The 110,872-nt window shown below is 64.4% G+C and carries 112 protein-coding genes (1 of these 112 running past the window's edge); 62 read left to right on the forward strand and 50 right to left on the reverse strand.

Annotation, left to right across the window (positions count from 1 at the left end; translation table 11 throughout):
* Positions 1-578: 578 nt before the first annotated feature.
* Positions 579-1,094, forward strand: a complete 516-nt coding sequence (locus RFM41_RS00300; RefSeq protein ID WP_320245547.1) for a hypothetical protein — start codon at positions 579-581, stop codon at positions 1,092-1,094.
* Positions 1,095-1,099: 5 nt separating this feature from the next.
* Here the strand turns inward: RFM41_RS00300 and RFM41_RS00305 are convergent, their stop codons facing one another.
* Entirely contained in the window at positions 1,100-1,726 is a 627-nt protein-coding gene (locus tag RFM41_RS00305; protein WP_320245548.1) for a hypothetical protein, read from the reverse strand.
* Positions 1,727-1,954: 228 nt separating this feature from the next.
* Here RFM41_RS00305 and RFM41_RS00310 point away from each other — a divergent pair, with 228 nt between their 5' ends.
* Entirely contained in the window at positions 1,955-2,437 is a 483-nt protein-coding gene (locus RFM41_RS00310; RefSeq protein ID WP_320245549.1) for a YegJ family protein, read from the forward strand.
* Positions 2,438-2,581: 144 nt separating this feature from the next.
* Here RFM41_RS00310 and RFM41_RS00315 read toward each other — a convergent pair whose 3' ends face one another.
* Positions 2,582-3,625, reverse strand: coding sequence for a CapA family protein (locus RFM41_RS00315; protein WP_320245550.1), 1,044 nt, complete (start codon positions 3,623-3,625; stop codon positions 2,582-2,584).
* 76 nt (positions 3,626-3,701) lie between these two features.
* Positions 3,702-4,925 (reverse strand): clavaminate synthase family protein, encoded by a 1,224-nt coding sequence (locus tag RFM41_RS00320; protein ID WP_320245551.1) that lies wholly within the window; start codon positions 4,923-4,925, stop codon positions 3,702-3,704.
* Between the two features lie 103 nt (positions 4,926-5,028).
* Between RFM41_RS00320 and RFM41_RS00325 the strand changes: the two genes are divergently transcribed.
* The 7 genes from RFM41_RS00325 (at position 5,029) to RFM41_RS00355 (ending at position 13,145) form a co-directional block, all read left to right on the forward strand.
* Positions 5,029-5,958, forward strand: coding sequence for a LysR substrate-binding domain-containing protein (locus tag RFM41_RS00325; RefSeq protein ID WP_320245552.1), 930 nt, complete (start codon positions 5,029-5,031; stop codon positions 5,956-5,958).
* Positions 5,959-6,057: 99 nt separating this feature from the next.
* Entirely contained in the window at positions 6,058-9,186 is a 3,129-nt protein-coding gene (uvrB, locus tag RFM41_RS00330) for an excinuclease ABC subunit UvrB (protein ID WP_320245553.1), read from the forward strand.
* A 505-nt stretch (positions 9,187-9,691) separates the two neighbouring features.
* On the forward strand, positions 9,692-11,218 hold the full coding sequence (locus tag RFM41_RS00335; protein ID WP_320245554.1) for an ABC-F family ATP-binding cassette domain-containing protein: 1,527 nt from the start codon (positions 9,692-9,694) through the stop codon (positions 11,216-11,218).
* Positions 11,219-11,335: 117 nt separating this feature from the next.
* Positions 11,336-11,725, forward strand: coding sequence for a nuclear transport factor 2 family protein (locus RFM41_RS00340; protein WP_320245555.1), 390 nt, complete (start codon positions 11,336-11,338; stop codon positions 11,723-11,725).
* A 92-nt stretch (positions 11,726-11,817) separates the two neighbouring features.
* On the forward strand, positions 11,818-12,000 hold the full coding sequence (locus RFM41_RS00345) for a hypothetical protein (protein ID WP_320245556.1): 183 nt from the start codon (positions 11,818-11,820) through the stop codon (positions 11,998-12,000).
* A 150-nt stretch (positions 12,001-12,150) separates the two neighbouring features.
* Positions 12,151-12,567, forward strand: coding sequence for a VOC family protein (locus RFM41_RS00350; RefSeq protein WP_320245557.1), 417 nt, complete (start codon positions 12,151-12,153; stop codon positions 12,565-12,567).
* A 224-nt stretch (positions 12,568-12,791) separates the two neighbouring features.
* Positions 12,792-13,145, forward strand: coding sequence for a DUF1428 domain-containing protein (locus RFM41_RS00355; protein WP_320245558.1), 354 nt, complete (start codon positions 12,792-12,794; stop codon positions 13,143-13,145).
* A gap of 211 nt (positions 13,146-13,356) precedes the next feature.
* Here RFM41_RS00355 and RFM41_RS00360 read toward each other — a convergent pair whose 3' ends face one another.
* Together RFM41_RS00360 and RFM41_RS00365 are read right to left on the reverse strand one after the other, a co-directional pair.
* The gene (locus RFM41_RS00360; RefSeq protein WP_320245559.1) at positions 13,357-14,991 is read right to left on the reverse strand and encodes a tetratricopeptide repeat-containing sulfotransferase family protein; all 1,635 of its coding nucleotides are present in this window, start codon (positions 14,989-14,991) and stop codon (positions 13,357-13,359) included.
* A 191-nt stretch (positions 14,992-15,182) separates the two neighbouring features.
* Positions 15,183-15,572, reverse strand: a complete 390-nt coding sequence (locus RFM41_RS00365; RefSeq protein ID WP_320245560.1) for a Kazal-type serine protease inhibitor domain-containing protein — start codon at positions 15,570-15,572, stop codon at positions 15,183-15,185.
* A gap of 442 nt (positions 15,573-16,014) precedes the next feature.
* Here RFM41_RS00365 and RFM41_RS00370 point away from each other — a divergent pair, with 442 nt between their 5' ends.
* The 3 genes from RFM41_RS00370 to RFM41_RS00380 all read left to right on the forward strand — a co-directional run bounded on the left by RFM41_RS00370 (position 16,015) and on the right by RFM41_RS00380 (position 17,354).
* Complete coding sequence (locus RFM41_RS00370; protein ID WP_006202520.1) at positions 16,015-16,227, forward strand: cold-shock protein; 213 nt, start codon at positions 16,015-16,017, stop codon at positions 16,225-16,227.
* A 236-nt stretch (positions 16,228-16,463) separates the two neighbouring features.
* Positions 16,464-16,676 (forward strand): cold-shock protein, encoded by a 213-nt coding sequence (locus tag RFM41_RS00375; protein ID WP_006202521.1) that lies wholly within the window; start codon positions 16,464-16,466, stop codon positions 16,674-16,676.
* A 264-nt stretch (positions 16,677-16,940) separates the two neighbouring features.
* On the forward strand, positions 16,941-17,354 hold the full coding sequence (locus RFM41_RS00380; RefSeq protein ID WP_320245561.1) for a BA14K family protein: 414 nt from the start codon (positions 16,941-16,943) through the stop codon (positions 17,352-17,354).
* 90 nt (positions 17,355-17,444) lie between these two features.
* Here RFM41_RS00380 and RFM41_RS00385 read toward each other — a convergent pair whose 3' ends face one another.
* The 3 genes from RFM41_RS00385 to RFM41_RS00395 form a co-directional block, all read right to left on the reverse strand.
* Positions 17,445-18,086 (reverse strand): MBL fold metallo-hydrolase, encoded by a 642-nt coding sequence (locus RFM41_RS00385; protein ID WP_320245562.1) that lies wholly within the window; start codon positions 18,084-18,086, stop codon positions 17,445-17,447.
* Positions 18,087-18,445: 359 nt separating this feature from the next.
* The gene (locus tag RFM41_RS00390) at positions 18,446-18,763 is read right to left on the reverse strand and encodes a hypothetical protein (RefSeq protein ID WP_320245563.1); all 318 of its coding nucleotides are present in this window, start codon (positions 18,761-18,763) and stop codon (positions 18,446-18,448) included.
* Between the two features lie 146 nt (positions 18,764-18,909).
* Positions 18,910-19,803 (reverse strand): branched-chain amino acid aminotransferase, encoded by an 894-nt coding sequence (locus tag RFM41_RS00395; protein WP_320245564.1) that lies wholly within the window; start codon positions 19,801-19,803, stop codon positions 18,910-18,912.
* A 260-nt stretch (positions 19,804-20,063) separates the two neighbouring features.
* Here RFM41_RS00395 and RFM41_RS00400 point away from each other — a divergent pair, with 260 nt between their 5' ends.
* The 4 genes from RFM41_RS00400 to RFM41_RS00415 all read left to right on the forward strand — a co-directional run bounded on the left by RFM41_RS00400 (position 20,064) and on the right by RFM41_RS00415 (position 24,089).
* Entirely contained in the window at positions 20,064-20,597 is a 534-nt protein-coding gene (locus RFM41_RS00400) for a MarR family winged helix-turn-helix transcriptional regulator (RefSeq protein ID WP_224516706.1), read from the forward strand.
* Entirely contained in the window at positions 20,584-21,303 is a 720-nt protein-coding gene (locus RFM41_RS00405) for a response regulator (protein ID WP_040989639.1), read from the forward strand. The genes RFM41_RS00400 and RFM41_RS00405 overlap by 14 nt, the downstream gene beginning before the upstream one ends.
* A gap of 51 nt (positions 21,304-21,354) precedes the next feature.
* Entirely contained in the window at positions 21,355-22,770 is a 1,416-nt protein-coding gene (locus tag RFM41_RS00410) for an ATP-binding protein (protein ID WP_320245565.1), read from the forward strand.
* Positions 22,771-23,024: 254 nt separating this feature from the next.
* Positions 23,025-24,089, forward strand: a complete 1,065-nt coding sequence (locus RFM41_RS00415) for a glycosyltransferase family 4 protein (protein ID WP_320245566.1) — start codon at positions 23,025-23,027, stop codon at positions 24,087-24,089.
* On the opposite strand, the gene RFM41_RS00420 is transcribed toward RFM41_RS00415, so the two are convergent.
* The 3 genes from RFM41_RS00420 to RFM41_RS00430 all read right to left on the reverse strand — a co-directional run bounded on the left by RFM41_RS00420 (position 24,081) and on the right by RFM41_RS00430 (position 25,573).
* The gene (locus RFM41_RS00420) at positions 24,081-24,440 is read right to left on the reverse strand and encodes a tRNA-binding protein (protein ID WP_320245567.1); all 360 of its coding nucleotides are present in this window, start codon (positions 24,438-24,440) and stop codon (positions 24,081-24,083) included. The two genes, RFM41_RS00415 and RFM41_RS00420, sit on opposite strands and share 9 nt — an antisense overlap.
* An 18-nt stretch (positions 24,441-24,458) precedes the next feature.
* On the reverse strand, positions 24,459-24,959 hold the full coding sequence (locus tag RFM41_RS00425) for a type III secretion system chaperone family protein (protein WP_040989643.1): 501 nt from the start codon (positions 24,957-24,959) through the stop codon (positions 24,459-24,461).
* 311 nt (positions 24,960-25,270) lie between these two features.
* Positions 25,271-25,573 carry an accessory factor UbiK family protein gene (locus RFM41_RS00430; protein WP_224636597.1) on the reverse strand — a complete coding sequence of 101 codons (303 nt, stop codon included), beginning with the start codon at positions 25,571-25,573 and terminating at the stop codon, positions 25,271-25,273.
* Positions 25,574-25,703: 130 nt separating this feature from the next.
* On the opposite strand from RFM41_RS00430, the gene lgt reads away from it, so the two are divergent.
* From lgt to RFM41_RS00460, 6 genes are all read left to right on the forward strand, one after another.
* The gene (gene lgt / locus RFM41_RS00435; RefSeq protein ID WP_320245568.1) at positions 25,704-26,558 is read left to right on the forward strand and encodes a prolipoprotein diacylglyceryl transferase; all 855 of its coding nucleotides are present in this window, start codon (positions 25,704-25,706) and stop codon (positions 26,556-26,558) included.
* Positions 26,555-27,622, forward strand: coding sequence for a class I SAM-dependent methyltransferase (locus tag RFM41_RS00440; protein WP_320245569.1), 1,068 nt, complete (start codon positions 26,555-26,557; stop codon positions 27,620-27,622). The genes lgt and RFM41_RS00440 overlap by 4 nt, the downstream gene beginning before the upstream one ends.
* 88 nt (positions 27,623-27,710) lie before the next feature.
* Positions 27,711-28,499, forward strand: coding sequence for a peptidoglycan editing factor PgeF (gene pgeF / locus RFM41_RS00445; RefSeq protein ID WP_320245570.1), 789 nt, complete (start codon positions 27,711-27,713; stop codon positions 28,497-28,499).
* Positions 28,500-29,651 carry a M24 family metallopeptidase gene (locus tag RFM41_RS00450; RefSeq protein ID WP_320245571.1) on the forward strand — a complete coding sequence of 384 codons (1,152 nt, stop codon included), beginning with the start codon at positions 28,500-28,502 and terminating at the stop codon, positions 29,649-29,651.
* Between the two features lie 55 nt (positions 29,652-29,706).
* Positions 29,707-30,336 carry a hypothetical protein gene (locus RFM41_RS00455; protein ID WP_320245572.1) on the forward strand — a complete coding sequence of 210 codons (630 nt, stop codon included), beginning with the start codon at positions 29,707-29,709 and terminating at the stop codon, positions 30,334-30,336.
* Positions 30,337-30,519: 183 nt separating this feature from the next.
* Positions 30,520-31,455 (forward strand): ribose-phosphate pyrophosphokinase, encoded by a 936-nt coding sequence (locus RFM41_RS00460; RefSeq protein WP_040989656.1) that lies wholly within the window; start codon positions 30,520-30,522, stop codon positions 31,453-31,455.
* Here the strand turns inward: RFM41_RS00460 and RFM41_RS00465 are convergent.
* Positions 31,452-32,336 (reverse strand): AraC family transcriptional regulator, encoded by an 885-nt coding sequence (locus tag RFM41_RS00465; RefSeq protein ID WP_320245573.1) that lies wholly within the window; start codon positions 32,334-32,336, stop codon positions 31,452-31,454. The two genes, RFM41_RS00460 and RFM41_RS00465, sit on opposite strands and share 4 nt — an antisense overlap.
* 110 nt (positions 32,337-32,446) lie before the next feature.
* Here RFM41_RS00465 and RFM41_RS00470 point away from each other — a divergent pair, with 110 nt between their 5' ends.
* The gene (locus RFM41_RS00470) at positions 32,447-33,676 is read left to right on the forward strand and encodes an MFS transporter (protein WP_320245574.1); all 1,230 of its coding nucleotides are present in this window, start codon (positions 32,447-32,449) and stop codon (positions 33,674-33,676) included.
* 79 nt (positions 33,677-33,755) lie between these two features.
* Here the strand turns inward: RFM41_RS00470 and RFM41_RS00475 are convergent, their stop codons facing one another.
* Positions 33,756-34,628 (reverse strand): alpha/beta fold hydrolase, encoded by an 873-nt coding sequence (locus RFM41_RS00475; protein ID WP_320245575.1) that lies wholly within the window; start codon positions 34,626-34,628, stop codon positions 33,756-33,758.
* Positions 34,629-34,777: 149 nt separating this feature from the next.
* Here RFM41_RS00475 and RFM41_RS00480 point away from each other — a divergent pair, with 149 nt between their 5' ends.
* Positions 34,778-35,221 carry a MarR family winged helix-turn-helix transcriptional regulator gene (locus RFM41_RS00480; protein WP_320245576.1) on the forward strand — a complete coding sequence of 148 codons (444 nt, stop codon included), beginning with the start codon at positions 34,778-34,780 and terminating at the stop codon, positions 35,219-35,221.
* A gap of 29 nt (positions 35,222-35,250) precedes the next feature.
* Here RFM41_RS00480 and RFM41_RS00485 read toward each other — a convergent pair whose 3' ends face one another.
* Positions 35,251-35,895 (reverse strand): glutathione S-transferase family protein, encoded by a 645-nt coding sequence (locus tag RFM41_RS00485; protein ID WP_320245577.1) that lies wholly within the window; start codon positions 35,893-35,895, stop codon positions 35,251-35,253.
* A 350-nt stretch (positions 35,896-36,245) separates the two neighbouring features.
* Here RFM41_RS00485 and RFM41_RS00490 point away from each other — a divergent pair, with 350 nt between their 5' ends.
* The 6 genes from RFM41_RS00490 (at position 36,246) to RFM41_RS00515 (ending at position 40,804) form a co-directional block, all read left to right on the forward strand.
* Positions 36,246-36,890, forward strand: a complete 645-nt coding sequence (locus RFM41_RS00490) for a 50S ribosomal protein L25/general stress protein Ctc (RefSeq protein WP_320245578.1) — start codon at positions 36,246-36,248, stop codon at positions 36,888-36,890.
* A 114-nt stretch (positions 36,891-37,004) separates the two neighbouring features.
* On the forward strand, positions 37,005-37,727 hold the full coding sequence (gene pth / locus RFM41_RS00495; RefSeq protein WP_320245579.1) for an aminoacyl-tRNA hydrolase: 723 nt from the start codon (positions 37,005-37,007) through the stop codon (positions 37,725-37,727).
* A gap of 82 nt (positions 37,728-37,809) precedes the next feature.
* Complete coding sequence (locus RFM41_RS00500) at positions 37,810-38,562, forward strand: tetratricopeptide repeat protein (RefSeq protein WP_320245580.1); 753 nt, start codon at positions 37,810-37,812, stop codon at positions 38,560-38,562.
* A gap of 117 nt (positions 38,563-38,679) precedes the next feature.
* Complete coding sequence (gene ychF, locus RFM41_RS00505; RefSeq protein ID WP_320245581.1) at positions 38,680-39,783, forward strand: redox-regulated ATPase YchF; 1,104 nt, start codon at positions 38,680-38,682, stop codon at positions 39,781-39,783.
* A gap of 92 nt (positions 39,784-39,875) precedes the next feature.
* Positions 39,876-40,337 (forward strand): MaoC family dehydratase, encoded by a 462-nt coding sequence (locus tag RFM41_RS00510; protein ID WP_320245582.1) that lies wholly within the window; start codon positions 39,876-39,878, stop codon positions 40,335-40,337.
* A complete protein-coding gene (locus tag RFM41_RS00515) occupies positions 40,334-40,804 on the forward strand; it encodes a MaoC family dehydratase (protein ID WP_320245583.1) in 471 nt (156 codons plus the stop codon). The genes RFM41_RS00510 and RFM41_RS00515 overlap by 4 nt, the downstream gene beginning before the upstream one ends.
* Positions 40,805-40,969: 165 nt before the next feature.
* On the opposite strand, the gene RFM41_RS00520 is transcribed toward RFM41_RS00515, so the two are convergent.
* The 4 genes from RFM41_RS00520 to petA form a co-directional block, all read right to left on the reverse strand.
* A complete protein-coding gene (locus tag RFM41_RS00520) occupies positions 40,970-41,515 on the reverse strand; it encodes an adenine phosphoribosyltransferase (RefSeq protein ID WP_320245584.1) in 546 nt (181 codons plus the stop codon).
* Positions 41,516-41,612: 97 nt separating this feature from the next.
* Complete coding sequence (locus tag RFM41_RS00525) at positions 41,613-42,467, reverse strand: cytochrome c1 (RefSeq protein WP_320245585.1); 855 nt, start codon at positions 42,465-42,467, stop codon at positions 41,613-41,615.
* A gap of 21 nt (positions 42,468-42,488) precedes the next feature.
* Positions 42,489-43,790 (reverse strand): cytochrome b, encoded by a 1,302-nt coding sequence (locus RFM41_RS00530; protein WP_320245586.1) that lies wholly within the window; start codon positions 43,788-43,790, stop codon positions 42,489-42,491.
* 16 nt (positions 43,791-43,806) lie between these two features.
* Positions 43,807-44,367, reverse strand: coding sequence for a ubiquinol-cytochrome c reductase iron-sulfur subunit (gene petA, locus RFM41_RS00535; protein WP_042647595.1), 561 nt, complete (start codon positions 44,365-44,367; stop codon positions 43,807-43,809).
* Positions 44,368-44,679: 312 nt separating this feature from the next.
* On the opposite strand from petA, the gene RFM41_RS00540 reads away from it, so the two are divergent.
* Positions 44,680-45,024: a cupin domain-containing protein gene (locus RFM41_RS00540; RefSeq protein WP_320246189.1), complete on the forward strand. Its 345-nt coding sequence runs from the start codon at positions 44,680-44,682 to the stop codon at positions 45,022-45,024.
* A gap of 106 nt (positions 45,025-45,130) precedes the next feature.
* Here RFM41_RS00540 and RFM41_RS00545 read toward each other — a convergent pair whose 3' ends face one another.
* The 5 genes from RFM41_RS00545 to RFM41_RS00565 form a co-directional block, all read right to left on the reverse strand.
* Positions 45,131-45,442, reverse strand: coding sequence for a DUF6665 family protein (locus tag RFM41_RS00545; protein ID WP_320245587.1), 312 nt, complete (start codon positions 45,440-45,442; stop codon positions 45,131-45,133).
* 9 nt (positions 45,443-45,451) lie between these two features.
* Positions 45,452-47,335 (reverse strand): ABC transporter ATP-binding protein, encoded by a 1,884-nt coding sequence (locus RFM41_RS00550; RefSeq protein ID WP_320245588.1) that lies wholly within the window; start codon positions 47,333-47,335, stop codon positions 45,452-45,454.
* On the reverse strand, positions 47,332-49,224 hold the full coding sequence (locus RFM41_RS00555; protein ID WP_320245589.1) for an ABC transporter ATP-binding protein: 1,893 nt from the start codon (positions 49,222-49,224) through the stop codon (positions 47,332-47,334). Before RFM41_RS00555 ends, RFM41_RS00550 begins: the two co-directional genes overlap by 4 nt.
* Before the next feature lie 219 nt (positions 49,225-49,443).
* Entirely contained in the window at positions 49,444-51,324 is a 1,881-nt protein-coding gene (locus RFM41_RS00560) for an ABC transporter ATP-binding protein (RefSeq protein ID WP_320245590.1), read from the reverse strand.
* A gap of 27 nt (positions 51,325-51,351) precedes the next feature.
* On the reverse strand, positions 51,352-51,930 hold the full coding sequence (locus RFM41_RS00565; protein WP_320245591.1) for a hypothetical protein: 579 nt from the start codon (positions 51,928-51,930) through the stop codon (positions 51,352-51,354).
* Between the two features lie 284 nt (positions 51,931-52,214).
* Between RFM41_RS00565 and RFM41_RS00570 the strand changes: the two genes are divergently transcribed.
* The 3 genes from RFM41_RS00570 (at position 52,215) to RFM41_RS00580 (ending at position 53,507) form a co-directional block, all read left to right on the forward strand.
* Positions 52,215-52,676, forward strand: coding sequence for a tRNA (cytidine(34)-2'-O)-methyltransferase (locus RFM41_RS00570; protein WP_320245592.1), 462 nt, complete (start codon positions 52,215-52,217; stop codon positions 52,674-52,676).
* Between the two features lie 146 nt (positions 52,677-52,822).
* Positions 52,823-53,266: a redox-sensitive transcriptional activator SoxR gene (gene soxR / locus RFM41_RS00575; RefSeq protein ID WP_320245593.1), complete on the forward strand. Its 444-nt coding sequence runs from the start codon at positions 52,823-52,825 to the stop codon at positions 53,264-53,266.
* A gap of 40 nt (positions 53,267-53,306) precedes the next feature.
* On the forward strand, positions 53,307-53,507 hold the full coding sequence (locus RFM41_RS00580; protein WP_320245594.1) for a hypothetical protein: 201 nt from the start codon (positions 53,307-53,309) through the stop codon (positions 53,505-53,507).
* 5 nt (positions 53,508-53,512) lie between these two features.
* On the opposite strand, the gene RFM41_RS00585 is transcribed toward RFM41_RS00580, so the two are convergent.
* Complete coding sequence (locus tag RFM41_RS00585; RefSeq protein ID WP_040989701.1) at positions 53,513-53,770, reverse strand: hypothetical protein; 258 nt, start codon at positions 53,768-53,770, stop codon at positions 53,513-53,515.
* Positions 53,771-53,889: 119 nt separating this feature from the next.
* On the opposite strand from RFM41_RS00585, the gene hemF reads away from it, so the two are divergent.
* From hemF to RFM41_RS00615, 6 genes are all read left to right on the forward strand, one after another.
* A complete protein-coding gene (gene hemF / locus RFM41_RS00590; protein WP_320245595.1) occupies positions 53,890-54,804 on the forward strand; it encodes an oxygen-dependent coproporphyrinogen oxidase in 915 nt (304 codons plus the stop codon).
* A 259-nt stretch (positions 54,805-55,063) separates the two neighbouring features.
* Complete coding sequence (locus tag RFM41_RS00595; RefSeq protein WP_149790876.1) at positions 55,064-55,324, forward strand: DUF1344 domain-containing protein; 261 nt, start codon at positions 55,064-55,066, stop codon at positions 55,322-55,324.
* Between the two features lie 45 nt (positions 55,325-55,369).
* Positions 55,370-55,735: a hypothetical protein gene (locus tag RFM41_RS00600; protein ID WP_320245596.1), complete on the forward strand. Its 366-nt coding sequence runs from the start codon at positions 55,370-55,372 to the stop codon at positions 55,733-55,735.
* Positions 55,736-55,764: 29 nt separating this feature from the next.
* Positions 55,765-55,950, forward strand: coding sequence for a DUF1059 domain-containing protein (locus RFM41_RS00605; protein WP_040989704.1), 186 nt, complete (start codon positions 55,765-55,767; stop codon positions 55,948-55,950).
* 232 nt (positions 55,951-56,182) lie between these two features.
* Complete coding sequence (locus RFM41_RS00610) at positions 56,183-56,761, forward strand: hypothetical protein (RefSeq protein ID WP_320245597.1); 579 nt, start codon at positions 56,183-56,185, stop codon at positions 56,759-56,761.
* A 78-nt stretch (positions 56,762-56,839) separates the two neighbouring features.
* Positions 56,840-57,802 (forward strand): S8 family serine peptidase, encoded by a 963-nt coding sequence (locus tag RFM41_RS00615; protein ID WP_320319241.1) that lies wholly within the window; start codon positions 56,840-56,842, stop codon positions 57,800-57,802.
* 40 nt (positions 57,803-57,842) lie between these two features.
* On the opposite strand, the gene RFM41_RS00620 is transcribed toward RFM41_RS00615, so the two are convergent.
* From RFM41_RS00620 to RFM41_RS00630, 3 genes are read right to left on the reverse strand one after another with little or no spacing between them, the layout of a single operon-like run.
* Positions 57,843-59,111 carry a CCA tRNA nucleotidyltransferase gene (locus RFM41_RS00620; protein WP_320245599.1) on the reverse strand — a complete coding sequence of 423 codons (1,269 nt, stop codon included), beginning with the start codon at positions 59,109-59,111 and terminating at the stop codon, positions 57,843-57,845.
* Positions 59,108-59,743 (reverse strand): CoA pyrophosphatase, encoded by a 636-nt coding sequence (locus RFM41_RS00625; RefSeq protein WP_320245600.1) that lies wholly within the window; start codon positions 59,741-59,743, stop codon positions 59,108-59,110. Before RFM41_RS00625 ends, RFM41_RS00620 begins: the two co-directional genes overlap by 4 nt.
* Positions 59,743-60,402, reverse strand: a complete 660-nt coding sequence (locus RFM41_RS00630) for a DUF1285 domain-containing protein (protein WP_320246190.1) — start codon at positions 60,400-60,402, stop codon at positions 59,743-59,745. The genes RFM41_RS00625 and RFM41_RS00630 overlap by 1 nt, the downstream gene beginning before the upstream one ends.
* 154 nt (positions 60,403-60,556) lie before the next feature.
* On the opposite strand from RFM41_RS00630, the gene RFM41_RS00635 reads away from it, so the two are divergent.
* The 4 genes from RFM41_RS00635 to RFM41_RS00650 are packed head-to-tail and all read left to right on the forward strand — an operon-like array spanning position 60,557 to position 67,406.
* Positions 60,557-61,561, forward strand: coding sequence for an AAA family ATPase (locus tag RFM41_RS00635; RefSeq protein WP_320245601.1), 1,005 nt, complete (start codon positions 60,557-60,559; stop codon positions 61,559-61,561).
* Positions 61,561-62,496, forward strand: a complete 936-nt coding sequence (locus tag RFM41_RS00640; RefSeq protein WP_320245602.1) for a DUF58 domain-containing protein — start codon at positions 61,561-61,563, stop codon at positions 62,494-62,496. Before RFM41_RS00635 ends, RFM41_RS00640 begins: the two co-directional genes overlap by 1 nt.
* Complete coding sequence (locus RFM41_RS00645; RefSeq protein ID WP_320245603.1) at positions 62,493-65,315, forward strand: DUF4159 domain-containing protein; 2,823 nt, start codon at positions 62,493-62,495, stop codon at positions 65,313-65,315. Before RFM41_RS00640 ends, RFM41_RS00645 begins: the two co-directional genes overlap by 4 nt.
* 3 nt (positions 65,316-65,318) lie before the next feature.
* Entirely contained in the window at positions 65,319-67,406 is a 2,088-nt protein-coding gene (locus RFM41_RS00650; protein ID WP_320245604.1) for a hypothetical protein, read from the forward strand.
* Positions 67,407-67,582: 176 nt separating this feature from the next.
* Here the strand turns inward: RFM41_RS00650 and clpS are convergent, their stop codons facing one another.
* The 4 genes from clpS to RFM41_RS00670 all read right to left on the reverse strand — a co-directional run bounded on the left by clpS (position 67,583) and on the right by RFM41_RS00670 (position 69,100).
* Positions 67,583-67,888, reverse strand: a complete 306-nt coding sequence (gene clpS, locus RFM41_RS00655) for an ATP-dependent Clp protease adapter ClpS (protein WP_320245605.1) — start codon at positions 67,886-67,888, stop codon at positions 67,583-67,585.
* 131 nt (positions 67,889-68,019) lie between these two features.
* A complete protein-coding gene (locus tag RFM41_RS00660) occupies positions 68,020-68,364 on the reverse strand; it encodes a hypothetical protein (RefSeq protein WP_320245606.1) in 345 nt (114 codons plus the stop codon).
* A 149-nt stretch (positions 68,365-68,513) separates the two neighbouring features.
* Entirely contained in the window at positions 68,514-68,759 is a 246-nt protein-coding gene (locus tag RFM41_RS00665; protein WP_320245607.1) for a hypothetical protein, read from the reverse strand.
* A 38-nt stretch (positions 68,760-68,797) separates the two neighbouring features.
* Positions 68,798-69,100, reverse strand: coding sequence for a hypothetical protein (locus RFM41_RS00670; RefSeq protein ID WP_320245608.1), 303 nt, complete (start codon positions 69,098-69,100; stop codon positions 68,798-68,800).
* Positions 69,101-69,338: 238 nt separating this feature from the next.
* On the opposite strand from RFM41_RS00670, the gene RFM41_RS00675 reads away from it, so the two are divergent.
* From RFM41_RS00675 to RFM41_RS00685, 3 genes are all read left to right on the forward strand, one after another.
* Positions 69,339-70,055: a response regulator gene (locus RFM41_RS00675; RefSeq protein ID WP_320245609.1), complete on the forward strand. Its 717-nt coding sequence runs from the start codon at positions 69,339-69,341 to the stop codon at positions 70,053-70,055.
* A complete protein-coding gene (locus tag RFM41_RS00680) occupies positions 70,052-71,461 on the forward strand; it encodes an ATP-binding protein (RefSeq protein WP_320245610.1) in 1,410 nt (469 codons plus the stop codon). Before RFM41_RS00675 ends, RFM41_RS00680 begins: the two co-directional genes overlap by 4 nt.
* Before the next feature lie 95 nt (positions 71,462-71,556).
* Positions 71,557-71,937, forward strand: a complete 381-nt coding sequence (locus RFM41_RS00685) for a YciI family protein (RefSeq protein WP_320245611.1) — start codon at positions 71,557-71,559, stop codon at positions 71,935-71,937.
* A gap of 26 nt (positions 71,938-71,963) precedes the next feature.
* Here the strand turns inward: RFM41_RS00685 and RFM41_RS00690 are convergent, their stop codons facing one another.
* Positions 71,964-72,191 (reverse strand): hypothetical protein, encoded by a 228-nt coding sequence (locus RFM41_RS00690; protein WP_320245612.1) that lies wholly within the window; start codon positions 72,189-72,191, stop codon positions 71,964-71,966.
* A 170-nt stretch (positions 72,192-72,361) separates the two neighbouring features.
* Here RFM41_RS00690 and RFM41_RS00695 point away from each other — a divergent pair, with 170 nt between their 5' ends.
* A complete protein-coding gene (locus tag RFM41_RS00695) occupies positions 72,362-74,386 on the forward strand; it encodes a BTAD domain-containing putative transcriptional regulator (protein WP_320245613.1) in 2,025 nt (674 codons plus the stop codon).
* 21 nt (positions 74,387-74,407) lie between these two features.
* On the opposite strand, the gene RFM41_RS00700 is transcribed toward RFM41_RS00695, so the two are convergent.
* Complete coding sequence (locus RFM41_RS00700) at positions 74,408-75,889, reverse strand: pyridoxal phosphate-dependent decarboxylase family protein (protein WP_320245614.1); 1,482 nt, start codon at positions 75,887-75,889, stop codon at positions 74,408-74,410.
* Between the two features lie 83 nt (positions 75,890-75,972).
* Positions 75,973-77,058 (reverse strand): PLP-dependent cysteine synthase family protein, encoded by a 1,086-nt coding sequence (locus RFM41_RS00705; RefSeq protein ID WP_320245615.1) that lies wholly within the window; start codon positions 77,056-77,058, stop codon positions 75,973-75,975.
* A 171-nt stretch (positions 77,059-77,229) separates the two neighbouring features.
* On the opposite strand from RFM41_RS00705, the gene RFM41_RS00710 reads away from it, so the two are divergent.
* The gene (locus tag RFM41_RS00710; RefSeq protein ID WP_320245616.1) at positions 77,230-79,293 is read left to right on the forward strand and encodes a transcriptional regulator; all 2,064 of its coding nucleotides are present in this window, start codon (positions 77,230-77,232) and stop codon (positions 79,291-79,293) included.
* Positions 79,294-79,306: 13 nt separating this feature from the next.
* Here RFM41_RS00710 and RFM41_RS00715 read toward each other — a convergent pair whose 3' ends face one another.
* The 5 genes from RFM41_RS00715 to choX form a co-directional block, all read right to left on the reverse strand.
* Positions 79,307-80,344 (reverse strand): MBL fold metallo-hydrolase, encoded by a 1,038-nt coding sequence (locus tag RFM41_RS00715; protein ID WP_320245617.1) that lies wholly within the window; start codon positions 80,342-80,344, stop codon positions 79,307-79,309.
* A gap of 186 nt (positions 80,345-80,530) precedes the next feature.
* Positions 80,531-82,555: an autotransporter outer membrane beta-barrel domain-containing protein gene (locus RFM41_RS00720; RefSeq protein WP_320245618.1), complete on the reverse strand. Its 2,025-nt coding sequence runs from the start codon at positions 82,553-82,555 to the stop codon at positions 80,531-80,533.
* Between the two features lie 120 nt (positions 82,556-82,675).
* Positions 82,676-83,857, reverse strand: a complete 1,182-nt coding sequence (gene choV / locus RFM41_RS00725; RefSeq protein ID WP_320245619.1) for a choline ABC transporter ATP-binding protein — start codon at positions 83,855-83,857, stop codon at positions 82,676-82,678.
* On the reverse strand, positions 83,854-84,708 hold the full coding sequence (gene choW / locus RFM41_RS00730) for a choline ABC transporter permease subunit (protein ID WP_040996939.1): 855 nt from the start codon (positions 84,706-84,708) through the stop codon (positions 83,854-83,856). The genes choV and choW overlap by 4 nt, the downstream gene beginning before the upstream one ends.
* A 326-nt stretch (positions 84,709-85,034) precedes the next feature.
* Positions 85,035-85,970 carry a choline ABC transporter substrate-binding protein gene (choX, locus tag RFM41_RS00735; protein WP_320245620.1) on the reverse strand — a complete coding sequence of 312 codons (936 nt, stop codon included), beginning with the start codon at positions 85,968-85,970 and terminating at the stop codon, positions 85,035-85,037.
* A gap of 252 nt (positions 85,971-86,222) precedes the next feature.
* Between choX and RFM41_RS00740 the strand changes: the two genes are divergently transcribed.
* The 8 genes from RFM41_RS00740 to RFM41_RS00775 all read left to right on the forward strand — a co-directional run bounded on the left by RFM41_RS00740 (position 86,223) and on the right by RFM41_RS00775 (position 96,554).
* On the forward strand, positions 86,223-86,834 hold the full coding sequence (locus RFM41_RS00740) for a thymidine kinase (RefSeq protein WP_320245621.1): 612 nt from the start codon (positions 86,223-86,225) through the stop codon (positions 86,832-86,834).
* A 128-nt stretch (positions 86,835-86,962) separates the two neighbouring features.
* The gene (locus RFM41_RS00745) at positions 86,963-87,352 is read left to right on the forward strand and encodes a c-type cytochrome (protein ID WP_320245622.1); all 390 of its coding nucleotides are present in this window, start codon (positions 86,963-86,965) and stop codon (positions 87,350-87,352) included.
* A 284-nt stretch (positions 87,353-87,636) separates the two neighbouring features.
* A complete protein-coding gene (locus RFM41_RS00750) occupies positions 87,637-88,725 on the forward strand; it encodes a hypothetical protein (RefSeq protein ID WP_320245623.1) in 1,089 nt (362 codons plus the stop codon).
* Positions 88,726-88,823: 98 nt separating this feature from the next.
* A complete protein-coding gene (locus RFM41_RS00755) occupies positions 88,824-89,969 on the forward strand; it encodes a hypothetical protein (protein ID WP_320245624.1) in 1,146 nt (381 codons plus the stop codon).
* A 24-nt stretch (positions 89,970-89,993) separates the two neighbouring features.
* Positions 89,994-91,904: an ATP-binding protein gene (locus tag RFM41_RS00760; RefSeq protein WP_320245625.1), complete on the forward strand. Its 1,911-nt coding sequence runs from the start codon at positions 89,994-89,996 to the stop codon at positions 91,902-91,904.
* A gap of 219 nt (positions 91,905-92,123) precedes the next feature.
* On the forward strand, positions 92,124-93,422 hold the full coding sequence (locus RFM41_RS00765; protein ID WP_320245626.1) for a DUF6638 family protein: 1,299 nt from the start codon (positions 92,124-92,126) through the stop codon (positions 93,420-93,422).
* Between the two features lie 16 nt (positions 93,423-93,438).
* Positions 93,439-94,563, forward strand: a complete 1,125-nt coding sequence (locus RFM41_RS00770; RefSeq protein ID WP_320245627.1) for a DUF2333 family protein — start codon at positions 93,439-93,441, stop codon at positions 94,561-94,563.
* Between the two features lie 311 nt (positions 94,564-94,874).
* On the forward strand, positions 94,875-96,554 hold the full coding sequence (locus tag RFM41_RS00775) for a formate--tetrahydrofolate ligase (protein WP_320245628.1): 1,680 nt from the start codon (positions 94,875-94,877) through the stop codon (positions 96,552-96,554).
* A gap of 67 nt (positions 96,555-96,621) precedes the next feature.
* On the opposite strand, the gene RFM41_RS00780 is transcribed toward RFM41_RS00775, so the two are convergent.
* The 3 genes from RFM41_RS00780 to RFM41_RS00790 form a co-directional block, all read right to left on the reverse strand.
* On the reverse strand, positions 96,622-97,935 hold the full coding sequence (locus RFM41_RS00780) for a hypothetical protein (RefSeq protein ID WP_320245629.1): 1,314 nt from the start codon (positions 97,933-97,935) through the stop codon (positions 96,622-96,624).
* 15 nt (positions 97,936-97,950) lie between these two features.
* Complete coding sequence (locus tag RFM41_RS00785; RefSeq protein ID WP_320245630.1) at positions 97,951-98,166, reverse strand: hypothetical protein; 216 nt, start codon at positions 98,164-98,166, stop codon at positions 97,951-97,953.
* Positions 98,167-98,327: 161 nt separating this feature from the next.
* Entirely contained in the window at positions 98,328-98,969 is a 642-nt protein-coding gene (locus RFM41_RS00790; RefSeq protein ID WP_320245631.1) for a cysteine hydrolase family protein, read from the reverse strand.
* 125 nt (positions 98,970-99,094) lie between these two features.
* On the opposite strand from RFM41_RS00790, the gene RFM41_RS00795 reads away from it, so the two are divergent.
* Positions 99,095-100,081, forward strand: coding sequence for a helix-turn-helix domain-containing protein (locus RFM41_RS00795; RefSeq protein WP_320245632.1), 987 nt, complete (start codon positions 99,095-99,097; stop codon positions 100,079-100,081).
* On the opposite strand, the gene RFM41_RS00800 is transcribed toward RFM41_RS00795, so the two are convergent.
* Complete coding sequence (locus RFM41_RS00800; protein WP_320245633.1) at positions 100,068-100,625, reverse strand: sugar O-acetyltransferase; 558 nt, start codon at positions 100,623-100,625, stop codon at positions 100,068-100,070. The genes RFM41_RS00795 and RFM41_RS00800 overlap by 14 nt on opposite strands.
* Before the next feature lie 147 nt (positions 100,626-100,772).
* On the opposite strand from RFM41_RS00800, the gene RFM41_RS00805 reads away from it, so the two are divergent.
* The 4 genes from RFM41_RS00805 (at position 100,773) to RFM41_RS00820 (ending at position 105,055) form a co-directional block, all read left to right on the forward strand.
* Entirely contained in the window at positions 100,773-101,234 is a 462-nt protein-coding gene (locus RFM41_RS00805; protein ID WP_320245634.1) for a DUF4126 domain-containing protein, read from the forward strand.
* Positions 101,231-102,607, forward strand: a complete 1,377-nt coding sequence (locus tag RFM41_RS00810; RefSeq protein WP_320245635.1) for an FAD-containing oxidoreductase — start codon at positions 101,231-101,233, stop codon at positions 102,605-102,607. Before RFM41_RS00805 ends, RFM41_RS00810 begins: the two co-directional genes overlap by 4 nt.
* Before the next feature lie 131 nt (positions 102,608-102,738).
* Entirely contained in the window at positions 102,739-103,911 is a 1,173-nt protein-coding gene (locus tag RFM41_RS00815; RefSeq protein WP_320245636.1) for an MFS transporter, read from the forward strand.
* Between the two features lie 88 nt (positions 103,912-103,999).
* Positions 104,000-105,055, forward strand: coding sequence for a succinylglutamate desuccinylase/aspartoacylase family protein (locus RFM41_RS00820; protein ID WP_320245637.1), 1,056 nt, complete (start codon positions 104,000-104,002; stop codon positions 105,053-105,055).
* 32 nt (positions 105,056-105,087) lie between these two features.
* Here the strand turns inward: RFM41_RS00820 and RFM41_RS00825 are convergent, their stop codons facing one another.
* The 7 genes in view from RFM41_RS00825 to RFM41_RS00855 are tightly spaced (at most 39 nt apart) and all read right to left on the reverse strand, a layout consistent with a single transcriptional unit that may run on beyond the window.
* Complete coding sequence (locus RFM41_RS00825; RefSeq protein WP_320245638.1) at positions 105,088-105,369, reverse strand: UxaA family hydrolase; 282 nt, start codon at positions 105,367-105,369, stop codon at positions 105,088-105,090.
* Positions 105,366-106,265, reverse strand: coding sequence for an NAD(P)-dependent oxidoreductase (locus tag RFM41_RS00830; protein ID WP_320245639.1), 900 nt, complete (start codon positions 106,263-106,265; stop codon positions 105,366-105,368). The genes RFM41_RS00825 and RFM41_RS00830 overlap by 4 nt, the downstream gene beginning before the upstream one ends.
* Positions 106,266-106,304: 39 nt before the next feature.
* Positions 106,305-107,537, reverse strand: coding sequence for an ABC transporter substrate-binding protein (locus tag RFM41_RS00835; RefSeq protein ID WP_320245640.1), 1,233 nt, complete (start codon positions 107,535-107,537; stop codon positions 106,305-106,307).
* A gap of 20 nt (positions 107,538-107,557) precedes the next feature.
* Positions 107,558-108,358, reverse strand: a complete 801-nt coding sequence (locus RFM41_RS00840; protein WP_320245641.1) for an ABC transporter ATP-binding protein — start codon at positions 108,356-108,358, stop codon at positions 107,558-107,560.
* Positions 108,355-109,107 carry an ABC transporter permease gene (locus RFM41_RS00845; protein WP_320245642.1) on the reverse strand — a complete coding sequence of 251 codons (753 nt, stop codon included), beginning with the start codon at positions 109,105-109,107 and terminating at the stop codon, positions 108,355-108,357. Before RFM41_RS00845 ends, RFM41_RS00840 begins: the two co-directional genes overlap by 4 nt.
* Entirely contained in the window at positions 109,104-109,907 is an 804-nt protein-coding gene (locus RFM41_RS00850; RefSeq protein WP_320245643.1) for an ABC transporter permease, read from the reverse strand. Before RFM41_RS00850 ends, RFM41_RS00845 begins: the two co-directional genes overlap by 4 nt.
* Positions 109,904-110,872, reverse strand: the 3' portion of a protein-coding gene (locus RFM41_RS00855; RefSeq protein ID WP_320245644.1) for a UxaA family hydrolase. It continues 228 nt past the right edge of the window; only the last 969 of its 1,197 coding nucleotides appear in the window; its start codon lies beyond the right edge, outside the window; its stop codon occupies positions 109,904-109,906. Before RFM41_RS00855 ends, RFM41_RS00850 begins: the two co-directional genes overlap by 4 nt.

The following is a 110,872-nucleotide window of genomic DNA, read 5'->3' on the forward strand; positions in this document are numbered from 1 at the left end:
TCAGGCGGCCACTGAACGCCCCAGCCGAAAGGCAGAAGCGCAAGGCGGATTTCCTGAGGCCCGTACGGCCCAGAACGAGAGCAGGCTTGCCAGCTGGAGGGACGGATGCCGAGACCTACGGGTGCCGCGGAAAGCGTGCCAACGCCGACGGCGGACCGATGCTGCCATGAAGGCCGGGAAAAACCTTCGATGGCACGCTGGGCGAAGCTCGCAAGGGCGGAGATCGGCGTGGTCCGGAACGGACGCTGCCTTCGGGTGGCGACGGGCAGGACCGTCAAAATCAAGGCTGGCCTGGCGCGACGACTTTACGGAAGTTGCTGCCTTAACCGGTTTCTGATCTGACAGGGAGGCGCTGGGAGAAATCCCAGCGCCGACTGTCTTTTTGGGCTGTCCGCCTCGCCGGCTTGCGCCAGCGCCGCACCTCCCCGGCATTCGCTACTGAGGCATTTCGGTCACAGTCACCGGCTGAGCAACCTTCGGAAACGTCCCGTCGTCCACATTTCACAATCGCGGCCAAATCCCGCCTTGTTCGGCATGGATTGATACGAGCGGGGGAGAAGTTTCGAAGGGACAAGACCGTGATCAAGACCGCCCTTGTCGCCATGACCATTGTCGGCTGCGACTGCGACGCCAAGCTGTGCGAATATATCGGCGAGACCCCGGCCAAATGGGCGACGATCGCCGATTGCGAAGCGGCGATGAAGAGCCAGATGCTGCACCAGCGCAATTTCAACTACCCGCTGGTCTCAGGCATCTGCCGCGTCAAGGGCTCGGCCTCGTCCTCCGAGCTTGCCGCCAAAGCCTCCACGCCGGACCTGAAGCCCAGGAACCGCGTCGTCGAAACCATCGCCCCGCTGCCGCCCGAACTCGACCATCGCCCGAGCGTCCCGGTCGGCGGCACGGTGACGGCCAGCGAAACGGAATCGGCGAAGCCCGTGGCCTTCGACGGATCGGTCGATGGCGGCCGCGCCGTGCTTTACCGCACCAAGGCCGGCTATGCCGTGGTCAAGACCGATCTCAGCCGCGCCGCCGGCGCAACGGTGGACGCGGCGAAGCGCTCGGCGAACTGGCTGGCCGGTTTGACGGGGCTGTAGCCCGCCTACAGTTTAATCCTGAGGGTCTCCCAGAACTTGTCGATCAGCGGCTGTTCGGTGGCGTTGTCCTGGTCGCCGATGCGCGTGATGAAGAGCAGCCCCTGATCGGCGGTGCCGAAGCCGACGATCTCGAAATCCGCTTTGTCGGTGCGCGTCTTGACGGTGGCCTTGAGCCCCGTCAGTTCCTTGCCGTCGGCGAGCTTGCGGCTCGTCGGCTGCTGCGTCAGTTGCCCGCCCGCCTGGACCGTTTCCTTGGTCATCTCCTGCAGCATCAGCTGGTTGAGCGAGACCGGGTTCATCTTGTCGTATTTCTGCACCACGACGAGGGTGCCGAGCGCCGAAGCCATGAGATACTGGGCGATGCCGTCGCCGAGATCGGTCTTGGTGACAGAATTGGTGCTCGGATGAACGAAGGAGAATGTGCCTCCGGAGAAGGTGGCGAAATCATTGTGGTCGAGCCGCACCTTGCTGGTCTTGCCGCCGGGAAGCGTCACATCGACATCCTCACCCGGATCGATGTCGACCGCCACGCCATCGATCGTCAGCTTGAACGCCTTCGGGTCCTCGGCACGGGCAGGCCCGGCGCCAAGCATGATCGCGGCGAACGCCGCAGCCGCCAATCCCAGTCGCATGTCCTGTCCTCTTCGCGCGTTCCACTCGACATATTCGATTTCTTCGGCAGCCGAGGTCGTTCCCGCTCATCATTTCCCGCTGACGCTCGGCGTGCGCCATTTCGCAAACCACGGATGGCTGTCGCAATGGCAGGCGTCCGCCGACGATTTTTGGTGGCTTGGCGCGAGCCGCAGTCCGATTGATAATGCCGACATATTACAGGAAGATAGTGGCCTTGACTGGGTGTCATGACAATTGCCATTCGTATCGCGCTATGCCTGCTGCTGGCGCTTGCTCCTTTGCATGCCAGGGCGGAAGGCAACGACAAGGCGATGATGATCGCTTCCGACGACGCCGAGATGGCGGCGGCGATCGCCAAGGCGCGATCGAGCCTCGATGAATTCCTGGCTTTGTCCGACACTCCGCCGCCGGGGACCGACAAGTTCAAGCTGAAAGTGATGATCGTCGATGGAAATGCGTCTGAGCATTTCTGGGTCATCCCCTTCAAGCGGACCGAGACCGGCTTCGTCGGCATATTGGCGAATGAGCCGGAAGTCGTCCGCAACGTCGTCCTCGGTCAGAACATCGAATTCACCAGGGACGACATTTCCGACTGGGGCTACACCAGGAACGGCCATCAGGTCGGCAGCTTCACCGTCTGCGTGATGCTCAAGAAGATGTCCAAGGAAGAAGCCGAGTACATGCGCACCCAATACGGCTTCGACTGCTGAGCGATGGAGTGTTCGCCGTTCCACGAAACGGCGAACCGCTCTAAAAGTATGTCTCCCGAAAGTGGGAACCGGTTTCGGGATAAAGACATACGTAAAATCAAAACCTAAAGCGCATGAAGCGAATCTGAAAGATCGCGATGCGCTTTAAGCTTCCGCCGTGGGAAAAATCGCCTTTAGCCGGCCAGCGACCCGCTGCTTGAACGCTCCATCCAGAGCCTCGACCGGCACCAGCCGCTCATGACTGCCTGCCCGCAGCCGGATGAAGAAATGCATGTTGCAGGCGGCGATGGCGCCGCGCGTCGCCGGATCGGCGCTGACATCGACAACGAAAATCGAGCCGACGCGTGTCGGCCATGGCAGCCTGGCAAAGGCCGTTCCGAGGAAATCGCCAAGCCCATAGGCGATCACGCTGCCGCCGATGCGCTCGATTGGCTGCACGACATGGGCGTGATGCCCGACGATCAGCCGGGCGCCATCGTCCGCCAGCCGCCTCGCCAGCGCCCGCGTCGGCGGCCGAGGAAAATGCCGGAACTCCCAGTCCCAGTGCGGCACGGCGCAGGCGAGGTCGATGCCGGAAACGGCTTCGCGCGGCCATTCGGCGGCATGCATCGAGATGCGTTCTTCGAACGGCGCGGCGTCCGTGTTGCGCCAGAGCGTGAAAGCCGCAAAGCCGATCGTCAGCGATCCGGCTGCATGATGCTGGACCGGTCCGCCTGCAACCGTGCCTATGGTTCGGATCCCGAGCCGGCCCAGCGCCGCGAGCGTCTCCTCGAAACCGGCGATGCCTTGGTCGAGCACATGGTTGTTGGCGAGCGACAGCACGAGCCTGTCGCGCGCGATGCCGGCGGTTGCCAGCGCATCGGCCAGGAAACGCTCGCCCATCGCGTGATGCGTGCCGAGCCACGCACCCATCGCCATGCGTGGGCGTTCGACGATCGGGCTTTCGCAATTGCCGACCACGAGGTCGGCGGAAGAAAGCAGCGCGGCGATCACCGGATCGCATTCCGGCGCGTCGCGATTGGCGACCGCCGAAATGTCGCCGACGAAGGCCAGCCGCACCTTCCGGAGCGGCAGTGGATCGATCAGCGCCGCCGTCGGCGCCACGAAGCCGTTCCTGTCACCGGCAAGCGACGATCTCAGCAGGCGCGGTAGCCACGACAGTTTGTAGGCAAGCGGATAGTTCGACACGGGCCCCCCATTTTTGCCCTGTGTAGACTGTCTGACGGGCCGGTTGAAGCGGGGGCACCGGCGATCCGATCCGCCTTTATAAAATAGCCCCCTGATAAAGCACCGCTTCCGCCTCCTCCGGAGCGAAGCGCCGTGCCAGCGTGCGGAAGGCGCTGTGGACGCCGTCGCGGTCGAGATTGCAGCTTCTGAGATGGCGGACGGCCAGTGTCGGATCGAATTCGGTGCGGCCGTGCAGGACCCGCTGATTGTCGAAGACCAGCACCTCGCCGGGCTGCAGTTGGTGCTGGAACTGGTTCGCCGGATCGCAGATCAGCCGCGTCAGCTCCGCAAGCGCCTCGATCAGCCCGTCGATCTCCTCGATGGCGCCAGCCTGGGGCGCCAGGCAACGATCGTTGAAGCGCATGCCGGTGACGGCGCCGCTCGCGTCGAGGCTGATGACATGCGCCTCGGCGCTGAAGAACACCTCGCCGGCATGCTCGCGATGGAAGGTGACGCCATGACGGGTCAACAGATCGAACAAATGCGGCGTATTCTTGCGCATCAGCTCGGCAACCTGAAAACCATCGACCATCAGAGACGTGCCGCCGCTGCCGGCGCCGGTCCTGATGGCGTGGAAGAAGATGAAGCCCGGCGGCGAATAGCGGAACGGCTCGTCCGTGTGCGGGATCTGCGCCCGTGCCGTCTCTCCAGCCACCCGGGCGTCAGGCCGTGAGATGAGATCGAAAACCTTGCCGTAGCTGGTCTCGCGCACGGGTCCGTAGCGGCCGGCGACGCGCAGCGTCGCCTCGGGCTCTGCCGGCACGCCCGTCAGCATGGCGATGCCGTGGTCGCGCAGGGCGCGCAGCGAGTGGAACAGCGCCTCGTCGTCCTCGACCACGGCATCGAAGGCGAAACGGCCCAGCCGCGTCGCGAGATCGCTGCTCCACAGTTCCGGCTGAAAGCGTGGCGCGCCAAGACCTGCAGCCTGCCCGGCATGAGCGGCAAGGAAGCCCGCTGCGAAGCGCGAGGCATGGCCGCTCTGCCAGACCACATCCATCGTCCCGTCGGACGAGATTTCAATCGAAGCCGCACGGATATCGGCGGGAACGTCGGCCGGCGTCAGCCAGCGCTTCCCGGAAGCGGTGTCGCCGCATATCTCGCATTCGCAGGCAAGCCGCAGCCACCGCATCGATAGCCGGCCTGCGCTGCCGTCATCGAATTCGACCGCGATGCGTGTCCCTTCGATGCGTACCGAACGCAAGGAGCGCTGCGTCGCAAGAGCTTCATCGGCGGGAACTGACTGCGTTTGTCTATCGAGCATGGCGAGCCTTCATTGGATTGAGCTGACATCAACAAGGCTAGGTCCGCGACGACCCGTCTTGCAAACGAGTTTGCTTTCGAAAGTTTTGAGGTAAGCTCAATCCATGACGCTTCTTCGCGACCTTCCGTTGTCGGCCTTGCGGGCGCTGGTCGCCGCCGCGCGCACCGGCAGCCTCACGCGCGCCGCCGACGAGCTCGGCGTCACGCCGGGCGCGGTCGGTCATCAGTTGCGGCAGCTGGAGGATCGGCTTGGCGTCAAGCTGGTCAGGCGCGAGGGCAACGGCATCGCGCTCACACGCATCGCCGAAGCGGCGCTACCCGACATCGACCGCGGCTTCGACGCGCTGGCCTCCGGGCTGCGGCGGCTGCGTTTCGAGCGCCGCGCCGATACCTTCACCATCGCCGCCGATCCCTCTTTCTCTTCGCTTTGGCTGGCACCACGCCTCGACAGGGTCCGTGCGGCGCTCGGCAGACTGGACGTGCGCATCGTCGTGTCGATCGCGTTGGATTCGATGCTGGAGGAAGGCATCGATCTCGCCATCAGCTACAGGAAGAGTTCGGCCAGGGACCTCGCATCGGCCGATCTCTTCACTGAAAGGGTGGTACCGGCCTGTGCCCCGGCGTTGATCGGGACCCGCTCCGATACAGCCACAGCGCTCGACCGCCTGCCGCTGCTCCATATCGACCAGACCATGGGCGACGACGTCTATCCCACATGGGCAAACTGGTTCGCCGCAGCCGGCCGCCAGCGCAAGAACATCGACCATGGACCGCGCTTCCCCTTGACCGTCCTGGCAGCGCAGGCCGCGATTTCCGGCATGGGCGCGTTGCTTGCCAGCGAACTGGTGCTGAGGGAGCATCTCGGCTCCGGCCAGCTCGTCGAGATCGCCCGCGAGGTTCCGGCATTGACCATCAAGCGCCGCCTGGTCTGGCCCGTGGACGGACCGAAAGCCCGCCGTGCGGCCGCCGTCGCCACGGCGCTTGCCGCGGTTGCCATGGCGGGGGCGGACTATCCTGGTCCCATCGGATCATGACGCCTCTCCTGACAGCCTTCTGTCAGCAGCATCCGCGCCCGGCCGGCGCCGTTTCACTCGGCTCTTTCCATTTCGGCCGAGTCCACCCATATTCGGGCCATGGCCAAACATCCTGACAAGAAGACGCCTTCGCAAGATGGCGCGCCGAAGCGGCGCAGTCCGCTGACCGAATTCCTCGACGCCGCCGAGCCATTGAAGCCCGGTGGCTTCGCCGAGGCGCCGCAGGCCGAGTTTTCCGGCGCGCCGCTGACCGGTTCGATCTCCGATTGGGCCGGGCAGATCGAGCGCGAGGCGGAGAAGCAGCCGAAGGCGAAAGCCCCGAAGAAGATCCCCGAGCGCTCGTCGGCGCCGGGGCGCACCGCGCGCGGCACATCGATGGGCGGCGCGGCCTCGGCCAAGGAACGCGCGGCGGCCGGCCTCAATCCGGTGGCCGGTCTCGACATCAGCCTGGAGGACGCCGAGTCGGTTTCGTCCAGCGGCGTCACCGCGACCGTCGCGGCGCTGTCGGCGCTGATCGAATCCGGCAATCCGCTGCACAAGGACGGCCAGCTCTGGACACCACACCGTCCGGCACGGCCGGAAAAGTCGGAAGGTGGCATCGCCATCAAGATGGTGTCGGATTTCGAGCCCGCCGGCGACCAGCCGACCGCCATCAAGGACCTCGTCGAGGGCGTCGGCCAGAACGACCGCACCCAGGTGCTGCTCGGCGTCACCGGCTCGGGCAAGACCTTCACCATGGCCAAGGTGATCGAGGAGACGCAGCGCCCTGCCCTGATCCTGGCGCCCAACAAGACCCTGGCCGCGCAGCTCTATGCCGAGTTCAAGAAATTCTTCCCCGAGAACGCGGTCGAGTATTTCGTCTCCTACTACGACTATTACCAGCCGGAAGCCTACGTTCCCCGCACCGACACCTATATCGAGAAGGAATCCTCGATCAACGAGCAGATCGACCGCATGCGCCACTCGGCGACGCGCTCGCTGCTCGAGCGCGACGACGTCATCATCGTCGCCTCCGTGTCCTGCATCTACGGTATCGGCTCGGTCGAGACCTATACGGCCATGACCTTCCAGATGCAGGTCGGCGACCGCCTCGACCAGCGCTCGCTCCTCGCCGACCTCGTCGCCCAGCAATACAAGCGCCAGGACATCAACTTCGTGCGCGGCTCGTTTCGCGTGCGCGGCGATACGATCGAGATCTTCCCGGCCCACCTTGAGGACCGCGCCTGGCGCATCTCGATGTTCGGCGACGAGATCGAGGCGATCACCGAATTCGATCCGCTGACCGGGCAGAAGACCGGCGAGCTGAAGAGCGTCAAGATCTACGCCAACTCGCACTATGTGACGCCGCGCCCGACCTTGAATCAAGCTATCAAGTCGATCAAGGAAGAGCTCAAGCATCGCTTGCAAGAGCTTGAAAAGGCTGGGCGTCTCCTGGAGGCGCAGCGGCTTGAACAGCGCACGCGCTTCGATCTGGAGATGCTGGAGGCGACCGGTTCCTGCGCCGGCATCGAGAACTATTCGCGTTACCTCACCGGCCGCCAGCCGGGCGAACCGCCGCCGACCTTGTTCGAATATGTGCCCGACAATGCGCTGATCTTCATCGATGAAAGCCACGTCACAGTACCGCAGATCGGCGGCATGTATCGCGGCGACTTCCGTCGCAAGGCGACGCTTGCCGAATATGGTTTCCGCCTGCCCTCCTGCATGGACAACCGGCCGCTGCGCTTCGAGGAATGGGACGCCATGCGTCCGCTTTCGGTCGCGGTTTCGGCGACGCCCGGCGGCTGGGAACTCGACCAATCCGGCGGCGTCTTCGCCGAGCAGGTCATCCGCCCGACCGGTCTGATCGACCCGCCGGTCGAGGTGCGCCCGGCCAAGAGCCAGGTCGACGACGTCGTCGGCGAGATCCGCGACACGACCCGGGCCGGCTACCGCACGCTGGTGACCGTGCTGACCAAGCGCATGGCCGAGGACCTGACCGAATACCTGCACGAGAACGGCATCCGCGTCCGCTATATGCACTCCGACATCGACACGCTGGAGCGCATCGAGATTCTGCGCGACCTGCGCCTCGGCGCCTTCGATGTGCTGGTCGGCATCAACCTGCTGCGCGAAGGCCTCGACATTCCCGAATGCGGTTTCGTCGCCATCCTCGATGCCGACAAGGAAGGTTTTTTGCGCTCGGAGACCTCGCTGATCCAGACCATCGGCCGCGCCGCCCGCAATGTCGACGGCAAGGTCATCCTCTACGCCGACCAGATCACCGGCTCGATGGAGCGGGCGATGGCGGAAACCAACCGCCGCCGCGAGAAGCAGATGGAGTGGAACGCGGCCAACGGCATCACGCCGGAATCGGTCAAGTCGCGCATCGCCGACATTCTCGACTCGGTCTACGAGAAGGACCATGTCCGCGCCGACATCTCGCAATTCACCGACGACGCCGGCGCCATGATCGGCAACAACCTCAAGACCCATCTCGAGGCGCTGGACAAGCAGATGCGCGATGCCGCCGCCAATCTCGACTTCGAGAAGGCCGCCCGCATCCGCGACGAGATCAAGCGGCTCCGCGAGATGGAGCTTGCCATCTCCGATGACCCGCTGGCGCGCGAGGTCGAAAGCCAGAGTCCCGCGTCAGGCCGAGAAAAGGGCAAGCACAACAAGGGCGTGGCCAAACATCGTACGGCCGAGGAGCAGGAGCGGTTCCGCAGGCTCGACGAAGCCCGCGCCGCCGAGGAGGCTGCCAAGGCTGCCCGGCCCAACATGTTCCGCAAGCCGCATCTCGACGAGATAGGCGCCGACGGCGCCGTGCCGGTGAAGAAGCCGCTTTTCGCCAAGCCTTCGCTCGACGACATGGGCCCCGGCACCGACATGGCGACGCCGGCGGGCGCGGTGTCACGCTCGCTGTTCAAGAAGCAGACGGCGCAGGAAGCGCATGGCTCCGACTTCGGCATTCCCGGCGACCGCACCAAGCCGCTGTTCCGCAAGAATTCCCTCGACGAGATGACGGTGCGCCGGACGGAAAAACCAGTCGAGGGAAAGAAGCCGGCGAAGCCCCAGCCGATCTCCCCCCAAGTGGGGGAGATGTCCGGCAGGACAGAGGGGGGCGCGAAGGAACGCGACGACAAACCCATTGTCCGCCAGCGTTCTGGCATCGGCTCCTACGAGGACCCAGCCGACGAGCGCCGCCAGAAACGACGGCCAGGCAAGACGGGGCGCCCGGGGCAGTAGCTTTCATTTTGCCGAAATGCTGGCGGGACAGCGCCCCCCTCTGTCCTGCCGGACATCTCCCCCACTTGGGGGGAGATTGGCAGATCCAGCGTCGGCTTTCATCTTGCAGCTCCGGCGATTGGCGGGGCGTCGGCGACAGCTAATCTCCCCCCTCGTGGGGGAGATGGCCGGCAGGCCAGAGGGGGGCGCGAAGGAACGCGGCGACTCCGCTGCGGCTATAGACATCGCCCAACCACTTGCCACCAACCCCTCCCCGGTGTACCCATCTCTCGTCTCGAACGTCTGGAAAGGAGGGCTGCGTGAACTACTACCACCACCGTCAGCGCGGCCCTGTCTGTGCCCTGCGAGCTTGCTTGCAGGGCTGATCAGGACGGTCCGGGAATTTCCCCCGCTTCGATTTTTTGGTCTGCCCTTCGTGGTGCCGCTAGCCTGAGCATGACGCCGGCATGCGCGCCGTCAAAGTGCATCAGCCGGCTTTGCGACCGGCAAGACCAGAGACATCGATATGGCCCTGATCAGCCTCAAATCCCTCGGCGTCACCATGAGTGCGCCGCTGTTTTCCAACCTCGACCTCATCATCGGCGCCGGTGACCGGCTCGGCATCGTCGCGGCCAATGGCCGTGGCAAGTCAACATTGCTCAAATGCCTGGCGGGCGAATTCGAAGCCACCTCCGGCGACATCACTCGATCGCGCGGCCTGCGCGTCGGCCATGTCGAGCAATCCGTCCCCGACGCACTGCTCGGCCGCAGCTTCCATGACGTCGTCGCCAACGCCTTGCCGGCCGAGCAGCGCGACAGCGAGTTGTGGCGCGTGGACGTGGTGCTGGATTCGCTCGAAGTGCCTGAAGACATGCGCGGCCGACCGATGCGGGCGCTCAGCGGCGGCTGGCAGCGGCTGGCGCTGATCGCCCGCGTCTGGGTCACCGATCCGGACGTGCTCCTGCTCGACGAGCCGACCAACCATCTCGACCTCGCCAGGATCAGCCAGCTGGAAACTTGGCTGAACGCGCTGCCGCGCGACGTGCCGGTCATCATCGCCAGCCACGATCGCGCCTTCCTCGACGCCGCCACCAACCGCACGCTGTTTCTGCGCCCGGAAGAATCGCCGGTGTTCGCGCTACCTTATTCGCGCGCTAGGCAGGCGCTCGACGAGCTCGACGCCTCGACGGCGCGCAAGTTCGAGCGCGACATGAAGATCGCCCAGCAGCTGCGCAAGCAGGCCGCCAAGCTCAACAACATCGGCATCAATTCCGGCAGCGACCTTCTGACGGTGAAGACCAGGCAGCTCAAGGAGCGGGCCGAGAAGCTGGAGGATGCCGCCGTGCAAGCGCATCGCGAGCGCTCGGCCGGCGCGATCAGGCTGGCGAACCGCGGCACCCACGCCAAGGTGCTGATCACGCTGGAGGACGCGGCCGTGGAAACCCCCGACGGCACATTGCTGTTCCGGACCGGCGAGCGCCACATCTGCCAAGGCGATCGCATCGTGCTGCTTGGCCGCAATGGTGTCGGCAAGACACGCTTCATCGCGATGGTCCGCGACGCCGTCGCCGAACCGGGATCGGTTGCCAACATCAAGGTGACGCCCTCGACCGTGCTCGGTTACAGCGACCAGGCGCTATCGGGCATCGATGGCGACGACACGCCGCTGGCGATGGTCTCGCGCCGCTTCGAGGTCGGCGAGCAGCGCGCCCGCTCGCTGCTCGCCGGCGCCGGCATCGCCATCGAGATGCAGGAGAGGAAGATCGGCGTGCTGTCCGGCGGACAGAAGTCGAGGCTGATGATGCTGGTGCTCAGGCTCATCCATCCCAATTTCTATCTGCTCGACGAGCCGACCAACCACCTCGACATCGACGGCCAGGAAGCGCTGGAGGACGAGCTGCTGAGGCATCAGGCGAGCTGCCTGCTTGCCTCGCATGACCGCTCCTTCATCCGCGCCGTCGGCAACCGCTTCTGGCTGATCGACAGGCGGCGGCTGACCGAGGTCGACGATCCGGAAGCGTTCTTCCGCTCGGTCGCCGAAACGCCGAACTGAGAGACGATGCATCTGCCGGGCCGATACCGCCGGCCCGGCAGGCGTTGCTGCCCTCCATACTTTTCCACATGCTAAAAAAGCGTATTCTGAATTGCTCAGCCAGGGAGGGAACGGGCCATGCGTGCAGTGGACATCGTCAACAATCTCTACCAGGCCTATGCGGACCGCGACATCGAGGGCGCCCTGGCGCGGTGCTCCGAGGATGTCGTGTTCCGATGGATCGCCGATCCCCGGCAATCGCGCCACGCCGGCACCGCGCACGGCAAGCAGGAATTCCTCTCCAGGCTCCTGGCGCTCGACGATGACTTCGAATACCGGCACTTCGTCCCGGTCGACATCATCGACGGCGGCGACAAGGTGGCCGCGCAGGTCGAGATCCACATGACGCGCCGCGCCACCGGCGAGGAGTTCATCATGCGCACCGCCAATTTCTGGACGGTGCGCGACGGCGAGATCATCGAGATGGTGGAATATTACGACACCGCGCTGGCCGCTTCGGTGTTCTGAAAAAGACCGAGGCGATCTGTCGGATCGCCGATTGCCGCCTCGTCCTTGGGGTGCCGACACGATGATGCCGGCATCAACCAGGGAGAACCAACATGTCGGTACTGTCCTCCATTGGCCGCCTCGCGAACCGCTATGCCACGGCGCGTGCCCGTCATCGCAGCGAGCGCATCCTGCTTTCGCTGCCCGCCGAGCTGCGCAAGGACATCGGCTTTCCGGAGATCTTCGAAACGCGCGAAAGCCGCCGCGCCGCCACCTTCTCGGCGAAGGTCATATAAAGTCGCATATCCAGTGCGATTGTTCGACGGTCGCCCGGACCGTCGGAAACCGGCCCTTTAAGAAATTTTCGGGAGGCATGTAGGATCGCCGCCGCTTCGCCCGTCCTTGGGTGGCAAATCAGATCAAACCCCGTGAAGAGGAACACGAGAATGAACGACCAGACCCCGCCCCGCGCCAAGGTCCTTGGCGGATTGACCCCCTATCTGCAGGTCGACGGCGCCATCAAGGCCGCCGAATTCTACAAGAAGGCTTTCGGCGCGGAGGAAGTGTTCGCCTATCCGCCGGACGACAAGGGCCGCACCATGCACATCCATCTCTATGTCAACGGCTCGACGCTGATGCTGGGCGACGCCTATCCCGAGCACGGCCATCCGCACAAGGCGGCGCAGGGCTACACGCTGCAGCTTCATCTCGGCAGCGACGATATCGATGCCTGGTGGAAACGTGCGGTGGATGCCGGCTGCGAGATCGTCACGCCGCTGCAGGTGATGTTCTGGGGCGACCGCTGGGGCCAGGTGAAAGACCCCTTCGGCGTCGCCTGGGCGATGAATGCGCCGGTGAAGTGAGCCGTCCACCCCTCCCCTTGTGGGAGAGGTCGGATTGCCCCGATTTGCCCTCCGCAATTCGGCTGGCGATCCGGGTGAGGGGTAGCTTGGCGCCAAGCTGGAACACCCCTCATCCGTCTCGGCGCTGCGCGCCGATCCACCACCCGGGGGCGAGCCGCTAGTCTCGCCCCGTCCTTCGGACCCCACAAGGGGGAGAAGGAAGACGCCTCCAAAGGAGTTTCATCATGTCCTATGTCGATGGTTTCGTGCTTGCCGTGCCGAAGGCAAGTCTCGATGCGTACAAGAAAATGGCTGAGAACGCCGGCGCCATCTGGATGGAGCACGGCGCGCTCGCCTATGTCGAATGCACCGGCGACGACGTGCCTTATGGCGAGCTGACCTCGTTCCCGCGCGCCGTGCAGGCGAAGGAGGATGAGGTCGTTATCTTCTCCTGGGTCGTCTACGAGTCGAGGCAGAGCCGCGACGCGGTCATGGCCAAGGTAATGGCCGACGAGCGTCTCAAGATGGACTGGTCCGCAATGCCGTTCGATGGCAAGCGCATGATCTTCGGCGGCTTCCAGCCATTCGTGGAGCTTTGAGGAACTCGGCCCCAAGCTGGATTGAGATTGAGGTCAGGCCGAGTCGAGAATGGTGGTCCCCGAGAACCGGCCTACGCCGGGCCGTAGCCTTCACAGAGCGGAGACGTTTATGAGGGCTTCGGCCGGCGGAGGCCGGAGCGGAGCGTACTTAAAGTACGTGAGCACCGGAAGCGCACGGAACCGCCGTTCGCAGGCCGGCCTCACCTCAATATCAGCCTAGCTTGTCGACCAGCGGCTTCAGCCGGTCCCCATACCGCTTCCACAGATCGACCGAGCCTTGATACATCGGCTGGCGCACCTGCGCGGCGGAAGCGGTGCGCACTGGCCGGTCCGTCTCGTGGAACGACAGCACCTTGTCGTCCCAGGGCAGGCCGAGATACGCCATCAGCGCCCGCGTCTGCCCTTCCTGGTCGGCGACGAAATCCTCATAGCGCACATCGTGCACGACGCCCGGCAGCACCTTGTGCCAATGCACCATGATGTCGGTGTAGAGGTTGTGAAAATCGGCGAGCTCGCCGAGGTCGTAGCCGTAGCGGTGGCTGTCGCCGCGGAAATGCACCTTGAAGATCGACAGGCACGTGGCCGCCGCGTCGCGCGCGCAATGGACGATCTTGGCCTTCGGCAGCATCATGTGCAGGAAGCCGACCAGCAGGAAGTTGCCCGGCATCTTGTCGGTGACATGGCGATAACCCGGATAGCGGTTATGCAGCATGTCGAGATAGGCCTGGCCCGCCTCGGCGTAGGCCTTGTCGGATATGTCGGCGATACCGGCGGGGAAGCCGCCCGGCATGCTCATCGGAAACTGCTTGCCGACGGCCGTCTTCAGGATGTTCAACTCGCCGGCGCCAAGGACCTGTGGGTGGCTGGCGATGATCTGCTCGACCAGCGTGGTGCCGGAACGCGGCATGCCGACGACGAAGATCGGCGTGTCGTCGGAAATGCCGCTTGGCTTGTGCTTCTCGAAGAAGGGCGTGTCGAAGGCCGCCTTCATCGCCTCGAATTCGCCGCGTGTGCGCGCGGGATCGTAGACGATCGCCGTACGGCGGATGGCATTGCCCTCGGCGAAATAGTCGAAAGCGCGGCCATAGTCCTTGAGGTCGTCATTGAGCTTGCCCAGGCCGAAGGAGAGCTGCATGCGCGCCAGGCTGCCCTGCGGCGCCTTGGCGTGCTCGGCCTCCATGCCGGCAAGCTCCTTGTCGCGCCCGGTCTGGCGTTTGACCTGCGTGAGCAGCAGCCAGGCCTTCGCCATGTTCGGGGCGATCGCCAGCGCCTGGCGGGCGAGATCGGCCGCCTCGTCGAGCTTGCCCTTCTCCATCATCGCGACGCCCAGCCCGTAGAGCAGCTCGGCGTCCTTCGGCCGGATCGACAACGCCTCGCGGAACAGCTTGATCGCCTCGTCCAGCCGTCCGGCTTCCTGCAAGGTCTCGGCAAGGCCGATGCGCGCGCGAACATGGAACGGGTTGCGGCCGATCGTGCCGCGATAGATCTCCTCGGCCGCGTCGAGTTGGCCGAGCTGCGTCAGCGACGAACCGAGATTGTCGCGCGCGGCCAGCTGGTCGGGCCGGATATCCACCGCGCCGCGGAAGAAATCGACCGCGGCGGCGACGCGCCCGAGGTCGCGCATGACCGTGCCCATATTGTTGAGGAAGTCGGCGTTTTCGGGTTGCAAGGTCACCGACTGCTCGATGAGCTCGAGCCCTTCCTCGCTCCTGCCGGTCTGGTGCAGCAGCAATCCGAGGAAATGCAGCGCCGCGGCATGGTTAGGCTGCTGCCCCAGGACCTGCCGGTAGAGCGCCTCGGCCTCCTGGCGGCGCCCCGCCTGGTGGAATTGCAGCGCCTTTTGCACATACGGATCGAGCGGGCTGGGCGAGCCACCAGGCCTGCCGCCGGCGTTTGCCGCTCTTCTGTGATCTTTGCTAATGGGAAACCTGCCGTATTTGTTGGTCCGCCGGACCTAAGCCATGCGGGCAAGAGATTCAAGACAAAGCGTCAGTGCGCGTCGTGGTGTCCATTTGCGCAGATGGGCACCACCGTTTTTCAGCAGGGTCCGCCGCCGACGATGCGATAGTCCGCCGCGCGCGCCTCGCACGCGTTCGGGAAGGTGCGCATTTGCCCGTGGCGCCTCGCGCAGACCGGAGCGTATTCGCGCGTGCAGAATGTCTGCTCTCCACCACCACCGCCGTCGCGGCAAGGACCGTCCCGCACGATGCGGTAACCTTCCCGTTCGGCCAGGCAGGCATTGGCGAAGGTATGGCGGTCGCCGCCGCGCCGGGCGCAGACCGGTTGGTATTGCATGGTGCAGAGCTGAGGATGCGGCCGGGGCGGCCGCGGGCGAGGGCCATCGTCGACGACGACGGTGCAGGCTGCCAGCAGCGCGGACAGCATGACCATGACAACACCCTGCCGCGAGACCGCAAGAAATCGCATATGTCCCTCCTCCATCCCGGCGCATGACACCGGCTCGCGATATCCTCGCATTCCCCACCACAAACGCAACCACCGTTTGTGGACCCGGGAAAACGGCCTTCGCACTGGCCTATGCTTGGCTCGTCTCTGGCCGATGACCCGCGGTGGCACCGGGTCTATCGAGGCCCCAGCGTTGGGCGCGCCGCAGGCCGCCCGCGAGCGTCGTATTGCAACCTTCACGTTTCCGTGTAATAAAAATCACGTTCGGGCATTTGCGACCCGGAGAGCGGAACGTTTTGGACGACCTTTCCCCGATAAGTGTGAATCTCTGACAACCCCGTTTTTCGGCGGGGGGTTTGACCATGCGCAAATGCATGACTGCCGAAGCAACCACCGGGATTTGCCCAAGGCGCGAGGCAGCGGGCAAACCACAAGACTGACACGGGTGAAGGAGTTTTCCCCAATGGCCCAGACCGGTACCGTAAAGTTCTTCAATGCCACCAAAGGCTTCGGCTTCATCACGCCGGACGGCGGCGCCAAGGACGTGTTCGTCCACATCTCCGCGATCGAGGCTTCCGGCCTGCGCACGTTGGTCGACGGCCAGAAGGTCACCTTCGACGTCGAGCCCGACCGCATGGGCAAAGGCCCGAAGGCGGTCAACCTGCGCGCCGCCTGATCGCCAGAGCGGCCTGTCCTTGCGCATGCAATGATGCGGCGGGAGCATAAATCGGCTTGCGGGCAGGCCCGAAATTGCGAAGGCGCGACGGAACCGTCGCGCCTTTTTCGCACGCAAATGCTTGGATCGGCAGGCGAAAACTTTCTCTTGCCGATAGCGCTAAAATAAAGGACAAATTTCCTCTCGGGCAGTTTGCCGGCCCGAGACTTGACTTGATGGGATCAAAGGAGTTTCCCATGCCGCAGACCGGCACCGTCAAATTCTTCAACCATGCCAAGGGCTTCGGCTTCATCACGCCCGATGATGGCGCGAAGGATGTCTTCGTCCACATTTCGGCCGTGCAGGCGTCGGGCCTTCCCGGTCTTGAGGATGGGCAGAAAGTGACATTCGACACCGAGCCGGACAAGCGCGGCAAGGGTCCGAAGGCCGTCAATCTGTCGATCGGCTAAGCCGGCTCGAGACGGATCCGACGGAGGCTATGTCAGGCGGGGCCGCTCCCGCCCGGTATTGGGCTGTGCCCAAGCATCTAAGTCGCCCAGCTCGAAAATCGCCAGCCTCAAAAAATCGCCAGTCTCAAAGAGTCGCCAGTCTCAAAAAATGGCTTGGGCCCGGTCCCGTTCAGCCTCCGTTCAGCCACGGTCTCCTATTAATCTTTGCTAAAGCCGGCTCGCATCCCCGAAAAAATGCGCGGGCCGGCGCGAAGGAGACCGAAAATGAACCGTTTTCTCAAGACCGCCATCCTGAGCGTTGGCATTGCCGCGACCACTTTGGCCACCTTCTCGGGGGCCAATGCGGACGACTGGCGCTGGCACCATCATCGTGATCGTGGCGGAGACGCCCTCGCCGCCGGTGTTGTCGGCCTCGCGGCAGGCGCCCTGATCGGCAGCGCGCTGAGCAACCCCGGCCCGCGCTATTACGATCCGGCCTATGATGACGGTTATTACGTCGACCGGCCGGTTCGCCGCTACTACGTGCAGCAGCCGCGTGTCGTCTACGCCGACCGCTACGCCGAACCGTGGACCCGTGGCTGGTACGAGTATTGCTCGGACCGCTACCGCACCTTCAACTCGCGCACCGGCACCTTCACCGGCAATGACGGCGCCCAGCATTTCTGCGTCGCCAACTGAGCGAAGCTACCGAAGCTTCGAGTAATCGCTGGGTTCCCTGCCCACGAAAGCGCCGCCTCGAGCGGCGCTTTTCTTTGCTTTGCTTGCAGGTCAGGTCAGAAACGGATTGGTCCGCCTTTCATCGCCAAAACGGCTGCCTGGACCATGGCCGCAGATGAAGCCGATATCGTCGCCAAGCGGCAGAAGCTTTTGCTTGATCGAGGCGATCAGGGCGGCGTGGTCGCCACCGGGCAGATCGGTGCGCCCGATCGAGCCGCGAAACAGCACGTCGCCGACATGCGCGAATTTGGCCGCGCGGTTGTAGTAGACGACATGCCCCGGCGCATGCCCAGGGCAATGCAGCACCTCGAACTGGTGGCCGCCGAAAGATACGACCTCGCCTTCGGTCAGAAAACGGTCCGGCACGCAATTGCGCACTGGGTCGGTGAGGCCGAAGCGCCTGGCCTGGTTCTCCAGATTGGCAAGCAGTGGCTTGTCGGCCTCGTGCGGGCCGACAATGTCGATGCCGAGCGCATCCTTGAGCTCCATCGCACCGCCGGCATGGTCGATATGGCCATGCGTGATCCAGATCGCGCCGGCGCTGATGGCATTGTCCTTCAGCACCGACAGTATCTTGTCGACATCGCCGCCGGGATCGACGACGACGCCCGTCTTGTCGTCCATATCGAACAAAATGGTGCAGTTCTGCTGGAACGGCGTGACCGGCACGATACCGGCATTGAGCTGACCCATCGCTTTCCTTTCTCGAGCAATTCCAGGAAAAGTGTGACACGGTTTAGGCTCGGCGCCTTCGCCGTAGCCTCCGTCCGGAATTGCGCCAAACGGGAGGAACGGTTTGCCGTTTCCGCGAAACGGTGCACCGCTCCAAGTGTGATCTTGATGTAGAGGCCATGGCGGGCCGCGTCCACCATCGAGCCGAGCGAACGGCCCTAAAGCATGCCATCGAAAGTGGGAACCGGCTTTGGGATAAAGACACGCGTAAAATCAAAAACCTAAAGCCCATGGAGCGAATCTGAAAGATCGCGACGCGCTTTAGAAAAGAAATGGGCGGCCGGAGCCGCCCATGCTGAGGCCCGAGGGGTAATCCCGGCCTATTTCTTCATGGCGCCCATGACCGCGCCGATGATGCCGGTCAGGATGGCGCCGCCGCCGGCGCCGCCGACGATGTTCTGGATGTTCAGCGAGCTGCCCAAACCGCCGGCGGCCGCTGCCGCCGCCGCCGGATCGACCGTGCCATGGCCCAGCAGGCTGCCCAGGATGGCCGCGCCGCCGACGCCGCCGATCGCGCCGCCGAGGATTTTAGGAAGCTGACCCATCGCCGCTTGGCTCAGCGCCGCGCCGACTGCCTGACCGCCGATGACACCCGTAATCACCTGAATAACGATCGCAACGAGCGTGTTCGTATCCATGTACCTAGTCCCTCCATAGCCGCCAGCCTCCTCGGGCCGACACCATCATGAGACGCCGAATTGTTCGAAAGTCAAATGCGCAGGCGCTTAAATAAAAGGGGCGGCCCGAAAACCGCCCCTATTGCACAAAAAAGCTGTGACTATCGCTATTCTGCGGCAATCGCATGCTTTGGCTGCACCGCAGCCGAATAGTCATTCATCAACGTCTTGGCTATCTCGCCAACCTCGAATCGGTACGGACCGATCTCCGAAACCGGTGTGACCTCGGCCGCCGTCCCGGTGAGGAAGCATTGCTCGAAACCTTCGAGCTCCTCAGGCATGATGGCGCGCTCGACCAGCTCGAAACCGCGATCCTTCGCCAGGCCGATCACCGTGCGGCGGGTTATGCCGTCGAGGAAGCAGTCGGGCGTGGGCGTATGGATCTTGCCGTCCTTGACGAAGAAGATGTTGGCGCCTGTGGCTTCCGCCACCTGGCCGCGCCAATCGAGCATCATGGCGTCGGCGTAGCCCTTGGCCTCCGCGGCGTGCTTTGACAGTGTGCAGATCATGTAGAGGCCGGCGGCCTTCGACTTCGACGGTGCGGTGCGCGGATCGGGCCGGCGCCACTCGGCGACATCGAGGCGGATGCCCTTGAGCTTCTGCGCGGGGTCGAAATAGCTCGGCCATTGCCAGATGGCGATGGCGCAGTTGATGCGGTTGTTCTGGGCCGAGACGCCCATCTGCTCGCTGCCGCGCCAGGCGATCGGGCGCACATAGGCGTCCTGGAAACCCTGCTTCTTCAAAAGCGTGCGGCAGGCTTCGTCGATCTCGGCGACCGGATAAGGAATCTTGAAGCCCAAGATGCGCGCCGATTCATGCAGGCGCTCATTATGCTCGGTCAGCTTGAAGATCTGGCCGCCATAGGCGCGCTCGCCCTCGAAGACGGCGCTGGCATAGTGCAGGCCATGGGTCAGCACATGGATCTTGGCGTCGGCCCATTTGACGAACTCGCCGTTCATCCAGATGAAGCCATCCAATTGATCGAAGGGAACGGATGCCATGGAAACCTCCCGCGGGCAGGCGCCCGCAAATCGTTGTGTTTTAAAGCCTTTCGCATCGGCCCCGCTACAGGATCCGAAACGCCGGCCAATGCTTGAAAGCGTAGGCGGATATTCAATTCCTGGCAAACTCAGGAAGTTCCGGAAAAACGGCTTCCACTTGCCTTTTCGTTCGCAATCCGCCGAAAAGCTTGTCAAAAATTATCATTGCCCGAAAATTACGTCAATAGTACTGACATAATTCCGCCTTGCATGGAGAAATGATGACGGATCCAAGCCCCGCAGCCGGAAAACCGATCAGGACGGCGATCGCCGACGAGGACGGCATCGACTTCGCCATCATCGAATTATTTTTCTTCGCCTACCGCGATTTCACCTCCGACCCGGACCAGATCCTCGCCGAATACGGCTTCGGCCGCGCCCATCATCGCGTGCTGCATTTCGTCAACCGCAGGCCGGGCCTCACCGTCGCCGAACTGCTCGATGTGCTGAAGATCACCAAGCAAAGCCTGGCGCGGGTCTTGAAGCAGTTGATCGACACTGACCATATTGTCCAGGTGCAAGGTCCGCGTGACCGCCGGCAGCGCGAGCTTTACCCGACCGCCAAGGGTCGCGCGCTGGCCTTGGCGCTGGCGCGGCCACAGTCGCGCCGCATCCGTGCGGCATTGGAGGATTCCGGAGCCACCGAACGCGCCACGATCGAGCGATTCCTGGAAGCGATGGTCAATCCGGAACTAAGAGCGCAGATCGACATTGTGCCTGCGCAAACATCGGGGAAGAACCATGGAGACCATTGAGAAGGTTGATCATCCGGCCGCGCCCGACGATGACGCGCCGCACCTCTTGGTTGTCGATGACGACACACGTATCCGCAACCTGCTCAAGCAGTATCTGTCCGAGAACGGTTTTCGCGTCACCGTCGCCGGCAATTCCGGCGAGGCCAGACGCAAGCTCGCCGGCCTCGACTTCGACCTTTTGGTGCTCGACGTCATGATGCCGGGCGAGACCGGCGTCGACCTCACCAAGGCGCTGCGGGCCGAAAAGAACGTGCCGATCCTGATGCTGACGGCGCTGTCCGAGACCGACAGCCGCATCACCGGGCTGGAAGCCGGCGCCGATGATTACCTGCCGAAGCCGTTCGATCCGCGCGAGCTCATCCTGCGCATCAACAACATCCTGCGCCGTGGCGGCCCGGCCGCGACGCCGAAGGTGGAGCAGCTGGTGTTCGGACCCTACACGTTCCAGATCGCCAAGCGCGAATTGAAGCGCGGCGGCGAGGCGCTTAAGCTGACCGATCGCGAGCAGGAGATCCTGGCGATCTTCGCCGCGCGGGCGGGCGAGACCATACCGCGCCATGAGCTGGTGGGCGATGAATCGGATGTCGGCGAGCGCACCATCGACGTTCAGATCAACCGGCTGCGCCGCAAGATCGAGCGCGATCCGTCCAATCCGGTGTGGCTGCAGACGGTGCGCGGTATTGGGTATCGGCTCAGCGTCGAATAAATTACCGTCGAAGGCCCTTTGCTGAACGGCCATCGACGAGCGGAAGGGCGAATGGCGACCACGCAACTGGACAAGCCCAAAGCAGGCGGCCCCGGCGATCTCGCATTGCGGACGCTGAGGGCGATGCCGCGCGCCTGGAACCGGTTCTGGCGCCTGGTCGCGCTCTACATGCCGAAGCGGCTCTACGCGCGCTCGCTGATCATCGTCATCGCGCCGATGATCCTTCTGCAGTCCGTGGTCGCCTTCGTCTTCATGGAGCGCCATTGGCAGACGGTCACGCAGCGCCTGTCGCAGGCGACTATCTCGGACATAGCGGCGGTCATCGACATGATGGAGACCTATCCGCATGACGCCGACTACGCCAACATCATCCGCATCGCCCAGGACCGCATGCAGTTGAAGGTGGATCTGCTGCCGCCCGATCCGCTGCCGCCACCGGGTCCGAAACCGTTCTTCTCGATCCTCGACGAGGCGCTGTCGTCGGAGATCACCAGGCAGATCAACCGTCCGTTCTGGATCGACACGGTCGGCAATTCGAACGTCGTCGAGGTTCGCGTCCAGCTCGAAGGCAAGGTGCTGCGCGTTTTCGTGCGGCGAAGCCAGGCCTATGCCTCGAACACCCACATCTTCCTGATCTGGATGGTCGGCACCTCGCTGGTGCTGTTGATGATCGCCATTCCCTTCCTGCGCAATCAGATCAGGCCGATCCTTACGCTTGCCGAAGCCGCCGAGAGCTTCGGCAAGGGCCGGCCGATGCCGCGCGATTTCCGCCCGCGCGGCGCCGAGGAGGTTCGCCGAGCGGGTTTCGCCTTCATCCAGATGCGCGAGCGTATCGAGCGCCAGATCGAGCAGCGCACCGCCATGCTGACCGGCGTCAGCCACGATCTCAGGACCATCCTCACCCGCTTCAAGCTGCAATTGGCGCTGGCCGGCGGCAAGTCGGAGACCAAGGCCGCGCTGAACCAGGACATCGACGACATGCAGTCGATGCTCGAAGGCTATCTTTCCTTTGCCCGTGGTGAGGCCGCGGAGGATACCGGCCGTTTCGACCTCAACGCCTATTTTCAGAAACTCGGCGAGGAAGCCCAATTGCGCGGCTGCAAGCTGACGACGACATTGACCGGCGATCCGGCCGTGCATGTGCGGCCGAACGCCTTTGCCCGCTTGCTTTCGAACGTGATCGGCAATGCCTTCCGCTATGCCAAGACCGTCGAGGTTCACGCCAATCACGGTCGCGGCTCGCTCACCGTCACCATCGACGACGACGGGCCGGGCATCGCTCCTGACAAGCGCGAGGAGGTGTTCAAGCCTTTCCTGCGCCTCGACGAGGCGCGCAACCTGGATGCCAGCGGCACCGGGCTTGGCCTGTCGATCGCCCGCGACATCGCCCGCAGCCATGGCGGCGACATCAGCCTCGAGGACAGCCCGCTCGGCGGCCTGCGCGCCGTCATCAAGGTTCCCGCGTAAGCCGAAGCATGATCCCGAAAAGTGGAAACCGGTTTTCGGACAAGATCATGCTCAATCAAATAACTGCTTCATCCGCCCGTCATGAAATCATGGTCAAGAGCGCGCATGAAGCGCGCGACCCTCGTTGATTCGGCCCTGCCGCCCCGCTTCGATCCCGTGCCCGCCCGGGTGCACTGGAGCGAGGCGCGGGCTGCTGCCTGGCTGCCGTTCCGGCACCGCGCCGGCGCGTTCAGGAACTATTGCAAAGGATCGCCATGCGCATCCTGATGGTCACCGACGCGTGGCGGCCACAGGTCAATGGCGTGGTGCACACGCTGGAACGCCTCACCGAGGCGCTGAAACCCTTCGACGTCGAGCTCGATTTCCTGACGCCGAACCTCTTTCGCACCTTGCCGATGCCGACCTATCCCGACATCCGGCTGGCGCTTACGACGCCGGGTCAAGTCGCGCGCAGGATCGAGGCCGCCAAGGCCGACCACATCCACATCGTCACCGAGGGTCCGCTCGGCATCATGGCGCGTCGCCATTGCCGAAAGGTGGGCCGCCCCTTCACCACCAGCTATCACACGCGCTTTCCCGAATATCTCAGCGCCCGCCTGCCGGTGCCGGAGAGCTGGGCCTATAACTGGCTGCGCGACTTCCATAATTCCGGACAGGGCACGCTTGTCGCCACGCAATCGCTGGCGGACGACCTCGCGGCGCGCGGCTTCAACAAGCTGAGGCCCTGGACGCGCGGCGTCGACACCGACCATTTCCGGCCGGACAAGCGCAAGGAAACCGGATTTCCCCGCCCGGTTTTCCTGTGCGTCGGCCGCGTCGCGATCGAAAAGAACCTGACCGCCTTCCTCGATCTCGACCTGCCGGGCAGCAAGGTTATCGTCGGCGAAGGGCCGGAGCTGGCAAAGCTCAAGGCGCGCTATCCCAAGGCGCATTTCCTCGGCCACCGCCCGAACGACGAACTGGCCGAGATCTACGCGTCGGCCGACGTCTTCGTCTTTCCGAGCCGCACCGACACTTTCGGTAACGTCATCATCGAGGCGCTGGCCAGCGGAACGCCTGTCGCCGCCTATCCGGTGACCGGACCGATCGACATTGTCGGCGACGGCGTCGGCGGAGCCGTGTCGAACGATCTGGGCGAGGCGGCGATGAAGGCGCTTCACGTCGACCGCGCCGAAGCGCGCCAGCGCGCCATGCGCTACAGCTGGCAGGCCTGCGCCGAAATGTTCCTCGACGTGGTCAACGAAGCGCTGGGGATGCCAAGCAAGCGCGCCGATCAGGATAGGGTGGCTCCAGGCCGCCCCAGGCTCGTCCTAGAATAAGCGCCCGCCGTCTGGCACCTTGCGCTCGATGGCGCCGAGCACAACCGCACCCTCTTCATCGGGAAAGCCGAGCGTCAGCACTTCCGACATGAACGGGCCGATCTGGCGCGGCGGGAAGTTGACCACCGCGAAGACCTGGCGGCCTACGAGCGTTTCCGGCGCATAATATTTGGTGATCTGCGCCGACGACTTCTTCACCCCGATCGCCGGGCCGAAATCGATCTTCAGCTTGATTGCCGGCTTGCGCGCCTCCGGAAACGGCTCAGCCTCGAGGATCGTACCGGCACGGATATCGACCCGGTCGAAATCGGCAAAGCTGATCTCGGGCTTGCGCTCGCTGCTGGAACTCATCGGCAATATCGGTTTGGTTCAGGCGTTTCCATGGGTCTCGAAGAGCACGCTGGAGAGCGCGTCCTTCGCCGATGTACCCGACCAGACGACGAACTGGAAGGCCTGGAAATAGCATTCGCAGGCCTCGAGCGCCGACGACAGAAGCACCTCGACCTGCTGGCTCGACGGCTCGACCCCGCCGGCAAGCAGCAGCGACTGCCTGAACATGATCGCGCCTTCCTGCTCCCACAGATCGAAATGCCCGAACAGCATCTGCTCGTTGATCAGCGACAGGAGCCGCATCACTTCCAGCGCGCGCGTCTCCGGCACCTTGATGTCGAAAGCGCAGGCCAGATGCAGCGCCTCGAAATCCTCCATCCAGGAGAAGGAGACGTGGTAGTCGGTCCAACTGCCGGCGACCGAAATCGAAATCTCATCGTCACCGGCACGTTCGAAGGACCAGTCGTTGTTGTGGGCCACCTGCTCGATGACATCCACCGGGTGGATTTCGCGGGAGAATTCGAGTTCGAGGAGTTCCATGAATGCTTCCTGTGTTCAGGGGAGCGCCACACGCTCCGCGGGGCACACACGACGAACAATCTTGTCTAGAACTCGGACGGTCAGGACTTTCCAACGCAAAGACCCAACCGGCCCCACCGCCCGGCGCATGACCCTGCTCGAATCATGCAACAAATTCAGTCTATTGATCGGGAGTCGCGTGAACAGCCCAATTTTTCGCACTGCGTCATCCGCATGTGGAAAGGTGGCTGTCACGAAGATTCATGCAATGCCGGTAAGCGATTCACGGCAAAGCGATTTTTCGGATCGCGCTATGTGGAAAAGTTTAACGATTATTTTTTTGCGCGGGGCTTTGCAGCACCCGCAGGTGCGGCCTGTCCGGTCAGTTCGGCGAGCCTGGCCTCGAGCGCCTCGACGCGCGTCGCCAACTGGATGTTGTCTTCCCTCGCCTTGACCGCCATCTCGCGCACGGCCTCGAATTCTTCGCGCTGCACCACATCCATGGAGTTCAGCATGCGCTCGGCCTGAGCCCGGAACGCCGTCTCCACTTCCCGCCGCACGCCCTGCGCGGCGCCCGCGGCGTCGGTCATGATCTTTGCGAATTCGTCGAGAATGCGGTTCGGTCCGGTCGACATGGCAGATCCTCGCTTCGTCGATTTGAGGTAGTGGCACGCGGCGCGGAATGCAAGCGAAGCCTTGCCTTGACCGCGCCAAAACCCTGCCGCATGGTCCGCGCCCAATCGTGACCGTGCCCCGGAGACCCCGTTGAGCGAATATTTCCTGCTGCCGCTGGCCTCCCTGCCCTTCCCCAACATCGATCCGGTCATCGTTCATATCGGGCCGCTGGCGGTGCATTGGTATGGTGTCGGCTACATCGTCGGCATCCTCTTTGCGTGGTGGTATGCCAAGCGCCTCGTCACCGACCCGCGCCTGTGGCCGGACGGCAAGCTGCCGATGAAGCCCGAGGATCTCGACGATTTCATCGTCTGGGCGGCTATCGGCGTCGTGCTCGGCGGGCGCACCGGCTACGTGCTCTTCTACGATCTGAAGCGCTATATCGCCCATCCGCTCGACATCTTCGCCGTCTGGCAGGGCGGCATGTCGTTCCATGGCGGCCTGCTTGGCGTCATCCTCGCCATGACGCTGTTTTCGCTCAAGCGCCGCATCCACACCTGGACACTGTTCGATGTGGTGTCGGCAGGCGTGCCGGTTGGGCTCGGCCTTGTGCGCGTTGCCAACTTCATCAATTCGGAGCTCTGGGGCCGGCCCTCGGACGTGCCCTGGGCGATCGAATTCCCCAATGGCGGCCCGTTCACCCGCCACCCCAGCCAGCTCTACGAGGCGCTGCTCGAAGGCCTTGTGCTCTTCCTGGTGCTGCGCTTCCTCACCCATTCGCGGCTGAAACTGAAGACGCCGCGCTTCGTCGGCGGCGCCTTCATCTGCGGCTACGGCCTGTCGCGCATCTTCGTCGAGTTCTTCCGCGAGCCCGACCAGCAACTCGGCTACCTGCTTGGCACCAGTTGGCTGACCATGGGCATGATCCTGTCCACGCCGATGGTGCTCGCCGGCATCTGGGCCATGGTCACCGCAAAGCCGGCGCCCGAGCCGCGGGCGGCATGACCCGGCTGAAGGAGCGCATCATCGGCCTGATCGGCGCGGCGGGGCCGATCCCGGTCAGCGAGTATATGGCGCTCTGCCTGTTCGATCCCGACGAGGGCTACTACACGACGCGCGAGCCCTTCGGCGCCGCCGGCGACTTCATCACCGCGCCCGAGATCAGCCAGATGTTCGGCGAGCTGGTCGCCGTCTGGCTCTACCAGGCCTGGCAGGGCACCGGCCGGCCTTTGCCCGCGACCTTTGCCGAGATCGGTCCCGGCCGCGGCACCTTGATGAAGGACATGCTGCGCACGTGGTCGCGGCTCGACACCGGGCTCGTCGCCGGCGCCTCCTTTGCCATGGTCGAGACCAGCCCGCGCCTGGCTGAGATCCAGAAGCAGACGCTCGCCGACCGGAGCGTGACGCTTGCCTGGCACCAGACCATCGACACGCTGCCGCGGCAACCGCTCTTCATCGTCGGCAACGAATTGTTCGACGCGGTGCCGATCCGGCAGTTCGTCTATGTCGGCACAGGCTGGCGCGAGCGCGTTGTCGGCCTCGACGGCGCCGATGAACTGCATTTCTTCGCCGGCGCAGGGTCCGTCGACCCGGCACTGCTGCCGGCAGCCGCTGCCGATGCGCCGCAAGGCGCCGTCGTCGAAGTGGCGCCTGCCCGTTCGGCGCTGATGTCGCAGATCGGCGAACGCATAGCCGGCCTAGGCGGCGCTGGCCTCTTCATCGACTACGGCCATCTGCAGGCAGGGATCGGCGACACTTTCCAGGCGCTGCGCCGGCACCAACGCGAGGATGTTTTGGCCAATCCAGGCGAGGCCGACCTCACCGCCCATGTCGATTTCGCAGCTCTTGCCGGCATGGCGCGCGCTTACGGTCTCGACGTGCAATTGTCGACACAGGGCGAGTTTTTGCTCGGCATGGGCCTGCTCGAGCGCGCCGGCACGCTCGGCGCCGATGCCGATCTCGAGACACGTCAAGCCATCTCCGACGCGGTCGAACGCCTGGCCGGCCCCGACGCGATGGGTGAGCTGTTCAAGGTCATGAAGGTCCTGCCGGCGGCAAAAGCCGGCTGAGATCGGCGAGCGGCCTCGCCGTCTGGTCCGCATCGTTGTCCGAACTTCGCCTTGACGAACCCGCCTTGCACGGACGACAAACCCAACCATGCTGAATCACACCAGACCCGATCCAGTACGTTCGCCGCTGCTTGAACAGGCGCAAGGCATGCGCCACGGCTATTTCACCCGCATCGGCGGCGTCTCCGACGGTATCTATCGGGGGCTTAACATCGGCACCGGCTCCAGCGACGATCAGACACTGGTCGCCGAGAACCGGCGGCGCGTTGCCGATTGGATGGGCGTGCCGGCGGGTCATCTGTTGACCGCGCATCAGGTCCACTCGCCGGATGTCGTCGTCGCCAGGGAGCCCTTCGCCGGCCCGCGCCCGAAAGCCGACGCCATCGTCACCGACCGTCCCGGCATCGCCATCGGCGCCTCGACCGCCGATTGCGGGCCGGTCCTGTTCGCCGATGCCGAGGCGCGCGTCATCGGCGCTGCCCATGCGGGCTGGAAGGGCGCCTTCACCGGCGTGCTCGAGAACACGGTCGCCACGATGGAAGCCCTTGGCGCCCGCCGCGACCGCATCGTCGCCGTGCTTGGCCCCTCGATCGGACCCGACAATTACGAGGTCGGGCCGGAATTCGTCGCCCGCTTCGTCGAGGCCGACGCCGGCAATAACCGCTATTTCAGGCCGTCGAAGACCGCTGGCCACTCGATGTTCGACCTCAACCGATATACGGTCGACCGGTTGCGCAAGGCCGGCGTGACCGCCGAGGGCCTTGGCCGCTGCACTTACGCGGAAGAAGATCTCTTCTATTCCTACCGGCGCACCACACACCGCAAGGAAGCGGACTACGGGCGCCAGGTTTCGGCAATCGTTCTGGAGAAAGAGTAAATGGCGCTGCATTTCGAACGTTCGGAATTCGACGCACGACGCGACCGGCTGCTGATCGAAATGGCCGAGAAGAAGCTCGACGCCGTGCTTTTGTTCGCGCAGGAGAGCATGTACTGGCTGACTGGCTACGACACGTTCGGCTTCTGCTTCTTCCAGTGCCTGGTGGTGAAAGCCGACGGCTCGATGGTGTTGCTCACCCGTTCGGCCGATCTGAGGCAAGCGCGCCATACCTCGACCATCGAGAACATCGTGCTGTGGACCGACCGTCAGGACGCCAACCCGGCGATCGACCTGCGCAACCTGCTCAACGACCTCGATCTGCTTGGCGCCCGCATCGGCGTCGAATACGACACCCATGGCCTGACCGCCTATAACGGCCGGCGTCTCGACGAGCAGTTGCAGACCTTCGGCCAGATCGCGGATGCCTCCGGCATCGTCGGCCGGCTGCGCCTGTTCAAGAGCCCGGCCGAGATCGCCAAGGCGGAAAAGGCCGCCAATCTATCCGACGACGCGCTGGATGCGGCGCTACCGCTGATCAAGCAAGGCGGCGACGAAGGGCTCATTCTCGCCGCCATGCAGGGCGCGGTCTTTGCCGGCGGCGGCGACTATCCCGCCAACGAGTATATCATCGGCTCCGGCGCCGACGCTCTGCTCTGCCGCTACAAGGCCGGCCGTCGCAAGCTCACCAAGAACGACCAGCTGACGCTCGAATGGGCCGGCGTCTTCCACCACTATCATGCCCCCATGATGCGCACCGTTCTGACCGGCAAGGTGTCGAAACGTCACCAGGAATTGTTCGACGCTTCCCGTGCCGCCCTGCTCGCGGTCGAAAAGGCGATGACGCCGGGCAACACCTTCGGCGATGTCTTCGACGCGCATGCCCGCACGCTCGAGGCGCACAATCTGACCAAGCACCGGCTGAATGCCTGCGGCTATTCGGTCGGCGCACGCTTCACGCCGTCCTGGATGGACATGCCGATGTTCTACCAGGGCAATCCGGAGCCGATCGCACCCAATATGACGCTGTTCGCGCATATGATCATCATGGACTCCGAGACCGAGACCGCGATGACTCTTGGCCGCACCTACCTCACCACGGAATCGGCGCCGAAGCCGCTGTCGCGCCATGATCTCGACTTGATCGTGCAGTGAATCCATAATGGTTGGTTCACGCGGGGGCGTTCGCCACTAGGGAGTTTTCAGGCAAATGAGACGATCGCGGGTGACGACCGTGTCATTGCTTGCGGCGTTGGCGCTCGGCGCCTGCACCAACGCCAAGGACGTGCTCGATCCTTCCGCCGTCAAGCCGCCGGCGAGCTCGACCCAGTCTTCGGCCGCCACGCAGGGCACATCGACAACGGCCACCTCTCCGACCACGACCGCGCCTGCTCCTTCGCCAGCGCCTGCGCCTGCGACGACAGCATCCGCAAGACCCGCGACGCCGGCCCAGACCGCCGCCATCGCCAGGACGCGGCTGCAGGTGGCGCCGATCGTCGGCGCATCGGTGGACGCGGCGGCACCGTTGACGGCGGAACTGCAGACCCGTGCCAAACAGCGTGGCCTGACGCTTGTCGGCAGCACGGACCAGACGGCGACACATGTGCTGAAGGGCTATTTTTCGACGATGTCCGAGGGCAAGGACACGACCGTCATCTATGTCTGGGACATCTACGATCCGTCCGGCAACCGCCTGCACCGCATCAATGGCCAGCAGAAGGCGCCCTCCGTCGGCGCCGGCGAGGGCTGGCCCACGGTGGCGCCCGCCACCATGCAGGCCATCGCCGACCAGACGATCGACCAGTTCGCCGCCTGGCTCGGCAGCGGCGGCGCCGGTTGACCGGACCGGCAAAACTATTGCCGGCCAAACTGTTGCCGGCTTGCGATGTTTTCCCTGTTTGTTGCGGTCGCCGGAAGGAATCCCCACAACGAGGCTTGCAATACCGGCGCGGGCCGCTAAAAGCCCGCATAAAAGGCTCATGAGAGTCTCTCCGGCCTCTCCATCCTTCACCAGGAACGGTGCATGAAGCTTTTCGCGGGCAATTCCAACCGGGTGCTGGCCGAAGCGGTCGCTCGCTATCTCAACATCCCGTTAGGGAAGGCCAGCGTCAGGCGCTTCGCCGACCAGGAAATCTTCGTCGAGATCCAGGAAAACGTGCGCGGCGAGGATGTGTTCATCCTGCAGTCGACCTCTTATCCGACCAACGACCATCTGATGGAACTGCTCATCATGATGGACGCCTTCATGCGCTCCTCGGCGCGGCGCATCACGGCGGTCATCCCCTATTTCGGCTATGCAAGGCAGGACCGCCGCGCCTCGGGCCGCACGCCGATCTCGGCCAAGCTGGTCGCCAACATGATCACCCGCGCCGGCGCCAACCGCGTGCTGACGCTCGATCTGCATGCCGGCCAGATCCAGGGTTTCTTCGACATCCCGACCGACAATCTGTTCTCGGTGCCGGTGATGGCCCGAGACGTGAAGGCGAAATACAAGCAGCTCGGCAATGTCGTCGTGGTGTCGCCCGACATCGGCGGCGTGGTGCGGGCGCGCGCTTTGGCCAAGCGCTTCGATGCGCAGCTGGCCATCGTCGACAAGCGCCGCGAGCGCCCGGGCGAATCGGAAGTCATGAATATCATCGGCGCGGTCGCCGGCAAGGACTGCCTCTTGATCGACGACATCGTCGATTCCGGCGGCACGCTTTGCAACGCGGCCGACGCGCTGCTCGCCAATGGCGCGACCTCCGTCACCGCCTACATCACCCATGGCGTGCTCTCCGGCGGCGCCGTCGCCCGCATCGCCGGCTCGAAGCTGCAGGAGCTGGTCATCACCGATTCCATCCAGCCGACGCAGGGCGTGCTCGATGCGCCGAATATCCGCGTCATTTCGATCGCCGACCTGATGGGCGAGGCGATCTCGCGCACGGCGACCGAGGAATCGGTGTCGAGCCTGTTCGATTAAACCGCCGCAGTCTCCGCGCGAGGCGAGCCGCTCGGCCGCTTTGTCCCCTCGCCAGCATCACGGGCGCCGCGCATATAACCGCGCGGCGAGGCGCCGAGCATGCGTTTGAACATGGTCGTGAAAGCCGGCACGCTGTCATAGCCAAGATCGAGCGCCACCCTGGTGATCGGCTCGCCATCGGCGAGCCTCGGCAGCGCCGCGAACAGGCACGCCTGCTGGCGCCAGGTCGACAGCGACAGCCCGGTCTGGCGATGGAAGGCACGGGTGAACGACCGCCGGCTCATGCCCGCCGCATCCGCCCATTCGTCGATCGTCGCATGCGGCGAGGGCGCCGCCACGAAGCGCCGGCAGAGCGCCGCGAGCTTGTGATCGGAGGGGAAAGGCAGGCCGAGCGGCCGTTCCGGCAGGTTCGGGATCTCGTGCAGCAAAAGCCCCATGACGAGCGCGGCGCGTCCCTCAAGCTCGCCGCCTTGCGGCAGCTTCTCCGATTCCACGATCAGGCTGTGCATCAGTTCGGTGATGCCGACGACGCGCAAACCTTCCGGCAGACCGGCGACCGCATCCGGCACGACATAGACCGAGCGCATCGAGACGTCGCCCAGCATCTCGACGGCGTGCTCGGTGCCGGCCGGTATCCACATCGCATGGTCGGGCGGCACCATCCAGCGCCCGTGCTTCGTCGTCACCAGCACGACGCCGACCAGCGCGTGCAGCAACTGGCTGCGGCTGTGGCGGTGCCGCGGCACGTGATAGCCGTCCGGATATTCGGTCGGCAGCGCCACCGCTGGTCCGACGGCCTGTTCCAGCCATTGCCAGCGGCTTTCGTGCAGCCGGCCGAGCTCGGCGGCGTCGCCTTTGAATATCTCCTTGCCGTGCGGCATTGATGTGGCCCACTTGCGAAACTATTGGACCAAACCACGAAAGAAGTCGCTTGGCAACGGGCCTATAAGGCCGGCTGCGGTTCGCCGCCCAAAGACTACGGAGCATTGCCTTGACTGATACGACCGCCACCTCCGTCGCCGCACCGGCGCCGGCAAGCAACATCTCGGCGCAAGCGACGGCCTTCACCGTCATTCTTGCGGTGAGCTTCTGCCACTGCGTCAACGACATCATGCAGTCGCTGCTTTCGGCGATCTATCCGCTGCTCAAGGACAATTACGGTCTCGATTTCTGGCAGATCGGCCTTCTGACCTTCACCTTCCAGGTGACGGCCTCGCTGCTGCAGCCGGTGATCGGCATGATCACCGACAAGAAGCCGATGCCCTATTCCTTGCCCTGGGGCATGGCCTCGTCGCTGGTCGGGCTGGTGGTGCTTGCTCATGCCGGCCACTATTGGCTGCTCCTGATCGGCGCCTCGCTGATCGGCATCGGCTCGGCGATCTTCCATCCGGAATCCTCGCGCATCGCCCGCTTCGCCTCGGGCGGCCGCTTCGGCCTGGCGCAGTCCCTGTTCCAGGTTGGCGGCAATTTCGGCCAGGCCATGGGCCCGTTGCTCGCCGCCTTCATCGTCGTGCCGTTCGGCCAGACCAGCATTTCCTGGTTCGCCGTCGGCTCGCTGATCGGCATCGTCGTCTTGTGGCAGGTGGGCGGCTGGTACAGCCGGCTGCGCGCCTCGATGGCCACGCGCAAGCAGGCCGCCCATGTCTCGCCCTTCGCGCGCAAGAAGGTCATGTGGGCGCTGGCCGTGCTGACGCTGCTGGTGCTGACCAAGAACGCCTATATCGCCTCGCTCTCCAGCTACTATACCTTCTACGCCATGCATAAGTTCGGTGTTTCGGTGCAGATGAGCCAGGTGATGCTGTTCCTGTTCCTCGGCGCCTCGGCGCTGGGCATCCTGCTCGGCGGCCCGTTCGGCGACCGCTACGGCCAGAAGGCGATGATCTGGTTCTCGATCGTCGGCGTGCTGCCCTTCACGCTCGCGCTGCCCTACGCCAATCTGGAATGGACGATGGTGCTGACCGTGCTGATCGGCCTGATCCTTTCGTCGGCCTTCTCCAACATCGTCGTCTTCGCGCAGGAGTTGGTTCCGGGCCGCGTCGGCATGATCGCCGGCATCTTCTTCGGCTTCGCCTTCGGCATGGGCGGCATCGCCGCCGCGGTGCTCGGCGTCGTCGCCGACATGAAGGGCATCGACTTCGTCTATCAGATCTGCTCGTACCTGCCCTTCCTCGGTCTGCTGACGGTCTTCCTGCCCAACATGAAGGAAGCGCGGAAGGCCTGATTGCCCGGCCATCTCGAACGACTTCCAAAGATCAAAGCACCCGCCGCCTGGCGGGTGCTTTCGTGTTTGGCGACCCGCCTCAAGCCTTGAAGAAGGCCAGCAGGTCGGCGTTGATGACATCCGCACGGGTCGTCGCCATGCCATGCGGAAAGCCCTTATAGACCTTGAGCTCGCCCTTCTTGAGCAGCTTGATCGAGATGAGCGCGGAGTCCGCGATCGGCACGATCTGGTCGTCGTCGCCATGCATGACCAGCACCGGCACATCGATTGCCTTCAGGTCCTCGGTGAAGTCCGTTTCCGAGAAGGCCTTGATGCAGTCGTAATGCGCCTTGGCGCCCCCCATCATGCCCTGGCGCCACCAATTGTCGATGACGCCATCGGAAACCTGCGCGCCCGGACGGTTGAAGCCATAGAACGGGCCGGCCGGCACGTCGTGGAAGAACTGGGCGCGATTGGCCGCCAGCGCCGCGCGGAAACCGTCGAACACCTCGATCGGCAAGCCGCCTGGATTGGCAGGCGTCTTCACCATGATCGGCGGCACCGCGCCGATCAACACGGCCTTGGCGACGCGGCCGCCCGAGCCATACTTGGCCACATAGCGCGCCACCTCGCCGCCGCCCGTCGAATGGCCGACATGGATGGCGTCCTTGAGGTCGAGATGCGCGACGAGCTCAGCCACGTCGGCCGCGTAGGTGTCCATCTCGTTGCCGGTATCGGTCTGGCTGGAACGGCCGTGGCCGCGCCGGTCATGCGCGACGACACGGTAACCCTTTGACAGGAAGAACAGCATCTGGGCGTCCCAGTCGTCGCTGCTCAGCGGCCAGCCATGATGGAATACGATCGGCTGGCCCGTCCCCCAATCCTTGTAGAAGATCCGCGTTCCGTCCTTGGTGGTGATCGTGCCGCTGCCCGAACCTGACTTGGTCTGCCCTGGAGTGGTCTGCAAGCTCATCTCAATCTCCTTCGTTTGATACCGCAATAAACAATATCGCGATAACTATCTGCGTAGCGGAGATCCAAAGCCTTGTCCACGAAAATATGTATCGCGATATCATTTTTCGTGGTACACAGCGGATGCTCAGTCGGCAAAAGGAATGCGCCGTGCCTCTCCCGTTGGACAATCAGCTTTGCTTCACGCTCTATGCCACCTCGATGGCGATCAACCGCACCTACAAGCCGATGCTGGATGAGATGGGCATCACCTACCCGCAATACCTCGTGCTTAACGCGCTGGGAGAGGCGGACGGCATGTCGGTGGGCAGCATCGCGCATCGGCTCGCTTTGGAATCGAGCACCATCACGCCGCTGGTCAAAAGAATGGAGCAGGCTGGCCTTGTCACACGGCAGCGCAGCCAGACCGACGAGCGTCAGGTGCAAGTCGACCTGACCCCCAGCGGACGGGCTCTGCTCGTCCAGTGCAATTGCCTGAACGAGACGCTGATCGAGCGGTCAGGCATGAAGCTGGCTGAACTCGATGCCTTGAACCGGCAAATCCAGGCGTTGCGCGACGCGCTGACTGACGGCCAGGCGGTCGACGCCGCCTAAGCGCAACGGAATCGCGCAAAAGCCGGCGTTCACGCCTCGATCTTGACCGGCGGCAGCGGCGGCGCATCCAGCCCCTGGAACGGGTCGCGCCAGGCGTCGATCGCTTCCAGCCGACCATACCAGCGACGGATCGACGGATAGTCGTCGAGCGGCAATCCGGCAACGTCGTTGAAGGGCAGGAACGTCGCCATGCGGAAGTCCGCATAGGAGATCGAATTGCCGACAAGCCAATCCCGCGCGGAAAGCTCAGGCTCGAGGACCGCCGCGGCTCTGTGGAACTGCTTCAGCCCCTCCTCGACCAGCGCCTGATCGATGGGACCCAACCCGTAGCGCTGCTTGGTGCCGCGCTCAAAATGCACCATGTCGCAAGCGAAGGCGAACCGTTCCTTGCCCCAGCTGATCCAGCGGATCATGTCCGGCTCATCGTCTCCGTTGCGCCAGAAATCCGAACGCGTCGTGCGCGAAAGCCGGCAGGCGATGGCGTCCGCCTCCCACAGGCTCCATCCCGCGCCGACCAATATCGGCAAGGTCAGATTGGGGTTGAGCGCGCGGTAGCGCTCGGCCTGCCCCGGCGCCATGGGCGATGCGAATTCGAACGCGATCTCCGCCTTGAGATAGCGCGCCGTCGCGACCGCGAGGCGAGGATTGGGATTGCGGCTGAAAAGAAGTTTCATAGTGGTCCCCACGGTTCTGGTTACGCGCCGCAGGACGGCTGAGAGCCGCCCTATCCTACATTGTCGCAAACGGGACTTCCGGTTATGCTTTCGTCGCTGGCAACCACCCATGCCAAGCCTTCCAGCCCAACCGCTTGCGCCCCCGCCCGCCTTCCGCTATAGAGCCGCCACCCGCGTAGACACCCTTGGAGGCAACGCGGAGGAAGGCCGGCAAGGCCCGGCATGATCCCCAGACGCATTTGGATCGCCAAACGCATCGGACAGATCGTGCAAGGCCGCGACGGCTTTCGACGTTTACGGTTGGCCCCGTGCTTGCCGCAAGCGCTCCATAACACGCGAAAGGAAATGCCATGAGCCACGATGCTTACGAGCTCAAGGCCGAAGCGCGCGAACAGGTCGGTAAGGGGTCCGCCCGTGCAGTTCGTCGCAACGGTAAAGTGCCTGCAGTTATTTACGGCGACAAGCAGCCTCCCCTGGCGATTGCGCTGAACTACAAGGACATCTTCTACAAGATCCATGGCGGCGGGTTCCTGACCACGGTCGCCACGATCGATGTCGACGGCAAGAAGATCCAGGTTCTGCCGAAGGATTTCCAGCTCGACCCGGTCAAGGATTTCCCTGTCCATGTCGACTTCCTGCGCATCGGCAAGGACACCGAGGTCAATGTCGACGTGCCTGTCCACTTCATCAATGAGGACAAGTCGCCCGGCATCAAGCGCGGCGGCGTGCTCAACATCGTTCGCCACGAAGTCGAGTTCCACTGCCCGGCCAACGCGATCCCGGAATCCATCACCGTCGATCTCACCGGCACCGACATCGGCGACTCGATCCACATCTCGGCGGTCAAGCTGCCGGCCGGCGTCAAGCCGGTCATCTCCGATCGCGACTTCACCATCGCGACCATTGCCGGCTCCGCCGCAATGAAGCCGGAGACGGAAGAGACCACCGAGGCGGCGGCGACCGAGACGGCGGCCCCGGCGGCCGAAGAGAAGTAATTTCTCCGAGCCGGATGATTTCATCCGGCTCTAAATCAGAGAAATAGAGCATGATGTTTTCCGAAAACCGCCTCACACTTTTCGGCATCATGCTCTAGGCGTCCGGAGACGGCGATGCTTGTCTTTGCAGGCCTCGGCAATCCAGGCCCGAAATACGAGAACAACCGGCACAATGTCGGCTTCATGGCGGCGGACGCGATAGCCCGCCGCCATTCCTTTTCGCCCTGGTCTCGGAAATTCCAGGGCCTGATCTGCGAAGGCACGCTCGGCGGCGAGAAAATCCTGCTGATCAAGCCGCAGACCTTCATGAACCTGTCCGGGCAGTCGGTCGGCGAGGCGCTGCGCTTTTACAAGCTCGAGCCGGCTGCGCTCACCGTCTTCTATGACGAGATCGACCTTGCCGCCGGCAAGCTCCGGGTCAAGGTCGGCGGCGGCTCCGGCGGCCATAACGGCATCCGCTCGCTCGACCAGCATGTCGGCAACGCCTATCGCCGGGTGCGCATCGGCGTCGGCCATCCCGGCGTCAAGGAGATGGTGCACGGCCACGTGCTTGGCGATTTCGCCAAGGCGGACCGTGAGTGGCTCGATGTCCTGCTGGACGCAATCGCCGACGACGCCGCGCTGCTCGCCAAGGGCGACGACAACTCGTTCATGAACCGCGTCACCCTCACCTTGCGCGACAAGCTGGTGCCGACCGGCGATGACGACCGCCCGCCGCCCAAGGCGCCGAAGCAGCAAAGCCATGTCCGCCAGGCGCGCCCGCAGCAGCCGACGGCAAAAATTCCCGAAAGCGGCCCTATGGCCGCCATGCTGAAGAAGCTGTTCGGAAAAGATTGAAGAGCGGCGGCGCCGGCGCACGACCGTTCAGATCGCATTCGGCCGGCGCCGGCATCGCATCCTGGTCATAAGTGAGATCGGCATGGCGGACAGTGTTTCGGATCTGGCGAAACACGCCAGGGAACTCGGCCTGGCCGGAGACTTCGCCGCGGGCCACGCGCTGATCGACCGAGCCTTTCGTCTGGCCGGCGACGATCCGAAAGCCCGCGCGATCTGCTCCCTCGAGCGCGGCCGCCTCCACAATTCCGCCGGCGAACGCGAAAAGGCGCGGCCACTGTTCGCCGAAGCCTGGCGACTGGCGCGGCAGACCGGGGCCCATGCGTTGGCCGTGGACGCCGCGCATATGCTGGCAATCGTTGGAACACTTGACGAGGCCATCGAATGGACAGCGTCCGCCCTCGCCTATATCGGCGAGCATCCCGAGGCCGGAACCTGGCGCGGACCGCTGCTCAACAATCTCGGCTGGTCCTACTTCGATGCCGGCCGGTTCGTCGATGCATTGGTCCTGTTCGAGCAGGCGGTCGAATTGCGCCGCTCGACCGGCGAGAAGCGCGAGCTGCGCATTGCGCGCTACGCCGCGATCAGGACGTTGCGCGCGCTGGGATGCCTGGAAGACGCCCTGCGACTTGCCGAGGAAACCGTCGCCGCGGCAGCCGCCGACGGCGCGCAGGCGCCCTATGTGCTGGAGGAGTTGGCCGAATGCCGCGCCCTTCTCGGCGACGTGAGTGGCGCTCGCGAAAGCGCACAACATGCGCTGGCGGTGCTGGAGCAGGACCAGGCCTTCGTTCGCGGCGAACCGGTGCGTCTCGCCAGACTGCGTCGGCTTGCACGATGATCGCGCGATAACCAGATTAGCCGCCATGATGCCGCCCGGCCGATCGGGGCTTGACGTTCGTCACCCCTATCGCCCATAGCCCTCACCAAAATCGAATTCCGACAGGACTGGACGAACATGGGTTTCAAATGTGGCATCGTTGGCTTGCCCAACGTCGGCAAGTCGACGCTGTTCAACGCGCTGACCAGGACGGCCGCCGCGCAGGCCGCCAACTATCCTTTCTGCACCATCGAGCCGAACACCGGCGAGGTGGCGGTGCCTGATCCGCGCCTGCGGAAGATCGCGGCGATCGGCAAGTCGAAGGAGATCATCCCGACCCGCATCTCCTTCGTCGACATCGCCGGCCTGGTGCGCGGCGCCTCCAAGGGCGAAGGGCTGGGCAACCAGTTCCTCGCCAACATCCGCGAGGTCGACGCCATCGTGCATGTGCTGCGCTGTTTCGAGGATGACGACATCACCCATGTCGAGGGCCGCATCGATCCGGTAGCCGACGCCGAGACGGTCGAGACCGAGCTGATGCTTGCGGACCTCGAAAGCCTCGAGCGCCGCATCGTCCAGTTCCGCAAGCGCGCCTCCGGCAAGGACAAGGAAGCGATGGCCGTGCTACCGATGATGGAGGCGGCGCTCGAATTGCTGCAGGCCGGCAAGCCGACGCGCTTCCTGCTCAATGGCATCGCGGCGGAGGATCTGCGTATCCTGCAAGGGCTGAACCTGCTCACCTCGCATCCCGTCCTCTATGTCTGCAATGTCGCCGAGGCGGACGCCGCCACCGGCAACGAGCACACCAGGGCGGTGGAGAAGATGGCGGCCGCGCAGGGCGCCGGCACCGTGGTGATCTCGGCGGCGATCGAGGCGGAGGTCGCCCAGCTTTCCGACGAGGAGGAAATGGAATTCCTTGCCTCGATCGGCCTCGACGAGCCTGGCCTCAACAAGGTGATCCGCGCCGGCTACGAGCTCCTGCATCTCATCACCTATTTCACCGTCGGACCGAAGGAGACGCGCGCCTGGACGATCCATAAGGGTGACAAGGCGCCGCAGGCCGCCGGCGTCATCCACACCGATTTCGAGCGCGGCTTCATCCGGGCCCAGACGATCTCCTACAATGACTTCGTCACGCTGGGCGGCGAAGTGGCGGCCAAGGAAGCCGGCAAGGCGCGCGACGAAGGCAAGGAGTATGTCGTCCAGGACGGCGACATCATGCTGTTCAAGTTCAACACCTGAGTGCCTGACTGGCTTACCAGAAATCACTTGACCAAATCGTCCTAGGCCTGCATCCGGGTTGCCCGATCTTTGGGATTAACCGGATTGCCGACATGACCGGAAAGACCTGGGCTTATGAGGATTTCGTCGAGGGCGCATCGCTGGACATCGGCAGCAAGACCGTAAGCGCTGCCGAGATCATCGAATTCGCCTCGGAGTTCGATGCCCAGCCGATGCATCTCGATGAGGAAGCCGGCAAGGCCAGCATCCTCGGCGGGCTTTCGGCTTCGGGCTGGCACACCTGCGCGATGTTCATGCGCATGCTGTGCGACGCCTTCCTGCTCGATTCGACCTCTCAAGGGTCGCCCGGCATCGAGCATGTGAAATGGAAGAAGCCGGTTCTGGCCGGCGACATCCTGCGCGGCACGGTTACGATCCTGTCCAAGCGCCAGTCCAAATCGCGGCCCCAGCTCGGCTTGATCACCATGCGCAGCGAACTGGTCAACCAGCGCGGCGAGAGTGTCTTCGAGCTGGAGAACACCGGCATGTTCCTGACCCGTGAGGCCGCGGCATGACCCTCGACGAGTACTTCCTGATCGGCGAAACCGTCACGCTCGGCTCGCACAAGTTCGAGGCCGACGAAATCAAGGCGTTCGCCAGGAAATACGATCCGCAGATCTTCCACGTCGATGAAGAGGCGGCGAGGAAGAGCGTGCTTGGCGGGCTCTGCGCCTCGGGCTGGCACACCGCCGCCACCTGGATGAAATACAATCTCGAAAAGCGCATGGAGACCGAGGGCGTGCGTTGGACCGGCCCCGGCCCGCAGCCCGAATTCGGCCCCTCGCCCGGCTTCCGCAACTTGAAATGGCTAAAGCCGGTCTATGCCGGCGAGACGGTGACCTTCACCCGCACCGCCTTGGCCCACCGCCCGCTTGCCGGGCGCCCAGGCTGGAACCTGCTCACGCTGCGCTCGGAGGGCTTTGATTCGACCGGCGACAAGGTCATCGAATTCGACAGCGCCGTGCTGGTGAAGGTGGGGTAGCTGCACCTCTCCTTCTCCCCTTGCGGGAGAAGGTGTCGCCGAAGGCAACGGATGAGGGGTGCTCCAGGGAAAGCCAGCGTCTCACTCCGCTGGAACACCCCTCATCCGTCTCGGCGCTAACGCGCCGATCCACCTTCTCCTACAAGGGGAGAAGGGGAAAACCGCTCAATGCCCCTCGAACCCGATCAGCGTCCTGACCGGCACGCCGAGCGCTTCCAGCTTCTGGCGTCCGCCGAGATCCGGCAAGTCGATGACGAAGCAGGCGGCGACGATGTCGGCGCCGATCTGCCTCAGCAGCCTCACCGCCGCTTCCGCCGTGCCGCCGGTGGCGATCAGGTCGTCGACGACGATCACCTTCTCGCCCGGCGAGACGCCGTCCTTGTGCATCTCCATCTCGTCCAGCCCGTATTCGAGGCTGTAGGCCACGCGCACCGTCTCATAAGGCAGCTTGCCCTTCTTGCGGATCGGTACGAAGCCGGCCGACAGTTGGTGCGCCACGGCGCCCCCGAGGATGAAGCCGCGCGCCTCGATGCCGGCGATCTTGTCGATCTTCAGCCCGGCATAGGGATGCACCAACTCGTCGATGGCGCGGCGGAAGGCGCGCGCGTCGCCAAGCAGCGTGGTGATGTCGCGAAACAGGATACCGGGCTTCGGATAGTCCGGGATGGTGCGGATGGCCGAAAGCAGCGTGTCTTCGAGGGAGGATTTCATGAGCGGTTGATCCGTTGCCGCACAGTTTTGCCGGCAAGCGGCCGAAAAGAAAAGGGCGCCTTTCGGCGCCCTTGCATTTTTCTGGTAGCCGGCCGGCTCAGTGCGCCACGTCGGCCCAAACCCTGCGCTTGGTCATGTAGACCAGCGCGCCGAAGAGCAGCAGGAAGACCATGACGCGGAAGCCGGTCTTCTTGCGTTCCTCCAGATGCGGCTCGGCGGCAAACATCAGGAAGGCCGCGACGTCGCGGGCATACTGGTCGACGGTCTGCGGCGAGCCGTCGTCATAGGTCACCTGTCCGTCCGAGAGCGGCTTCGGCATCTTCAGCGACACGCCGGACAGGAAGTACGGATTGTAGTGCGTGCCTTCCGGGATCACCATGCCGGCCGGCGGCGTCTGGTCGTAGCCGGTGAGCAGCGAGTGGATGTAATCCGGGCCGCCCTGCGCGTACTGGGTGAAGATATCGAAGATGAAGCGCGGGAAGCCGCGCTCGACGCCGCGCGCCTTGGCGAGCAGCGACATGTCAGGCGGGGCTGCGCCACCATTGGCGGCGGCAGCGGCCTGCTCGTTCGGGAACGGCGCCGGGAAATGGTCCGACGGCTTGCCGGGGCGGTCGAACATGTCGCCGGCGTCGTTCGGGCCGTCATGGATGGTATAGCCGGCGGCCAGCGTCTTGATCTGCGCGTCCGAATAGCCGAGCCCTTCCAGCGTGCGGAAGGCCACCAGGTTCATCGAGTGGCAGGCCGAGCAGACTTCCTTGTAGACCTTGAGGCCGCGCTGCAGCTGCGCCTTGTCATAGGTGCCGAACGGGCCGGCGAAGCTCCAGCTCATTTCCTTCGGTTCGTTGATCGGGAAATGCGTCGGTGCGGCCGGGTTCTGTTCTTCCGCGGCGATGGCCGCGGTGCCCGCAACCACCAGGCCGAGCAGCGCCAGCGAGGTGAGAATCTTCTTCATACCCAAAATCCCCTCAGATCCTCAGCCTTTGGTTTCCGGCGCGGCGGTCGCGCCTGCCGGATGTCCACTGCCGCCCTTGTTCTTTTCCAGCACCGCCTCGGTGATCGAGTTCGGCAGCCTGCGCGGCGTCTCGATCAGGCCGAGCACCGGCATGATGATCAGGAAGAAGGCGAAGTAGAACAAGGTCGCCATCTGCGCCATGAACACGTAAGAGCCTTCCGCCGGCTGCGAGCCCAGCCATCCGAGCAGGATGGCGTCGGCCACGAACAGCCAGAAGAACAGCTTGTACCACGGACGGTAGACCGCCGAGCGCACCTTCGAGGTGTCGAGCCACGGCACCAGGAACAGCATGGCGATGGCGCCGAACATGCACAGCACGCCGCCGAGCTTGGAGTTGATCGGGCCGATGTTGAAGGTGATGGCGCGCAGGATCGCGTAGAACGGCAGGAAGTACCATTCCGGAACGATATGGGCCGGCGTCTTCAGCGGGTTGGCGACCGTATAGTTGTCCGGGTGGCCGAGATAATTCGGCAGGTAGAAGACGAAATAGGCGAAGAAGAACAGGAACACGATCATGCCGAACGCGTCCTTGATGGTCGCATAAGGCGTGAAGGCGACGGTGTCGGTCTTCGACTTGACCTCGATGCCGGTCGGGTTCGACTGGCCCACGACATGCAGCGCCCAGATATGCAGCACGACGACACCGGCGATCATGAACGGCAACAGGTAATGCAGCGCAAAGAAGCGGTTCAGCGTCGGATCGTCGACGGCGAAGCCACCGAGCAGCAGCTGCTGGATCCAGTTGCCGACCAGCGGGATGGCGCTGAAGAAGCCGGTGATGACGGTGGCGCCCCAGAAGCTCATCTGACCCCATGGCAGCACATAGCCCATGAAGCCGGTGGCCATCATCAGCAGGTAGATGATGCAGCCGAGGATCCACAGGAGCTCGCGCGGCGCCTTGTAGGAGCCGTAGAACAGGCCGCGGAAGATGTGGATGTAGACGGCGACGAAGAAGAACGAGGCGCCGTTAGAATGGAGATAGCGCAGCAGCCATCCCGAATTCACGTCGCGCATGATCTTCTCGACCGAATCGAAGGCGAGATTGGTGTCGGACGTGTAGTGCATCGCCAGCACGATGCCGGTCAGGATCTGCGCGACCAGCATGATCGACAGGATGCCGCCGAACGTCCACATGTAGTTGAGGTTGCGCGGCACCGGATAGGCGACGAAGCTGTCATAGATCAGCCGCGGCAGCGGCATGCGGGCGTCGAACCAGCGCTCGATACCGGTCTTGGGCGTATAGGTCGAGTGTCCCTCGCTCATCGAAATATCCCCTGCCTCAACCGATAAGGATCTTGGTATCGGAAATGAACTTGAATACCGGGATCGCCATGTTCTCCGGCGCCGGGCCTTTGCGGATGCGGCCGGCGGTGTCGTACTGCGAACCGTGGCACGGGCAGAACCAGCCGCCGAAATCGCCTTCCTGGCCGAGCGGGATGCAGCCGAGATGGGTGCAGACCTGCACCATCACCATCCAGGCTTCCTTGCCGGGCGTGGTGCGGTTGGCGTCGGTCGCCGGCGCATCGGACGGCAGATTGGCATTGCGCGCGATCGGGTCCTTCAGATCGGCGAGATTGACGGCTTCGCCGTCCTTCATTTCCTTTTCGGTGCGGTTGCGCACCACCACCGGCTTGCCGCGCCATTTGACGATCAGCGAGCTGCCGGGTTGCAGCGAGGAGACATCGACCTCGACCGAGGCCAGCGCCAGCGTCGAGGCGTCAGGGCGCATCTGGTCGATGAACGGCCACGCGACGGCTCCCGCGCCGACGACGGCGGCCATGCCGGTGGCTACGTAGAGAAAATCGCGACGGTTGGGATCGTGGATGTCGGTTGCGCTCACGGGTGCCTGATCCTTTCGCCTCTTCCTAACCGGAGGCCGAGCCTTGTCCCCGCTCAATCGCACCTGCCCGACAGCGCATGGCGAACAGGCTAGCGAATTCCTCCGGCATTTGGATTTTCGGTTTATGCGGGCAGCCCGTTTTTGTCCAGCGGGGTGAGGCCACAAGGGCAGATTGTCGCGGGGATGCGCGGCGACCCTAGCCGGCGCGTCCCTGCCAGGCCGCCGGACAGGGTGAAACAGCGGGAAATCCGGGCCGAAATCGGGCCGGTGTTCGCCTCGACATCGGCTCCTGGCCCGGTCTATTGTTCGGCCATGGCGCATGTCATTGAACGCGACAGCTGGGCCGAAGCCCCCGACCGTTGGAAAGGCGAGCTGCAATGCGGCCAGTTCGGCGCCAATTCCTGCCTGATCTTCAACCATCAGCCGAAGGTCGGCGGCGGTCCGCGCCTGCACAAGCACCCTTATGCGGAAATCTTCGTCATCCGCTCCGGCACAGGCCTGTTCACGATCGGCGACCAGGAAATCAAGGCCACGGCCGGCCAGATCCTGATCGTGCCGCCCGACACGCCGCACAAATTCACCAATCTCGGTCCCGGCCCGCTCGAAAGCACCGACATCCACGAGAACGGCCACTTCATCACCGAGTGGCTGGAATAGCTGGTTCAGAGCAATTCCAGGAAAAGTGTGAGCGGTTTTCCGCCCGGAATTGCGTCAAAACAAGGAGATAGAGCGGTTCGCCGTTTCCGTGAAACGGTGAAACGCTCTAGCTGGCGCCCAGCCTGACCAGAACCGCCCTTGGGATGTCGTATTCGCGGATCACGGCATCATGCTTGCGCAAACCGCAGAGCTCGCGCTGGATGAAATAGGCATGGACGGCCGCGGCCGCTTCCTTGAGCAGCAGGTTGCGATGCTCGCCCTCGCCGCCCCCGCGCAATTTGGCAAGGGTTTCCTCCACGCGCTGGCCGGCCCGGCCGAGCGCTGCGGCCTTTTCGGCGAGGATCTCGTGGCCGAGCAGGTCGAGCGCGCTTTCCTGCGCGCCTGACCGTCCGAAATTGGTGGGCATGCGTACCGACATGATGCCGTTCTACTCCGCTGGCCGCGTCTCTTCCAGCGCGCTTTCCTCGTTGAACAGGAAGCCGCCTGACTGCCGTTTCCAGAGCCGCGCATAGAGCCCGTCGAGCGCGACCAGCTCGTCATGCGTGCCTTGTTCGACGATGCGGCCGCCGTCGAGCACCACCAGCCGGTCGAGCGCCGCGATGGTGGAGAGCCGGTGCGCGATGGCGATCACGGTCTTGCTTTCCATCAGCCGGGTCAGATTCTCCTGGATCGCCGCCTCGATGTCCGAATCGAGCGCCGAGGTCGCCTCGTCGAGGATGAGAATCGGCGCATCCTTGAGGAAGACGCGAGCAATCGCCACGCGCTGCCGCTGCCCGCCGGAGAGCTTCACGCCGCGTTCGCCGACATAGGCCTCGTAGCCGGCGCGACCGCGGTTGTCGCGCAGTCCCAGGATGAAGTCATGCGCCTCGGCCTTTTTCGCCGCCGCGATCACCTGCGCGTCGGTGGCGTCCGGCATGCCGAGCTTGATGTTGTCGCGCAGCGAGCGGTGGAACAGCGCGGTGTCCTGGCTGACCACGCCGATATTGCCGCGCAGCGAATTCTGCGTCACATGCGCGATATCCTGGCCGTCTATCAGGATCTGACCGCCTTCGAGGTCGTAGAGGCGCAGGATCAGGTTGGCCAAGGTCGTCTTGCCGGCGCCGGACGGGCCGACCAGACCGACCTTCTCGCCCGGGCGCACAACGAGATCGATGCCGTCGAGCACGCCCGCCCCTTTGCCGTAATGGAAGGTGACGTTGCTGACGTCGATGCGCCCGCCGGTGACGACCAGTTCCCTGGCGTCCGGCGCGTCGGTCAGGCCGAGCGGCTGCGAGATCAGCGCCTTGGAATTCTCCAGCACGCCGAGGTTCCGCAGGATGCCGTTGAGCTGCATCATCAGGCGGCCGAGCAGCATATTGAGCCTCAGCACCAGCGACAGGGTGAAGGCGACGGCGCCGACAGTGATCGAGCCTTCGACCCACAGATAGATGGCAAAGGCGGCGATCGCGGTGATCATGACGCCGGAAAGCATGGTCAGCGCCATGCGCACGCCGGTCAGCCGGCGCGTGAACGGCCGCAACGCGTCGAGATAGATGTCGAAACCGCTGCGGATATAGCGGTCGTCGCCATCGGCCGAAAACAGTTTCAGCGTCTGCACGTTGGAATAGGAATCAACGATGCGGCCGGTGATCATCGAGCCGGCCTCGGCGGTCGCCTCGGCATGCTTGCGGATCGCCGGCAGATAGAGTTTGGCCAGCCAGCCGAACGCGGCGATCCACACCACCACCATGACCGCCAGCCGCAAATCCAGCCCCGCGACCAGCGCCAGCGTGGTGACCGTATAGACGATCATGAACCAGACCACCTCGATGAAGCTTTCCATCAGGTCGCCCGTCGCCTGCCCCGCCTGCCAGACTTTTGTCGCGATGCGGCCGGCGAAATCGTTCTGGAAGAAGGCGTAGGACTGGCGCGAGACATGCCGGTGCGCCTGCCAGCGCACAAGATTGTAGAAGCCGGGCGTGATCGTCTGCTCGTCGACCAGCGCCGACAGGCCGACGACGGCCGTGCGGATGACGAGCACCACCGCGCCCATGAACAAAAGCTCGGGACCGGCCGCGGCCCAAAGCGCGTGCCAGCTGCGCTCGCCGGGCAACTGGTCGAGGATATCGACCAGCCTTCCGACGAAATAGAACAGGCCGGCTTCGACCAGCGGGGCGATGCCGCCGATGATCAGCATGGCGAAGAAGGCGAGCTTCGCCTGGCCGACATAGTGCCAGAGGAAGCCGCCGACGCTGGCTGGCGGCCGCAGATTCGCGGGCTCGCGGAACGGGTAGACCCAGTGCTCGAACCAGCGATAGATGGCTTGCATCATTCGGCGGCTTCACCTTTCGTCGCCCGGTCCTCGGCCGCCTGCTTTTCCTCGAGCAGGAAGCCGCCCGACTGGCGCCGCCAGAGCTGGGCGTAGAGGCCGCCGCTGGCGATCAAAGCCTCATGCGAGCCTTCCTCGACGATGCGGCCCTTGTCCATGACGACGAGCCGATCCATCGCCGCAATGGTCGACAGGCGGTGGGCGATGGCGATGACGGTCTTGCCTTGCATGAGCTTGTAGAGGTTCTCCTGGATGGCCGCTTCCACCTCCGAATCGAGCGCGGACGTCGCCTCGTCGAGAATGAGGATCGGCGCGTCCTTCAGCATAACGCGGGCAATTGCGATGCGTTGCCGCTGGCCGCCGGACAGCTTCACGCCGCGCTCGCCGACGAGCGCCTCATAGCCGCTTTGCCCATGCGGATCGGTCAGCCCCGCGATCACATCGTCGATCTGCGCGGCTTTGGCGGCGCTGAACATCGCCTCGTCGCTGGCCGACTGGCGCCCATATTTGAGGTTCTCGCGAACGGATCGATGCAAGAGCGAGGTGTCCTGGTTGACGAAGCCGATCGCCGCGCGGACGCTTTCCTGCGAGACGTTGCGGATGTCCTGCCCGTCGATCAGCACCTTGCCGTCCTGCACGTCGAACAGCCGCAGCACGAGATTGACCAGCGTCGACTTGCCGGCTCCCGAACGGCCGATCAGGCCGACCCGCTCGCCCGGCGCGATCTTCAGCGACAGATTGTCGATGACGCCGCCTTTGCCGTCCTTGCGCCAGTAGTTGAAGTTCACCCGGTCGAACTCGATGCCGCCGGCGGTCACGACGAGGGCCGGTGCGTCAGGCTGGTCCTGCATCACGATCGGCCGAGCGATCGTCGTCATCGAGTTGCTGGCGACGCCGATCTGCCGGAAGACGTTGGCGCCGACATCGAGGATCCTGCCGGAGATGTTGGCGATCTGCAGCGCGAACGGTATCGCCGTCGCCACGGCCGCCGTGGTCATGGCGCCGGCGTTCCAGCCGAGGAGCGCCAGCCAGCTCACGGCGATAAGCAGCACCGCGTTGAGGATGAACAAGGCCGACCACATCAGCGTGAAAACGCGCATCAGCTGGTAGAACGTGTCGGCGTGCTCGACCACCGCTTGCGAGACATATTTGTCCTCGTGCTCGCCGGTCGAGAATGTCTTGAGCGTCAGGATGTTGGTATAGCTGTCGACCATGCGGCCGCTCACCTGCGACCATCGCTCCGACAGTTGGGACGAGCGTTGCGTGATCCTGGGCATCGCAGACCAGAAGATCAGGCAATAGAACACCAGCCACACCGCCACGACAGCCAGGAGAAGCAGATCGAGCCGCGCCAGCACGACGATGGCGACCGCAACGAAGACAAGCGCATACCAGACGGCATCGACAGTGAGGTTGACGCTCATCTCCATCGAATCGCCGCTCTGCATGACCTTGGTTCCGATGCGGCCGGCGAAGTCGTTCTGGAAGAATGACCAGTCCTGGCGCACGACATGCCAATGGCTCTGCCAGCGGATGAGGTCGATGAGATTGGGCGCGATGGCATGATTGCGGATGAGAGCGTCGATGACCATCGACAGCGGACGCAGCATCACTATGCAGGCCATCAGGACGAGCAGCGGCCCATGCGCGACAAAGAAATCGCCCGGCTTGGTGCTGGAGAGCAGGCCCACGATCAGGCCGACGAAAATCGGTAGCATCGCGTCCACTATTGCCGCGACGGCAACGATGACGATGCGCAGCCAATAGGCGGCGCGAAACTGCCTTATGAAATACCAGTAGAACCGCCAAAGTCCCATTGGCGGCTGCCTGTCGTCGGCCAGCGCCACCGGCGAATAACGGCTTTCGAACCAGGTAAAGATGCGGTCGAACATTTTTCTCTCATAGGCGCCGGAAACCCGCCGGCGCCCGATCTGATCGCCCGCGGTCTCTGACCAGGTCGTGGTTACGCCCGGGAACGATTCCCGGCAATCGCCGTAACCTTGATGCCGGAGCGGCTCGACGGCTCACAGAACCGCCGGACCGCTCCAAGTCTTTGTTTGCGCAATTCCGGACGGAAACCACTTCCTCGAATTGCTGCAATCGCGATCGCGTTACTCCGCCGCCATCTCGGATTGAGGTGCCTTCGCATCAGGCCCGACCGGCGCATCATCGAGCAGGAAGCCGCCCGACTGACGCTGCCAGAGCTGGGCATAGAGCCCGCCCCTGGCGACGAGTTCCTCATGCGAGCCTTCCTCGATGATGCGGCCCTTGTCCATGACGACGAGCCTGTCCATCGCCGCGATGGTCGACAGGCGGTGCGCGATGGCAATCACGGTCTTGCCCTCCATCAGCTTGTAGAGGTTCTCCTGGATGGCCGCCTCGGCTTCCGAATCGAGCGCCGACGTCGCCTCGTCCAGGATCAGGATCGGCGCGTCCTTCAGCATGACGCGGGCGATCGCGATGCGCTGCCGCTGGCCGCCGGACAGTTTCACGCCACGGTCGCCGACGTGAGCGTCGAAGCCCTTGCGGCCGTTGTGGTCCGAAAGCCCGCCGATGAAATCGAGCGCCTCCGCCCGCCGCGCCGCCTCGATGAGCATCTCGTCGGTCGCGTCCGGCCGGCCGTAGAGGATGTTCTCCTTCACCGAGCGATGCAGCAGCGAGGTGTCCTGCGTCACCATGCCGATCTGCGCGCGCAGCGAATCCTGCGTCACCGCCGCGATTTCCTGGCCGTCGACCAGGATCCTGCCGCTTTCCAGGTCGTAGAAACGCAGCAAGAGGTTGACCAGCGTCGACTTGCCGGCGCCGGAACGCCCGACAATGCCGACCTTCTCGCCGGGCTTCACGGTGAGCGACAGGTTCTCGATGACGCCCTTCTGCTTTCCATAGTGGAAGCCGATATGGTCGAAACGGATCTCGCCCTGGCTGACGGCGATGTCCCTGGCGCCCGGCCTGTCCTCGACAAGGCGCGGCAGGGAGATCGACTGGATGCCGTCCTGCACCGTGCCGATATTCTCGAACAGCCCGGACATCTCCCACATGATCCACTGCGACATACCCCACATGCGCAGCACAAGGCCGATGACCACGGCGACCGCGCCGATCGTCACCGCTTGCTCCAGCCAAAGCCACAGCGAGATCGCCGTGACCGAGAACAGCAGCAGCGAATTCAGGATGTAGAGCAGGCCGTAGAGCACCGTCACCAGCCGCATCGAGCGGTAGACGGTGTCGAGGAAGTTCGCCATGCCTTCCCTGGCGAAGGTCGCCTCGCGCCGCGCGTGCGAAAACAGCTTCACCGTCTGGATATTGGTGTAGCTGTCGACGACGCGGCCGGTCATGGTCGAGCGCGCGTTGGCCTGTTCCTCGCCGACCTTGCCGAGCCGCGGGATGAAAAAGCGCAGCAGCCCGATATAGCCGACCAGCCAGACGGCGAGCGGCGCAGCCAGCCGCCAATCGGCCGAGCCGACGATAAACAGCATGCCGAGGAAATAGACAATGACGTAGTTCAAGACGTCGATCAGCTTGATCACGCATTCGCGCACGGCGAGCGCCGTCTGCATCAGCTTGGTGGCGATGCGGCCGGCGAATTCGTCCTGATAGAAAGCCATCGACTGCTTGAGCAGATAGCGATGCACCTGCCAGCGGATGCGCATCGGATAGTTGCCCATCAGCGTCTGCTGGTTGAGCAGCGAGTGCAGCCAGACCGTACCCGGCAGCGCGAACAGCACGACGAAAGCCATGCCGGCGAGCTTCCAGCTTTCCGTCTGCAGGAAGGTTTCGCGGTTTTGCCCGGACAGCCAGTCGACGATGCGGCCCATGAAGCCGAACATCCACACTTCGGCGATGGAGATCGCCGTCACCAGCACCGCATCCATGATGATGTAGGGCCAGGCGCCTCGCGTATAATGCACGCAGAACGCGACCAGCGTCCTCGGCGGCTCGACCGGCTCCGCGGCCGGGAAGGGATTGAGCCTGTTTTCAAACCAGCGGAACATTCCAGGCACTCACGATGCTATGCGCGCTCACGCGGCGCGGGATTGATGGGGTAGGTTTTGCAGCCGCGCAGCATTGCGGGCCGGCGATACGGAATCATCCGTCTCACCGGCCCTGCTTCGCGCAATATAGGGTGTCTTGGGCTTTTCGCCGACAGGCTCGTTTGGCGATCCCGACGGCCCCGAACTTGCCGACGACAAGCCTGAGCCTGCCCGGTTTCTGTCGCCCGGCCGAATCAGACGGATGATCCGGCGCACCAGCGTGGGCCGGCTGTGGTCGGGCACCGCGCGCGAGAAATCGACGTCCGGCAGCATGCCGCGATGCGGCCTGCGCCGCTTCTCGGCATGCACCGCCGACGAATAGGTCTCGCCGATCAGCAGCGCCCAGGTGGCCACCTTGCGCTCATGCAGGCTTCTTGACCCGGGTATCTTGTAGGGATCGAACATCGATCCGTCCTCCATATGCAAATGCGTTAAAAACGGTGATGCGGCCTCGACCACCGGCATTCGGCCGAAGGCGCGGATCGAATCGGTCGGAAGATGACGACAAGCATCAATCCCGACACGTTCAGTTGGGGCGCGGCGCCCCTTTGGCAGTTTGAAAAACATCGCAAGATTCCTTCGAAGGCCGAAAACTGGGTTCGGCGGGAATCGGTGCGATGAGGACTTAAAGTGTCAGAAGAATCGTCGTACCGAAACCGCCGGCGGGCATAGGTGAGCCCCGGAGAGGAGCTGGAAGTGCATGGTCATCATGTGTTCCCCTCCATTCGGTTCGGGTTGACGATGGTGGGCATATACTCGACTTCGCAGAAAATGGCCACCCGCCAGTCCAGAAATCGCCGAAAGCCGGAGGCGCCTGTGGCCGATCTGCCACTTATTAGCAGGATGCGAAAATGAACGATCGTCTCCGCATCGCGCTCTACCAGCCGGACATCGCCGGCAACACCGGAACAATCCTGCGTTTCGCCGCCTGCCTCGACATCGGCGTCGACATCATCGAGCCGGCCGGTTTCCCACTCTCCGACCGGGCGCTGAAACGGGCCGGCATGGATTACCTCGAAATGGCGGCGCTTTCCCGCCATGCCGACTGGCACGCCTTCGAGGAATGGCGCAAGACGCATGCGCGCCGCCTGGTGCTGCTCACCACCAAGGCCGCGACCGCCTATACCGACTTTGCTTTCGCCGCCGGCGACATTCTTCTGTTCGGTCGCGAATCGGCCGGCGTGACGGAAGAGGTCCACCAGGCGACCGATGCGCGACTGACTGTTCCGATGCGGCCGGGCGCGCGCAGCATCAATGTCGCGCTGTCGGTCGCCATGGTCGCGGGTGAAGCGCTTCGCCAGCTCGGAAAATAGTTCTCGCGCGTCCGCGCTATCCCGAACCGCCGTCCCTTCCGCCGTCATTCTTGCCCAGGCGCACATCGCCCTTCTCCTGCAATTGCCCTATCGACGTTTCCTGGCTACAAGCTCAACTTAACTTGAGGTCAAGCAGGAATTTGGGAATGGCTCCAGTGAGGGAATTGACGGTCGGCCAGGTGGCGATGCGCAGTGGTGTTGCGGTATCGGCACTGCATTTCTACGAGGCGCGCGGGCTGATCCGCAGCCACCGCACGTCCGGCAACCAGCGCCGCTACAGCCGCGACGTGCTGCGGCGCGTGGCGATCATCCGCGTCGCCCAGGAGGTCGGCATTTCGCTCGCCGAGATCGCCCGGGCGTTCCAGTCCCTGCCCGAAGAGCGCACGCCGACACGCGAGGACTGGAACCTGCTTTCAACGGCCTGGCGCGATGGGCTCGACCATAAGATCAGCCAGTTGAAGAAATTGCGCGACGGCCTCACCGACTGCATCGGCTGCGGCTGCATGTCGATCGACAAATGCCCGCTGAGGAACAGAGACGACAGGCTGGCCAGGGAGGGCACGGGCGCGAGGCGGTTAATCGCGCCCTGAACAGGAGCAAAGCGCTTATCGCGCATTAAAAGAGGCGACTATGCTAGGACACCTGATCCAAGCAGACGAAGAGACCCAACTCATCACTATCTATCGGATCGATACTGGCGGTATGCCAACCCTCTTCACCTCCGTAAGCTTCGAGGAGGCCCGGAAGATGGGTCTGGAAAAATTCGGCAAGTTGCTTGGCGAGAACCTAATTCTGGATTCTCCAAAATTGCGCAACCTGTTTTTGCCGTGACTTTCTCAATCCGCCGCCGGCAGCCGCCGCATGGTGAATTCGATCACATCGCCCGGGCGTTCGAACCAGCTTTCGATCTCGGTCCAGTAGGCCTGCTTGGGGAAACGCTCAAACCACTCCTTCGCCTTCAGGCGTGCCGCGGGCCTCGGCAGCACGAAGGTCTCGCGCAGGAATCCGTCGCGCGGCTGGTCTGCACGCTCGGCGCGCGAGCGCTCCAGCCTCTTCTTCAAGCCATCCAGCGGCGGTCTTGCCGGGGTGCGCACGAAGGAACTCCTTTGCACCTGGATCAGACAGGACTTGACCCTTGCCTTTAAGAGATTAGGGATCGCGGGCGGAAAAACGAGTCATTTGTCAGGCAAGCGGCCTGTGACTGGAGACGGATTTGGAACGACCTGACCTTCCGGTGGGACTGCCGGCCGACATCGAGCAGAAGAAGATGAAGGCCCGCCTCTGGTTCGAGGCGCTGCGCGAGCGCATCTGCGCCACCTTCGAACAGCTCGAGCAGGAGCTTCAGGGACCGCTGTCTCCATGGTCGCCCGGCCGTTTCGAGAAGACGCCCTGGGAGCGCGACGAAGGCAAGGGTGGCGGCGGCACCATGTCGATGATGCGCGGCCGCGTCTTCGAGAAGGTCGGCGTGCACACCTCGACCGTCCATGGCGAATTCTCGCCCGAATTCAGGAAGCAGATTCCCGGCGCCGAGGAAGACCCGCGCTTCTGGGCGAGCGGCATCTCGCTGATTGCGCATCCCTGGAACCCCAACGTGCCGGCTGTGCACATGAACACGCGCATGGTCGTCACCACGCGCCAGTGGTTCGGTGGCGGCGCCGACCTGACGCCGGTGCTCGACCGTCGCCGCACCCAGGACGATCCCGACACGATCGCCTTCCATCGCGCCATGCAGTTCGCCTGCGAGAAGAACGCCGCCGTCGCCGACTATCCCAAATTCAAGGCCTGGTGCGACGAGTATTTCTTCCTGCCGCACCGCAACGAGCCACGCGGCATCGGCGGCATCTTCTTCGACTGGCTCCATTCGGACGAGGACAGGGGCGGCTGGGACGCCGACCTCAATTTCGTCCAGGACGTCGGACGCTCTTTCCTCGTCGTCTATGCCCATCTGGTGCGGGCCAATTTCAACCAGAACTGGACCGATGGCGAGCGCGACGAGCAGCTCATCCGGCGCGGCCGCTACGTCGAGTTCAACTTGCTTCACGATCGCGGCACCATCTTCGGCCTGAAGACCGGCGGCAATGTCGCCTCGATCCTTTCCAGCCTGCCGCCCGAGGTAAGATGGCCGTAACGATCCGGTGAGCGCGGCGATGGCCGCATTGCTGTCCCATTCGCCGAATCTTGGCGGGCAATGTGGCAGGGACGATATCTTTTTCGTCTAATATCCTTTTGAAAAAATTGAGCTATTTAAGGTTGTCGGGCCGGGAAGCGCCGACGGTCGAAGCGCAGATCATCTGTTTCCCGCTGGCCGTGACCCGGCGCGACTTGACGGCCCAGACCGATGAGGGTGCCTAGCCTGACGGGTGCCCAGATTTCCAGGAGAACATGCCATGCGCAAGCTTATCGTGACGGCGGCAGCGGCCGCCTTTCTCGCCTCCGGTGGCGCCGCGTTCGCGGCGGTAAAGCACACAACGGGAACCGTGAAGAGCTTTGACGGAACGGCCATGAGCCTTGTTCTGGATGACGGATCGACATTCAAGCTATCCAAGGCCTTCAAGGATCCCGGCATTCAGGCCGGCGAGAAAGTCCGCGTGTCCTGGGACATGAACGGCAAGAACAAGATCGCTGAGGCCGTCAAGATCATGAAGTAACGGCCGGAGCAATTCCGGGAAAGCGCGTAGCGGACAGGCTGGAGCATGATGCCGAAAAGTGTGAAGCCGTTTTCGGACGGCATCATGCTCTATCTCTTTGATTTAGAAACGGATTCAGATTTCAGGTCATTCGACCTGAAATCATCCGGCTCCAAGCGATCTCGCCGCAGCCTTCCACCGGAATCGCGTGAAGACGAAGAGGCAAAGCAGGCTCAGGCAGCACGAAAGGCGGGGCACCAGTGCTCCGCCTTTCGGTTTCCTGCTTTGGCGCGCTGGCCGCACCTCGCGACTCTTCGTGCAACCGAAGACGGCGGCATGTGTTATTGTTATCCATCCGAGCAATTCCGCGAAGACGTGCAGCGACTTCCGATGGAATTGCATAACAATAAAGGACTGGAGCGGTCAGGCTGAGCGGCTCCACAGCGAGGAAAGGAAAACCCATGAAGGAATTTCAATGCGGATCGCTGGTTCCCGGCTGCGACTGGCACACGCGCGCCGAGGAGGAAGCTGAGGTCATGCGCCGCGCCGTCGAGCATATGCGCGAGACGCATGGCGAGACCATCATCCGCGAGACGATGATCGAGGCGATCCGCTCGCGCATCCAGAAGGTTCGCGACGCCGCCTGAGCGGCCAAATTCCAGAATTCGACTGCCAGACTTTCTGCCGGCGATCTCCTAGGTCGCCGGCAGAAACATTTTCCGCATGATTCCAAGCAAATTCTTATATTCGTAGCAGCTTGGATAACTTTGCAGTAACAGTGCGCGTGCGATTCTCCGACCCGTGATCCGGCCGGCGGGCTGCCCGAGGAGCTTCCGCCATAAGGCGCCGTCCGGAATGGTGGAGCGAGGTGCTTCGCGCATGCGCGAGCGGTCCAACATCGGAGTCGGTTTCTGCGCCGCGGCGCTCCTGTCGGGCGCCTTGCTCCTTGCCTCCGCGGCAACGGCCCAGGAATGGACGACCTCGCTCGTCGATATCCATCAGGGCTCTCCGCTCAGCGACAAGGCCAGGGGCCTTGGCAACGGCGGCTACGAGTTGCAGAGCGGAAGCTGGGTGTCGTTCAACCACTGGTACAGTGCCAACTGGGTCGACATGCATGTGGACCTTCTCACCCAGATCACGCCCGATACCGGCATTCTCTGGGGATTTGGCACAGGCGAGCAAGCCGAGAAATACCGTATCGAGCCCAGCCTGAAGCTTGGCTTTCTCACCCAGATCCATCCCAATCCGAACAGCACGCTGTCGCTTTCGGTCACCTCGACCATCGGCGGCGGCCTCACTGAAAAGCCCTGCGAAGCCGACTATGGCGACCTGGGCACCTACAGCGTCAATTGCCGGCTCGCGGCGGGCGTGACGGCGCCGGAGGAAACCTTGAAATACCTGGTCAGCGCCAAGCCGGAGACCATGCATCTCTGGTTGAATTATCGTCTCACCTTCTGATCGCGGGAGCCGCAAATGAACATCATCTCGTGCCCAAATTCGCGCCGGTCCCGGTCCTCGTTGGACTGGAGAATGAACATGACGTTGGGCGTTGCAGCCGCCTTTGTCATCCTTTCGGCCCCGATTGCCTCGGCGCAGGAAGTTCTCAGCGCGGACGAGATGGCTGCGCTCTGCCACGGCGGCGGCTCCATCTGCGTGAGCGCAACGATCCCCGCGCGGTCGACGCAGGCCGTCCAGAGCTGGATGAGCCCCGACGTCGGCGCCGCATGGGCAGCCGGCTACAAGGGCCAGGGCGTCACCATCACCATGGTCGACGACTTCAGCAGTTCATCGCGCTTTTATGGTAATTTCGGCATCGGCACCCAATACCAGCGGCACGGTGAGTGGACGCGCGAGGAGGCCAGCATGATTGCTCCGGCGGCAACCATCCGCTCCAAGGATTTCTCGACGGGCTCGGCTGTCTCGCTGGCGAGCGGCCGCAACGTGCTGAACCTCAGCTACGGCATGTACACCACCGCGGGCTACAGCACGAGCCAGATCTGGTGGGCTCCCGAGGAGTACTCGATCATCTCCTACGCCAGCAGAGGCTCGGCCATCGTCTCGAAGGCGGCCGGCAACGACTCGGTCGCTGTCGGCGGAGTCACCGGTGGCCAGCAGGACTATCTCGACCTGGCCCTGATCGGCAAACCGACGGCGATCTTCGTCGGCGCGCTGTCGACGAACGGCACCACAACCAACAAGGCCCAGCTCGCCTGGTATTCCGACTATGCCGGCTCCAACCCGCTCGTGCAGAGCCACTTCCTGGTGGTCGGCGTCGAAGGCGACAAGACCGGCCTCTACGGAACGTCCTTCGCCGCGCCAATCATCTCCGGCTACGCCGCGATCATCGGCAGCAAGTTCACCAAGGCGACACCGGTGCAGATCACCAATGACCTGCTCAACACGGCCCGCACCGACACGCTGGCCAATTACAACCCCTCCGTCTACGGCAAGGGCGAGGCAAGCCTTTCCCGCGCGCTCGCCCCTGTGGCGATCCATTGACAGGCGCTGGTGCCCGGTTCCCACTTTCGGGAGACATGCTTTAGGTTTTCAGGGCCTGCGCGGCGCGTCTCATGAGCGCGCCGCGTTCCAGGGTGAAGCCCGACCCGACCCATTCCTTCTCGAGGTTCTTTAGCGTGGCGCCGAGCTTCGGCCCCGGCGAGGCGCCAAGCGCGGTCAGGTCGGCGCCCTTGATCGGAAACACCGGCTTTTGCCATCTCAGCGTGAAATTGAGCAGGCGTGAAAAGCCGCCGGCCTCCATCATCGCCTGATTGTCCTCGACCGCGCGCGTCCGCGCCGCCGCGAGCGCCAGCCGGATGCGGTCGAGATAGCCGTCGCGATCGCCGTAATAGAGCTTTTTGGCCAGCTCGGTCTCGGTCGCCTTCGCATCCGGCGCAACGGTCAGCGCCCAATGCCGCAGGCGATCGGCATCGTCGTTCGACAATCGCAGCCGCTCGCCGAGCGTCTTCATGCGCACGGCATCGGGCGGAACGATCGCCTCCAGCCTCAGCATCGGATCGGCAGCCCAGCCGAGATCCTTTCCAGCTTTGACCAGGCCGTGGATGGCGTCGATGCCCCATTTCTCGCTCTCCGGCAGCACCGTGGAAAGCACGCCGGCCTGGCGCATCCAAAGCAGGGCGCGCGACGGATCCGCGGCCGATAACAGCTTCTTCAGTTCCGACCAGACCCGTTCGGCGGAAAGCTGGGCAAGCCCGTCCTTCAGCCTGGCGCAGGCCTTCAGCCCTTCCGCGTCCGGCCGTCCTTCGCCATACCAGGCAAAGAACCGGAAAAAACGCAGGATCCGCAGATAATCCTCGCGGATGCGCGCTTCCGCGTCGCCGATGAAGCGCAGCCGCCGCGCCTCGATATCGGCAATGCCGCCGACGAGGTCGACGATCGTGCCGTCGGCTTCGGCATAGAGCGCGTTGATGGTGAAGTCGCGCCGCTCGGCGTCCGCTTTCCAGTCGCGCCCGAAGATCACTTTTGCCCGCCGCCCATCGGTCTCGACATCGGCCCTGAGCGTCGTCACCTCATAAGGCTTGCCGCCGGCGATCACCGTGATCGTGCCATGCTCGATGCCTGTGGGCGCCGTCTTGAAGCCGGCCGCCTCGGCGCGCCGGATGGTTTCCTCGGGCACGGTGGTCGCGGCGATGTCGATGTCGGCGACCGGCTGGCCGATCAGCGCATTGCGCACCGCGCCGCCGGCGACACGCGCTTCCTCGCCGCCCTCTCTCAGCGCCGCGAGAAGCTTCTGCAGATGCTTTTCGGCCAACCATTCGGCCTTGCCCAAAAGTGACGCCTCAGCGCTCAACCATAAAGCCTTTCATAGAGCGTGCGGATGATGCCGGCGGTGACGCCCCAGATGCGCTGGCCACCATAGGGCATCTCGTAGAAGAACCATTCGAGGTCATTCCACATGCGGCTGTCGCGCGCGTGGTTGGCCGGGTCCATCAGGAAACTCAAGGGCACCTCGAAAGCGGCATCGACTTCATCGGCATTGAGCGTCAGCGAAAAATCCGGCCGAACAATGGAAAGCACGGGCACGATGCGGTAACCGCTGCCAGAGACGTAGTCGGGCATGCGACCGACGATCTCGATATGCTCGCGATCCAGGCCGATCTCCTCGAAAGTCTCGCGCAACGCAGTGGCTTCAGGGCTCTCGTCGGTCGGGTCGATGGTGCCACCGGGAAAAGCCACCTGGCCGGAATGGCTGCGCAGCTTCTCGGCACGCTTGGTGAGCAGCACCATGGCGCCCTCGGGGCGATCGACCACCGGGATAAGCACCGCCGCGTCGCGCAGCGGCTTGACGCGTTCGAGCCTGGGATGGCCGGGGTTGAAGCGATGATCGCCGAAATCGTCGCCACCTGGCTGCGCCTCGGCCTGCGCCGCGACGCGCGCCCGAAAATCCGCGATCGAAAACGGCGCAGGCGTCACCTGGTCCATCACGCGCTCAGCCGTTTCAGCTTCTCGGCCGGCATGATCGGATAGACCTCGCCGCCCGATCGGACCGCGAACATCGCCCTGCCGTCGATATCGATCTCCTCGCAATGCTCGACCAGTTCGTACATCACCGGCCGTGCCACCAGCGCCTCCAGCCGCCCGCGCACCAGCACATAGGGCTTCAACCCGCCGGTTTCATCCTCGTCGACGAAGCGCAGCGGACGGCCGGGCCCGGCCGCGACGACGTCGCCGACATTGGTGCGGAAGGTGATGACCTGGTCGTCCCCGCTGCCTGACACATTCATCTCAACGGCGATGAAGGGCGCATCGACGACGCGGATCCCGACCCGCTCGACCGGCGTCACCAGATAGGTCTTGCCGTCGGCATCCTTGCGCAGCACGCTGGAAAAAAGCTGCACCAGCGGCATGCGGCCGATCGGCGTGCCGAGATAGAACCAGGTGCCGTCGGCCTTGATCTCCATGTCGAGGTCGCCGCAGAAATCCGGATTCCAGCGCTCGACCGGCGCTGGCCCCTTGCCGGCCCGCGCCGCGCGCGAGATCAGCGCCTCCAGGCCCCGCGCCTCGGTGGCGCCAGTCAGGCTCTGTTTGCTCAGGCTCTGCTCGCCCGGGCTTTGTTCACGATGTTCGCTGCGTTCGGCCATGGTCACGAAATAGTCACTGTTGTCCCGATTGTCAGCCTTGTCCGCCCAAGTCTGTGATTTAAGTTCAATTACAGGCGCCAGGTGAGACCGAATCGCGGCACTCTGCGGCATTGAGAATGCAGGCCGGTATTTCCAACCACAAGGATCGAACGGCATGAGCGTGATGATCAAGGAAAGCCCGATCAGCGAAAAAGCGATGATCGAGGAAGCCGAAAAGGCGCTGGCCGACATCTCCAGGGTCCGCGACGCGGTCGGCCGGGTGATCTTCGGCCAGGAAGCCGTCGTCGAGCGCACGCTGGTGGCGCTGCTGGCCGGCGGCCATGCGCTGCTGGTCGGCGTGCCGGGCCTCGCCAAGACCAAGCTGGTCGAGACGCTGGGTATCGTGCTTGGCCTCGATTCGCGCCGCGTCCAGTTCACGCCCGACCTGATGCCGTCGGACATCCTCGGCTCCGAGGTGATGGAGCAGGACGAGTTCGGCAAACGCTCCTTCCGCTTCATTTCCGGGCCGATCTTCACCCAATTGCTGATGGCGGACGAGATCAACCGCGCTTCGCCGCGCACGCAGTCGGCGCTGCTGCAGGCGATGCAGGAATATCATGTCACCATCGCCGGCGCCCGCTACGACCTGCCTTCGCCCTTCCATGTGCTGGCGACGCAGAACCCGCTGGAACAGGAAGGCACCTACCCGCTCCCCGAGGCCCAGCTCGACCGCTTCCTGATGCAGGTCGACATCCTCTATCCGGAGATCGAGGCGGAACGCCGCATCCTGCTCGAAACCACCGGCGTCGACGAAGCCAAGGCCGACAAGGTGCTGCAGCCGGCGAGATTGAAGGAAATCCAGACGCTGATCCGCCGCATGCCGGTGCCGGAAAGCGTCGTCGAGGCGATCCTCAAGCTGGTGCGCTCGGCGCGGCCCGGCCAGGGCGATGCCGAGACCGACAAGCACGTCGCCTGGGGGCCAGGTCCGCGCGCCAGCCAGGCGCTGACCCTGTGCGCCCGCGCACGCGCCCTATATGATAGCAGGTTGGCGCCTTCGGTCGACGACGTTCGCGCCTTGGCCGAACCGGTGCTGCAGCATCGCATGGCGCTGACTTTCGCCGCCCGCGCCGAAGGCACTTCGGTGCGTGACGTGGTGGCGAAGCTGGCAAAAGGCATCTGATGGGTCGAATAGGCGAGGTCCAGGCACCGGTTGCGACGCGCGACGCGCTCGCCCGTGGCCGGTTGCGGGCTTCATTGGTGCCGGACCTCTTGGTCGAGGCGCGCCGCATCGTCAACACGGTGATCGCCGGCTGGCATGGCCGCCGTAAGCGCGGCATCGGCGAGAATTTCTGGCAGTTCCGGCCCTATGTCGAAGGCGATTCCTCGCGCATCGACTGGCGCCGCTCGGCAAGGGACGACCACACCTATGTGCGCGACCGCGAATGGGAAGCCGCGCATACTGTCTGGCTCTGGGCCGACCCCTCGCCTTCCATGCTCTATAAATCCGCCGCGGCAAGCGTCTCCAAGGAATCGCGCGCGCTGGTGCTGGCGCTCGCCTTGGCTGAGCTTTTGTCGCGCAGCGGCGAGCGGATCGCCTGGCCGGGCCTGACCGACCCGTTCACCGCGCGTAACGGCGCCGAGCGCATCGCCGCCCAGCTGAGCCATGCCGCCGCGCCTCCCGCCAAGCCGGATCTCTCGGCCATCCGCCGCTTCTGCGACATCGTGCTGGTCAGCGATTTCCTCGATCCGGTCGAGGAAACCATGGCCTGGCTCGACGTGCTCGCCCGCCACGGCGTGCGCGCGCATCTGATCGAGGTGGCCGATCCGGCCGAGGAAACCTTCCCCTATGCCGGCCGCACCGAGTTCACCGATCCCGAGACCGGCGACAAGCTGACCGCCGGCCGCGCGGAGATGCTGGCCGAGGAATATCGCCTGCTTTACCGGGCCCGCCGCGAGGAACTGGCCGCCTGGTGCAAGCGTCTCGGCTGGAGCTACACCGTCAACCACACCGACCGCCTCGCCTCCGAGGCGCTGGTGCGCATCCACATGGCACTGACCGTGGAAGGCGGTCATGCGGCGTCGATTGCCAATCGAGCCGGAAGGGCGGTCGCATGAGCTGGCTGCCGCTTTCCTTCGGGGCGCCCATGGTGCTGTGGGGCCTTCTGGCGCTGCCGGTGATCTGGTGGCTGCTGCGCCTCACGCCGCCCAGGCCGCAGACAGAGGTTTTCCCGCCGCTGAGAATCCTCGCCCGGGTCCTGAGGCGCGAAGAAACCCCGCAGCAAAGCCCATGGTGGCTGACGCTGCTTCGGTTGCTGATGGCAGCGCTCGTCGTGATGGCGCTGGCCGAGCCGGTCTTCAATCCGCGCGAGAAACTGCCGGCGGAAGGCGGTGCCCTGGCGCTTGTCGTCGACAATGGTTGGGCGAGCGCCGCCGACTGGAACAAGCGCGTGGCCACCGCCGAGCGGCTTATCGCCGACGCCGGCTCGAACGGCGTGCCAGTTGTCATCGCCTTCACCGCCGAGAAGCCCAATGCCGAGATCGGTCCTTTCGACGCCTCGGCCGCGCTCGATCACCTGCGCGCCACCAAGCCGCGGCCCATTCCCACCGACAGACCCGCCATCTATGCCCGCGTCGCCGCCGCGTTGGAGCGCCTGCCGGGAGCCACCGTCGCGGTGCTCGCCGACGGGCTTGCCGCCAAAGGCGACGAGGCCGCTTTCAAGACGCTGCTCGAAAAGAACGCGTCACGGCTGGTCTGGGCCACATCGGACCGGCCCGCCGTGACCGGCCTGATCGGCGCCGACAATCAGGTCGACGGTTTCGCTTTGACCGCCATTCGCGCGCCGGGCAATCCGGCTCCGGCGCAGGTCACCGCGGGCGCCTTCGACGACAAGGGCCGCCGCATCGCCGATGCGACGCTGACCTTCGCGCCGGGCGAAGCCGCCGCCACGGCGACGATGGCGGTTCCCTTCGAGCTGCGCAACGATTTCGCCTCGATCGCGCTCGACGGCGAGCACCAGGCCGGTGCCGTGCGCGTGCTCGACGAGAGCTCGAAACGGCGCCGCGTCGGCCTTCTGTCGCAGGCCGAGGCCGACCAGGCGCAGCCGCTTCTGTCGCCGCTCTACTACATCCGCCGCGCCCTGCAGCCCTTTGCCGACCTGGTCGAGCCGTCGAGCGCCGACCTCGCCGACGCCATTCCGCAGCTTCTCGACCAGAAGCCGGCGATGATCATCATGGCCGATGTCGGCACCATCCCGGCGCAGGTCAAGCAGCGTCTGGTCGACTGGGTCGACAAGGGCGGCACGCTGGTGCGTTTTGCGGGTCCCCGCCTTGCCGCGGCCGGCAATGATGACGACCTTTTACCGGTCAGGCTGCGCAGCGGCGAGCGCGCGCTGGGCGGCGCGCTGTCCTGGACGACGCCGCAGGCGGTGACCGAATTCCCGAAGAACGGTCCTTTCGCCGATCTTTCCCCGCCCTCCGAGGTGACGGTGAGCCGGCAGGTTCTGGCCGAGCCGACGCCCGACATCGTCGAGCGCACCTGGGCCACGCTTGCCGACGGCACGCCGCTGGTGACGGGCATGAAGAAGGACAAGGGCACGCTGGTGCTCTTCCATGTCACGCCCGAGGCGACCTGGTCGAACCTGCCGATCTCCGGCAGCTTCGTCGAAATGCTGCGACGCGTCGTGCAGCTGTCGCGCAACCAGGGCGCCGCGATCGCCAATGCCGAGGCCACCGCCGCGTCGCTCGCCCCCTATCGCATGATCGGCGCCGACGGCATGCTGACGCCGCCCTCGCCGGATGCTCGGCCGCTGGTGCCCGGCGCCGGTCCGCTGCCGGTGACCTTGGAAAATCCGCCCGGCCTTTACGGCTCGGAGACGGGCGTCTTCGCGCATAATCTGCTCGACGCATCGAGCACGTTCTCACCGCTGGTCCGCCCTCAGGTTTCGCTGCCGGTGACATCCATCCCCTATGCCTTCGATGAATCGGAGAACCTCAAAGGGCCGCTGGTCGCCATCGCGCTCCTGTTGATGGTGCTCGATACTTTGGCCGTGTTCTGGATGGGCGGCCTGCTGGCGCGCCGGCCGCGCCGCGCGGGCACGGCGGCGACCGCCGCGGCCGTCCTGGTCGTGCTGGGCGGCCTCTTCGGCCATGCCGATCTTGCCCGCGCCGACGATTCGAAGCCGGGCGACACCCAGGCGATCGACGATATTTCGAAGACCCGCATCGCCTATGTCATCACCGGCGAGCCCGGCGTCGATTCGATCAGCCGCGCCGGCCTTGAAGGCCTCACCCGTTTCCTGATCGAGAAGACCGCGCTTGAGCCAGGCCCGCCGGCCGGCGTCGACATCGCCAAGGATGAATTGTCCTTCTTCCCGCTGATCTATTGGCCGATCGATGCGACGGCGCCCATGCCGAGCCAAGCGGCGATCGCCCGCATCGACGCCTATATGCAGCAGGGCGGCACGGTTCTGTTCGACACGCGCGACCAGTTCTCGAACGGCATCGGCGCCGGCTCGGCAAGCCCGGCGACCGAGCGGCTGCGCGACATCCTCGCCAATCTCAACGTGCCGCCGCTGGAGCCGGTGCCGTCCGACCACGTGCTGACCAAGTCCTTCTTCATCCTTCCGGAATTCCCCGGCCGCTTCAACGGCAGCCCGCTCTGGGTCGAGGCCTCGCTCGACGCCAGCAACACCGAGAACCGCCCCGTGCGCACCGGCGACGGCGTCTCGCCGATCATGATCACCGCCAATGATTTCGCCGGCGCCTGGGCGATCGACGAGAACGGCGATCCGATGCTGCCGACGGTGCCGCCGGATCCGATGCAGCGCGTCTACGCGCTGCGCGCCGGCGTCAACATCATGATGTACATGCTGACCGGCAACTACAAATCCGACCAGGTGCACGTGCCGGTGCTGCTCGAACGGCTGGGGCAGTAGGTCATGAACTGGTCTATCTCCTTCGAGCCGCTCGTCTCCTGGCCGCTTTTCGGCCTGCTCTTCGTGCCGTTGCTCTTGCTTGCGCTGGTCGGCCTGTGGTTTCGCCAGCGCGGCTCGGCATTGCGCTTCATCGCGCTGCTCGCGCTTGCCGCGGCTTTGCTCAATCCCGTTTTCCTCGCCGAGGAGCGCGAGGCGCTGAAGAGCGTCGTCGCGCTCATCGTCGACCGCAGCCAGAGCCAGGACATCGGCGACCGCGCCAAGCAGACCGATGAGGCGCTGGCCGGCCTGCAGCAGCGTCTTGCCCGCTTCAAGCAGTTCGATGTCCGCGTCGTCGAGGCCGGCAAGTCCGACGCCGCCGACGACCGCACCGAAACCAGGCTGTTCAGCGCGCTGGAGGGCGCCTTCCGCGACGTGCCGCCGTCGCGCATCGGCGGCGCCGTCATGATCACCGACGGCGAGGTGCATGATGCGCCGGCCGGGGCGCCGGAGTTCAACGCGCCGCTGCACGCGCTGATCACCGGCAACGAGCATGAGAAGGACCGCCGCATCCGCTTCGAGAACGCGCCGCGCTTCGGTCTCGTCGGCAAGCCGCTCGACATGACTTACCGCGTCATTTCGACGGAAGGCGACGGCGCGCCTGTGGACGTGCGCGTCTCGGTCAATGGCGAGCAGGTATCGGTCGAGCACGCGACCGTGGGCCAGCCGATGAAGCTCTCGGTCACGATACCCAATGCTGGCCGCAACATCGTCCAGCTCGGCATCGATCACGAGCCCGGCGAGCTGACCGACGCCAACAACCGGGCGATTGCCCTGGTCGACGGCATACGCGAGAACCTGCGCGTGCTCCTGGTTTCCGGCGAGCCGCATGCCGGCGAACGCACCTGGCGAAACCTTTTGAAGTCGGACGCATCGGTCGATCTCGTCCACTTCACCATCCTGCGCCCGCCGGAAAAGCAGGACGGCACGCCGATCAACGAATTGTCGCTGATCGCTTTCCCGACGCGCGAGCTGTTCGTCGAGAAGATCAAGGATTTCGACCTGATCATCTTCGACCGCTACCAGCACCGCGACGTGCTGCCGATCCTCTATTACGACTACATCTCCGAGTATGTCGAAAAGGGCGGCGCGCTGCTGATTGCCGCCGGCCCCGAATATGCCGGCGAAAACTCCATTGCCCGCACGCCGCTCAACGCCGCGCTGCCGGCCATGCCGACCGGCGAAGTGGTGGATAAGGCCTTCTATCCGCGCCTGACCGATCTCGGCCAGCGCCATCCGGTGACACGTGGGCTCGACGGCTCGGCAAGCGAGCCGCCGCATTGGAGCCGCTGGTTCCGCACCATCGGCGTCAAGAACCCGGAAGGCGAAGTGGTGATGAAGGGTGCCGACAACCGGCCCCTGCTCCTGCTCGACCGCAAGGGCGAAGGCCGTGTCGGCATGCTCCTGTCGGACCAGGGCTGGCTGTGGGCGCGCGGCTTCGAGGGCGGCGGTCCACATGTCCAGCTCTATCGCCGCATCGCCCACTGGCTGATGAAGGAACCGGAGCTGGAAGAGGAACGGCTGACCGCCGACGGCCGCGGCATGGTGCTCGAAATCCGCCGCCAGACGATGAGCGACGATCCGGGTCCCGCTCAGGTCATCACACCGTCCGGCAAGACCGTGACGGTGAAGCTCGAGAAAGCCGAGCCCGGCATCTTCACCGGCAGCCTGCGGACCAGCGAGATAGGCCTTTACCAGATCGGCAATGGCGATCTCACCGCGCTTGCCCATGTCGGTCCGATCAACGCGCCGGAATTCCAGGACGTGGTCTCGACCGAGGACCGGCTGAAGGCGCCAGCCGAGGCGACCGGCGGCAGCGTGCGGCGGCTGGCGCCGTCATCCACGCTCGCCAATCTTGCCGGCGGCGTGGCCCTGCCGTCGATCGTGCCGGTCCGCTCCTCAGCGGCCGCTTCGGGCGACGATTGGATAGGCCTGCGCACGACCGATGACAGCACGCTCAAGGCCGTGTCGCGCGTGCCTCTTTTCGGTGGCTTCCTCGGCCTCGGCCTCTTGCTGCTCGCCATCGGCTCGATGTGGTATCGCGAAGGGCGCTGAGCCTCTTCACCTCTCCCCTTGTGGGAGAGGTCGGATTGCCCCGATTTGTCCTTCACAAATCGGCTGGCAATCCGGGTGAGGGGTAAGCTTGGCGCCAAGCTGGAGCACCCCTCATCCGTCTCGGCGCTGCGCGCCGATCCACCTTCTCCCACAAGGGGAGAAGGGGAACCCTGCCCCTACTCCTCCGGTTCGGTCGTGAACAGAAGCGGATAGCCCTTGGCCTTGCCGGCATCGGTCGCTCGCGCCGCCTTGGTCTCGGCGACGTCGCGCGTGAACACCGCGACGACGCACACGCCGCGCGTATGCGCGGTGATCATGACGCGGTGCGCCTGATCCTCGCTGAGCTTGAATTCGCCCTTGAGCACCGTCACCACGAACTCGCGCGGTGTGAAGTCGTCATTGATGAGGATAACCTTGTAGAGCTTCGGCCGCTCGGTCTTCGGCTGCGTCTTGGTGCGGGGTTTGATGACGGTTTCAGGCATCGGAATCCACCAGTGATGAACTGGGTTTTCACTTCACTCTGTCACGCAGGAACGCGCACGTCCATTTGCCGCGCAACAGCAACGTGGGCCAAGGCAACGAAAGCTTTATGTGGGGAAGCGTTGCCTGCCGGTCAACGGCCCTGGCGCCCGACCGGGCGGCGTATCGCGCTGCCTGATGTGCCCGAGCCGGCGTCACCATCCATGCCTGAGCCACGTTCCATGAAGGCAAACAATATCCAGCCGGCCAGGCCGATCAGCGTAATGCCGGTCAGCACGATCAGGATCCAGGACTGCGTCGGGGTGATATAATCGAAACTCGATGAGATGGCCGGAGCGAACAGCTCGGGCTCGGTCCTGCCGCTGGCGGGATCCGGCACGGGGCTTGCGGCAAAGATGATCAACGATCGCGCGGCGGCGGTGACGATCAGGCCGCCGAGTGTCAGCGAACGCATCAGGGACGAAAGCCGCTTCTTCATGCGGATTGTCCTACAGCACCGGCATTGCAATCAGGTTAAGGGTCGCGTCAGGCGCGGCGGAAACTGCCGGTTGAGAGGCTTTCCTCGCGCATAAGCCGCTCCGGCCGAAATGGCCGGAACGGCTTTGCAAGATGATGCCGAAGCCTGGATCAGGTCTTCGGGGCGTCCTTCTTGTCGGTCTTCTTGACGACCTTCTTGGCAGCCTTCTTGTGCTTCTTGGCGGTCTTCTTGACGACTTTCTTCGCCGGCTTGGCGGTGGCGTCGGCCGGAGCGGTCGTGGTGGTCGCCGTCGAAGCAGCCGGAGCGGTGGTCGTCGTCTGGGCGTTGCCGAGAGCCGGCATCGCGAAAGCGAGGGCAACACCGAGACCGACGGCGGAGAGGATGGACTTCTTCATGGCTTCATTTCCTTTTTTGTTGCAGATCTGGATGAGCGTCACTGAACGGGATCGATCGGCGTCACTCCAAGCAACTTCAAAGCGTTTGCGAGCATCCGGATTCCCTGTGCCTGTTTCTTGTTGGCGCAGAACCGATTTCCCTTTCTTTGCAGTGCTTTCGCCGCGGTGACCTGCGTTGCCGCGGCATGGGTTTCGAGGGCTTCGTCAACCTGACGGCTCAGATTGGTGCAGCGCTCGGTCCGGGTGAGCGGGACGACCTTCGCATTGGAGGCGCCGGCCGCTGCTGTGATGAGCGATATGCTGAGCAAAGCACCCGTCACGCTGATCCAGAACCTCTGCATCGATCTTGTCCGCTACTCCGAAGACTCGCGTCGCAGCCATCACCTGACCGCCACGGCACCGGTTATGGTCTTGAAACTTTTCACCAGTTTTTCTCGAATGTAGAATTTTGTTTCTGGATTGTTTCTGGGGAATCCAGGCGTCGCGGTAATGGCGGCCACTGGCCAAGATGTGGCCCGAATTCTATCGTGTGGGTGTTTCGCGAAGGGATGTCCGGCAAAATAGAATGATAGGTTTCGAGTGAAATCCGATGCGCACATACTGATCGTCGACGACGACAAGGGCATACGCGACCTGCTGCAGGAGTTCTTCCAGAAGCGCGGGCTGCAGACCACGGTGGCCGCCGACGGCACCGAGATGGAAGCGGCCCTGCGTCGCACGCCCGTGGACCTGATCATTCTCGACGTGATGCTGCCCGGCAAAAGCGGGCTTGAGCTTTGCCGCGAGATCCGCGCCAACTACACAACGCCGATCATCATGCTGACCGCGGTCACCGAGACGACCGATCGCGTGGTGGGCCTCGAAATGGGCGCCGACGACTACGTTCCCAAGCCCTTCGATCCGCGCGAGCTTCTGGCCCGCATCCGCGCCGTGCTGAGACGCAACGGCAGCGCCGAACCGCGTCGCCCCATCGCCAAGCAGATCTACCGCTTCGCCGGCTGGACCATGGATTGCGCGCGCCGCCGCCTGACGGCGCCCGACGACGTCCGGGTGGAGCTGACGATGGCGGAGTTCAACCTGCTGCAGACCTTCGTCAAGAGCGCCCAGCGCGTGCTGACCCGCGAGCAGCTGATCGAGCTTTCCGGCGGCGATGCCGGCTACAGCTTCGACCGCAGCGTCGACATCCTGGTGAGCCGCCTGCGCCGCAAGATGGAAGACGACCCGAAGACGCCCAAGCTGATCCTGACCGTGCGCAGCGGCGGCTATCAGTTCCTGCCCGAGACCACGTCCGAATGAGACGCTTCCTGCCGCAGACCCTGCCTGTCTGGGTGCTGCTCATCGTCATTGCCGGCCTCATGATCAGCCAGGTGGCGACGCTTTACATCGTTGCGCGCGACCGCGTGGCAGCCAACAGCGTGGTCGATCTCTACCGGCTGAACGACCGCGCCTACTCGCTGGTGCAGCTGATGCACGACGCCACGCCCGAGGAGCGCAAGGCGACCGCGTCCGGCTTGTTCAACTCGACCTATGCGCTGACGGTCTCGGACACGCCCGCCGTCACCTCTTCGATCGCCGGCGACGACGAACTGGCCGAGCTGGAGGACATACTGGTCGGCCGCCTTTCGAAATTCGGCGTCACCGACGCGCGCGTGCGGCGCGATCCGGCTACCCAGGAATCCGATGTGCCTGACGGCGAGGCGATGAACAAGGATGTCGGCCAGGTCGAGCGGGACCTTCTGGTCCTGGCCGCGGATTTCGCGCAGAGCGACAAGCTGACCGCCTCGCTGCGCTTTTCCGACGGGCAATGGCTGAATTTCACTGAGCCGATCACGCCGCCGGGACCGATTCTGAGCGTCGACAGCCTCCCGCTCTACTCGCTGATCGCTGGTTTGATCGTCATCATGTCGATCTGGTCGCTGCGCCGGCTGACCGCGCCCTACCGGATGATGGAAAGGGCGGTGACGCGCATCGGCAACGATCTGAAAAGTCCGCCGATCGCCGAGAGCGGCAGCCGCGAGATCCGCGCCGCCGCGAAGGCGATCAACGCCATGCAGATGCGGCTGCGCGATTATGTCGAGGATCGCGAGCACCTCGCGGCGGCGCTGGCGCATGATCTGCGCACGCCGCTGACCAGGATGCGCCTGCGCCTCGAACTGCTGCGCAAGTCGCCGGCGCGCGAGGCGCTGGCGCATGACCTGGCCGAGATCGAAAGCATCGCCAGCTCCGTCATCGACTTCGCCAAATTCGAGGTGACCGAGGAAAAGGCCGAGCGGATCGATTTCTGGTCGCTGGTGGAATCGGTCGCGGACTCCTTCGACGGCGCGTCCTTCGACGAAGACGTGGTGCCTTCGCGCGGCCTGATCTGCATCGCGCGGCCGGTGGCGTTGCGCCGCTGCGTTACCAATCTCATCCAGAACGCGGTGACCTACGGCAAGAAGGCGCATCTCGGCGTGCGGCGATCCGGCGACACGATCACGCTGTCGATCCGCGACGAAGGCCCCGGCATCCCGCAGGCGAAGCTGGACGCGGTGTTCGGCTCCTTCGTGCGGCTTGAGGAATCGCGCAACCGCACCACCGGCGGCCTCGGCCTCGGCCTCACCATCGCCCGCAACATCGCTCGTGGCGCCGGCGGCGAGGTCAATCTTTCCAATTACCCCGGCGGCGGCTTGTTGACGGAGTTGATCTTGCCGGTGGCAGCTTGAGTCAGCAGGCGATCGTCCGACCGCTCCGCGCCACTGGATCAGCCGCCTCTTCCTTGTGATAGTGCGGCCCGCTTGGTCACGAGGGAATTCCACCCATGTTCTACGCCGTCCTTGCCTATCACGTGGAAGACACTGTGCAGTCCTGGACGCCCGACGAGGATGCGGCGCTGATGAAGGACCTGCTCGAGGTCAATGACAGGCTGACGCGCGAGGGCAAGCTCGGGCCGGCGGCCAGGCTCGGCGCGACGGCGAATGCCGTGACGCTGCGCGGTCCCGGCGACGGCATGGTCATCGACGGTCCCTTCGCCGAAACCAAGGAGCAGTTGCTGGGGCTCTATGTCCTCGACTGCGCGAACCGGGACGAAGCGCTCGCTGCCGCGCGCGACCTCAAGCGCGTCAACCCCAGCGCCGTCTACGAGATTAGGCCGATCCTGCTATACCGACCTGGTGCTGCGCTGGCTGCCGGCCCTGCATAAGAACGGTCTGCCGAGCAATTCCAGGATCAGCTGCTATGTACCCGACGACCGCGAACCGCGACATCGGCGGGAGCTTCATCCACCGGATAGCCGAGATCCTTCAGTTCCGGCATCGACAGGCCTGCCAAAGCCCTGCGCTGCAAGGCATCATGGTACCGGCGCCGGAGCCCGGCGAAAATGGTCGCGCCACGGGCGGCGAGCGTGCCGGCAAAGCGGGAGGTCGGCTGGAAGGTGCTGAGGCTGATGTAGGTCATTGTCATTCTCCCTCGTTCGAACTCACGAGGGCAATGTCCCATCGACGCGCTTGGCCAATGTTCGTGCAGGCGTGAAACCGCCGAAAAAACCGTGATTGCAGGCGCTAAATCGTCGTTAAGCCGCCGCCGGGACGTGATATTCTACCCAAGGCTTTTTCACGGTGGCCGGGGTGCACATCCGATTGCCTGGCGGCATCGAGGTTGTCTCCGCAGGCGAACAACCTCTGCACTTCGCGACGCGCAAGACGTCGCTGCTCTTTGCTGCGCTCGTTCTGGCCGGCCCGAAAGGGCTCCGTCGCGAAAGGGTAGCGGCGATGCTGTGGGCCGGCAGCGCAGAGCAGCAGGCGCGGAACAGCCTGCGCCAGGCCCTGGTCGACATCAGGCGGCTATTCCCCTCCACCGGTGACGAGGCCATTCGCATCGAAGGTAACGCCGACGCCATCTGGCTGGCGGCGAGCGCCGACGAGGCCGACATCTGGATTTTCGACCAGAAGGTGCGGGCCGAGGACGCCGGGAGCCTTGCGACGGCTGCCGGCCTCTACCGGGGCGACCTGCTCGACGGGCTGTCATCCCCCGGTGAGATTGACGAGTGGCTTGCGCCGCTTCGGGCGAGCTACGCCCGCAAGGCACTGGATCTGGTTGAGCGGCTGAGCCTTTTGCCGGAGCTGGATTTCAGCGAGCAACAGGCCTGCGAGGCGTTGGCCGAGCGGCTGGTGGCGATCGACCCGTGCGCCGAGCAGGCTCACCGTGCATTGATCCGCATCTTTCATCGCCGAGGCAAGACCAACGATGCTTTCCGCCAGTTCCTGGCCTGCAAGGAAGCGCTGAAGCGCGAACTCGGCGTCGAGCCCGAAGAAGCGACACGGGCGCTGGTCGAACGCATAGAGCCCCTCAAGACGGAGCGCCTCAAGGAACCGAAAGCCGAGGAAGATCCGTCCGGGGTCGAGCCGTCCCGGCTGGAAGCGAAGGCGGAACCGCCGCGCGCCGTAGTTTCCGTGCCGGAAAAGCCATCGATCGCCGTCCTACCTTTCCAGAACATGAGCGGCGATGCAGAACAGGAATATTTCACCGACGGCGTAGTCGAGGAGATCACGACGGCACTGTCGCATGTGAACTGGCTGTTCGTGATCGCGCGGAATTCCGCCTTCGCCTACAAGGGCCACACCGTCGACGTGACGCGCGTGGCGCGCGATCTCGGGGTGCGCTACGTGCTGGAGGGAAGCGTCCGCAAAGCCGGCAGCCGGCTGCGTGTCGCAGGGCAGCTGGTCGAAGCGGCGGCCGGAGTGAGCCTCTGGGCTGACCGCTTCGAAGGCGACGTCTCGGACGTGTTCGAACTCCAGGACCTTGTCGCATCCCGCGTCATCGGCGCGATTTCGCCCAAGCTCGAACAGGCCGAGATGGCACGAGCCAAGCGCAAACCAACCGACAGCCTCGACGCATACGACCACTACCTGCGTGGCATGGCCAGCCTCTACCGGTGGACGCGGGAGGGGCTGGAGGAGGCGCTGCCCCAATTCTACAAGGCCATCGAGCTCGACCCCGATTTTGCCGCCGCCGAGGGCGCGGCCGCCTGGTGCTACTTTTGGCGGATGGCGAATGGTTGGATGACCGACCGCCAGAAGGAAACCGTCGAGGTTTCCCGATTGGTCGGCAATGTCGCTATCGCTGGCCAGGACGACGCAGTGGCGCTGGCCTTCAGCGGCCTGGCGCTGGGCTATGTCATCGGCGATTACGAGGCCGGCTCGGCACTTGCCGACCGCGCGCTGGTGCTGAACCCGAACTGCGCCACCGCCTGGAGCGCAAGCGGTTGCCTCAAGGCCTGCCATGACGACCCCGACATCGCCATCGAGCACCTGTCACGGGCAAGACGACTGAGCCCGCTCGATCCACTGACCTTCTTCATGCAATGCTTTACCGCCTTTGCTCATTTCGTTGCTGGCCGGCATGACGCCGCATGGCCACTCGCCGAGGCGGCGTCACGCGAGCAGCCATATTATCTGACTGGCCTTCGCGTGGCTGCCGCCAGCAATGCCATGGCCGGCAGGCTGGATGCCGCTGGAAAATACATTTCGCGCTCGCTGACGCTGGACCCCGGGCTGAGGCTTTCCAACCTTAAACATAGGGTGGGGCAGATCAGGCCGGACTATTTCGACCGATATGTGGAGGCGCTGCGGCTGGCCGGCCTGCCTGAATGACACGTCATGACCGTGTGCCCTCTAGGCCGGTGTCGCGGCAGCCGCGATTTCCTGCCCCAGCCGGAGCATCTCCGCGACCAGCAGGTCGAGATCCTCGCGGCGCGTGCGGTGGTTGGCGATCGCCACCCTCAGGCAGTGCCGGCCGTGCACGGTCGTATCGGACAGAACCGCGATGCCCTCTTCCTGCAGCCTCAGCATCATCTCGGTATTGAACGCCTTGAGCCTTTCCTCCGACGCGCCATCAAGCCGGTGGCGGAAGCTGACGATGTTGATGGTGGTCGGCGCCATCAGCTCAAGCGCCGGCTCCGCCTCGATCAGCCCGGTGAGGTGGCGGGCCTGGGCGATGTTCTGGTCGATCAGGCGGCCGAATTTCTCGACGCCATGCTCTTTGAGCGCCATCCAGATCTTGAGCGCGCGGAAACCACGCGACGTTTGAAGCCCGTAATCGTGCAGCCACTCTCCGGAGGCGAGGCCGCGCGGCGTCGATTCCAGATATTCCGGCGTGACGGCGAACGTGTTGCGGTGCAGGGATGCGTCCCTCACCAGCGCGCAGCCGGCTTCGAACGGCGCATGCAGCCATTTGTGCGGATCGAGCGCGATCGAATCCGCCTGCTCGATGCCGGCAACAAGCGATCGGTTCTCGGGCGCGATGGCGATCAGCGCGCCGATGCAGCCGTCGACATGGAACCAGAGGTCTTCCCCGGCCGCAACGGTCGCCAATGCTTGCAGGTCGTCGACCGCGCCGGTGTTGACCGTGCCTGCTGTGCCGATCACGCAGGCCGGCTTGAACCCCGCCGCCCGGTCCTCCGCGATTGCCCTCTTGAGCCCGGCGATATCGATGCGCAGACCGTCATCGGTCGGGATCCGCCGGAGCGCCCGATTGCCGAGGCCGAACGCCTCCATGGCCTTGCGGTGACAGGAATGGACCTGGTCCGAGGCGTAGTAGCGCAATGGCTTCGGCATGGCGCCGACGCCACGCTCGCGCACGTCGACGCCGGCCTTGACGTTGCGCGCCACCGTCAAGCCGATGATGTTGGCCATCGAGCCGCCGCTGACCAGCGTGCCGCCGGCCGAGGCGGGAAAACCCACCATCTCCTTCATCCAGTTGACGACCTGGCTGTCCATCAGGGCCGCCGCATGGTTGCCACCGCCGAGATTGGAGCCCTGGACCGCGGCCAGGAAGTCGCCGAGCGCGCCGGTGAAGTTGCTGGCCCCCATATACCAGGACCAGAAACGCGGATGGATATTCCCCATCGGATAAGGCATGACATTGCGGGCGACATCGCCATAGACGTCGGCCACCGGCGCCGCAGATCGTGGCATCGGCGCATCGAAGAAATCGCGAACTTCAGCCGGCATCTCACGCCACGCCGGACGCTCCCGGACATCCTTGAGATAGGCGATGGCGTCGTCGACGATCCGGTGGGAAAGCGCTCCCACCTCGGTCCAGTCCGGCGGATCGAGCGTTTCGTCCGCGGCCGCCGCTTCCTGAAAACTGTCCATCCGTGTCTCCCGCCGGCATGTGGGCGATTCATGTGCAAGAATGGCGACGCCGCCGTTTGAATGACGGCGTCGCGCTTCCGTGTTCAGGTTTCGAACTGGCAGCTCGGCGTCGAGCGCGACAGCGCCGTCTCCTCGGCGTCCATATCGGCCTCGATGCCATCGAAGAGCGGCGTCGACATGTAGCGCTCGCCTGTGTCGGGCAGCATGCACAGGATGACCGAGCCGGCCGGGGCGTTGCCCGCGATCTGCCGCGCGACGGCGAAGGTGGCGCCGCCGGAGATGCCGGTAAAGATGCCTTCCTGCTGCGCCAGCGCCTTCGCCCATTTGATGCCTTCGGGACCCGGGATCGGCACCACCTCGTCATAGTAGCGCTGGTCGATCGCCTCCTGCAGCACGTTGGGGATGAAGTCGGGCGTCCAGCCCTGGATCGGATGCGGCTCGAAAGCCGGGTGGCTGGCGGCAGGCGCGCCGCCGGCGCCGCGCTCTTGGCGCGTGCCGCTGCCGATCAGCTGCGCATTCGCCGGCTCGGCCAGCACGATCTTCACCTCCGGCCGTTCCCGGCGCAGCACCCGGCCGACGCCGGCCACCGTGCCACCGGTGCCGTAGCCGGTGACCAGATAGTCGAGCCGCGACCCGGCGAAATCATTGATGATCTCGCGCGCCGTCGTCGCCTCGTGGATGGCAGCATTGGCCTCGGTCTCGAACTGGCGCGCCAGGAACCAGCCATTCGCCTCGGCAAGCTCGACCGCCTTCTTGTACATGCCAAACCCCTTCTGGGCGCGCGGCGTCAGTACCACCTTGGCGCCAAGCATGCGCATCAGCTTGCGGCGCTCGACGGAGAAGCTGTCGGCCATCGTCACCACCAGCGAATAGCCCTTCTGCGCGCAGACCATGGCAAGGCCGATGCCGGTATTGCCGCTCGTCGCCTCCACGACCGTCTGGCCAGGCTTGAGCTTGCCGCTGCGCTCGCCTTCCTCGATGATGTTGAGCGCCAGCCGGTCCTTTACCGAGGCCGCCGGGTTGAAGAACTCGGCCTTCACATAGATCGTCGCATGACCCGGCCCGAGATTGTTGATGCGGATGACCGGCGTGTCGCCGACCGTATCGAGAATGCTGTCGAACAGCCGACCGCGCCCGGCCGTGGTTCTGATTTTCAATTGATGCAACATGGCTTTCTCCTCGATGTCCTCACGAGCCGGTTACAGACCGGCAGCTTTGGCGGCGCGGTTTTGACACCTGGCCGCGATAGGGTGCTTGATCTGCCGCAAAATGCGGCAACGGCGGCGTTCCGGCACGGAACGGGGCTGCCGGCTGCCTCCTGTCATCTTTGGTGATAGAATATGGACCAACTGGCCAGCGTTGGAGAAAGCGTGGAAACATACGTGGAATCCACCCGATCGAGCCTGAATGACCCCGTTGGCCTGTCCGTGAGGCTGCTCGGGCAACTGACGATTGCCCGCGACGGAGTGCCCGTTACCTTGCCATCGTCACGCAAGCTGCGCGCGCTGCTCGCCTACCTCGCGCTGGCGCCCCACCCTGTCAGCCGCGGCCGTCTTTGCGAACTTCTCTGGGACGTGCCAAACGATCCGCGCGGGGAGCTGCGCTGGTGCCTGAGCAAGCTGCGGGCCGTGCTGGACGAACCGGGCTTGCGCCGGATCGAGACGGAAGGCGACACCGTGGCGCTTCGCCTCGGCGATACGAGTGTCGATGCCGTCGAGGCCGCTGCCGCGGTGGCGGAGGGGATCGAGACGCTTGGCCTCGACCGCCTGCGGGCGCTTGCGCAACTGTTCGCCGGCGACTTTCTCGACGGCCTGGAGCTCGATCGCAGCCCGCATTTCGGCAGTTGGCTGACGGCCCAGCGCCGCCGTTTCAGCGCATGCCATGTCGCCGTCCTGGAGCACATCATCGGCCTTGTCCCGCGGGGAACCGATGAGGCCGGCGCCTATATCGACAAATGGCTGGAGCTTGCGCCCTTCGACGGCCGTGCACATGTGGCGCTGCTGGAAAATCTGGCCCGGCGCGGGCAGTTCGGCGCCGGCGAGGAGCATCTTGCCACCGCGGCGGAGCTGTTCCATTCGGAGGAGCTGGATTTCACGCCGTTGCGGGAGGCGTGGCAGGAGATAAGGGCCCGGAACGCCGGCGCAACGCCATGCGCCCGATCCGGGCCGGCTTTCCCGGTCCCGGACTTGCCGGTCACCGCGATCGAATCCGAACCTGCGGCGACGCGCCGGGCTTCGCTCGCGGTGATGCCGTTTACGGAGAGCGCCGGGGGCGTCCGCGGCGGCCTGGCCGACGGCCTTACGCATGACATCATCACGCGGCTTGCCAAGCTTCGCGATTTCTTCGTCATCGCCCGCGGCTCGGTCTTCGCGCTCGCCGAAAGGAACATCGCGCCGGAAGACGCCGGACGCAGGCTGAATGTCGACTATGTCGCGACGGGCTCGGTGCGCAGCGCGCCGGGGCGGATCGTCGTTTCGGTCGAGCTCGTCGAGGTGCGCACCGCGCGGATCGTCTGGGCCGAGACCTTCGAGCACAAGCCCGACGACATATTCATCGTCATCGAGGATATCGGCAACAGCATCGTTTCCTCCCTCGCCGCCGAGATCGCGACGGTGGAGCGTAACCGCGCATTGCTGAAGGCGCCAAACTCACTCAATGCCTGGGAGGCTTATCATCGCGGCCTTTGGCACATGTATCGCTTCACCCGGCAGGAAAACGAGCTGGCGCAGCATTTCTTCGGCGAGGCGCTGAAGCTCGATCCCACTTTCGCGCGCGCTCATGCCGGCATGTCCTTCACTCACTGGCAGAATGCTTTCCAGCGCTGGGGCGACCGCGACCGCGAGACCGCGCTTGCCTTTGAAAGCGCCGGCCAGAGCCTGCTGGTCGATGACCGCAACCCTGCCGCCCACTGGGCGATGGGCCGCGCGTTATGGCTGCGCGGCGAGCAGGATGGCTCGCTGCTGGAACTGGCGAATGCCGTCGACCTCAGCCCCAACTTCGCGCTCGGCCATTACGCGTTGTCCTTCGTCCATTCCCAGTCGGGCGATCCGCAATCGGCGATCGGCTCATCCGACCATTCGCGTCATCTGAGCCCCTTCGATCCGCTGCTGTTCGGCATGATGGGCGCACGCGCCATGGCGCATGCGCGGCTCGGCGAATTCGAAGCGGCGGCCGAATGGGCGCTGAAGGCAGCCGCAAGGCCAAACGCCCATGTCATCATCCTGGCGATCGCCGCCCATTGCCTGGCGCTCGCCGGCCGGCAGGACGAGGCGCGCACCTTCGCCGCCGCGATCCGCAACACGTTCCCGAACTATCGCGCCGACGATTTCATCGCCACGTTCCGCTTCGACCGGGATGGAGAAGCTCTTTTCCGGAACGGCTCGAAGCTGATCGGTCTGAATTGAATCCGATCGGTTGCTAGCGAGCTAGCGGCCCGCTGGCCTTGCGCCAGGCGTCGAGGCCACCCTGGATATGGCGGGCGCTCGAAATCCCGACATCCTGCGCCGCTTGCACCGCCATCGCCGAACGCTCGCCGAAGGCGCAGTAGAACAGGAGCTGTTTGCTGGTCGACTTCGCCAATTCGTGCAGCATGCCGCCAGCAGCGATGTTCTCTTGCAGCCGCGCATAGGGCAGATGGATCGCGCCGGGAATGACGCCGTAGCGCTCGCGTTCGGACTGCTCGCGCAGGTCGATCAGCGCCACGTCGGGCCGCCCGACCAGCGCCAGCGCCTGCTCCGCGCTCACCGCCCAGCCGCGGCTGGCGATGTCGTCCTGATGCAGCCCGACCCGCATATTCGCCGGCACGGCTACATCCATCATTTTCGGGTTGGACAGATTGAGATTGTTCATGATGTTCACATATTCGTCGACCGACTTCACCTGCAGGCGCGGGTTGAAGGCCTTTTCCTCGCCGATCGTCGACACGGTCTCGCCCTTGTAGTCGTGGGCCGGGAAGATCAGCGTCTCGTCGGGCAATTTGAGCAGGCGGCCGAAGATCGATTCATATTGCTGGCGCGGATCTCCATTCTGGAAGTCGGTGCGGCCGGTGCCGCGGATGAGCAGCGTATCGCCGGTGAAGACCCGGTCGGGCAGGATGAAGCTGTAGGAATCGTCGGTGTGGCCGGGCGTGTAGATGACATCGAGCGCCAGCCCCTCGATGCCGAGCTTGTCGCCGTCGGCAAGCCGCATCGACACCACATCGGCCTTGGTCTGCTCTCCCATGACGGTCACGCAATGCGTCCTGTCGCGCAACGCGCCGAGGCCGGTGATGTGGTCGGCATGAAGATGCGTGTCCACCGCCTTGACCAGCCTCAGGTCCAGCTCGTTGACCAGTTGCAAGTACCGCTCGACCTTTTCCAGCACCGGATCGATGATCAGCGCCTCGCCACCCCTGCGGCTGGCCAGCAGATAGGAATAGGTGCCCGAGACGGAATCGAACAGCTGACGGAAGATCATTGGCCACATACCCCGCTGCGTTTCGCACCGCCGGGCACCGTCCGCGCGGTCGCGACAATATCTTACCCCACAGACGGGCAGAATCGGAATGGATTTCGAAAAATATATGCGCCGGTAGACGGCCTTCCTGCAGCCGCGGGAGTGCCGGCCTTCAAATGCGGCGCCGGGGTTCGTCGAGCAGCTCCCTCAGAAATCCTTGCTGAGGCGAGCTACGCCGCTGACGGTGAAGGCATTGTCGGTCCCGTAACCCGCTTCAAAGCCGGCATTGAGCGTCATGCAGGCGCCCACCTCCGCCGCGACGTCCACGCCGGCAAAGCCGCGCAACACAGCCTTTTTGCCGCCGGCGGGAAAAGAGATGTCCTGGCCGAGCAGCGTCGCCGAAACGTCGTCGCTGCTTTGCGCGATAGCGTCGATCCCCGCTCGAAGCGTGGTTTGCCAGGCCTGGCTTGGCGTGCTGACGGGCGCCAGAGCCAGCGCGAGCTGGCCACGCGCCTCGAAGACGTTGACGTTGCGTCGCGCGACCGCGAGATCGCCGTCCGAACCGGCCTCGGCGTAGTCGTCGATGAAGAGCCCGGCGTAACGCAGTCGCACGCTGGGTATCAGCGTGCCGGTCGTGACCGGCAGCCGCATGCCGAACGTGACCGACGGGCTGAGGAAGACGCTGTTGAAATCGGCCCGCGTCGTCTCGACGCCACCGAGCACCAGATTGTTCGCGACGCGTCGGCGACTGCGCTCCTGGAGCACGCCGGCGACGAATGCCGCCTCGGCGAAATGCGCCCCCGCGTCATAGCCGAGATAGCCGCCCGCAAACACGCCGCGATGGACGATCTCCTGCGCGTCGTCGTCGACCTCGGTCGACCCGGCGGCGCCTCCAAGGAGCAAGCCCCCGAGGAACCCGTCGCCCGAGCGCCTTTCAGCGCCGGCGACGACGCCGCCCAGCGCCTCGCTGAACCCGGCCGATGCGCCGGAGCCGCCTTGCGAGCGTATCCCGCCAAATGTCGAGATCCAGGCATCCCGGCCGTTATGCGGCACAGGCAAGTCGCCGCTTGAGGCGGCCATGCGCGCCTCGTCGACACCTTCTATGCCGTCGACGAGATCTTCGATCAGCGGCCCGCTGCTGGCAAAGCCGGTGATGTCCGCCACCGCCACGCTGTCGCCGCTCGTCACGAATGGCCTGCCGCCGGTCAGGACGGTTTGCGGCAGGCCGCTCCCTGAAAAGCTCATGACGGCGTTCAGTCCGGGGCCGAAGGCGACCGTGTTGCCGCCGCCGGAAAGAACCATCGGCCCCTGAATGGCCGTTCCGCCCAACAGGTTCAGCGTGGCGCCGGGCGCGCCGAAATAGATCGCCACGCTCTGGTCGCTGAAGACGCTGCCCGAATTGGTGATGACGGAGTTGCCGCCCTGGGCGGCAATGCCCACGGCGCCCACGCCCTCGACAATGACCGAGCCGGAATTGATGATCGCGGCGTTGCCGAACAGGGTGCCGATGCCGGTTGACGCGGTCCCGAAGACGTCAACCTTGCCGCTGTTGGCAATCGCGATGTCGTTGCCGCTGGCACCGATGCCGACGGAGGCCAGCCCCGACACCGTGATCGACCCGGAATTGTCGAGCCGAAGACCATTGCTCTGCCAGAGAATCCCTCCGGCAGCGATTCCGTAGGCCTCGATCGAGCCGCTGTTGGAGATCGCCAGGTCTGGCCCGTCGCCTATGATGCCGGCGGCGGCCGTACCGGAAGCTCCAATGAAGCCGTGATTGTCCACATGCCCACCGGCGGCGTCGCTGATGACGCCGTATGTGGCGACACCCAGCGCTTCGATCGAGCCGTTGTTGAAGATGCGCGCATTGTCGCCCACGGACAGTATTCCGATCGAGCCGTCCCCGATGGCCAGTATGCCTCCGTCGTTGAGGATGGTCGCATCGGATCCAAGCGAACGCACATTGGCGGCGCCGCCGCCCAAGGTCTCAATCAGTCCGTAGTTGGTGAGCCTCTGGGTCGACTCGAGCATGCGCACGGCATCGGCGTTGGCGGCCAGCGTTTCTATCGCTCCCGTTGGGCTAACGACACCGATGTCGCCGGCATTGATCATCGTCTGCTGGCCTGCGGTGACGCCATTGCCGATGACAAAGCTTTGGGAAAACGCCGCGCCGCCTCCAAGCAGGACCGCAACGAAAATCGACGGCGCAATCGCGCCTGAAACCCTCGTGCGCAACGTTGGCGTCACCCCCTCGGCGCATGGGCATGCAACGCCTGGAGTCTGCGCTCGACGGAAGCGAAAGACAAGCCGCGGGCAGTGCGCCCGGACTGGGCACCCGGGCGCCCGCGAAGACGCCTATCGCCTCAGCACCGCGCTCAGCACGTCGCGGATGCCGATCGCGCCGACGAAGCGCGAGCCTTCGTCGAACAGCGCCACCGGGGCCGTCTGCGAGCGGTGCATGGCGAGCATCACCGTCTTCAGCGGCGTGCCCGGATTGGCCCAGAACACCTGCGCCCCTTCCTCAGGCTGGCGCTCGACATCGGCACAGGAGACCCACACCGCCGGCTTGCCGTCGCGCTCGGCTGCCGCCACAAGGCCATGCTCGTCGATCTTGAAGCGCGTCGTCTTGCGCCGGTCGAGCCACACCCAGCCATTCTCGCCCTGCTCCAGGTCGCGACGGTCGCGCATCACGTTCCAGGCCGTCAGCACCGACAGCGGATTCACATTGGCGATGAAGTCGCGCACATAGTCGTTGGCTGGCCGCAGAACGATGTCTTCCGGCGCGCCGGTCTGGACGATGCGGCCGCCCTCCATGATCGTGATGTGGCTGCCGATCTTCAGCGCCTCCTCGAGGTCGTGGCTGACGAAGATGATGGTCTTCTTCAACTCGGCCTGCAGCTGCAGCAGCTCGTCCTGCAGCTTGGTGCGGATCAGCGGGTCGAGCGCCGAGAACGGCTCGTCCATCAATAGGATCGGCGCCTCGGTGGCGAAGGCGCGCGCCAGACCGACGCGCTGCTGCATGCCGCCGGAAAGCTCATGGGCGTATTTCTTCGACCACTGGTCGAGATGGACGAGCTGCAGCTGCTTCTGCACCCGGGCCCTGCGCTCGGCTTCCGGCACGCCGGCAAGCTCGAGGCCGAAGCCGACATTTTCTTCGACCGTGCGCCAGGGCAGCAGGCCGAACTGCTGGAACACCATGGCCACCTGCTTCTGCCGCAGCCGGCGCAAGGTCGCCTCGTCGCAGGTGACGACATCGACGGTGCGGTCGCCGTCCTTGACCAGCACCTGGCCCCGCGACACGACGTTCAACCGGTTCACGGCCCTGAGCAACGTCGACTTGCCGGAGCCGGACAGACCCATCAGCACCGAGATCTCGCCTTCGTGCACGGTGAGGCTGGCGCCGGCGCATCCGAGCACATTGCCGGTCTTTTCGAGGATCTCGGCGCGCGTGGCGCCCTGGTCGATCAGCGCCAGCGAACCCGCCTGGTCGGCGCCGAAGACGATGTCTACGTTCTTGAAATCAACCGCGACGGTCATTTCTTGCCTCCAACGCCGATGCGGGTCATGCGGTCGAGAACGATGGCGAGCACGACGATGGCAAGGCCCGCCTCAAGCCCGAGATCGATGCGGCGCGAGCCGAGCGCGCGGTTGATTTCCGTTCCGAGGCCGCCGGCGCCGATGAGCGCGGCGAACACCACCATCGACAGCGACAGCATGATCGATTGCGTCAGGCCCGCCATGATGGTCGGCAGCGCCGAGGGCAGCTCCACCTTCCACAGGAGCTGGCGCTTGGTGGCGCCGAAGGCCTCGCCCGCTTCGATGATCGCCTTGGGCACCGAAACCACGCCGAGATGGGTGAGCCGCACGGCCGTCGGGATGACGAAGATGATGGTGACGATGAGGCCGGGCGCGTTGCCGAGCCCGAACAGCGTCAGCACCGGGATCAGGTAGACGAAGGTCGGCAGCGTCTGCATCAGGTCGAGCACCGGCAGCATGACGCGGTAGACCTTCGGCTTGTGCGCGGCCCAGATGCCGAGCGGCACGCCGATGGCCATGGCCATGGCGGCGGCGGCAACCACCAGCACCAGCGTCTGCACCGTCTGCTTCCACAGATTCTGGTTGATGATGAAGATCAGGCCGAGGAAGACGCCGATGGCGAGCGGCCGCGAACGCTGCAAAAGCCAGGCGATGATCGCGATGACCAGCGCCAACAGCACCGGCGGCACCATCAGCAAGAGGTTCACCGCCCCGTCCAGGATGAAATTCAGCCCATTTGAAAAGGCACGGAAGATGGTGTCGAAATTGTCGGTCAGGAAGCCGAAGAACGCCTTGCCCCACGGCCCGATCGGAATCTTGTAATCGGTCAGGAATTTCGAAATCGGATCCATCTTCCCCTCTCGGCTTCGCCGCACTTGCCGTGCGGTCATCCTCTCACAGCTTAACCCATGTCACCCAAAAGTGCGCAGCTGTTTTGGGAAAATGACATGCGTAAAAACAGAGACTTAAAGCGCGTCGCGATCTTTCAGATTCGCTCCATGCGCTTTAGGTTTTTGATTTTACGCATGTCTTTATCCCGAAACCGGTTCCCACTTTCGGGAGACATGCTTTAGGCGCGTCGCACGTATCTGTTTCAGCGCGGCCCGCTTTAAGAAAAAGGGCAGCCTTTTTCCAATGGCTGCCCTTTCCGGATCATCATTCCGGTCTCAAACCCGGCTCAGCCTCCGAGCGCGGTCTTGACGGCCGCGGCCGCGTCGCCGCCATCGAAGGTGGTGACGCCGGCGATCCAGGGCGCAACCGCATCCGGGTGCTTCTTCAGCCAATCGGTCGCGACGGTCTGCGGATCGCCACCCTTGAGGATCGCGTCCATCATCTGGCCTTCCATGTCGAGATTGAACTTCAGGTTGGCGATGAACTTGCCGGCATTCGGGCATTCGGTGGTGTAGCCCTTGCGCACGATGGTGTAGACGGTGGCGGCGCCGAAGCCGCTGTCACCCATGCCGTCGAGATAGGTGATCTTCATGGCGCCCATCACCGGATGCGGCGTCCAGCCGAGGAAGGCGATCCACTCATTGTTCTTCATCGACTGCTCGGCCTGCGTCAGCATGCCGGCCTCCGAGGACTCCACCAGCTCGAAGCCGGCCAGATTGTCCTTCGGGTTCTTGATCATGTCGAGGATGATGCGGTTGCCGTCATTGCCGGCCTCGATGCCGTAGATCTTGCCGTTGAACTTATCCTTGAACTTGCCGAGATCGGTCAGCGTCTTGACGCCGGCGTCCGCGACATAGGTCGGCACGACAATGCCGTAGCCGGCGCCGGTCAGGTTGGTGCTGATCGTCTCGATCGAGCCCTCCTTGGTGTAGTCCTTGATGTCGTTGGTCATCGACGGCATCCAGTTGCCGAGGAAGACGTCGAGGTCCTTGTTCTTCAGCGAGGCCATGGTCACCGGCACCGAAAGCTGAATCGTCTGCGGCGCATAGCCGAGCGCGGTGAGCAGCACCGAGGCAAGGCCGGTAGTGGCCTGGATGTCGGTCCAGCCGACGTCCGACAGGCGAACCGCCTTGCAGCTCGCCGCATCGCCGGCATAAGCGGCGGTCGTGGACAGAAGCGCCGCGAGGCCGAGGCCAGCGACGAAAGATTTCATACGCGACATGAACTTTTCTCCCATTAGAATTTTCGAGGCAAAGCGAAGTCACGGTTTCTTGCGCCCGCCTTGTTTCGTCAGCCAAACACCATTTTGGTGTTGTTTCAAGCGCTTCAACATCACGACGAACGGCGCGCGCTGGCCATTAAGCGACATGACAGGCTTTTGAACGCCATGGAGTTTTGAGGGACGGGGAGTTTTTGGTGGACGGAGCCTTGGGCCCCCTCCCCGTGCGCCGACATGTGCGCTTAGAAGGACGGCATGGCCAAGCTTTACTTCCACTACGCGACGATGAACGCCGGCAAGACGACCATGCTTTTGCAGGCGTCCTACAATTATCGCGAGCGCGGCATGTCGACGATGCTGTTCGTCGCCGGCCACTATCGCAAGGGCGACAGCGGTCTGATCTCGTCGCGCATCGGTCTCGAATCGGAGGCCGAGATGTTCCGCGACGGCGATGATCTTTATGCCAGGGTCGCCGAGCATCACCGGCATGCCCCGGTGCATTGCATCTTCGTCGACGAGGCGCAGTTCCTCGAGGAGGAGCAGGTCTGGCAACTCGCCCGCATCGCCGACCGTCTGGGCATTCCGGTCATGTGCTACGGCCTGCGCACCGACTTCCAGGGCAAGCTGTTTCCCGGCTCGCGAGCGCTGCTCGCCATCGCCGACGACCTGCGCGAGGTGCGCACCATCTGCCGTTGCGGCCGCAAGGCGACGATGGTGGTGCGCCTGGGCCCTGACGGCAAGGTGGCGAAACAGGGCGAACAGGTGGCGATCGGCAAGGACGTCTATGTTTCGCTCTGTCGCCGCCATTGGGAAGAGGAAATGGGCCGCGCCGCGCCTGACGACTTCATCGGTTTTGTCAGCCCATGAGCCGGAAGGCTGCCGGTCGTCGTCGGGCAGCCGGCTGCCACCTTCTTGCAGTCGCGCGATCTATGCTGCCTTTGTTAACGCCGGCGCCCTAAATTCAAGCCCAGCCAGAACCAGCCGGAGAACCCGCAATGCTTCGAGCCATCTCGTCCGCCGTCGTCTTCCTGCTCGCCGGCGGCCTTGCCGCGCATGCCGATGGCGATGCGGCGCTGGGCAAGAAGGTCTTCAACCGTTGCATCGCCTGCCATGAGGCGGCGACGGATCGCGACAAGGTCGGCCCGCACCTGCTGGGCGTTGTCGGCCGCAAGGCCGGCTCGGCGGAAAGCTTTCAGAGCCATTATTCGCAAGCCATGAAGGATGCCGGCGCCGCGGGCCTCGTCTGGGACGAAGCCAACCTCACCGAATATCTCAAGGCGCCCAGGCAGAAGGTTCCCGGCAACAGAATGGCCTTCACCGGCCTGACCAGCGATGACGACATCGCCAACGTGATTGCCTATCTCAAGGCTGACCCCAAGCCCTGATCGGTATTGGAAGAAACCGGCATTACCGCGGTGCAAGAGATTTGCCGGCGCTGTTTCATCGCCTTGGCCGTCCGTAAAAACAAGAACTTAAGGCATATAAGCTGAAGCTTTTCGACGGCGGCGCGCATTACTGGGCGCCATGCGCATGCTTGCCTTGTCTTTCAAGGGCCTAACCAATTCTTTTGTTTTGACATTTCTCCTTGTCTTCCTTCTTTCAATCCCTTGAAGCCCCACATATATTCGCCGCCACGACACGGAAACGGATGCCGAAGCGGGAGGCCCCAATGGCGACATTGCAGAATTTCGATGCCGAAATTGCCAAGACCAAGCAGGTCGTGCAGGACATGCGCACCAAGATCGAGCAGTCCGGCACGGTGCTCGACACGCTTGCTCAGGCCGACAAGAAGATCGGCGACGCCAATTTCGACATCGAGAATGCCCGCATCGAGGACGTGCTCAAGCAGCAGAAGATCATGGAAGGCAACATCGCCGACCTGATCATCGGGCTCGAGGACGCCACCAACGTCTTCGGCGCCGAATTCGAAAGCATGAAGAACTACACCGGCTGGGAAAACTTCGTCGGCGTCTTTTCGGCGCAGCGCAAGCAGCGCATGCGCACCGACCGCGTCCGCAACATGTCGTTGGCCGGCAACCTGCAGGAGCTTTTGGCGAAGTCGGATACCATCGTCGGCATCCTGAAAGCGCAGAAGCAGGTCCTCGACCAGCGCTACAAGACCTCCGAGACCAGCCTGTCTCAGGTGATCGAGCGCCGCAAGACGACTATGTCCAACCTTGAGGCGGTGCAGAAACGCATCGAGGAATTGAACCCTCTGCTGCTCGACATCGAAAACAAGATCGCCGCCTCCACGACCCAGAAGGAGCGCACCGAGCTTGAGGGCGAGCGCTCGAAAATGGCGACCGAATACAACGAAAAACAGGCCAAGGAGCAGGAGCTGCTGGCCGAAAGCCAGACGCTGGAGCGCTACACCTCGATGTTCCAGACCTTCGTCGATTCGCTCAACAACCAGATCGCCGCGCAGTCGACGCTGATCAACAAGCTGACCATCGACACCGAGCAGCGCATCGTCCTCTACAAGGCGCTGGAAGATTCGCTCAAGACCGCCGCCCAGCAGGACGTCGCCCACAAGATCAACACGCTGGGCAGCCAGGTCGACAACACGGCCGAGGAGACGATGGCCGGCATCGGCGCCGCCTCGCAAAAGCACATCGGCGACCTCTTGGAAATGCATGAGAAGAACATGGTGGCTTCAGCCGACATCCAGCGCCGCAAGAAGCTTGCCGACGATGCCTTCGCCCGCCGCTTCGACGATGTGATGAAGAAGCACAATTCGGCAAACTACGTGCAGTCCTAAGCAGGTTCCGCAAAAGTGTCCCACGGTTTTGCGGTCAGAACCTGCGAAAAACAAAGGAATCCAGGCAGCGCCGCTGACTTCATTTCCACGGCAGCCACATGACACCTGAGAACGACGCGGCGACACGCTATTTCTCCGCCATCACGGCAGCGCTGAGCGGGCTGGAAGTGTTCATGCGCGACGACCGCTCGCCGCTTTACCGGCACGGCATCGTCGCCGGGATCGTCGCCGAATATATCGCGCGGCTGGACAAGTCCTTCGCCTGCTGGCGCAACCGGCTGGGCTTCATGGACACCTTCCGCATCTCGCGCGCCGAGAGCGGCTATCCGGTGTTTCAGAACCTGCTCGAGCTGGAAAACGACCGCCAGCAGGCCGATGCCCGCCTGGCCAACATCCCGCAGGCCGGCGAGCTGCGCGAGGAGATGGCCGACTTCATCCTGCGCCACAAGGAGTTTCCCGAAGCGCTGCAGAAGTCGATGGCCGAGCGGCTCTATCTGGAGGACGTCAAGAGCGAGGCGACTTTCGGCCCCTTCACCCTGGCGCAGACGGCCAAGGTCTCGGTCAACCCGAAGACCATGCGGCCCTATTATCTCGTCCATTGGGCGACGTTCGACGGCAGCGCCAACCTGCCGCTGGTCTATATGGTGACTGTGGAGGACTCCTCCGAAAGCATGGTGCGCCAGCTGGTCGACGTTAACGGCAAGCTGAACGAGAAGGTCGATATCCCGCTTCCCGTCGACGGCCTGCTCAACCCGGAGCTTGCGCACCGCTTCGACGACTTCACCGAGAAGAACTCGGCCTACACGCTCTCGCCGGCGACGATCGCGGTCAATCTCGACAAGGATTTCGAGCCGCTGCATCCCAAGCAATTGCGGCGGGTCGTGCTTGGGCCGTTCTACTCGGCCGGTATCACCGACAACAATTCGACCGTGACCGAGGTGCTCGCCAAGGTACGCAAGCCGGAGAATGCCTGGCTGCTCACCTGGACTCTCCAGGAGGTCTTCTCCAAGAGCGAGAAGCCGGGCCGCAAGGGCCTGTTCTCCAGCGAGAAGACGACGCAGGAATTCTTCATCAACACCGACGACCTCGAAGCGGCGCGCCAGGGCGTATCGAGCTATGAGAACCATGCGCTGATTCCGCACGAGGCCTACCAGGCGCTCTATGCCGCCGGCGAAGCGCAGAAGATCTTTTCCGGCTTCAAGGTCCACATCCTGTCCAACGGACAGGTCATCAGCGACGTCTGACCGTCAAACCGCGGAGCATCCTTCATGGACACCGGCCTGACAACGATCTCGGAAGCCGCAATCGAAAAGCACCGCGCGACCGCGCAGAGCTTCATCACCCGCATCGTCGTGCTGGAGGACCCCTCGCGCGAATCCGGCACCGCGCTTGCCGGCACCAACCGACGCTTCGTCTCGACGGTATCGGTCGGCTCGGTGCGCCGCACGCGCGAGGTCGAGCTCTCGAAAACGGTGGCCGCGATCCATCCCGACGACCAGTTGATGACGATCCCGCAGCACACGCTGCTCTATCGCGCCCGGCGCGGCCTGGCGATCGCGCTCGCCATAGCGGGTGTCTTCGCCGAAGGCTCCGACCTCGAAAGCCTGCAGGCGAAAAACGTCCGTGCGCCGCTGGAAGGCGACGAGGCGTCGGCCTTCAAGAAGCTTCTGTCGGCTTCGGCTTACGTCTCCGCCTTCAGTTTCGCCTCGTACCTCTTCCAGCTGATCGACAGCGACGGCGAGGCGCCGAACGACATCCCCGAGCCCGACTTCCTGTTCGACACACCCCAGGACGCGGTGAAGTCGATCGTCGCCGGCCTCGACAAGGCGATCGCCGGCTCGAAGGATGACGCCGAACTGACGGCGCGGGCTCGGGCCTTTGCCCGCGTCGCCATCGACGGGCTTCTGGCGCGAAAAGGCCGCTTCGACGGCATCGGTCCGTTCGAGAACGCGCATATCCGCATCGATGTCGACGACTTCACCCTCGACGGCTTCGATGTCGCACCAGGCAAACGCTCCAAGCCGCTGGTGATGACCTTCAAGACGCCGGAAGAGGTGGTTGGCAACCACATCGCCAAATACCAGTCGGTCAAACTGGCCAAGATGCTGATGGCCTATGATTTCGAGCGCGAGCTGAACCCGTTCGTCGAGCTCGGCGGCTTCCTCTTCACCTTCATCGGTGACGGCGCGCCCGGCACCGGCAAGACGACGCTGATCCAGATGATCGCCGGCCTCGTCAACGGCTACTGCCAGGTCGCCGGCTATCCCTTCGCCTATGAGAATTTCGGCGTCGACCAGATCTCGTCCTACCAGGGCAAGTCGGGCCAGAACTGCCGCCAGTTCATCAACAACGTGCTCAACCCGCGCGTCATCGGCTTCGGCACCATCGACGATATCGACCAGGTGGCGGCGCGCCGGTCCGACGGCCGCGCATCGGCCGGCCAGCAGGAAATCACCGGCGTCCTGATGGACGCCTTCGCCGGCGCCTCGACGGTGGTACGCGGCAATTGCTCCTTCGGCATGTTCTCCAACTATCCGGAAAATGTCGACGATGCACTGCGCCAGCGCGCCGGCGCGCGCTGGCTGGTCGACGGCCCGCAGACCCGCGACGACTATATCGACATCTTCGTGCTGCTTGCCGGCAAGAACCACGAAATCCCGCTGGGCAAGCACGAGCTCTATGCGGCGCAGGAAATCCAGCGCGCCGTGGCCGAGGCCTATGAAGAGCACGAGAAGCCGCAGGAAGACGGGCTGATGAAGGTCTATGAGCGCTACATGAAGGAAAACGGCGCGCCCAAGACCATGGCCGATGTTGGCACCTACCTGCACATGATCAAGGACGCCGAGCCGCGCTTCACCGGCCGCGCCATCAAGAACGTCACCGACGCCATCAAGATGCGCGCCATGGACATCGAGCTGCCGGACGACTGGTTCGAGAAGCCGGAAGCCTTCATGCACAAGAGCTACGACGACAAGAAGGCGATGATCGAGGAATTGCGCGGGCCGTTCTCGATGGACATGGTCATGCAGGAGATCAACCGCTACGCCGATTCCGAGTTCCGCTATTCCGACAAGTCGGACGATGCCGCGGTGGAGAAGCTCCTGCGCGACGCAAGGCTGCGCGAGAGGGCGGTGCGCGAGATGGAGGAGATGAAGAAGAAGGGCCTGTGGAATGCGTAAGCTGCGCCAACCTCCCCTTCTCCCTTTGTGGGAGAAGGTGTCGCCGAAGGCGACGGATGAGGGGTGTTCCAGCTTGGCATTGACGGCACTCCGGCCAACACCCCTCATCCGTCTCGGCGCTGCGCGCCGATCCACCTTCTCCCACAAGGGGAGAAGGGGAGTCCACGCCCCTCATCCGCCCTCCGGGCACCTTCTCCCCGTGAACGGGGAGAAGGACAGGTGAAGAAAAAACCCGACCTCCTGCGTGACAACGACCTGATCTACGGTCGGCTGCTCACCATCGACGAGCCGCACCTCATCCAGCGCTACAACAAGGCGATGGCCGCGTTCGGCCTCGAGCCAACCAAGCTTGCGAGCTTCCAGATCGACCGCACCGGCTTCTCGCCCGAGATCGCCGAGGAATGCGGCGACTATGACTACCTCGATCCCAACGAGGTCAACCGCCGCTTCATCATCCTGACGCCGTCGCAGATCGATCTGCCGGTGGTCCACACCGCCTTCTCCAACACCTCGCAGCTGATGTTCGAGTTCATGTCGAAGAACCAGCGCGCCATCGACGCGCTGACCATCAAGGACGTGATCTATGGCGAGATCGAGGACTCGGTTCCCAAGGTCAACGACATCGAGGACCTGCTGTCGATCAACCAGGTCGAGTTCAAGGTGCTGTCGGCCGAGGACGTGCTCGGCAAGGCGGCCGAGCTCGGCAAGCTGGTCGACCGGCTGAAGCAGGAGCCCGACGCCTGGCGCGACAATGCCATGCTCCAGCGCATGGTCGATCTCGCCAAGGTCTGCGGCGACATCCGCGAGAACGCGCTGGTGCCGGACCAGGTGATCTTCCGCCACAACGCCTACTGGACCAGCCATTTCGGCGGCCTCTATGTCTTCGTCGATCCCGATATGACGACGGTGATCAGCGACCCTGCCGCTCCCGGCTTCCGCCGCTCGCGGCCCTGGCAGGTGAGCTATCTGTCGATCAACGACGCCGACAAGGTGTTCCGCTTCCTGGCCGCCACCGGCCGCCTCGACCTGCCGCGCGCTTCATGGATCGAGGCTTCCGGCTATCTCGAGCATCGCGCCGAGATGATCGTGCGCGCGCTGATCCGCGACGCCGAGCCCAACCGCAACCTGACCGATGTCGACAAGGTCTGGCTGCAGACCTGGATCCACGGCCATGCCGACCTGATCGCCAGCGACGGCAATTTCCCGTTCCTCAACGCCGCCAAGCGCGAGATCGCCCAGCTCGGCCATCTCAAGATCGAGGACGTGCCGCCGCGCCAGCGTTTCCTGGTCGTTCGCGCCAAGCCCGATCATCCCGATGCCTGGCTGACCAACCAGCTGATCTCGGATTTCGTGCCGCAGGACTTCGTTTCGCGCTACGTCTTCAACAAGCCGGGTTTCTACAAGGACTATGACGGCTTCAGCGACGCATGGCGAAGCCATGTTGTGGACGTTCTGAAAACCACATATTTGAAGGACAAGGCGGCGTTCCGCGCGCGCCTTTACGGCTTGACTGACTGAGGGGGTGACGAGAGCCATGCTTGACCCGATCGTGAATTTCTTCACCCTGATTTTTCAATGGATTGGCCGCGGCATCGGCTTCGTCATCGGTGTCATCCTATGGCCGTTCATGTGGGTCGGCCGCTGGTACGGACAGCGCGGCTGGATCCTCAAGGCGGTGGTCGGCCTTGCCCTCCTGGTGCTGATCGGCCTCTACGCCAATTTCTTCTACGCCACCCAGTGGTGGAACAACTTCGATCCGAACTACGTCGACAAATACACCTTCGAGAAGCGCAATGTTTCCGCCGGCGAGCAGGTTTCGGCTGGCACCGGCACCGACACGGCAAAGACATGCGGCAATTCCGGAATTGCGCAGGTCGCGGCTGACCTGACGGACTTCAACGTCAACCAGAACGCCTGGATCTCGTCGATGATCCTCTACAAGCTCGGTCTGTTCGGCATCAACTGGGACGATACGCCATGGATGGACAACAAGGCCTCCTTCCAGCGCGGCATCAACCAGGCGGTTCGGCGCACGGCCACCGAGCTTGCCGATAACCTCGGCCGCGTGCGCACCACGTCTCAGATCGACTCCGATCTCCAGGATGCCCGCGGCAACCTGCAATTCGACGAATACACCTGGTATTTCGGCCTGAGTCCGTTCGGCCCGAAAACGCCGACGCCCAGCTATTACCGCGACGCCATCCGCAAGTTGCGTTCCTTCAATGCCCGGCTGGCCGCATGCCAGACGACATTTGACGCACGCGCCGACAATCTCAAGCAATATATCGACCGCATCGCCAGCGACATCGGCTCGACCTCCGCCATTCTGAAGGAGCGAGCCGAGAACCACAACGCCGGCTGGTTCGACTTCCGCGCTGACGATCGCTTCTGGTTCGCCTACGGCCAGCTCTACGCCTATTACGGCCTGATGAAGGGCGCCCAGGCCGACTTCGAGGGTGTGATCAAGGAAAAGCACCTGCAGAATCTGTGGGATACGATGGACGCCCAATTCGTGTCGGCGCTGCGCATCCAGCCTTTCATCATCGCCAACGGCCGCGAGGATGGCTGGCTGTTGCCGACGCATCTGACGACGATGGGCTTCTATATCCTGCGCGTGCGCTCGAACATGGTCGAGATCAGCAACGTGCTCACGCAGTAGCGCCGTTCGAAGCGACACGGCGATGGTGGATTTGCGCCGTCGCCTCTGTCGCTTTTCGCGTATTCAGCGGCTGTTTTGAGACGGCGGAACGGCCTTCGCTCTGGCTTCTATACGCCGCAAACGACCGGGGCCGAAGACCCGAGCAGGGTCGAGCCGGGAACAGCAATATTCTTTCTTCGTAGGAAACTTAGTTGCATGGAAGTTGACGCCGCGGCTGCGACAGGGTTAGAACTTGCCCTTGCGTCCGCGGGGCGTTTCGAACATGCACAGATGATCAAACCCTCCACCGTCCAATCCAGAGGAAAGCCGTCATGGCCGAAGTGAAGTCCGACATCGAGATCGCGCGCGCCGCTAAGAAGAAACCGATCCAGGAGATCGGCGCCAAGATCGGCATCCCGAATGAGCATCTGCTGCCCTATGGCCACGACAAGGCGAAGGTCTCGGCCGATTTCATCAAGTCCGTGAAGGGCAACAAGGACGGCAAGCTGATCCTTGTCACCGCCATCAACCCGACCCCGGCCGGCGAAGGCAAGACGACCACCACGGTCGGTCTCGGCGACGGCCTCAACCGCATCGGCAAGAAGGCGGTCATCTGCATCCGCGAAGCCTCGCTCGGCCCGAACTTCGGCATGAAGGGCGGCGCCGCCGGCGGCGGCCTCGCCCAGGTTGTGCCGATGGACGACATGAACCTCCACTTCACAGGCGACTTCCACGCCATCACCACCGCCCACAACCTGCTTTCGGCGCTGATCGACAACCACATCTACTGGGGCAACGAGCTCGGCATCGATACCCGTCGCGTCGCCTGGCGCCGCGTCATGGACATGAATGACCGGGCGCTGCGCGAGATCATCTGCTCGCTGGGCGGCGTCGCCAACGGTTTCCCGCGCGAGGCCGGCTTCGACATCACCGTCGCCTCGGAAGTGATGGCGATCCTGTGCCTGGCCACCGACCTCAAGGATCTCGAGAAGCGCCTCGGCGACATCATCGTCGCCTACCGCCGCGACAAGTCGCCGGTCTATGCCCGTGACCTCAAGGCCGACGGCGCCATGGCCGTGCTTTTGAAGGACGCCATCCAGCCCAACCTGGTGCAGACGCTGGAGAACAACCCGGCCTTCGTGCATGGCGGCCCGTTCGCCAACATCGCGCATGGCTGCAACTCGGTCGTCGCGACCACGACGGCGCTGAAGCTCGCCGACTACGTCGTCACCGAAGCCGGCTTCGGCGCCGACCTCGGTGCTGAAAAGTTCTTCGACATCAAGTGCCGCAAGGCGGGGCTGAAGCCGGCCGCCGCCGTCATCGTCGCCACCGTGCGCGCCATGAAGATGAATGGCGGCGTCAAGAAGGAAGACCTCGGCAAGGAAAACATCGAGGCGGTCAGGAAGGGCTGCGCCAATCTCGGCCGCCACATCGAGAACATCCGCCAGTTCGGCGTGCCGGCAGTGGTTGCCATCAACCACTTCTATTCCGACACCGAGGCCGAGATCCAGGCGATGAAGGACTATGTCGCCCAGATGGGCGAGGAGGCGATCCTGTGCAAGCACTGGGCGCAGGGCTCGGCCGGCATCGAGGATCTCGCCAACAAGGTGGTGGCGCTCGCCGAATCCGGCGCGTCGCAGTTCGCGCCGCTCTATCCGGATGAGATGCCGCTGTTCGAGAAGGTCAACACCATCGTCCAGCGCATCTACCGCGGTTCCGAGGCCATCGCCGACAAGTCGGTGCGCGACCAGCTCAAGACTTGGGAGGAAGCCGGCTACGGCAAGCTGCCGGTCTGCATGGCCAAGACCCAGTACTCGTTTTCGACCGATCCGAATCTGCGCGGCGCGCCGACAGGCCATGCGGTGCCGATCCGCGAGGTTCGGCTCTCGGCCGGCGCCGGCTTCGTCGTCATCATCTGCGGCGAGATCATGACCATGCCGGGCCTGCCCAAGTCCCCATCCTCGGAAAAGATCTTCCTGAACGAACAGGGTCAGATCGAAGGCCTGTTCTAAGCATCCTCAGGCTGGAAACGATCAAGGGCGCCGCCTCATCGCGGCGCCCTTTTTGCGTCACCGGCTTTCATGCCACCGTGGGCGAGCCGAACTTCTTGATGCCGGCGACCGACATCGAGACGAACTGGTCGAGGATGGCGAAGAAGATATCCAGGCTGAAGCCGAACAGGAAAGCGAAGGTGAACAGGCTGAAGCCTATGCCGGTGACCTCGCCGCCGAGCTTGGTGCCCGGCGCCATGAACCAGGCGAGGATCATGCCGGCAAGGCCGCCGAGCGCGATGCGGTGGATGAGCCGGGATAACGGTGGATTGGGCAGAAGCGGGTTCAGGATCATGCGCATGTGGAACATGATGCCGCCAAGCGCGCCGTAGAGCGCGGGCAGAACCCACAGCGCATAGGGGCTGAGGACCTCGCTCAGCGTCTTGGCCTGCAATGTCAGCGTCGAAATCGAATTCGGCGTGATGGTGATGACGCCTTCGCATTGCAGGTCGCGTGTCGCCTCGTCGAAATCCGCGTTCACGTCTTCCACCTGGCCGGCCGTGCCGGCGGCGCTGACGGCTTGCACGCCGCCCTGCATGTCGCCGTTGTTCCTGCAATCGAAATCCGACTGCTTGAGCGGCTGGCTGCTCTCGCCTCCGCCTTGCTGTTGCGCCAGCGCGATTTGCTGGCCACAGAACTGGTCTATGGCCATCTGCCTGGGGTTCGAGAAATCAAGCGGCGCGCCCGCTTTTGCCGAGGAGGCCGAAAGCTTGCAATAGGCCCATTGCATGCCCCAGAGCGGAAACGGCGCCTCCTGCGTCATGAACCCCTGCGCCCGCACCAGCAGCGAGGAAAACCGCTGGTCGAGTGAATGCAGGCTGTCGACGGAATTGTAATAGGCGTCTTTCAGCAGCGTCAGGTCGGTCGTCGACGCCTGCTGGGCGGTGGCCGAGCTCAGTTGCTTCTTCGTCGCCCAAACCTGCCGGATCGACTGCCCGAACCGGGCGCTGAAATCATTGTTGTCGATCTCCTGCAGCTCCGCGTTGATCGACACGCCCCTGTTGTAGACATAGGTTAGCTTGCCGATGACGATCATCATCGTCACCGAGAGCGCGATCAGGAAATAGGTCGCCAGCGCGGTTCGGCGCGACATGTCGCCCGGCGACCAGCCGGTGCGGAGCGCAGCCAGCGTGGAAAACGGCACGGTGTTGGAGCAGTCGTTGAGCACCGTCTGAAGTTTGACCACTTCAGGCTGGCTTGCCGTCGCATCACTGAGTTTTTCCGCATCGCCGATCGCGGCGAACAGCGCGCTGTCCTTGAACACGCCGTAGCGGCCGTAGCCGGCAACGAGCTTGGCGTCGGCAAGCAACCCGGAGACAAGAGGATCGTGGGAAGTCGTCATCTCACCCCCCGACGACTAGCCCAGATAGCCCGGCACGAAGCCATATTGCGATGGGCAACCGCAGGGATAGCCGGCCGGCCCGGGCGGCTGTGCCCAGCACCAGAAGAATTGCGTGAAGCAGATCGTGCCTGGCGCATGCGGCGGGACTTGCGCGAAGGCAGGCCACGGCAGCAGCGCCGCGCCAACGGCGAGCGCCAGAAAGACCACGGTTCGTGCAACGCGCGCCTTCAATCCAGCCCCCAAGCCAACCGCGCTTACTCACATGCGCGGTGACTTTCGCAAAATACCGGAGCGGCGTCCGTGAAATGGCTCACGCTCCGCCTGGATATCAGCCGTCAAAGCAAAGGCGCCGCGATCCTGGCGGCGCCCTTGCTGCGCGAAAGGATCCGGGACTAGGCGGCGTTCCGCTGCAAGGCCCGCTGGTTCGATGCATAGATCGTGTCGCGCTCGGGCAGCTTCCCGGTCTTCAGGCAATCGACCCACTCGGCGGTCTTCAGCACCGCGGCGAAGCGCGACTGCAGGACGACGCTCACCACCCGGTGTATGTCCTCGGCCGACGCAAAGCCGGCGCTGTTGGCATAGGGCACCGAGCCGCTGGCATCCGAAAGGAACTCGACGGCAAAGCCCATATGCACCGCGTGGATGATGGTCGACAGATCGCAATTGTGGGTCATGTAGCCGACGACCGCGATCGTATCGATGGCATTGGCGCGCAGCCAGGCCTCGAGATCCGTGCCGGTGAAGGCCGAAGGCAGTGTCTTTTCGACATAGTGGTCGCGGCCGCGCCTGGCGATCTCGGGATGCAACTCGCCGCCATGGCTGCCCTTGGCGAAGATCGGTGAGGTCTCGGGCGCCATCTGCTTGACGACGACGATCTTGATGCCTGCCGCCGCGGCGGCATCCATGGCGCGCCCCACATTGGCGACACTGTCGGCGAAGGGCGGATGCTGGATGGCGAGATTGCCGCCATCATAGTCGTTCTGGACATCGACGACGACAAGCGCGCGGCGTGGCTGGGTGGCGGGTGCTGACATGGCGGTTTCCTTTCGACCGTGTTGATGGACCAAAGCTAGGCAGATGTTTCGGGTCGAGAAAGTGGCCCGATTGACATCAATCGAAAGAATTGGGACATTCGCCTTTCAACGGAATGAAGCTTGCCATGAAGAACCCGATCATCGCCGCTGTCGCATTCGACGGCATCAGCCCGTTCCATCTCTCCGTGCCATGCCTTGTGTTCGGCGCCGATCGAACCAGGCTTGGGCTGCCGCGCTTCGACTTCCGCGTCTGCGCGATGGAAGAGGGACCCATTCATACCGATGCGGGGCTGAGCATCGTCGTGCCACATGGGCTTTCCGCGCTCGAGGAGGCCGACATCGTCATCATCCCGAGCTGGAAGGATCTCGAGGATTCCCTGGCCACGCCGTTCAAGGATGCTCTGCAACGCGCGCATCGCCGCGGCGCGCTGATCGTCGGTCTGTGCCTGGGCACCTTCGCCATCGCCGGCGCCGGATTGCTTGCGGGGCGCAAGGCGACCACCCACTGGGCCTATACGGATCGGTTGCAGAAGCTTCATCCCGACATCGCGATCGACGCCGACGTGCTCTATGTCGACGAGGGCGACATCATCACCTCCGCCGGCGTCGCCGCCGGGCTCGACTGCTGCCTGCACATCGTGCGCGCCCGCTATGGCGCGGAGGCGGCGCTGCGGCTTGCCCGCCATGTCGTGCTCTCGCCGCACCGGCAGGGCGGACAAGCGCAATTCATCGAGCGCCCGCTTGCGCCGACGCCGAGCGCCGACCGCTTCACCAAGGCTCTCGATGACGTGCGGGCCTCTCTCGGCGAAGCGCACAGCCTGGACAGCGTCGCCGAAGCAGCGGGCCTCACCCGCCGCACCTTCACGCGCCGCTTCCAGAAAACCACCGGCACCAGCTTCGGCGACTGGCTTGCCGACCAGCGCGTAGCACTTGCGCAAAGGCTGCTGGAGCAGACGGACAAGTCGATGGACATCGTGGCCTTCGAAGCCGGCTTCGGCAGCGCCACGTCGCTGCGCCAGCATTTCGCCGCTCGGCTCAGAACCTCGCCGAGGCAATACCGGCGCGAGTTTTCCCGAAGCACCCAGGCGCCAGGCGGACTCAGCCTCTTGTGACGACCCGCGCCGGGTTGCCGACGACGGTGGTGTTCGCCGGCACGTCGCGCGTCACAACCGCGCCGGCGCCGACAATGGCGCCCTCGCCTATGCTGACGCCGGCGAGGATCACCGCGCTGCCGCCGATCCAGGCATTGTCGCCGATCGTCACGGCTTTTGCGATCTCCAGTCCGGCCAGCCGTCCGGTGGCTTCGCGATGATGCTCGGCGCAGTAGATCTGCACATTGGGTCCGAGCAGCGTCCCCTTGCCGATGCGCACGGGCGCGGTGTCGAGGATGGTGCAGCCCACATTGAGGAAGACGCCCTCGCCGAGGAACAGATTGAAGCCATAGGCGCAATGGAACGGCGCCTCGATGCGCGCCCCCTCGCCCGCGCCGCCGAGCAGCGCCCGCAGGGCCGGAGCGATATCGCCGCGCTGCCTGGGCGGCAGGCCGTTGTGCTCGAACACCGCATCGCGCGCCGTGACGCGCAGCGCCTCCAGCTCGTCGTCGATGCAGGTATACCATTCGCCCGCCGCCATCTTCATGCGTTCGCTCGCCATCATGGCGGCACCTCCGGATTTCTTCTGCTGCCAAAGCATAATCGCCAAAGCATAATCGATTGTCAGACAGAAGCCTCGTGGCCAAACGCCTGGCTTATGCTAGCCTGCCGTAGCGAGACCGTGCGACGGTCTCATTTGAGGGGGTCGATCATGCTTTACATTCTTGCACTGCTGATAGGCGTCATTGCCGGCCTGCGCGCCATGACCGCGCCTGCGGCCGTGGCCTGGGGTTCTTATCTCGGCTGGCTGCCGGTCACAGGCAGCTGGGCGAGCTTCATGGGCCATTGGATCGCCGTCGGCATCTTCACCATCCTGGCGATCGTTGAGCTGGTCACCGACCAGCTGCCGTCGACGCCGAGCCGCAAGGTCCCACAGCAGTTCGGCGCGCGCATCGTGACCGGCGCATTCTCCGGCGCGGTGATCGGTGCCACTGCCGGCGCCACCATCGGCGGCCTGGTGGCGGGCGCCATCGGCGCGGTGATCGGCACGCTGGGCGGCGCCGAAGCGCGCGGCAGGCTGGCCGCCGCCTTCGGCAAGGATCCGCCCGCCGCCTTCATCGAGGACGCGGTGGCCATCATCGGCGGCCTGCTCATCGTTGCGGCGGTCGCATGAGCGCCAAGAGCTTCGACGCCATCGTCATCGGCGCTGGCCAGGCCGGTCCACCGCTGGTTGGCAGGCTCGAGGCCGCCGGCATGAAGGTCGCGCTGATCGAACGCAAGTTCATTGGCGGCACCTGCGTCAACACCGGGTGCATGCCGACAAAGACCATGGTGGCTAGCGCCTATGCCGCGCATCTCGCCCGCCGCGCCGCCGACTACGGAGTCGCGATCTCGGGCCCCGTCGGCGTCGACTACAAGCGCATCAAGGCGCGCAAGGACAAGGTCACCAACGACTCTCGCGGCAATCTTGAAAAATGGATCGCCGGCATGAAGGGCTGCACGCTTTATCGCGGCCACGCGCGTTTCGTCACCGCCGACACTGTTCGCGTCGGCGACGAGCTGCTCACCGCGCCGAAGATCTTCCTCAACACCGGCGGCCGCGCCTCCGTGCCCAATCTGCCCGGCGTCAACGACGTGCCCTATCTCACCAATTCCTCGATGATGGACCTCGATGTGCTGCCCAGCCACCTGATCGTCGTCGGCGGCAGCTACATCTCGCTTGAATTCGCGCAGATGTTCCGCCGCTTCGGCTCCGAGGTCACGGTGATCGAGAAGGCGCCGCGGCTGACCGGCCGCGAGGACGAGGACACGTCAGCGGCCATCCTGTCCATCCTCGAAAACGAGGGCATCGCCGTTCATGTCGGCGCCGGTGACATCAGCTTCGCCAGGAAGGGCGACGAGATCGCCGTCAGCTTCGCCGCCGGCAAGCCCCCGGCCATCGGCTCGCATGTGCTGCTGGCACTGGGCCGCACGCCCAACACCGACGATCTCGGCCTCGACAAGGCAGGCGTCGCGGTCGACCAGCGCGGCTACATCATCGTCGACGACCAGTTGCGCACCAACGTGCCCGGCATCTGGGCGATGGGTGACTGCAACGGCAAGGGCGCCTTCACCCACACCTCCTACAACGATTTCGAGATCGTCGCCGCCAACCTGCTCGACAACGATCCGCGCAAGGTCAGCGATCGTATCGAGGCTTATGCGCTCTATATCGACCCGCCGCTCGGGCGCTGCGGCATGACGGAGGCCGCCGTGAAGAAATCCGGCCGCCGCGCGCTGGTCGGACAGCGGCCGATGACGCGAGTCGGCCGCGCGGTCGAGAAGGGCGAGACGCAAGGCTTCATGAAGATCCTCGCCGATGCCGACACCGGCGAGATCCTCGGCTGCTCCGTGCTCGGACCAGGCGGTGACGAGGCGATCCACTGCGTGCTCGACCTCATGTATGCCAAGGCGCCGATCTCGACGCTCGCGCGGGCGATGCACATTCACCCCAATGTCTCGGAGTTGCTCCCCACGATCGCCCAGGAGCTTAAACCGCTGACCTGAGGCTGGCCCGTCGGCTGGTGGCGAAGGGTCGCCCTCGCCTTTCTGCATTGCTGCGTTGCAACAATGGCGCTTGCGCGCCGGGAGCGTCTAAAGCCACTCTCGACTTTGAACCGATTCAGTCCGGACATCCCATGCCGCTGCCGATCCTAGCGCTCGCCATTGCATCCTTCTGCATCGGCACCACGGAATTCGTCATCATGGGCCTGCTGCCGGAAGTGGCGGCCGATCTCGGCGTGTCGATCCCTTCTGCCGGCCTCCTCGTCACCGGCTATGCGCTGGGCGTCGTCTTCGGCGCGCCGATCGTGGCCATGGCAACCGCGCGCCTGCCGCGCAAGCCGGTGCTTGTCGGCCTCGCCGCGCTCTTCGTCATCGGCAACCTCTTCTGCGCCATCGCGCCCAACTACTGGCTCTTGATGGCGGCGCGCGTCTTCACCGCGTTCGGCCACGGCGCCTTCTTCGGCATCGGCTCGGTCGTTGCCGCGAGCCTCGTGCCGCGCAACAAGCGGGCCAGCGCCATCGCGTTGATGTTTGCCGGCCTGACGCTCTCCAACATCCTCGGCGTTCCCGCCGGCACGGCGCTCGGCGAAGCCTTAGGCTGGCGCGCCACCTTCCTCGCCGTCGTCGGCATCGGCCTCATCTCGGTCGCGGCCATAGCCTGGCTGGTGCCGTCGGATGTCGCCAAGCCCAGCGGCGGCGGCCTAGTGGGCGAGCTGCGCGTGCTCGGCAAGCTGCAGGTGTGGCTGGCGATGCTGATCGCCTCGCTCGCTTCCGCCAGCCTGTTCGCCGTCTTCACCTACATCAAGCCTTACCTCACCGATGTCTCCGGCCTGTCGACGACGACCGTCACCTGGGTGCTGCTCTTGTTCGGCGCCGGCATGACCATCGGCAACATCATCGGCGGCAGGCTGGCAGACTGGAAGCTGATGCCAACAGTGATCGCCACGCTGCTCGCCATGGCCCTGCTCTTCGCCGTCTTCACCGAGCTCGGCGCCATCGCAAGCGTGGCCGTGGTGATCGTCTTCCTGTGGGGCATGCTGATCTTCATCGTTGTGCCGCCGCTGCAGATCCGGGTCGTCGAGGCGGCTGCCGAAGGACCGAACCTGGCGTCCACGCTCAACCAGGGTGCCTTCAATGTCGGCAATGCCGGCGGCGCCTGGATCGGCGGCCTCGCCATCTCCTGGGGCGTGTCCTACGCCAACCTGCCGCTGGTGGGCGCGGCGCTCGCGCTTCTGGCCGTCGCTGTGGCCGTGCTGTCGCAGGCGCTCGACCGCCGCACGGTGATGCAGCCGCAACCGGCCGAATAGCAGCTTCTGCCCCGACAGCCGGCCCGGCTGGACCACTCGACAGTCCTGCCGCAAACATGCATGTCTGGCCCTCCATTGGAGGTGTCCCATGCAGAAGACGATCGAACGCATCGCTGGCGACAGCGAAGGCGTCGCCTACGAATTTCCGGTCTTGCGCTTCGAGGGCAAGGACAAGGCGGCACCTTCCGCCTATTTGCAGGCGGCGTTGCATGCCGGCGAGTTGCCGGGCGTCGTCGCCATCGACGCGCTGATGCCGATGCTGACTAAGGCGGAGGCCGAGGGCCGCATCAAGGGCCCGATCACGATTGTGCCCTGGGCCAATCCGATCGGCCGCGCGCAATATCATTTCGGCGAGCATCAGGGCCGCTTCAATCTCGGCACCCGCACCAACTTCAACCGCTCCTTCCCGCTGCTTGCCACGCCCGACGCCCGGCTGCTGCCGGATGTCAGCCTCGGCGGCGCCGATCGCCGGCTGAAGAACCGGCTCGTCCAGCTCTCGCTCGGCAACGATATCGTGCTTGACCTCCACTGCGACGACGAAGGTCTCGCCTATCTCTACATCCACACCAGCCTGTGGCCGCACATGGCCGACTGCGCGGCCGCCATGGGCGCCGAAGCCGTCCTGCTGTGGAGCGAGGACAATAGCGGCACCTTCGAAGGCGCCTCGATCATGCCCTACCAGAACGCGCCGGCAGGCGTCGCGCGCTTCGATCGCCGCGCCGTCACTACGGTCGAATATCGCGGCATGCTCGATGTCGACGCTGACCTGGCAGCGTCCGATGCCGCGGGACTCTACCGCCTGCTGGTGACGCGCGTTGTCATTCAGGACTCATCGGTCCCAAAATTCGAGACATTTTCCGGCCCCGTCGTGCCGCTGAAAAACATCGACATGATGCCCTCGCCGAAGTCCGGCGCGATCCTCTACGACGTCAAGCCCGGCGATCGCGTCAGGAAAGGCGACAGGCTGGCGACGATCGTGCATGCGCCCGGCGAGGCCGGCGGCCGCACGGAAGTGTTTGCCCCGCAGTCGGGCTTCATCCTGACCCGCCGCTCTCGCCGCATCATCCGCGCCGGCGAGGATCTTCTGAAGCTCGCCGGCGACGGCAGGAGCACCGACGCGCGCTCCGGCACGCTGGAGGACTGAAGCCCTGCACGCTTCGGCGCCGGCGCTTCCGGTCAGAGGCCGCGCAGGCTCTCCAGATTGTGCACATGGACATGGTCGCCGGCCGCGACCGGCGCCGTCAGCCGGCCGATGACTTCGCCATATTTGCGCACCTTGGCACCGGCCGGCAGATCGCGCAGCGCCAGCTTGTGGCCGGCCTTGAGCGATGCGCCGGCCGTAAGCACGAGCCCTTCGCGGGCGCCGCGTGTCGCGACGCTCGCTCCAGCTTCCACCGGCCCGACCAGCACCGCGACATCGTCGTCGGCATGCAGCACGATGGCGCCTGGCTGGCTCATGCACTTGCCAGCCGCACCTGGACGCCGGCGGCGTCTTCCCTGAGCTTCAGCACCGCGCCGACATCCTTGCCCGCCATGCCGGCGTCCATCGTCTCGCCAAGCACCGCAAGCGTGGCGGCACCGACCGGCGCTTCCAGGCCGAGCGCCTCGTTCATCGCCAGCGCCAGGCGGCAATCCTTGTGGGCCAGCTTGACCATGAAGCCAGGCTCGAAGTCGCCCTTGAGCGCGCGGTTGTGCATGGCGACCGCGAGCTGCTGGTTCCAGGCCATCGTCGTCTTGAGCACGCTGATCATCGTGTCGAGCGTCAGCCCGGCCTTGGCGCCGGCGACGAGCGCCTCCGAGCTCGCGGTGATCAATACGCTCGCCAGGAGATTGTTGGTGAGCTTCATCGCCTGCCCCATGCCGAGCGCGCCGCAATGGATGAGGTCCGCGCCCATTGCCGACAGTACGGGGCGGGCGCGCTCCAGCACCGCCGCATCGCCGCCGATCATCAGTGTCGACGTTCCGGCAATGGCATGCTCGACGGTCTTGCCGACCGGGCTGTCGATCATGTCGACGCCGCGCTGAGCGAGCCATGAGCCGATCTTTTGCGTGGTCTGCGGGTCGATCGTGCTCATGTCGATATAGAGGCTGCCGGATTTCAGCCCATGGCCGATGCCGTTCTCGCCGAGCACGGCCGCCTCGACGTCGGGCGCGTCCGGCAGCATGGTGATGACGACCTCCGACCGCTCCGCCACCTCACGCGGCGAAGCCGCCGCGCGGGCGCCCGCGTCGACGAGCTTCGCCACCGACGCCGGGTTGAGATCGAAGACGGTGAGGCCAAAGCCCGTCTTGAGCACGTTGCGGGCCATCGGGGCGCCCATTGTTCCAAGCCCGACAAAACCAACCTCGGTCATCAATGCTTCCTTTTCACTGTTTCAAAGGAATGCGCCGCCTCAGGAAGGCGCTTTCCACTGGTCGAGCTGCCAGGCCGGCAAGCCGCGCAGGTCCTTGGCGCTCTTGTCGGTGAAGCCGCTTTCGTCCGGCACCTTGCCCGTCCCCTCATAGGCTTTCTGCAGCAGCGGAGCCGCCTTGCCGAAGGCCGCCTTGACCTGATCCCAGCTCAGCGCCTCGGGGATCATCTTGCCGGCGACCATGAACTGGGAAATCTGGCTGACCGCTGCCGCATCGCCTTCGGTCGGCCATATCCAGCCGCGCTGGAAAAGCACCTCGTCGCCGACGACCTTGGCGCCGAGCGCGGGATCGAGGCCCCAATATTTGTTGACCGACTGCGAAATGTCCTTGAGATCGACCTTCTGCAATTCCGCCAGCGCCCGCTGCGCGGCAACCAGGAAGGCCTGGCCGACCGGCGCATCGTCGCCGACGATGCGGTCGCTGCAGATCCAGAAGGAACGGTGCAGATAGTAGCCGTCCGGATAGAATTTCGACTTCTTGACGCCCGGCAGCAAATGCCCTTCGCCCTCGCCCGCCGGTCCGCTGTAGCCGGCCTCGGTATAGCCGAAGGAATTCATGATTCCCGTCAGCCCGGTTTCGGCATTGGCCTTGAGGAAGGCCGGGTAGATCACCACTGACGCGTCCATGCCTTCCGGCAGGGATGCGGCCACCGCCTGGGTCGGCGTGTTGACGATGTTGATGTTGAAGGCGCGCGGATCGGCGTCGCCCAGTTCCTGCAGCAGCATCTGCGACAGCGCGTTGTAGGGATCGCCGCCGACCAGCGCGCCGACGGTCTTGCCCTTCAGGTCCTCGATATTCCTGATCGGCGAGCCCTTGCGGGTGGCGAGCACCATGCGCATGTGGCCCTCGCCCACGGTCAGCATGTTGATCGGCTGCGCCTGCGACAGCAGGCGCACGATCGGCGTGTTGCCCCACATGCCGATGTCGAGATCGCCCGAGACGAAGGCCTCGACCATGGGCAGGGCCGAAGGATAGTCGCGCCAGTCGACCGTGAGATCATAGCCGAGCTCGCTAGCCGCCTTCTCCAGCATCTTCTCGTTGATCATGCGCTGCGTCAGCGGCGAGTTGCCCGCCGCGTAAGGCTGGCGCCCGATCGAGACTTTCGCGGTCTTGCGGTCCTGCGCCCGCACGATCGCGGGCATGGCCAGGGCGCCCGCAGTGGCGCCCGCAAGGAACATGCGCCGGGTGAAAATGCTCTGCGTAAATCTTGTCATGACATTCCTCCGTCCTGTCGTCAGTTCATCGTTGCGCGATATGCTTCTTCTCGGATCAGCTCCCAGATCGACTGGCAGAGCCTCGCGAAATCGCCGGAGCGGCGGGTCGCGTCGCCGCGCGGCCTCGGCAGGTCGATGTCGATGATCTGCTTCAGCCGGCCGGGATGGCTGCTCAGCACCGCCACCCGGTCGGCCAGAAACACGGCCTCGTCGATGGCGTGGGTGATGAACACCACCGTGCGCCGTTCCGGCGCCGGGCGGTCCTGCCCCCAGATCCGCAGCAACTCGTCCTGCAGGATGACGCGGGTCTGCGCGTCGAGCGCAGCCAGCGGCTCGTCCATCAGAAGGATTTCCGGCTCGCTCGCCATCAGCCGCGCCAGCGCCACGCGCTGGCGCATGCCGCCCGAGAGCTCGTACGGATATTTCTCCTGCGAGCCCTTGAGCCCGACCATCTCGATGGTGCGCTCGACGCGCTCGGTGCGCTCGGCCGGCGAAAGCCCATGCCCGGCCGGCCCGTAGACCAGTCCGAACTCGACATTGCCGCGCACCGTGCGCCAGGGAAACAGCGCGTAGTCCTGGAACATCACGCCGCGCTCGGCGCCCGGTCCTTCGATCGGCTTGCCGTTGAGCGTCATGGTGCCGGACGTCGCGGGCTCGAGGCCGGCGAGCATGTTGAGCACCGTCGTCTTGCCGCAGCCCGAAGGTCCGACAATGGCAAGGAACTCGCCGTCCCTGATGTCCAGCGACAGCTTCTCGACCGCGACGACCGAGCCGCCGAAAGACTTGCTGACGCTATCGAGCCGGATCTTCGGCGCGCTCATATCCGGCTCCACGGTACGGTGATGGCGAGCGCCCAGCGCAGGGCGCGGTCGAGGGCGAAGGCGACGATGCCGACCGCGATCATGCAGACGACCATGCCGTTCAGGTCGATCGAGTAGGCGTAGAAGACGAACATCATCTGGCCGATGCCGCCGCTGCTGCCGGACTTGGCGCCGACCGCTAGCTCGGCGGCGATGATCGCCGTCCAGGCGATGCCGAGGCCGATGCGCATCCCGACGAGGATCGACGGCAAGGCCGCCGGCAGCAGCACCACGCGCATGCGGGTGAGCGGCGTGAGCCCCATGGTCAGCGCGGCGCGCATCAGGCTGGGCTCGATGCGCTTCACGCCCGAGATGGTGTTGATCAGGATCGGGAAGAAGGCGGCGTAGGCGACGATCGCGATTGCCGCGCCCGAGCCCGAGCCCAGCCAGAGGATGACGAGCGGCAGGATGGCGAGCGCCGCGATCGGCCGGAACGTCTCCACCAGCGGATCGAGATTGCGCTCGACCGCAGGCATGCTGCCCATGGCGATGCCAAGCGGAATTGCCACGCAGGCCGCGATGGCAAAGCCAGCGAAGACGCGCCCGAGGCTGGTGGCAAGGCCGGCGAGCAGGTCGCCGTCCCGCAGCATGGCGACCGCGGCTTCGACCACAGTGCTGGGCCGCGGCGCCTGGGCCGAGCCCGTGGCCAGAAGCTGCCAGCCGACGATGAGCAGAACCGGAACGACGAGACGGAGCGCGATGCGTTTCATCGCGTCGCTCCCGTCTGCGCCCACGGGGTCAAGACCTTCGAAAGCTGGCGCAGGCCCTTGTCGGTCAGGAAGCCGAGCACGCCGATCGTGACGATGAAAGCCATCACCGTTGGTGTCGACAGCATGCTGCGATAATATTCGATCGCGTAGCCCAGCCCGTTCGGCGCGCCGACCAGCTCGGCGGCGACGACGGCGGTCCATGACGCGGCGACGGCAAGCCGCGCCGAGACCAGGATCGCCGGCAGCGCCGCCGGCACGATGACGCGCCGCATGATCGTCGACCCCGACAGGCCCATCGTGCGCGCCGCGGCGATGAGGCGCCTGTCGACCGCGACGGCGCCCGCGGCCGTGCCGACCAGCAACGGGAAGAACGCCGTGTAGAACATGATGAACAGCGGCAGGCGATGGCCGATACCGAAGAGATAGAGCGCGAGCGGTATCCATGCGATGCCGGCGATCGGCCGCAGCATCTCGACCGGCAGTTCGAGCAGGTCGTTCCACAGCCGGCTGCGGCCCATCAGCAGGCCGAGCGGCACGGCGATTGCGGCAGCGGCGAGCAGGCTGGCCAAAAGCCTGGCCAGGCTGATCAGCGCATTGCCGAACAGCTCGCCGTTAAGCGCGGTGTCGCGGAGCGCGGCGGCAACCGCCAGCGGCGACGGCAGCAGCAGTTTCGACGGCACCAGCAGCGATCCGGCGTACCAGGCAAGCACGAACAGCGCCATCGTGCGCAGATAGACCAGAACGCCCCCAAGCCGCGTGGGGCTGGCCGCCTTCGCGCCTGTCGAGGAAACCGCGCTCAAAGCGAGCCTCGTATCCGGGTCGGAACTTCCAGCCCCTCTCCCAATATCTCGCCGAAAGTCAGCGTGCCGCCGGCGACCTCGAATATCGTCGCGAGCAGCCGGCGCGCGGCGCCCTCTATCGTCTCGGCCCCTTCCCCGACCGGGCTGGCATCGAAATCGATCTGCTCGGGCAGCCGGCGCGCGGTCTCGCGCCTGGCCGTGATCTTGATCGTCGGCGCGAGCGCGCTCGCCGTGCTGTTGCCGGGCCCGGTGGTGAACAGCATGAGCTGGGCGCCGGCAGCGGTGAAGCCGGTCATCGATTCCGGCGAGAAGGACGGGCCGTCCATCAGATAAAGCCCGCCGGCCGGCGGCGGCTCGGCGACCGAGAGCATCCCGTCGATCGGGCAGCTGCCTGTCTTCGCCACGGCCCCGAGCGACTTCTCCTCGATCGTGCTCAGCCCGCCGCGAATATTCTCCTCGCCGGGATTGTTGCCCGTCAGGCTGCGGCCCGACGCGCTGGCAAAGCTTTCCCTGCGTTCCACCGCCTGCAGGATTCCTTGCGCGATCGACGGATCGCGGGCGCGGCCGGCCAGGATATGCTCGGCGCCCAGCCACTCGACGGTCTCGCCGGCGATGACGGTCGCGCCGCGCGACACCAGAAGGTCCACTGTGGCGCCCACGACCGGGTTGCTGATGAGCCCCGACGTCGCGTCGGAATGGCCGCATTCGACGCCGACGACCAGTTTTGTCCCCGGCAGTATCTCGCGACGGGCGCGAGAGGTTTCGCGCAGCAGCGCGGCGCCTCGCCTGATGCCCTGCTCCAGGACCGAAAGCATATCTTCCTCCTGCTCGGCGAAGGAGACGCTGGCGACGGGCTTGCCGCCTTCCGAGATGCGAGCTGAAACCATCGCGGTCGTCGCCGCGTCGACCCCGACGACCAGCACCGCGCCAACATTGGGGTTGCGGCCAAGGCCCACGAGTTGATC

This window comes from Mesorhizobium vachelliae (assembly GCF_033977325.1).
Classification (GTDB): domain Bacteria; phylum Pseudomonadota; class Alphaproteobacteria; order Rhizobiales; family Rhizobiaceae; genus Mesorhizobium; species Mesorhizobium vachelliae.

What these genes read in the sequence shown, in the direction of transcription:
- RFM41_RS00305 (WP_320245548.1), bottom strand. Translation starts at nt 1,726, where the DNA reads ATGCGACTGGGATTGGCGGCTGCGGCGTTCGCCGCGATCATGCTTGGC.
- RFM41_RS00310 (WP_320245549.1), top strand. Translation starts at nt 1,955, where the DNA reads ATGACAATTGCCATTCGTATCGCGCTATGCCTGCTGCTGGCGCTTGCT.
- RFM41_RS00320 (WP_320245551.1), bottom strand. Translation starts at nt 4,925, where the DNA reads ATGCTCGATAGACAAACGCAGTCAGTTCCCGCCGATGAAGCTCTTGCG.
- RFM41_RS00325 (WP_320245552.1), top strand. Translation starts at nt 5,029, where the DNA reads ATGACGCTTCTTCGCGACCTTCCGTTGTCGGCCTTGCGGGCGCTGGTC.
- uvrB (WP_320245553.1), top strand. Translation starts at nt 6,058, where the DNA reads ATGGCCAAACATCCTGACAAGAAGACGCCTTCGCAAGATGGCGCGCCG.
- RFM41_RS00335 (WP_320245554.1), top strand. Translation starts at nt 9,692, where the DNA reads ATGGCCCTGATCAGCCTCAAATCCCTCGGCGTCACCATGAGTGCGCCG.
- RFM41_RS00340 (WP_320245555.1), top strand. Translation starts at nt 11,336, where the DNA reads ATGCGTGCAGTGGACATCGTCAACAATCTCTACCAGGCCTATGCGGAC.
- RFM41_RS00345 (WP_320245556.1), top strand. Translation starts at nt 11,818, where the DNA reads ATGTCGGTACTGTCCTCCATTGGCCGCCTCGCGAACCGCTATGCCACG.
- RFM41_RS00350 (WP_320245557.1), top strand. Translation starts at nt 12,151, where the DNA reads ATGAACGACCAGACCCCGCCCCGCGCCAAGGTCCTTGGCGGATTGACC.
- RFM41_RS00355 (WP_320245558.1), top strand. Translation starts at nt 12,792, where the DNA reads ATGTCCTATGTCGATGGTTTCGTGCTTGCCGTGCCGAAGGCAAGTCTC.
- RFM41_RS00365 (WP_320245560.1), bottom strand. Translation starts at nt 15,572, where the DNA reads ATGCGATTTCTTGCGGTCTCGCGGCAGGGTGTTGTCATGGTCATGCTG.
- RFM41_RS00370 (WP_006202520.1), top strand. Translation starts at nt 16,015, where the DNA reads ATGGCCCAGACCGGTACCGTAAAGTTCTTCAATGCCACCAAAGGCTTC.
- RFM41_RS00375 (WP_006202521.1), top strand. Translation starts at nt 16,464, where the DNA reads ATGCCGCAGACCGGCACCGTCAAATTCTTCAACCATGCCAAGGGCTTC.
- RFM41_RS00380 (WP_320245561.1), top strand. Translation starts at nt 16,941, where the DNA reads ATGAACCGTTTTCTCAAGACCGCCATCCTGAGCGTTGGCATTGCCGCG.
- RFM41_RS00385 (WP_320245562.1), bottom strand. Translation starts at nt 18,086, where the DNA reads ATGGGTCAGCTCAATGCCGGTATCGTGCCGGTCACGCCGTTCCAGCAG.
- RFM41_RS00390 (WP_320245563.1), bottom strand. Translation starts at nt 18,763, where the DNA reads ATGGATACGAACACGCTCGTTGCGATCGTTATTCAGGTGATTACGGGT.
- RFM41_RS00395 (WP_320245564.1), bottom strand. Translation starts at nt 19,803, where the DNA reads ATGGCATCCGTTCCCTTCGATCAATTGGATGGCTTCATCTGGATGAAC.
- RFM41_RS00400 (WP_224516706.1), top strand. Translation starts at nt 20,064, where the DNA reads ATGACGGATCCAAGCCCCGCAGCCGGAAAACCGATCAGGACGGCGATC.
- RFM41_RS00405 (WP_040989639.1), top strand. Translation starts at nt 20,584, where the DNA reads ATGGAGACCATTGAGAAGGTTGATCATCCGGCCGCGCCCGACGATGAC.
- RFM41_RS00410 (WP_320245565.1), top strand. Translation starts at nt 21,355, where the DNA reads ATGGCGACCACGCAACTGGACAAGCCCAAAGCAGGCGGCCCCGGCGAT.
- RFM41_RS00415 (WP_320245566.1), top strand. Translation starts at nt 23,025, where the DNA reads ATGCGCATCCTGATGGTCACCGACGCGTGGCGGCCACAGGTCAATGGC.
- RFM41_RS00420 (WP_320245567.1), bottom strand. Translation starts at nt 24,440, where the DNA reads ATGAGTTCCAGCAGCGAGCGCAAGCCCGAGATCAGCTTTGCCGATTTC.
- RFM41_RS00425 (WP_040989643.1), bottom strand. Translation starts at nt 24,959, where the DNA reads ATGGAACTCCTCGAACTCGAATTCTCCCGCGAAATCCACCCGGTGGAT.
- RFM41_RS00430 (WP_224636597.1), bottom strand. Translation starts at nt 25,573, where the DNA reads ATGTCGACCGGACCGAACCGCATTCTCGACGAATTCGCAAAGATCATG.
- RFM41_RS00440 (WP_320245569.1), top strand. Translation starts at nt 26,555, where the DNA reads ATGACCCGGCTGAAGGAGCGCATCATCGGCCTGATCGGCGCGGCGGGG.
- pgeF (WP_320245570.1), top strand. Translation starts at nt 27,711, where the DNA reads ATGCTGAATCACACCAGACCCGATCCAGTACGTTCGCCGCTGCTTGAA.
- RFM41_RS00450 (WP_320245571.1), top strand. Translation starts at nt 28,500, where the DNA reads ATGGCGCTGCATTTCGAACGTTCGGAATTCGACGCACGACGCGACCGG.
- RFM41_RS00455 (WP_320245572.1), top strand. Translation starts at nt 29,707, where the DNA reads ATGAGACGATCGCGGGTGACGACCGTGTCATTGCTTGCGGCGTTGGCG.
- RFM41_RS00460 (WP_040989656.1), top strand. Translation starts at nt 30,520, where the DNA reads ATGAAGCTTTTCGCGGGCAATTCCAACCGGGTGCTGGCCGAAGCGGTC.
- RFM41_RS00465 (WP_320245573.1), bottom strand. Translation starts at nt 32,336, where the DNA reads ATGCCGCACGGCAAGGAGATATTCAAAGGCGACGCCGCCGAGCTCGGC.
- RFM41_RS00475 (WP_320245575.1), bottom strand. Translation starts at nt 34,628, where the DNA reads ATGAGCTTGCAGACCACTCCAGGGCAGACCAAGTCAGGTTCGGGCAGC.
- RFM41_RS00485 (WP_320245577.1), bottom strand. Translation starts at nt 35,895, where the DNA reads ATGAAACTTCTTTTCAGCCGCAATCCCAATCCTCGCCTCGCGGTCGCG.
- RFM41_RS00490 (WP_320245578.1), top strand. Translation starts at nt 36,246, where the DNA reads ATGAGCCACGATGCTTACGAGCTCAAGGCCGAAGCGCGCGAACAGGTC.
- pth (WP_320245579.1), top strand. Translation starts at nt 37,005, where the DNA reads ATGCTTGTCTTTGCAGGCCTCGGCAATCCAGGCCCGAAATACGAGAAC.
- RFM41_RS00500 (WP_320245580.1), top strand. Translation starts at nt 37,810, where the DNA reads ATGGCGGACAGTGTTTCGGATCTGGCGAAACACGCCAGGGAACTCGGC.
- ychF (WP_320245581.1), top strand. Translation starts at nt 38,680, where the DNA reads ATGGGTTTCAAATGTGGCATCGTTGGCTTGCCCAACGTCGGCAAGTCG.
- RFM41_RS00510 (WP_320245582.1), top strand. Translation starts at nt 39,876, where the DNA reads ATGACCGGAAAGACCTGGGCTTATGAGGATTTCGTCGAGGGCGCATCG.
- RFM41_RS00515 (WP_320245583.1), top strand. Translation starts at nt 40,334, where the DNA reads ATGACCCTCGACGAGTACTTCCTGATCGGCGAAACCGTCACGCTCGGC.
- RFM41_RS00520 (WP_320245584.1), bottom strand. Translation starts at nt 41,515, where the DNA reads ATGAAATCCTCCCTCGAAGACACGCTGCTTTCGGCCATCCGCACCATC.
- RFM41_RS00525 (WP_320245585.1), bottom strand. Translation starts at nt 42,467, where the DNA reads ATGAAGAAGATTCTCACCTCGCTGGCGCTGCTCGGCCTGGTGGTTGCG.
- RFM41_RS00530 (WP_320245586.1), bottom strand. Translation starts at nt 43,790, where the DNA reads ATGAGCGAGGGACACTCGACCTATACGCCCAAGACCGGTATCGAGCGC.
- RFM41_RS00540 (WP_320246189.1), top strand. Translation starts at nt 44,680, where the DNA reads ATGGCGCATGTCATTGAACGCGACAGCTGGGCCGAAGCCCCCGACCGT.
- RFM41_RS00545 (WP_320245587.1), bottom strand. Translation starts at nt 45,442, where the DNA reads ATGTCGGTACGCATGCCCACCAATTTCGGACGGTCAGGCGCGCAGGAA.
- RFM41_RS00550 (WP_320245588.1), bottom strand. Translation starts at nt 47,335, where the DNA reads ATGATGCAAGCCATCTATCGCTGGTTCGAGCACTGGGTCTACCCGTTC.
- RFM41_RS00555 (WP_320245589.1), bottom strand. Translation starts at nt 49,224, where the DNA reads ATGTTCGACCGCATCTTTACCTGGTTCGAAAGCCGTTATTCGCCGGTG.
- RFM41_RS00560 (WP_320245590.1), bottom strand. Translation starts at nt 51,324, where the DNA reads ATGTTCCGCTGGTTTGAAAACAGGCTCAATCCCTTCCCGGCCGCGGAG.
- RFM41_RS00565 (WP_320245591.1), bottom strand. Translation starts at nt 51,930, where the DNA reads ATGTTTTTCAAACTGCCAAAGGGGCGCCGCGCCCCAACTGAACGTGTC.
- RFM41_RS00570 (WP_320245592.1), top strand. Translation starts at nt 52,215, where the DNA reads ATGAACGATCGTCTCCGCATCGCGCTCTACCAGCCGGACATCGCCGGC.
- soxR (WP_320245593.1), top strand. Translation starts at nt 52,823, where the DNA reads ATGGCTCCAGTGAGGGAATTGACGGTCGGCCAGGTGGCGATGCGCAGT.
- RFM41_RS00580 (WP_320245594.1), top strand. Translation starts at nt 53,307, where the DNA reads ATGCTAGGACACCTGATCCAAGCAGACGAAGAGACCCAACTCATCACT.
- RFM41_RS00595 (WP_149790876.1), top strand. Translation starts at nt 55,064, where the DNA reads ATGCGCAAGCTTATCGTGACGGCGGCAGCGGCCGCCTTTCTCGCCTCC.
- RFM41_RS00600 (WP_320245596.1), top strand. Translation starts at nt 55,370, where the DNA reads ATGATGCCGAAAAGTGTGAAGCCGTTTTCGGACGGCATCATGCTCTAT.
- RFM41_RS00605 (WP_040989704.1), top strand. Translation starts at nt 55,765, where the DNA reads ATGAAGGAATTTCAATGCGGATCGCTGGTTCCCGGCTGCGACTGGCAC.
- RFM41_RS00610 (WP_320245597.1), top strand. Translation starts at nt 56,183, where the DNA reads ATGCGCGAGCGGTCCAACATCGGAGTCGGTTTCTGCGCCGCGGCGCTC.
- RFM41_RS00615 (WP_320319241.1), top strand. Translation starts at nt 56,840, where the DNA reads ATGACGTTGGGCGTTGCAGCCGCCTTTGTCATCCTTTCGGCCCCGATT.
- RFM41_RS00625 (WP_320245600.1), bottom strand. Translation starts at nt 59,743, where the DNA reads ATGGACCAGGTGACGCCTGCGCCGTTTTCGATCGCGGATTTTCGGGCG.
- RFM41_RS00630 (WP_320246190.1), bottom strand. Translation starts at nt 60,402, where the DNA reads ATGGCCGAACGCAGCGAACATCGTGAACAAAGCCCGGGCGAGCAGAGC.
- RFM41_RS00635 (WP_320245601.1), top strand. Translation starts at nt 60,557, where the DNA reads ATGAGCGTGATGATCAAGGAAAGCCCGATCAGCGAAAAAGCGATGATC.
- RFM41_RS00640 (WP_320245602.1), top strand. Translation starts at nt 61,561, where the DNA reads ATGGGTCGAATAGGCGAGGTCCAGGCACCGGTTGCGACGCGCGACGCG.
- RFM41_RS00645 (WP_320245603.1), top strand. Translation starts at nt 62,493, where the DNA reads ATGAGCTGGCTGCCGCTTTCCTTCGGGGCGCCCATGGTGCTGTGGGGC.
- RFM41_RS00650 (WP_320245604.1), top strand. Translation starts at nt 65,319, where the DNA reads ATGAACTGGTCTATCTCCTTCGAGCCGCTCGTCTCCTGGCCGCTTTTC.
- clpS (WP_320245605.1), bottom strand. Translation starts at nt 67,888, where the DNA reads ATGCCTGAAACCGTCATCAAACCCCGCACCAAGACGCAGCCGAAGACC.
- RFM41_RS00660 (WP_320245606.1), bottom strand. Translation starts at nt 68,364, where the DNA reads ATGAAGAAGCGGCTTTCGTCCCTGATGCGTTCGCTGACACTCGGCGGC.
- RFM41_RS00665 (WP_320245607.1), bottom strand. Translation starts at nt 68,759, where the DNA reads ATGAAGAAGTCCATCCTCTCCGCCGTCGGTCTCGGTGTTGCCCTCGCT.
- RFM41_RS00670 (WP_320245608.1), bottom strand. Translation starts at nt 69,100, where the DNA reads ATGCAGAGGTTCTGGATCAGCGTGACGGGTGCTTTGCTCAGCATATCG.
- RFM41_RS00680 (WP_320245610.1), top strand. Translation starts at nt 70,052, where the DNA reads ATGAGACGCTTCCTGCCGCAGACCCTGCCTGTCTGGGTGCTGCTCATC.
- RFM41_RS00685 (WP_320245611.1), top strand. Translation starts at nt 71,557, where the DNA reads ATGTTCTACGCCGTCCTTGCCTATCACGTGGAAGACACTGTGCAGTCC.
- RFM41_RS00690 (WP_320245612.1), bottom strand. Translation starts at nt 72,191, where the DNA reads ATGACCTACATCAGCCTCAGCACCTTCCAGCCGACCTCCCGCTTTGCC.
- RFM41_RS00700 (WP_320245614.1), bottom strand. Translation starts at nt 75,889, where the DNA reads ATGGACAGTTTTCAGGAAGCGGCGGCCGCGGACGAAACGCTCGATCCG.
- RFM41_RS00705 (WP_320245615.1), bottom strand. Translation starts at nt 77,058, where the DNA reads ATGTTGCATCAATTGAAAATCAGAACCACGGCCGGGCGCGGTCGGCTG.
- RFM41_RS00710 (WP_320245616.1), top strand. Translation starts at nt 77,230, where the DNA reads ATGGACCAACTGGCCAGCGTTGGAGAAAGCGTGGAAACATACGTGGAA.
- RFM41_RS00715 (WP_320245617.1), bottom strand. Translation starts at nt 80,344, where the DNA reads ATGATCTTCCGTCAGCTGTTCGATTCCGTCTCGGGCACCTATTCCTAT.
- choV (WP_320245619.1), bottom strand. Translation starts at nt 83,857, where the DNA reads ATGACCGTCGCGGTTGATTTCAAGAACGTAGACATCGTCTTCGGCGCC.
- choW (WP_040996939.1), bottom strand. Translation starts at nt 84,708, where the DNA reads ATGGATCCGATTTCGAAATTCCTGACCGATTACAAGATTCCGATCGGG.
- choX (WP_320245620.1), bottom strand. Translation starts at nt 85,970, where the DNA reads ATGTCGCGTATGAAATCTTTCGTCGCTGGCCTCGGCCTCGCGGCGCTT.
- RFM41_RS00740 (WP_320245621.1), top strand. Translation starts at nt 86,223, where the DNA reads ATGGCCAAGCTTTACTTCCACTACGCGACGATGAACGCCGGCAAGACG.
- RFM41_RS00745 (WP_320245622.1), top strand. Translation starts at nt 86,963, where the DNA reads ATGCTTCGAGCCATCTCGTCCGCCGTCGTCTTCCTGCTCGCCGGCGGC.
- RFM41_RS00750 (WP_320245623.1), top strand. Translation starts at nt 87,637, where the DNA reads ATGGCGACATTGCAGAATTTCGATGCCGAAATTGCCAAGACCAAGCAG.
- RFM41_RS00755 (WP_320245624.1), top strand. Translation starts at nt 88,824, where the DNA reads ATGACACCTGAGAACGACGCGGCGACACGCTATTTCTCCGCCATCACG.
- RFM41_RS00760 (WP_320245625.1), top strand. Translation starts at nt 89,994, where the DNA reads ATGGACACCGGCCTGACAACGATCTCGGAAGCCGCAATCGAAAAGCAC.
- RFM41_RS00770 (WP_320245627.1), top strand. Translation starts at nt 93,439, where the DNA reads ATGCTTGACCCGATCGTGAATTTCTTCACCCTGATTTTTCAATGGATT.
- RFM41_RS00775 (WP_320245628.1), top strand. Translation starts at nt 94,875, where the DNA reads ATGGCCGAAGTGAAGTCCGACATCGAGATCGCGCGCGCCGCTAAGAAG.
- RFM41_RS00780 (WP_320245629.1), bottom strand. Translation starts at nt 97,935, where the DNA reads ATGACGACTTCCCACGATCCTCTTGTCTCCGGGTTGCTTGCCGACGCC.
- RFM41_RS00790 (WP_320245631.1), bottom strand. Translation starts at nt 98,969, where the DNA reads ATGTCAGCACCCGCCACCCAGCCACGCCGCGCGCTTGTCGTCGTCGAT.
- RFM41_RS00795 (WP_320245632.1), top strand. Translation starts at nt 99,095, where the DNA reads ATGAAGAACCCGATCATCGCCGCTGTCGCATTCGACGGCATCAGCCCG.
- RFM41_RS00800 (WP_320245633.1), bottom strand. Translation starts at nt 100,625, where the DNA reads ATGATGGCGAGCGAACGCATGAAGATGGCGGCGGGCGAATGGTATACC.
- RFM41_RS00805 (WP_320245634.1), top strand. Translation starts at nt 100,773, where the DNA reads ATGCTTTACATTCTTGCACTGCTGATAGGCGTCATTGCCGGCCTGCGC.
- RFM41_RS00810 (WP_320245635.1), top strand. Translation starts at nt 101,231, where the DNA reads ATGAGCGCCAAGAGCTTCGACGCCATCGTCATCGGCGCTGGCCAGGCC.
- RFM41_RS00815 (WP_320245636.1), top strand. Translation starts at nt 102,739, where the DNA reads ATGCCGCTGCCGATCCTAGCGCTCGCCATTGCATCCTTCTGCATCGGC.
- RFM41_RS00820 (WP_320245637.1), top strand. Translation starts at nt 104,000, where the DNA reads ATGCAGAAGACGATCGAACGCATCGCTGGCGACAGCGAAGGCGTCGCC.
- RFM41_RS00825 (WP_320245638.1), bottom strand. Translation starts at nt 105,369, where the DNA reads ATGAGCCAGCCAGGCGCCATCGTGCTGCATGCCGACGACGATGTCGCG.
- RFM41_RS00830 (WP_320245639.1), bottom strand. Translation starts at nt 106,265, where the DNA reads ATGACCGAGGTTGGTTTTGTCGGGCTTGGAACAATGGGCGCCCCGATG.
- RFM41_RS00835 (WP_320245640.1), bottom strand. Translation starts at nt 107,537, where the DNA reads ATGACAAGATTTACGCAGAGCATTTTCACCCGGCGCATGTTCCTTGCG.
- RFM41_RS00840 (WP_320245641.1), bottom strand. Translation starts at nt 108,358, where the DNA reads ATGAGCGCGCCGAAGATCCGGCTCGATAGCGTCAGCAAGTCTTTCGGC.
- RFM41_RS00845 (WP_320245642.1), bottom strand. Translation starts at nt 109,107, where the DNA reads ATGAAACGCATCGCGCTCCGTCTCGTCGTTCCGGTTCTGCTCATCGTC.